At 52.4% G+C, this 115,343-nt stretch carries 95 protein-coding genes (1 of these 95 cut by a window edge); 42 read left to right on the top strand and 53 right to left on the bottom strand.

Annotated elements, in window-relative coordinates:
• Window positions 1-61 precede the first annotated feature (61 nt).
• The 9 genes from A7K98_RS02270 to A7K98_RS02230 all read left to right on the top strand — a co-directional run bounded on the left by A7K98_RS02270 (window position 62) and on the right by A7K98_RS02230 (window position 9,299).
• Window positions 62-1,174, top strand: coding sequence for a metallophosphoesterase (locus A7K98_RS02270; protein ID WP_198361129.1), 1,113 nt, complete (start codon window positions 62-64; stop codon window positions 1,172-1,174).
• A gap of 96 nt (window positions 1,175-1,270) precedes the next feature.
• Entirely contained in the window at window positions 1,271-2,065 is a 795-nt protein-coding gene (locus A7K98_RS02265; RefSeq protein ID WP_087487098.1) for an SDR family NAD(P)-dependent oxidoreductase, read from the top strand.
• 288 nt (window positions 2,066-2,353) lie between these two features.
• Complete coding sequence (locus tag A7K98_RS02260) at window positions 2,354-3,220, top strand: MurR/RpiR family transcriptional regulator (RefSeq protein ID WP_087487097.1); 867 nt, start codon at window positions 2,354-2,356, stop codon at window positions 3,218-3,220.
• Between the two features lie 18 nt (window positions 3,221-3,238).
• Window positions 3,239-3,823, top strand: coding sequence for a D-alanyl-D-alanine dipeptidase (ddpX, locus tag A7K98_RS02255; RefSeq protein ID WP_087487096.1), 585 nt, complete (start codon window positions 3,239-3,241; stop codon window positions 3,821-3,823).
• The gene (locus A7K98_RS02250; RefSeq protein WP_087487095.1) at window positions 3,820-5,382 is read left to right on the top strand and encodes an ABC transporter substrate-binding protein; all 1,563 of its coding nucleotides are present in this window, start codon (window positions 3,820-3,822) and stop codon (window positions 5,380-5,382) included. The genes ddpX and A7K98_RS02250 overlap by 4 nt, the downstream gene beginning before the upstream one ends.
• A 63-nt stretch (window positions 5,383-5,445) precedes the next feature.
• The gene (locus tag A7K98_RS02245) at window positions 5,446-6,468 is read left to right on the top strand and encodes an ABC transporter permease (RefSeq protein WP_087487094.1); all 1,023 of its coding nucleotides are present in this window, start codon (window positions 5,446-5,448) and stop codon (window positions 6,466-6,468) included.
• Entirely contained in the window at window positions 6,465-7,358 is an 894-nt protein-coding gene (ddpC, locus tag A7K98_RS02240) for a D,D-dipeptide ABC transporter permease (RefSeq protein ID WP_087487093.1), read from the top strand. Before A7K98_RS02245 ends, ddpC begins: the two co-directional genes overlap by 4 nt.
• Entirely contained in the window at window positions 7,358-8,344 is a 987-nt protein-coding gene (locus A7K98_RS02235) for an ABC transporter ATP-binding protein (RefSeq protein ID WP_087487092.1), read from the top strand. Before ddpC ends, A7K98_RS02235 begins: the two co-directional genes overlap by 1 nt.
• Complete coding sequence (locus A7K98_RS02230) at window positions 8,337-9,299, top strand: oligopeptide/dipeptide ABC transporter ATP-binding protein (protein WP_087487091.1); 963 nt, start codon at window positions 8,337-8,339, stop codon at window positions 9,297-9,299. The genes A7K98_RS02235 and A7K98_RS02230 overlap by 8 nt, the downstream gene beginning before the upstream one ends.
• Window positions 9,300-9,310: 11 nt before the next feature.
• Here the strand turns inward: A7K98_RS02230 and A7K98_RS02225 are convergent, their stop codons facing one another.
• Together A7K98_RS02225 and A7K98_RS02220 are read right to left on the bottom strand one after the other, a co-directional pair.
• Entirely contained in the window at window positions 9,311-10,258 is a 948-nt protein-coding gene (locus A7K98_RS02225; RefSeq protein ID WP_087487090.1) for an FAD:protein FMN transferase, read from the bottom strand.
• On the bottom strand, window positions 10,255-13,050 hold the full coding sequence (locus tag A7K98_RS02220; RefSeq protein ID WP_087487089.1) for a flavocytochrome c: 2,796 nt from the start codon (window positions 13,048-13,050) through the stop codon (window positions 10,255-10,257). The genes A7K98_RS02225 and A7K98_RS02220 overlap by 4 nt, the downstream gene beginning before the upstream one ends.
• A gap of 617 nt (window positions 13,051-13,667) precedes the next feature.
• Here A7K98_RS02220 and A7K98_RS02215 point away from each other — a divergent pair.
• The 3 genes from A7K98_RS02215 (at window position 13,668) to ahr (ending at window position 18,154) form a co-directional block, all read left to right on the top strand.
• A complete protein-coding gene (locus tag A7K98_RS02215; RefSeq protein WP_232461582.1) occupies window positions 13,668-15,182 on the top strand; it encodes an anion permease in 1,515 nt (504 codons plus the stop codon).
• Window positions 15,183-15,332: 150 nt separating this feature from the next.
• Window positions 15,333-16,979 (top strand): class I fumarate hydratase FumA, encoded by a 1,647-nt coding sequence (gene fumA, locus A7K98_RS02210; protein ID WP_087487088.1) that lies wholly within the window; start codon window positions 15,333-15,335, stop codon window positions 16,977-16,979.
• 155 nt (window positions 16,980-17,134) lie between these two features.
• Window positions 17,135-18,154 carry an NADPH-dependent aldehyde reductase Ahr gene (gene ahr, locus A7K98_RS02205; protein ID WP_087487087.1) on the top strand — a complete coding sequence of 340 codons (1,020 nt, stop codon included), beginning with the start codon at window positions 17,135-17,137 and terminating at the stop codon, window positions 18,152-18,154.
• Window positions 18,155-18,204: 50 nt separating this feature from the next.
• Here ahr and A7K98_RS02200 read toward each other — a convergent pair whose 3' ends face one another.
• On the bottom strand, window positions 18,205-19,308 hold the full coding sequence (locus tag A7K98_RS02200; protein ID WP_087487086.1) for an oxidoreductase: 1,104 nt from the start codon (window positions 19,306-19,308) through the stop codon (window positions 18,205-18,207).
• A gap of 33 nt (window positions 19,309-19,341) precedes the next feature.
• Window positions 19,342-20,814, bottom strand: a complete 1,473-nt coding sequence (locus tag A7K98_RS02195) for an MFS transporter (protein WP_087487085.1) — start codon at window positions 20,812-20,814, stop codon at window positions 19,342-19,344.
• A gap of 361 nt (window positions 20,815-21,175) precedes the next feature.
• Here A7K98_RS02195 and A7K98_RS02190 point away from each other — a divergent pair, with 361 nt between their 5' ends.
• Together A7K98_RS02190 and A7K98_RS02185 are read left to right on the top strand one after the other, a co-directional pair.
• Window positions 21,176-22,570 (top strand): amidase, encoded by a 1,395-nt coding sequence (locus tag A7K98_RS02190; RefSeq protein WP_087487084.1) that lies wholly within the window; start codon window positions 21,176-21,178, stop codon window positions 22,568-22,570.
• Between the two features lie 135 nt (window positions 22,571-22,705).
• Window positions 22,706-23,656, top strand: coding sequence for a helix-turn-helix domain-containing protein (locus A7K98_RS02185; protein ID WP_087487083.1), 951 nt, complete (start codon window positions 22,706-22,708; stop codon window positions 23,654-23,656).
• Here A7K98_RS02185 and A7K98_RS02180 read toward each other — a convergent pair.
• The 17 genes from A7K98_RS02180 to A7K98_RS02090 form a co-directional block, all read right to left on the bottom strand.
• Complete coding sequence (locus A7K98_RS02180; RefSeq protein ID WP_087487082.1) at window positions 23,622-24,215, bottom strand: ANTAR domain-containing response regulator; 594 nt, start codon at window positions 24,213-24,215, stop codon at window positions 23,622-23,624. The two genes, A7K98_RS02185 and A7K98_RS02180, sit on opposite strands and share 35 nt — an antisense overlap.
• A gap of 120 nt (window positions 24,216-24,335) precedes the next feature.
• Window positions 24,336-25,040 carry an ABC transporter ATP-binding protein gene (locus A7K98_RS02175; RefSeq protein ID WP_087487081.1) on the bottom strand — a complete coding sequence of 235 codons (705 nt, stop codon included), beginning with the start codon at window positions 25,038-25,040 and terminating at the stop codon, window positions 24,336-24,338.
• Window positions 25,033-25,764, bottom strand: coding sequence for an ATP-binding cassette domain-containing protein (locus tag A7K98_RS02170; RefSeq protein ID WP_087487080.1), 732 nt, complete (start codon window positions 25,762-25,764; stop codon window positions 25,033-25,035). Before A7K98_RS02170 ends, A7K98_RS02175 begins: the two co-directional genes overlap by 8 nt.
• The gene (locus tag A7K98_RS02165; RefSeq protein ID WP_087487079.1) at window positions 25,761-26,792 is read right to left on the bottom strand and encodes a branched-chain amino acid ABC transporter permease; all 1,032 of its coding nucleotides are present in this window, start codon (window positions 26,790-26,792) and stop codon (window positions 25,761-25,763) included. Before A7K98_RS02165 ends, A7K98_RS02170 begins: the two co-directional genes overlap by 4 nt.
• On the bottom strand, window positions 26,792-27,661 hold the full coding sequence (locus tag A7K98_RS02160) for a branched-chain amino acid ABC transporter permease (RefSeq protein ID WP_087487078.1): 870 nt from the start codon (window positions 27,659-27,661) through the stop codon (window positions 26,792-26,794). Before A7K98_RS02160 ends, A7K98_RS02165 begins: the two co-directional genes overlap by 1 nt.
• Before the next feature lie 11 nt (window positions 27,662-27,672).
• Window positions 27,673-28,914, bottom strand: coding sequence for an urea ABC transporter substrate-binding protein (locus A7K98_RS02155; protein WP_087487077.1), 1,242 nt, complete (start codon window positions 28,912-28,914; stop codon window positions 27,673-27,675).
• 534 nt (window positions 28,915-29,448) lie between these two features.
• Window positions 29,449-30,261 (bottom strand): hypothetical protein, encoded by an 813-nt coding sequence (locus tag A7K98_RS02150; protein WP_087487076.1) that lies wholly within the window; start codon window positions 30,259-30,261, stop codon window positions 29,449-29,451.
• 271 nt (window positions 30,262-30,532) lie between these two features.
• The gene (locus A7K98_RS02140; protein WP_087487074.1) at window positions 30,533-31,198 is read right to left on the bottom strand and encodes a DUF799 domain-containing protein; all 666 of its coding nucleotides are present in this window, start codon (window positions 31,196-31,198) and stop codon (window positions 30,533-30,535) included.
• A gap of 12 nt (window positions 31,199-31,210) precedes the next feature.
• Window positions 31,211-31,555 (bottom strand): DUF4810 domain-containing protein, encoded by a 345-nt coding sequence (locus A7K98_RS02135; RefSeq protein ID WP_087487073.1) that lies wholly within the window; start codon window positions 31,553-31,555, stop codon window positions 31,211-31,213.
• A gap of 12 nt (window positions 31,556-31,567) precedes the next feature.
• Entirely contained in the window at window positions 31,568-32,245 is a 678-nt protein-coding gene (locus A7K98_RS02130; protein ID WP_087487072.1) for a CsgG/HfaB family protein, read from the bottom strand.
• 91 nt (window positions 32,246-32,336) lie between these two features.
• Window positions 32,337-32,642 (bottom strand): hypothetical protein, encoded by a 306-nt coding sequence (locus tag A7K98_RS02125; RefSeq protein WP_157665821.1) that lies wholly within the window; start codon window positions 32,640-32,642, stop codon window positions 32,337-32,339.
• A gap of 170 nt (window positions 32,643-32,812) precedes the next feature.
• A complete protein-coding gene (locus A7K98_RS02115; RefSeq protein ID WP_087487070.1) occupies window positions 32,813-33,088 on the bottom strand; it encodes a hypothetical protein in 276 nt (91 codons plus the stop codon).
• Window positions 33,060-40,133 (bottom strand): two-partner secretion domain-containing protein, encoded by a 7,074-nt coding sequence (locus tag A7K98_RS02110; RefSeq protein ID WP_087487069.1) that lies wholly within the window; start codon window positions 40,131-40,133, stop codon window positions 33,060-33,062. The genes A7K98_RS02115 and A7K98_RS02110 overlap by 29 nt, the downstream gene beginning before the upstream one ends.
• Before the next feature lie 138 nt (window positions 40,134-40,271).
• Window positions 40,272-40,838, bottom strand: a complete 567-nt coding sequence (locus A7K98_RS02105; RefSeq protein WP_087487068.1) for an Ail/Lom family outer membrane beta-barrel protein — start codon at window positions 40,836-40,838, stop codon at window positions 40,272-40,274.
• A gap of 829 nt (window positions 40,839-41,667) precedes the next feature.
• Window positions 41,668-42,204: a mannitol operon repressor MtlR gene (gene mtlR / locus A7K98_RS02100; RefSeq protein WP_198361128.1), complete on the bottom strand. Its 537-nt coding sequence runs from the start codon at window positions 42,202-42,204 to the stop codon at window positions 41,668-41,670.
• Window positions 42,205-42,286: 82 nt separating this feature from the next.
• On the bottom strand, window positions 42,287-43,435 hold the full coding sequence (locus A7K98_RS02095) for a mannitol-1-phosphate 5-dehydrogenase (protein ID WP_087487067.1): 1,149 nt from the start codon (window positions 43,433-43,435) through the stop codon (window positions 42,287-42,289).
• Window positions 43,436-43,530: 95 nt separating this feature from the next.
• Window positions 43,531-45,456: a PTS mannitol transporter subunit IICBA gene (locus A7K98_RS02090; RefSeq protein ID WP_087487066.1), complete on the bottom strand. Its 1,926-nt coding sequence runs from the start codon at window positions 45,454-45,456 to the stop codon at window positions 43,531-43,533.
• 778 nt (window positions 45,457-46,234) lie between these two features.
• Between A7K98_RS02090 and A7K98_RS02085 the strand changes: the two genes are divergently transcribed.
• Genes A7K98_RS02085 through yjiA form a run of 3 tightly spaced genes read left to right on the top strand, consistent with a single transcriptional unit; the run spans window position 46,235 to window position 49,619 of the window.
• On the top strand, window positions 46,235-48,385 hold the full coding sequence (locus tag A7K98_RS02085) for a carbon starvation CstA family protein (protein ID WP_087487065.1): 2,151 nt from the start codon (window positions 46,235-46,237) through the stop codon (window positions 48,383-48,385).
• A gap of 51 nt (window positions 48,386-48,436) precedes the next feature.
• Window positions 48,437-48,640, top strand: a complete 204-nt coding sequence (locus tag A7K98_RS02080) for a YbdD/YjiX family protein (RefSeq protein ID WP_038017231.1) — start codon at window positions 48,437-48,439, stop codon at window positions 48,638-48,640.
• Between the two features lie 13 nt (window positions 48,641-48,653).
• On the top strand, window positions 48,654-49,619 hold the full coding sequence (yjiA, locus tag A7K98_RS02075; RefSeq protein ID WP_087487064.1) for a GTPase: 966 nt from the start codon (window positions 48,654-48,656) through the stop codon (window positions 49,617-49,619).
• Here yjiA and btsR read toward each other — a convergent pair.
• Both btsR and A7K98_RS02065 read right to left on the bottom strand, forming a co-directional pair.
• Window positions 49,614-50,333: a two-component system response regulator BtsR gene (btsR, locus tag A7K98_RS02070; protein ID WP_087487063.1), complete on the bottom strand. Its 720-nt coding sequence runs from the start codon at window positions 50,331-50,333 to the stop codon at window positions 49,614-49,616. The two genes, yjiA and btsR, sit on opposite strands and share 6 nt — an antisense overlap.
• Complete coding sequence (locus A7K98_RS02065; RefSeq protein ID WP_087487062.1) at window positions 50,333-52,018, bottom strand: sensor histidine kinase; 1,686 nt, start codon at window positions 52,016-52,018, stop codon at window positions 50,333-50,335. Before A7K98_RS02065 ends, btsR begins: the two co-directional genes overlap by 1 nt.
• 321 nt (window positions 52,019-52,339) lie before the next feature.
• Here A7K98_RS02065 and A7K98_RS02060 point away from each other — a divergent pair, with 321 nt between their 5' ends.
• From A7K98_RS02060 to A7K98_RS02050, 3 genes are all read left to right on the top strand, one after another.
• The gene (locus tag A7K98_RS02060; protein ID WP_087487061.1) at window positions 52,340-52,852 is read left to right on the top strand and encodes a GNAT family N-acetyltransferase; all 513 of its coding nucleotides are present in this window, start codon (window positions 52,340-52,342) and stop codon (window positions 52,850-52,852) included.
• Between the two features lie 129 nt (window positions 52,853-52,981).
• Window positions 52,982-53,860, top strand: a complete 879-nt coding sequence (locus A7K98_RS02055; protein ID WP_087487060.1) for a restriction endonuclease — start codon at window positions 52,982-52,984, stop codon at window positions 53,858-53,860.
• Between the two features lie 476 nt (window positions 53,861-54,336).
• Window positions 54,337-55,194, top strand: a complete 858-nt coding sequence (locus tag A7K98_RS02050) for a PhzF family phenazine biosynthesis protein (protein ID WP_087487059.1) — start codon at window positions 54,337-54,339, stop codon at window positions 55,192-55,194.
• A gap of 83 nt (window positions 55,195-55,277) precedes the next feature.
• Here A7K98_RS02050 and A7K98_RS02045 read toward each other — a convergent pair whose 3' ends face one another.
• The gene (locus A7K98_RS02045) at window positions 55,278-56,486 is read right to left on the bottom strand and encodes a pyridoxal phosphate-dependent aminotransferase (protein ID WP_087487058.1); all 1,209 of its coding nucleotides are present in this window, start codon (window positions 56,484-56,486) and stop codon (window positions 55,278-55,280) included.
• Window positions 56,487-56,555: 69 nt separating this feature from the next.
• Between A7K98_RS02045 and A7K98_RS02040 the strand changes: the two genes are divergently transcribed.
• Window positions 56,556-57,650 (top strand): glutamine amidotransferase-related protein, encoded by a 1,095-nt coding sequence (locus A7K98_RS02040; protein WP_087487057.1) that lies wholly within the window; start codon window positions 56,556-56,558, stop codon window positions 57,648-57,650.
• On the opposite strand, the gene A7K98_RS02035 is transcribed toward A7K98_RS02040, so the two are convergent.
• Genes A7K98_RS02035 through A7K98_RS02005 form a run of 7 tightly spaced genes read right to left on the bottom strand, consistent with a single transcriptional unit; the run spans window position 57,634 to window position 64,317 of the window.
• Window positions 57,634-58,557: a dihydrodipicolinate synthase family protein gene (locus A7K98_RS02035; RefSeq protein ID WP_087487056.1), complete on the bottom strand. Its 924-nt coding sequence runs from the start codon at window positions 58,555-58,557 to the stop codon at window positions 57,634-57,636. The two genes, A7K98_RS02040 and A7K98_RS02035, sit on opposite strands and share 17 nt — an antisense overlap.
• Window positions 58,558-58,566: 9 nt before the next feature.
• Window positions 58,567-59,736, bottom strand: coding sequence for a M24 family metallopeptidase (locus tag A7K98_RS02030; protein WP_087487055.1), 1,170 nt, complete (start codon window positions 59,734-59,736; stop codon window positions 58,567-58,569).
• The gene (locus A7K98_RS02025) at window positions 59,720-60,823 is read right to left on the bottom strand and encodes a mandelate racemase/muconate lactonizing enzyme family protein (RefSeq protein ID WP_087487054.1); all 1,104 of its coding nucleotides are present in this window, start codon (window positions 60,821-60,823) and stop codon (window positions 59,720-59,722) included. The genes A7K98_RS02030 and A7K98_RS02025 overlap by 17 nt, the downstream gene beginning before the upstream one ends.
• Entirely contained in the window at window positions 60,820-61,995 is a 1,176-nt protein-coding gene (locus A7K98_RS02020; protein WP_087487053.1) for a M20 family metallopeptidase, read from the bottom strand. The genes A7K98_RS02025 and A7K98_RS02020 overlap by 4 nt, the downstream gene beginning before the upstream one ends.
• A 13-nt stretch (window positions 61,996-62,008) precedes the next feature.
• Complete coding sequence (locus A7K98_RS02015; protein ID WP_087487052.1) at window positions 62,009-62,755, bottom strand: amino acid ABC transporter ATP-binding protein; 747 nt, start codon at window positions 62,753-62,755, stop codon at window positions 62,009-62,011.
• Window positions 62,752-63,477: an amino acid ABC transporter permease gene (locus A7K98_RS02010; RefSeq protein WP_087487051.1), complete on the bottom strand. Its 726-nt coding sequence runs from the start codon at window positions 63,475-63,477 to the stop codon at window positions 62,752-62,754. Before A7K98_RS02010 ends, A7K98_RS02015 begins: the two co-directional genes overlap by 4 nt.
• A 27-nt stretch (window positions 63,478-63,504) precedes the next feature.
• Window positions 63,505-64,317, bottom strand: a complete 813-nt coding sequence (locus tag A7K98_RS02005) for an ABC transporter substrate-binding protein (protein WP_087487050.1) — start codon at window positions 64,315-64,317, stop codon at window positions 63,505-63,507.
• A gap of 185 nt (window positions 64,318-64,502) precedes the next feature.
• On the opposite strand from A7K98_RS02005, the gene A7K98_RS02000 reads away from it, so the two are divergent.
• Both A7K98_RS02000 and A7K98_RS01995 read left to right on the top strand, forming a co-directional pair.
• Window positions 64,503-65,402, top strand: a complete 900-nt coding sequence (locus A7K98_RS02000) for a GntR family transcriptional regulator (protein ID WP_087487049.1) — start codon at window positions 64,503-64,505, stop codon at window positions 65,400-65,402.
• Window positions 65,403-65,453: 51 nt separating this feature from the next.
• A complete protein-coding gene (locus A7K98_RS01995; protein WP_087487048.1) occupies window positions 65,454-66,239 on the top strand; it encodes an SDR family oxidoreductase in 786 nt (261 codons plus the stop codon).
• Between the two features lie 252 nt (window positions 66,240-66,491).
• Here A7K98_RS01995 and A7K98_RS01990 read toward each other — a convergent pair whose 3' ends face one another.
• The 3 genes from A7K98_RS01990 to A7K98_RS01980 form a co-directional block, all read right to left on the bottom strand.
• Window positions 66,492-66,950, bottom strand: a complete 459-nt coding sequence (locus tag A7K98_RS01990) for an RES family NAD+ phosphorylase (RefSeq protein ID WP_087487047.1) — start codon at window positions 66,948-66,950, stop codon at window positions 66,492-66,494.
• On the bottom strand, window positions 66,947-67,390 hold the full coding sequence (gene parS / locus A7K98_RS01985) for a type II RES/Xre toxin-antitoxin system antitoxin (RefSeq protein ID WP_407703102.1): 444 nt from the start codon (window positions 67,388-67,390) through the stop codon (window positions 66,947-66,949). The genes A7K98_RS01990 and parS overlap by 4 nt, the downstream gene beginning before the upstream one ends.
• Window positions 67,391-67,587: 197 nt before the next feature.
• Window positions 67,588-68,556 (bottom strand): bifunctional helix-turn-helix transcriptional regulator/GNAT family N-acetyltransferase, encoded by a 969-nt coding sequence (locus tag A7K98_RS01980; RefSeq protein ID WP_087487045.1) that lies wholly within the window; start codon window positions 68,554-68,556, stop codon window positions 67,588-67,590.
• A gap of 326 nt (window positions 68,557-68,882) precedes the next feature.
• Between A7K98_RS01980 and A7K98_RS01975 the strand changes: the two genes are divergently transcribed.
• The 6 genes from A7K98_RS01975 (at window position 68,883) to A7K98_RS01950 (ending at window position 77,771) form a co-directional block, all read left to right on the top strand.
• Window positions 68,883-69,431, top strand: coding sequence for a hypothetical protein (locus tag A7K98_RS01975; protein WP_087487044.1), 549 nt, complete (start codon window positions 68,883-68,885; stop codon window positions 69,429-69,431).
• 172 nt (window positions 69,432-69,603) lie between these two features.
• Complete coding sequence (locus A7K98_RS01970; protein WP_087487043.1) at window positions 69,604-70,578, top strand: hypothetical protein; 975 nt, start codon at window positions 69,604-69,606, stop codon at window positions 70,576-70,578.
• Between the two features lie 118 nt (window positions 70,579-70,696).
• On the top strand, window positions 70,697-71,779 hold the full coding sequence (locus A7K98_RS01965) for a LacI family DNA-binding transcriptional regulator (protein ID WP_087487042.1): 1,083 nt from the start codon (window positions 70,697-70,699) through the stop codon (window positions 71,777-71,779).
• A 110-nt stretch (window positions 71,780-71,889) separates the two neighbouring features.
• Window positions 71,890-74,982: a beta-galactosidase gene (locus A7K98_RS01960; RefSeq protein WP_087487041.1), complete on the top strand. Its 3,093-nt coding sequence runs from the start codon at window positions 71,890-71,892 to the stop codon at window positions 74,980-74,982.
• A gap of 52 nt (window positions 74,983-75,034) precedes the next feature.
• Window positions 75,035-76,285, top strand: coding sequence for an MFS transporter (locus A7K98_RS01955; RefSeq protein ID WP_087487040.1), 1,251 nt, complete (start codon window positions 75,035-75,037; stop codon window positions 76,283-76,285).
• Between the two features lie 223 nt (window positions 76,286-76,508).
• Window positions 76,509-77,771, top strand: a complete 1,263-nt coding sequence (locus A7K98_RS01950) for an SfnB family sulfur acquisition oxidoreductase (protein ID WP_087487039.1) — start codon at window positions 76,509-76,511, stop codon at window positions 77,769-77,771.
• A gap of 36 nt (window positions 77,772-77,807) precedes the next feature.
• On the opposite strand, the gene A7K98_RS01945 is transcribed toward A7K98_RS01950, so the two are convergent.
• The 12 genes from A7K98_RS01945 to ssuD all read right to left on the bottom strand — a co-directional run bounded on the left by A7K98_RS01945 (window position 77,808) and on the right by ssuD (window position 91,356).
• On the bottom strand, window positions 77,808-79,160 hold the full coding sequence (locus A7K98_RS01945) for an LLM class flavin-dependent oxidoreductase (RefSeq protein ID WP_087487038.1): 1,353 nt from the start codon (window positions 79,158-79,160) through the stop codon (window positions 77,808-77,810).
• A complete protein-coding gene (locus tag A7K98_RS01940) occupies window positions 79,157-80,365 on the bottom strand; it encodes an SfnB family sulfur acquisition oxidoreductase (protein ID WP_087487037.1) in 1,209 nt (402 codons plus the stop codon). The genes A7K98_RS01945 and A7K98_RS01940 overlap by 4 nt, the downstream gene beginning before the upstream one ends.
• Window positions 80,366-80,375: 10 nt before the next feature.
• Window positions 80,376-81,587, bottom strand: a complete 1,212-nt coding sequence (locus A7K98_RS01935) for an SfnB family sulfur acquisition oxidoreductase (RefSeq protein WP_087487036.1) — start codon at window positions 81,585-81,587, stop codon at window positions 80,376-80,378.
• A gap of 10 nt (window positions 81,588-81,597) precedes the next feature.
• Window positions 81,598-82,806 carry an acyl-CoA dehydrogenase family protein gene (locus A7K98_RS01930; RefSeq protein WP_087487035.1) on the bottom strand — a complete coding sequence of 403 codons (1,209 nt, stop codon included), beginning with the start codon at window positions 82,804-82,806 and terminating at the stop codon, window positions 81,598-81,600.
• On the bottom strand, window positions 82,799-84,262 hold the full coding sequence (locus A7K98_RS01925) for an MFS transporter (RefSeq protein ID WP_087487034.1): 1,464 nt from the start codon (window positions 84,260-84,262) through the stop codon (window positions 82,799-82,801). The genes A7K98_RS01930 and A7K98_RS01925 overlap by 8 nt, the downstream gene beginning before the upstream one ends.
• A 211-nt stretch (window positions 84,263-84,473) precedes the next feature.
• A complete protein-coding gene (locus tag A7K98_RS01920) occupies window positions 84,474-85,349 on the bottom strand; it encodes a MetQ/NlpA family ABC transporter substrate-binding protein (protein ID WP_087487033.1) in 876 nt (291 codons plus the stop codon).
• Window positions 85,346-86,050 carry a methionine ABC transporter permease gene (locus A7K98_RS01915; protein WP_087487032.1) on the bottom strand — a complete coding sequence of 235 codons (705 nt, stop codon included), beginning with the start codon at window positions 86,048-86,050 and terminating at the stop codon, window positions 85,346-85,348. The genes A7K98_RS01920 and A7K98_RS01915 overlap by 4 nt, the downstream gene beginning before the upstream one ends.
• Window positions 86,047-87,060, bottom strand: coding sequence for a methionine ABC transporter ATP-binding protein (locus A7K98_RS01910; RefSeq protein ID WP_087487031.1), 1,014 nt, complete (start codon window positions 87,058-87,060; stop codon window positions 86,047-86,049). Before A7K98_RS01910 ends, A7K98_RS01915 begins: the two co-directional genes overlap by 4 nt.
• Window positions 87,061-87,071: 11 nt before the next feature.
• Window positions 87,072-88,448 (bottom strand): LLM class flavin-dependent oxidoreductase, encoded by a 1,377-nt coding sequence (locus tag A7K98_RS01905; RefSeq protein ID WP_087487030.1) that lies wholly within the window; start codon window positions 88,446-88,448, stop codon window positions 87,072-87,074.
• Window positions 88,449-88,541: 93 nt separating this feature from the next.
• Window positions 88,542-89,957 carry an FAD/NAD(P)-binding protein gene (locus tag A7K98_RS01900; RefSeq protein ID WP_087487029.1) on the bottom strand — a complete coding sequence of 472 codons (1,416 nt, stop codon included), beginning with the start codon at window positions 89,955-89,957 and terminating at the stop codon, window positions 88,542-88,544.
• A 2-nt stretch (window positions 89,958-89,959) separates the two neighbouring features.
• Complete coding sequence (locus A7K98_RS01895; RefSeq protein WP_087487028.1) at window positions 89,960-90,172, bottom strand: hypothetical protein; 213 nt, start codon at window positions 90,170-90,172, stop codon at window positions 89,960-89,962.
• Window positions 90,172-91,356: an FMNH2-dependent alkanesulfonate monooxygenase gene (gene ssuD, locus A7K98_RS01890; protein ID WP_087487027.1), complete on the bottom strand. Its 1,185-nt coding sequence runs from the start codon at window positions 91,354-91,356 to the stop codon at window positions 90,172-90,174. The genes A7K98_RS01895 and ssuD overlap by 1 nt, the downstream gene beginning before the upstream one ends.
• Before the next feature lie 273 nt (window positions 91,357-91,629).
• On the opposite strand from ssuD, the gene A7K98_RS01885 reads away from it, so the two are divergent.
• Entirely contained in the window at window positions 91,630-93,519 is a 1,890-nt protein-coding gene (locus A7K98_RS01885; protein WP_087487026.1) for a sigma-54-dependent Fis family transcriptional regulator, read from the top strand.
• A 101-nt stretch (window positions 93,520-93,620) separates the two neighbouring features.
• Here A7K98_RS01885 and phoA read toward each other — a convergent pair whose 3' ends face one another.
• From phoA to A7K98_RS01870, 3 genes are all read right to left on the bottom strand, one after another.
• A complete protein-coding gene (gene phoA, locus A7K98_RS01880; RefSeq protein ID WP_087487025.1) occupies window positions 93,621-95,027 on the bottom strand; it encodes an alkaline phosphatase in 1,407 nt (468 codons plus the stop codon).
• Window positions 95,028-95,216: 189 nt separating this feature from the next.
• Window positions 95,217-95,555, bottom strand: coding sequence for a hypothetical protein (locus A7K98_RS01875; protein WP_087487024.1), 339 nt, complete (start codon window positions 95,553-95,555; stop codon window positions 95,217-95,219).
• A 67-nt stretch (window positions 95,556-95,622) separates the two neighbouring features.
• Complete coding sequence (locus tag A7K98_RS01870; RefSeq protein ID WP_087487023.1) at window positions 95,623-96,840, bottom strand: hypothetical protein; 1,218 nt, start codon at window positions 96,838-96,840, stop codon at window positions 95,623-95,625.
• Between the two features lie 476 nt (window positions 96,841-97,316).
• On the opposite strand from A7K98_RS01870, the gene A7K98_RS21240 reads away from it, so the two are divergent.
• From A7K98_RS21240 to A7K98_RS01850, 5 genes are all read left to right on the top strand, one after another.
• Window positions 97,317-97,472, top strand: coding sequence for a hypothetical protein (locus tag A7K98_RS21240; protein WP_198361127.1), 156 nt, complete (start codon window positions 97,317-97,319; stop codon window positions 97,470-97,472).
• A 293-nt stretch (window positions 97,473-97,765) separates the two neighbouring features.
• Window positions 97,766-98,536, top strand: a complete 771-nt coding sequence (locus A7K98_RS01865) for a carbon-nitrogen hydrolase family protein (RefSeq protein WP_087487022.1) — start codon at window positions 97,766-97,768, stop codon at window positions 98,534-98,536.
• A gap of 27 nt (window positions 98,537-98,563) precedes the next feature.
• A complete protein-coding gene (locus A7K98_RS01860; protein WP_087487021.1) occupies window positions 98,564-99,994 on the top strand; it encodes an APC family permease in 1,431 nt (476 codons plus the stop codon).
• 442 nt (window positions 99,995-100,436) lie between these two features.
• On the top strand, window positions 100,437-102,314 hold the full coding sequence (locus tag A7K98_RS01855) for an amidohydrolase (RefSeq protein ID WP_087487020.1): 1,878 nt from the start codon (window positions 100,437-100,439) through the stop codon (window positions 102,312-102,314).
• Window positions 102,315-102,501: 187 nt separating this feature from the next.
• The gene (locus A7K98_RS01850; protein ID WP_087487019.1) at window positions 102,502-103,323 is read left to right on the top strand and encodes an alpha/beta fold hydrolase; all 822 of its coding nucleotides are present in this window, start codon (window positions 102,502-102,504) and stop codon (window positions 103,321-103,323) included.
• 98 nt (window positions 103,324-103,421) lie between these two features.
• Here the strand turns inward: A7K98_RS01850 and A7K98_RS01845 are convergent, their stop codons facing one another.
• From A7K98_RS01845 to A7K98_RS01835, 3 genes are all read right to left on the bottom strand, one after another.
• Window positions 103,422-104,147, bottom strand: a complete 726-nt coding sequence (locus tag A7K98_RS01845; RefSeq protein ID WP_087487018.1) for a pirin family protein — start codon at window positions 104,145-104,147, stop codon at window positions 103,422-103,424.
• A gap of 174 nt (window positions 104,148-104,321) precedes the next feature.
• Window positions 104,322-105,206, bottom strand: a complete 885-nt coding sequence (locus A7K98_RS01840; RefSeq protein WP_087487017.1) for a LysR family transcriptional regulator ArgP — start codon at window positions 105,204-105,206, stop codon at window positions 104,322-104,324.
• A gap of 90 nt (window positions 105,207-105,296) precedes the next feature.
• Window positions 105,297-106,076 carry a helix-turn-helix transcriptional regulator gene (locus A7K98_RS01835; protein ID WP_087487016.1) on the bottom strand — a complete coding sequence of 260 codons (780 nt, stop codon included), beginning with the start codon at window positions 106,074-106,076 and terminating at the stop codon, window positions 105,297-105,299.
• A gap of 116 nt (window positions 106,077-106,192) precedes the next feature.
• Between A7K98_RS01835 and A7K98_RS01830 the strand changes: the two genes are divergently transcribed.
• Both A7K98_RS01830 and A7K98_RS01825 read left to right on the top strand, forming a co-directional pair.
• On the top strand, window positions 106,193-107,374 hold the full coding sequence (locus A7K98_RS01830) for a YbfB/YjiJ family MFS transporter (RefSeq protein WP_087487015.1): 1,182 nt from the start codon (window positions 106,193-106,195) through the stop codon (window positions 107,372-107,374).
• A gap of 172 nt (window positions 107,375-107,546) precedes the next feature.
• Window positions 107,547-107,756: a YdgH/BhsA/McbA-like domain containing protein gene (locus tag A7K98_RS01825; RefSeq protein WP_087487014.1), complete on the top strand. Its 210-nt coding sequence runs from the start codon at window positions 107,547-107,549 to the stop codon at window positions 107,754-107,756.
• A 253-nt stretch (window positions 107,757-108,009) separates the two neighbouring features.
• Here A7K98_RS01825 and A7K98_RS01820 read toward each other — a convergent pair whose 3' ends face one another.
• Window positions 108,010-108,591 carry a CGNR zinc finger domain-containing protein gene (locus A7K98_RS01820; protein ID WP_087487013.1) on the bottom strand — a complete coding sequence of 194 codons (582 nt, stop codon included), beginning with the start codon at window positions 108,589-108,591 and terminating at the stop codon, window positions 108,010-108,012.
• Between the two features lie 91 nt (window positions 108,592-108,682).
• Here A7K98_RS01820 and A7K98_RS01815 point away from each other — a divergent pair, with 91 nt between their 5' ends.
• The 5 genes from A7K98_RS01815 to A7K98_RS01795 all read left to right on the top strand — a co-directional run.
• Window positions 108,683-109,621 (top strand): alpha/beta fold hydrolase, encoded by a 939-nt coding sequence (locus tag A7K98_RS01815; protein ID WP_087487012.1) that lies wholly within the window; start codon window positions 108,683-108,685, stop codon window positions 109,619-109,621.
• Between the two features lie 221 nt (window positions 109,622-109,842).
• Window positions 109,843-110,052 (top strand): YdgH/BhsA/McbA-like domain containing protein, encoded by a 210-nt coding sequence (locus tag A7K98_RS01810; RefSeq protein WP_087487011.1) that lies wholly within the window; start codon window positions 109,843-109,845, stop codon window positions 110,050-110,052.
• 250 nt (window positions 110,053-110,302) lie between these two features.
• Entirely contained in the window at window positions 110,303-112,081 is a 1,779-nt protein-coding gene (locus A7K98_RS01805) for a hypothetical protein (protein WP_087487010.1), read from the top strand.
• A gap of 21 nt (window positions 112,082-112,102) precedes the next feature.
• Window positions 112,103-114,940, top strand: coding sequence for a DUF4062 domain-containing protein (locus A7K98_RS01800; protein ID WP_157665819.1), 2,838 nt, complete (start codon window positions 112,103-112,105; stop codon window positions 114,938-114,940).
• 214 nt (window positions 114,941-115,154) lie between these two features.
• Window positions 115,155-115,343, top strand: the 5' portion of a protein-coding gene (locus A7K98_RS01795) for a YdgH/BhsA/McbA-like domain containing protein (protein ID WP_087487008.1). 21 nt of this gene lie beyond the right edge of the window; 189 of the gene's 210 nt are visible here — the first part of the coding sequence; its start codon is at window positions 115,155-115,157; its stop codon lies beyond the right edge, outside the window.

Below are 115,343 nucleotides of genomic sequence, written 5' to 3'. Positions count from 1 at the left end.
GCGCTTATCTCACAGGCAATGCTAAAGTTAACATTGTTTTAACCGATTCACAGGAGTGGCCGTGCTATCTTTTATTACCCCGTTAATGGCGTTGATGATTGGCTGGCGTTTCATCTTACACCTACCGCTTCCCGCTACCCTCAGAATTTTAATTTTTATCTTTGTCCTGCTGATTGCCGAATGCCATCTGATCTATCGGCGAGTTTTCGGCAACATGTTCTCGCCGGAATTCCCACAGCCGATGATGGTGGCTATCAATGCACTGTTTGGTGCAGAGATCCTGTTTACTCTGCTGCTGGCGATCCAGGCATTGTGGAGCCTGGTGGCCTGGCTGGCAGGGCATCCGGTGTTACGAACTCAACAAATTAACAGCCTTTTATTGTTGGTCTCACTGGTGGTGGCCGGTTATGCCGCCTGGCAGGCGGTTAAGGTTCCGTCGGTTAAGCAGGTGACGGTAAAAATTGCTCATCTGCCGGCAGCATTTGAAGGCTATCGGCTGGTACAACTGACGGACCTGCATGCCAGCTCTCTGTTGCGTAGCCATTGGATGACTCAGGTGGTTCAACGAACGAATGCTCTGAATGCAGATTTAATCACCATGACCGGAGATATTGCTGACGGAACCGTCGAAAACCGCCGCCAGGACGTTGCCCCGCTGAAGCAACTGCGGGCCAAAGATGGTGTGCTCGCCATTCCCGGTAACCACGAATATTACGTCGATTTCGATGCGTGGATGAAAGAAGTCGCGTCGCTTGGAATGCAGGAACTGCAGAACCAGTCAGTACGAATCTTCCGTGGTACTGACAGTATTGTGGTAGCCGGAGTCACCGATGAAGCCGCCCTGCGTTTCTCAAAGCCTGGCCCTTCATTAGAAGAAGCACTGCAGGGAGTCACCGCGGAGGATACGGTTATTCTGATGGATCACCGGCCGGTAAATGCCAGACAAAATGCAGAGGCAGGAGTCGATCTGCAACTGTCCGGACATACTCATGGCGGGATGGTGCCAGGACTGGATTTACTGGTGAAACGAGCCAATCATGGATTTTATTCCGGCGAATACCGGCTGGGCCGGATGTTGCTGTATGTCAGTAACGGTACCGGGCTGTGGAATGGCTTTGCTTTACGGCTCGGGCATCCTTCTGAAATTACAGTGTTTACTCTGCAAAAGGGCTAACGTTCTGCTACTGAGTGCTGCTTTTTGCTAAGTCATTTTACTGCATCCTGCCAGGATAAAGGCTTCCGATGCCCTCAATATTCAAAGGAACAGGTAATGAACATTAATCTTTCCGGAAAAACTGCTCTGGTCACCGCCTCTACTGGCGGAATTGGTTTCGCCATCGCCAGTGGGCTGGCCGAAAGCGGTGCTGAAGTCGTGATTAACGGTCGCAGCGAACAGCGGGTACAACAGGCTATTACGACCATCCTTGCCCGGTTTCCGTCGGCGAAACTGCGGGGTATTGCTGCTGACTTAAGCCAGCCAGAAGGTGTGGAACAGCTGATTGCTGCGCTGCCACAAACCGATATTCTGGTTAATAACGCCGGGATATACGGCACTCAGGATTTTTTTGAAACTGATGATGCGCTGTGGGAGAGCTACTGGCAAACCAACGTGATGTCAGGCGTACGCCTGTCCCGCCATTATTTGCCAGCAATGACAGCGAATCAGTGGGGCCGTGTAGTCTTTATCTCTTCTGAGTCTGCACGCAATATCCCCGCTGATATGATCCATTACGGGGTCAGTAAAACAGCACAGCTGGCATTATCCCGCGGTCTGGCAAAACGGGTTGCCGGCAGCGGTGTTACCGTCAACAGTGTCCTGCCCGGACCAACATTGTCCGACGGTTTTCACGATATGTTGGCTGAAGAAGCACAGCGAACCGGTAAAACAGTCGAAGAGTTAGGCAAAGAGTTTGTGATGACTCACCGCCCTTCCTCGGTGATTCAACGTCCGGCAAGCGTCGATGAAGTCGCCAGTATGGTAGTCTATATCTGCTCTTTACAGGCTTCTGCCACCTCAGGTGCCGCTTTGCGGGTAGATGGCGGCGTGGTGGATGATATTCTCTGATACTTTCTGACAGCAGCCAGCTCTGTACCCGTGACAGAGCTGGTAAATCTGTTGTCGTGATGTCCTTTTCTCCGTTTTTCCCCCTTTCCGACTGCACTGTGATGATTCAGTTGCACCGGTTTGTGCTCCCCATTCTGACCTGTAATCCGTCTCAGCCACTATCAGAAAGTCTCTACCCATCTGAAATTAAATAATTTTTATCCGGCATTTAAAACTGGCACACATCCTGCTTTGTTAGCTTAGTGACAGAATGACACCGAATGACAACAAACTAACATTGGGTCTGCAATGAACACCAGTTCCGGATTTTTCAAAACGATCGAAGAGGCTTTCAGCCATCAGACGCCGAGCGATAAACGGATCAGTGCATGGCTGCTGAGTAACCGGGAGCAGATTCCGTATGAAACTGCCGACAGTATCGCCCGGGCTACCGGCACCAGCGGTATCACCGTTGGCCGCTATCTGAGAAAACTGGGGTTCAGAAACCTGGAAGATGTAAAAAACATTCTGCGTGAAGTTCCGCAAACCTCATACAAACCGTGGGGAGTGATCGACAGGCTGGACTCCTGGGAACAACAAAAGTCATTACCAGACCGCGCCAGCCAGTCGCTACAAATGGAGCTGGACGCGATTAAATATGTTTATCAGCTGGCACAGACCGAGGTATTTACCCGCGTCAGCCAGCAGATTGCCAGTGCCGATGCCGTTATCGTGTTAGGTGTGCAGTCCACTCGTGGGCTTGCCCACACCTTTTTCAGCCACCTGGAATATCTGCGTCCCCGGGTTAGTTACGCTGATGGCAGCTCCGGCAGCTGGCTGGAATCACTGAATTCAGAATATAAAAACCCGTATGTGATTCTGACCGACACTCGTGCTTATTCTGCGGCAGCCCGCCAGTTTTGCGAGGTCGCTTCAAAGTCCGGGGTACCGACAGCACTGGTCACCGATATCTGGTGCCCCTGGGCGCGTGATTACACGGTTGATCTTTTGCAGGTAAAAACCGATACCGGCAACTTCTGGGACTCTCTGGCCCCCATAAGCTGCCTGTTTAATCTTCTGCTGTCGTCAGTGGTCGGGCAAATCGGGCCGGGTATTTCAGACCGGCTTGCCCGTAACCGCCGTTTACAACAGGAATTTGGTCAGTTCGAACGCTAACCTCTCAGGGACTTTTAGATGACTCAGGAAACTCAACTTGTCGATATTGCAGAGAAATTTCCGCAACTGCTGATCGATATGAAATACGCCACTGCCGATAATATTACTCATCAGCCGATTTACAGTACTTCGCTGTGTCTGCTGCATCAGGATGCAGCCGCCGCATTGTCACGCAGCATCAATATTGCTGCTCTGTCCGGTTTCAGAATACTGGTACTGGATGCCTACCGGCCACAGCAGGCCCAGCAGCTGCTGTGGAATGCCTGTCCTAATCAGGACTACGTAGTACCACTGTCACAAGGTTCCAATCATAGTCGTGGTACAGCCATCGACGTCACCCTGGTGGATGACCACGGCCAGATTCTGGATATGGGAACCGGCTTCGACGAAATGAATGAGCTGTCTCACCCATACCATCCGGCACTCAGCCAGACATTCCAGCGTAATCGCCTGCTACTAAACGCCATTATGTTCGGCGGGGGATTTACCGGAATAGCCACCGAATGGTGGCATTTCGAATTACCGGGAGCGGCGGCCTATCCGCTTATCGATGATGTTTTCACTTGTATTAGCCCGGCACAGACTGACGGAGTATTTCCATGAAAATAAAGTTCACAGCCACCGGAGGCGTATTGCCTCTGTTTATTGCCGCTATCATCACCTCAGCTGCCGCGCCCGTTCTGGCGGCAGTGCCGAAAAATATGCTGGTGATTGGTAAAGCCGCCGATCCTCAGACACTGGACCCGGCAGTGACTATCGATAACAACGACTGGACCGTCACCTACCCCGCCTATCAGCGGCTGGTGAAATATAAAACCGAAAATGGCAAAGGGTCTACCGATGTCGAAGGCGACCTGGCACAGAGCTGGACAAGTTCAGCAGACGGTAAAGTCTGGACGTTCACTCTGCGCAAAGGTGAAGAGTTTGATGACGGAACCCCGGTAACCGCCGAGGCGGTTAAACTGTCCTTTGATCGACTGATGCGGCTTAAACAAGGCCCTTCAGAAGCATTTCCTGACGGACTGAAAGTGGACGTTATCGATCCTCAGACGGTACAGTTTACTCTGCCTTCACCCTTTGCACCGTTCCTGTTCACTCTGGCCAACGACGGAGCCTCAGTCATCAACCCGGCAATTCTGAAAGCCAATGCCGCCGATGACGCCCGTGGCTACCTGGCAGAACATACTGCCGGTTCCGGAGCCTATATGCTGCAGCGCTGGCAAAAAGGTCAGCAGCTGGTATTAGTTCCTAACCCACATTTTGCCGGCCCGAAACCTGCCTTTAAACGGGTTGCAGTGAAAATCATCAGTGAAAGTGCCGCCCGTCGTCTGCAACTGGAGAAAGGGGATATTGATGTTGCCGACTCATTGCCGGTTGACCAGTTTGCTGCACTGAAAAAGCAAAATGAGGTTGCGGTGTATGACTATCCTGCTTTGCGGGTGACCTACCTCTATCTTAACAACAGTAAAGCCCCGTTAAACCAGCCGGATTTACGCCGGGCCATCTCCTGGGCCACCGACTATCAGGGTATGGTTTCCGGTATTCTCGGCGGCAATGGCAAACAAATGCGCGGTCCTATTCCGGAAGGTATGTGGGGTTATGACGCCAGTGCAATGCAGTACTCTCTGGACCTGACTAAGGCCAAAGCAGAACTGGCAAAAGTTTCCGATAAACCGGCCAGCCTGTCATTCCTCTATTCTGACAATGATCCGAACTGGGAGCCTATCGCTTTATCAATGCAGGCAAACCTGAAAAAACTGGGCATCGACGTGAAACTGGAAAAACTGGCCAATGCCACCATGCGCGATCGTATTGGTAAAGGTGACTACGATATCGCCATTGGTAACTGGAGTCCGGACTTTGCTGACCCCTATATGTTTATGAACTACTGGTTCGAGTCAGATAAAAAGGGTCTGCCTGGTAACCGTTCGTTCTATTCCAACCCGCAGGTGGATGCGCTGCTGAAACAGGCGGTGGCAACTTCTGACCAGGCGAAACGTACTGAATTTTACCAACAGGCTGAAAAAACAGTTATTTCTGATGCGGCCTACGTTTACCTGTTCCAGAAAAACTACCAGGTCGGCATGAGCAAATCGGTTAAAGGCTACGTATTCAACCCGATGCTGGAACAAATATTCAATATTGCAGAGATGAGCAAATAAAAAATCTTAAGCAATTCGTCCTGATGGTTCGGGGCCGGTTCCGGCCCCGCTAAGGAAGCAATGATGAGTTTCTGGAGTTTAATCAGACAACGGAGCTGGGGGTTATTGCTGGTTGTCACCGGGGTCTGCATGATTACTTTTATTATCTCGCATCTTATTCCCGGCGACCCGGCTCGTCTGCTGGCAGGTGACCGGGCCAGCGATGAAATCGTTCAGCATATCCGCGAACAGCTGGGGCTGAACCTGCCGCTCTGGGAGCAGTTTCTCAGATATATGGAGCAGCTGTTGCATGGTGATCTCGGTACCTCAATCCGTACCGGACGACCGGTACTGGAAGATCTAAAAACTTATTTTCCGGCCACGCTGGAACTGGCCTGTTGTGCATTGCTTATTGCCCTGCTGGCAGGTATCCCGCTCGGGGTGTTGTCTGCCGTGTATAAAAACCGCTGGCTTGACCATCTGGTGCGGTTACTTGCCCTGACCGGTATCTCTACCCCCGCTTTCTGGCTGGGGCTGGGAGTTATTGTGCTGTTCTACGGCAAGCTGAATCTGCTGCCCGGTGGCGGCCGGCTGGATGACTGGTTAGATCCGCCACAGCGGGTAACCGGTTTTTACCTGATCGATTCCCTGCTCAGCGGCGATATGGATGTGTTCGTCAATGCGCTGCAACATTTGATTCTACCGGCCACTACTCTGGCTTTTGTGCACCTCGGTATTGTGGCACGACAGATTCGTTCCGCCATGCTGGAACAACTGAGTGAAGATTATATCCGCACTGCCCGGGCCAGCGGCCTGAGCCGGTTTACTGTCGTGGTGCGTTATGCATTGCCTAATGCCCTGATCCCTTCGGTGACAGTGCTGGGGCTGGCTCTGGGAGATTTGCTGTACGGAGCTGTGCTGACCGAAACCGTGTTTGCCTGGCCCGGGATGGGAGCTTATGTCGTCAGTTCTATTCAGGCACTGGATTTTCCGGCGGTGATGGGCTTTGCGATTGTAGTCTCGTTTGCTTATGTGCTGGTCAATCTGCTGGTCGACCTGCTGTATTTATGGATTGACCCGCGCATGGGTCGGGGAGCAGATAAATGACAATTTCCGGTCAACCTGCCGTAATCAAAAGCCCGCCCAGGTGGAACGGCGTCTGGAGGCGACGTTTGTGGCTTATCAGCAGAAGCCCGCTGACCGTGGCCGGAGGGATCATTATTGTCCTCATGCTGTTGCTGATGATCTTCGGGCCGTGGATTGTCCCTCAGGATCCCGACGCAATTAATCTGGCAGCCCGTTTACAACCGCCAGGCAGTGCCCACTGGTTTGGTACCGATGAAGTGGGGCGTGATCTGTTTAGCCGGGTGATTGCCGGGGCGCAACAGTCGGTCGCTGCCGGGTTAGCCGTAGTGCTGATCGCAGGGATCAGTGGATCGCTGCTTGGCTGTTTGTCCGGCGTATTGGGTGGCCGTGGCGATGCGCTGATTATGCGGCTGATGGATATTATGTTATCCATTCCGTCGCTGGTACTGACAATGGCACTGGCTGCCGCGCTGGGCCCGAGTCTGTTTAACGCCATGCTGGCAATCGCTATCGTCCGGATTCCCTTTTATGTCCGACTGGCGCGGGGTCAGACACTGATTGTCAGGCAGCATACCTTCGTCGAAGCGTCAAAAACCTTCGGCGCCTCGCGCTGGCACCTGATCAGCTGGCATATCCTGCGTAATGCCCTGCCTCCGTTGGTGGTACAGGCCTCGCTGGATATCGGCAGTGCCATTCTGATGGCCGCAACATTAGGATTTATTGGCCTGGGAGCGCAACAGCCCACGGCGGAATGGGGAGCAATGGTCGCCGTTGGCCGCAATTATGTGCTTGATCAGTGGTGGTATTGCACTTTCCCGGGGGCGGCTATTCTGATTACAGCCATTGGCTTCAATCTGTTTGGCGACGGAGTTCAGGATCTGCTTGATCCCAAATCCGGAGGGCGAAATTAATGAACCACAGAGTATTGACCATCGAAAATCTGCGGCTGAGTTTTCCTGTTTATCAGGGCGAAGTCAGCGTACTCAACAATGTATCACTGCATATTAATGCCGGAGAAATTGTCGGTGTGGTCGGTGAATCTGGTTCAGGGAAATCAGTCACTGCAATGCTGTCAATGCAGCTGATACCGCAAAACAGCTACCGGATTCACAGTGGCAGCCTGGAGCTGTTGGGGACTGACGTATTGCGTGCCAGTGAAACCGGAATGCGTAAACTGCGTGGCAATAAAGTCGCCATGATATTTCAGGAGCCGATGACAGCCCTGAATCCGACCCGACGCATCGGCCGGCAGATGGAAGACGTTATCCGTCAACACCGGCCCCTGAACCGGAAGCAGGCACGGGAGCGGGCACTGGAACTGCTCAGTGATATGCAGATAGCCGACCCGGCAACCGTGATGCAACGTTATCCGTTTGAATTATCTGGTGGGATGCGGCAGCGGGTAATGATCGCGCTGGCCTTCTCCTGTGATCCGGAACTGCTGATTGCCGACGAGCCTACCACCGCGCTGGATGTGACAGTACAGCGCCAGGTACTGCGGTTACTGAAACAAAAAGCCGCAGCCACCGGTACCGCCGTGTTGTTTATCAGCCACGATATGGCAGTTGTTTCTCAGATCTGTGACCGGTTGTATGTCATGTATGCCGGTTCAGTGATCGAAAGTGGCCCCACTGCCCCGTTGCTGAGTACACCTTCTCATCCGTACTCTGCCGGGCTACTCAGCTGTTCGCCGGAAGGCAGCATTCCTCGCGCGGAACTGACCTCGATTCCCGGAACGGTCCCCAATCTGGCAAAGCTGCCGTCTGGCTGCGCTTTCCGCGAACGCTGTTTTGCCGCCGGAGAAGCCTGCGGTAAGGTTCCGGAGCTACAGCCGCATACAGCTCCTGCCAGGCAGGTGGCCTGTTGGTACCCTCAGACGGAGAGCAACCATGTCTGATACCTTATTAGCACTGAAAAACGTACACGTTAATTTTCCGGCCAAAACTAACTGGCGCGGCAAGGCGACCGGGTTTGTGCATGCACTGAACGGCCTGGATATGCAGATCAGGCGGGGTGAAACGCTGGGGATAGTCGGTGAATCCGGATGCGGAAAAAGTACCCTGGCGAAATTGCTGATGGGCATGCTGAAACCCACCTCGGGTGCGGTTGAGCTGACCCGCACTCCAAACTCCTGGCTGGGTCGGGGAATGCAGATGGTATTTCAGGACCCGTTGTCTTCGTTAGACCCCCGACTGCCAACCTGGCGAAGTATCACCGAACCGGTATGGATACAGTCTCATAGTTCTGAAAAAGAGCGCCGCGCCCTGGCAGCCGAACTGGCCGAAAAAGTAGGTATTCGCCCTGAGTATCTGGATCGGCCGCCACATGCTTTTTCCGGCGGGCAGCGACAACGCATTGCTATCGCTCGCGCCCTGTCCGGGCAACCAGATATTATGGTACTGGATGAACCTACTTCGGCGCTGGATATTTCGGTACAGGCACAGATTCTGAATTTGTTGGTCCAACTACAGCAACAGCGCAACCTGACCTATGTTCTGATCTCTCATAATGTGTCGGTGGTCCGTCATATGAGTGACCGGGTGGCGGTGATGTATCTTGGCCAGATCGTCGAAATTGGTGAAACAGCGCAGGTGCTGGACTCCCCGCAACATCCCTACACCCAACTGCTGATGGATTCGGTACCACGTATCGGGACAGGTCTGGAAGGCGTACCGGATAACAATGAGCTGCCAGGCAACCGCCATTTACCAGAAGGTTGCTACTTCAGAGAACGCTGCCCGTATGCCACCGCTCAGTGCAGTGAACCTCAGCCGTTGCGTAACCTGTCTGACGGACATGCGGTTCGTTGCCATTTGCCGGAACCGGAACAGAGTCTGCCGTTAACGGCCTGATAGCAGATGGCTCAGGCTGTCAGAGGCCGGAAACTAAATTGCCGCTGCGACGGGCAGACTATCTGTCCGTCGCGGGTAATAAACAGGGCTTCAATTGCCGGGTGCTCAACCAGCCAGTCGCAGGCAGCCTGTAGTCCCATGCCATATAACTGAGAGCTGTAAATCTCACCGTCTGTCGAACACTCGCTGATCACGGTCACGCTAAGCAGATCGTTATCCAGTGGATAGCCGGTACGCGGATCGAGAATATGGTGATAGTGGCGGCCCTGGTAAACAAAAAAGCGTTCTCCTACCCCCGAAGTGACCACCGAACGATTCGCAAGAGTAATCACACCGCACAAGGCACCGTCGGCAGAAAAAGGTTGTCGTACCCCGACATTCCAGCAACCAGAGAGGCTGCCGTCAGGAGATCCCATCACCCGGATATTCCCCCCCAGGTTGATCATTGCGTTTCTCACTCCGCGTACACGCAGGCATTCACACAACACGTCGGCAATATAACCTTTAGCAATTGCTCCGACATCAATCTCCATACCCGGCAGGGTAAGGAACAGCGAACAACTGTCCCGGTCGGCAATCACCGCCCGCGGATCAGTCAGTGCCAGTAACGCTTTAATCTCAGTGGCTGGCGGTAACGAATCACCACCGAATCCAATTTTCCAGCGTTTGACCAGCGGACCAATGGCCAGGTTAAAGCAGCCGCCCTGCAGGCTGACCTGCAGGGCGGTTTCTGTCAGCGAAAATACCTGCCGGTCAACCACTACCGGATGTTTACCAGCGGCACGGTTAACCGCCATCAGTTGTGAATCCGGCCGGTTAACCGTCAGCAAATCTTCCAGTTGCTTAATTTTGGCAAACAGCTGGCGCGCCAGTTGCGGGTTGTGTTCTGTGAGCTGTATTTCGATATCCGTGCCCATCATCACCGCACGATAGCTGCAACGGCCTTGCCGGTCGGTCATTTTTCCTCCCGGGCCCGGCGACGGACGTAATCCGCAGCACTGTCTCCGGCAACGCGGCCAAAAATCACAATATCGGCCACGGCGTTACCGCCAATCCGGTTACCACCATGAATGCCCCCGACCACTTCACCAGCAGCAAATACCCCGGCCAGCGGTTGTTGTTGCTGATCAAGAACTTCGGCACGGGTATTTATCGTTACTCCACCCATGGTGTGGTGAACCCCCGGAGCAATACGAATGGCATAAAATGGCCCGTGATCCAGTGGTTGTCGCAGTGCGGTGGTCCGGCCAAAAACATCCGGCTGTTGTTTCAATACCACACGATTGTAATCTTCCAGGGTCTCCTGCAATGCGGCAGCATCCATTGCCAGTACGTCTGCCAGCTCTGCTGGGCTGTCTGCGCTGATCACAAAACCGCGCGAAATATAGGTTTCGGTGGCTTTATTCTGCTCACGCACCTGCTGGTCGAAAATAATCCATGCCGAATGCTCTGCTAAACCGATAATTTTTGCCGAGACTTTATCACGGGTATCCATTTCATTAATAAAGCGTTTCCCCTGCTGGCTGACCAGAATGGCCCCACCGCCGCGAATCGCCTCAGAAATCAGGTAAGAGGTGGTCTGTTCAACGGTCGGGTGAATCTGAATTTCCCCCATATCCACCGTACCAGCGCCAAGTGCCTGCAACAGTGCAATGCCACTCCCGGTGGCTCCGGCATGATTGGTGGTGACAAACCCTGCCAGTTCCGGACGATAATGCACCACCATCTGCGGGTTAGCACTGAATCCGCCGGTTGCCACAATCACGCTGCGGGTACGAATTTGCAGGGTTTCGTTTTGCGCCGTTTCTACTGTTACGGCAGAGACTTTGCCGGACTGACAGTGAATTGCCGTCACACTGCTCTCAGTCATAATCTCAATCGAAGACTGCTGCTGAACGTTTTTTAATAATCCGCTGACCAGATAACCCCCGACCGCCGAAGCGTCTGCCGGACGATGAGTCCTGTCGATGCTCATCCCCCCGGTAATGGTGATATCGCTTAATACAATCCCGTGGTCAGCCAGCCAGTCGATAGCCAGCGGAGCCTGCTCGACAAAAGCACGCAGCAATACGGTGTTATTCTTGCCCTGGCCGCCTTTCAGCGTTTCTTCATAAAACAGCTCTTTGCTGTCACGAATTCCTTTCACTTCCTGGAAACGGGTTTCCGCCGCATTCATGCCGACTGACGCTTTCAGGGTATTTCCCCCCGGCACCGGCATTTTTTCGACAATCAGTACCCGGGCACCCTGTTCGCTGGCCTGAATAGCCGCAGTCAGCCCGGCACCACCGCTGCCGACGACCACGACATCGTAGCCGGAAGAGCCATCTCCCCCCTCCTGTTTCTGACGCTGGCGCGCCGAAGCCATCATGACTCTGGCCACGGCTTTCTTCACCGCCTCACTCTGGGTCGTCGCACCGGTGACTGCATCAACATACGGGCTGTTGGCATCGATGATCCTTGAGCGCAGTTCCATAAAATGAGTAGTAAACTCAACATCCGCCGTTTCTGGCAGTTCCATCGACAGATCGGTGATTCGTTCATCAGACAGGGTCACCGTCAGCCGGCAATCACCCTGTTGGTCCTGCAATATCTCACTGAACTCTCCGGCGGCGAATTTCCCTCCTGCGAGGCTCATATCCCGCACCATGGCGGCCACCTGCGGGAAGTACCACAACGGTTCCGGAATAAACAATGCCTCGCGCTTACTGCTGTCGATGGCAAATGCCAGCCGTTGCCCGGCCAGCAGTTTCCGGCACCAGTCAGGGCTGGCAATCGCTGCTCTGCCGACAGCCACCAGCGAATAGCCATGTTCCAGCGCCTGTCTGGCCATCTCTCCACTAATAATTCCGCCGACACCAATCACCGGTACAGACTTCAGGGTGTCGGTACCCTCTGCCATATATTTATCAATCAGCGGCCGGGGATCATCGATATCGTTCAGAGAGCTGCGCAGCGTGTTGTTCATGGAGAAATGCAGATAATCCAGCCCCCGGGCTGCCAGCTTGTCCAGCAGATACAGGGTATCGGCAAAACGAATCCCCGGTTGTTCGGTCTCTTCCGGCGAAAAACGATAGCCGATAATAAAACCGTCACCGGCATATTGCCGGGCCATTTTCCGGGCAATATCTAACACTGCCAGCGGGAAGCGGGTACGTTTTTCCAGACTGCCGCCCCACTCGTCTTCCCGGCGGTTCGCATGGGGAGAGAAGAACTGCTGAATCAGGTAAGTATTGGCGCCGTGCAGTTCAACCCCGTCAAATCCGGCGCTAATGGCTCGGCGTACCGCCAGACCAAATTTGTCTACCATTTCACTGACTTCTTCACCGCTCAGTGCCCGTGGTACCGGCATCCCGTCTCTTGGCATAGCCACTGCTGACGGGGCCACCGGCTGACGACCGCCAATCAGCAACGGTTCGCTCATCCGCCCGCCGTGATAAATCTGCAATACTGCTTTAGAGCCACGTTCTTTAATTGCGGTCGCGATTTTCTGTAAACCGGCAATTTTATTATCGCTGTCGATACCCAGTGCCCCGGGAAAAGCCGGGCCGTTATCCTCGACATAGCAGCATTCCACAATCACTGCTGCGGCATCACCAGCCCGCTGACGATAGTATTCCACCAGCTCAGAGGTCACACTGCCATCATGAAAGCCGGCACAGGTTGTCATCGGTGCCATGACAAAACGATTTTTCAGGGTAGCACCACAGGACAGGATTAACGGTTCTGAAGGCTGCAGGTCAGGATGAGGCATGGTTTACTCCGGAAAATGTCAGATGCTTTAAATTTCATAAAATCATGGGATGGCACAATGTTTATTCATCCCCGTAACAGATACCAGAATTCAACCACAGACAATCTGCCAGACATATGACGTAAATTAATTAAAACCGGAAAAAATTGAAAAAATAAAAAATATTCGCGCATCAGCCACGCTAATCTCTGTAGCGCAAGAAATCCTGAAATCGATTATTCTTAACAATTAATGAAAATATTAATAACAATAGCGAATGACAATAAAAAAGCATATAAAAACAAGTAATTATTTATTTCCGGCTTTAAATAACCCCGGAAGCAGATTTTTATTCTGCAACAGAATCAATCACTAATAATTAAAATGATATTTTATGGTCAGCATAAACTTAATTTAAAAAATAAAAAAATAATTATGTTTCGTTGATCCGGATCAACGGCAAAAAACAGAGAGCAACGATGATAGAAATACTTTATCCGTCAGGCAGATGAGGTACCATGACTTTGATAATAATAGCCTCCGACAATCCGGATAATCTGTAATACCCGGCCGGCACCGGACATGAAAATAATCTGTACGCTGCTCCCTGAATAATTAAACCACCTACAGAAAAGACTATGAACGTAAAATTAACTACTCCGCCGCCGGTGACGGGAACTCCCCCTCCCGCAGGCAAAAAAAATCGTCTGTTATTGCTGCTTCTGCCGATCGTTGTAGCACTGTTGATATTATGTGTTCCGGTACCCGAAGGATTACCGCCTTATGCCTGGCATTTCTTCGCTATTTTCGTCGGAGTAATAGTCGGCCTGATCTTTGAACCACTGCCTGGTGCGGTGATCGGCCTGACCGGGGTGGTGGTCATTGCTCTGTTTAGCCAGTGGTTGCTGTTCAGCCCACAACAACTGGCTGCGCCTGGCTTTAAACTGGCTGGTCAGTCATTTAAATGGGCAGTCAGTGGTTTCGGCAATTCAACTGTCTGGCTGATTTTCGGGGCGTTTATGTTTGCCGCCGGCTATGACAAAACTCAGTTTGGCCGTCGGCTGGCGCTGATTCTGGTGAAATATCTGGGACGCCGCAGTCTGACTCTGGGCTATGCAATTACCTTTGCGGATTTGTTACTGGCGCCATTTACCCCGTCCAATACCGCCCGTAGCGGTGGTACTATCTATCCGATTATTGCCAACCTGCCACCACTGTATGGCTCAAAACCAAATGACCCGAGCGCACGGCGCATTGGCTCGTATCTGATGTGGGTGGCGATTACTGCCGCCTGTATCACCAGTTCGATGTTTTTATCGGCACTGGCCCCTAACCTGCTGGCCCTCGCGCTGGTAAAAAGCATCACCGGCATTACCATCTCCTGGGGCAGCTGGTTTATTGCCTTCCTGCCACTTGGGGTGATTCTGATTCTGGCAATGCCACTGCTGGCTTATCTGTTTTATCCGCCGGAAGTAAAACTGAACGACGAAGTTCCACGCTGGGCCACCCGCGAGCTGGAAAAACTCGGTAAATTGTCACGCAACGAAATCCTGCTGCTGGTGTTTGTCTGTTGTGCTCTGGCGATGTGGATTTTTGCGGCTAACTGGATTGAACCAGCAATGGCAGCACTGCTGGTCATCACCCTGATGCTGTGGACCGGTGTACTGAGCTGGAGTGATATCACCGGCAATAAACCTGCCTGGAACACCTTTGTCTGGTTTGCCACCCTGGTAGCCCTGGCCGACGGCCTCTCATCTACCGGTTTTATCGGCTGGCTGGGTAAAGAAGGCGGAGCCCTGATGGGTGGGATCTCTCCTGGCGTTGCCTGTATTGTGTTAGTGGTGGCTTTCTATCTGCTGCACTATCTGTTTGCCAGCACTACGGCTCATACCACCGCTCTGCTGCCAGCTATGCTGACTATCGCGGCTACCATTCCTGGCATGGATATGCAGGTATTCTGTCTGTTGATGGTCACATCTTTGGGCGTAATGGGCATTATCACCCCTTACGGGACTGGACCAAGCCCGATATACTATGGCAGCGGCTATCTGCCCACCGCCGATTACTGGCGCCTGGGAACCATTTTTGGTGCGATTTTCCTCGTGGCATTACTGGTTATCGGCTATCCATGGATGGTAATGGTGTTTGGCTGACAGAGCAGGTTTATCGCTGCAGGTATTAATGCGTTAAAAGATTATCCCCCCGCGGCAGGCAGAGATCGTCAGACGGGGGGAAATAATAATTACCATCAGTATTTTGCGAAGCGCAACGGTGTTCCGTTGCTGCCGGTTAAGTGAGAAAACATGTCGAATACACCTTTCCATTATCAGGATCCCTTTCCGTTAGCTAAAGACAATACCGAATACTACCTGTTGAGTAGTGATTATGTATCGGTTGCTGAGTTTGACGGCCAGGAAATCGTTAAAGTTGAACCACAGGCACTGACTCTGCTGGCTCAGCAAGCCTTTCATGATGCCTCTTTTATGTTACGCACTGCGCACCAGCAGCAGGTTGCGGCAATTCTGGATGACCCTGAAGCCAGCAAAAACGATCACTATGTCGCATTACAGTTTCTGCGTAATTCAGAAATCGCGGCTAAAGGCGTACTGCCCACCTGTCAGGATACGGGTACCGCCATCATTATGGGTAAAAAAGGCCAACAGGTCTGGACCGGTGGCGGTGATGAGCGGCATCTGACAGAAGGCGTGTTTAATACCTTCCAGCAGGACAATTTGCGTTATTCACAAAATGCCGCTCTGGATATGTATAAAGAGGTCAATACCGGCACTAACCTGCCAGCGCAGGTAGATCTCTACAGCGTAGATGGTGACGAGTATAAATTTCTTTGTATCGCCAAAGGTGGCGGCTCAGCCAACAAAACTTACCTGTATCAGGAAACTAAGGCACTGCTTAGCCCTGGCAAGCTACAGCAGTATCTGACCGACAAAATGCGTACCCTGGGAACCGCTGCCTGCCCGCCTTACCACATCGCGTTTGTCATCGGCGGTACATCGGCCGAAAGCACCCTGAAAACCGTAAAACTTGCCTCAACCCATTACTACGACGGGCTGCCGACCGAAGGTAATCGGTATGGCCAGGCTTTCCGCGATACTGAACTGGAACAGGCACTGCTGAAAGAAGCGCAGAACCTTGGGCTGGGTGCACAGTTTGGTGGTAAATATTTTGCCCATGATATCCGTGTGATCCGCCTGCCTCGCCACGGCGCCTCCTGTCCGATAGGGATGGGTGTCTCCTGCTCGGCTGACCGGAATATCAAAGCTAAGATTAACCGCAAAGGTATCTGGATTGAGAAACTGGAGCATAATCCGGCCCGTCTGATTCCTGAACATCTGCGCGAAGAGGGTGAAAGCACCGTCGTTGAGGTCGACCTCAACCGCCCGATGCCAGAGATTCTGGCACAGCTGTCGGAATATCCGGCCTCTACCCGCCTGTCGTTAAACGGCACAATTATTGTTGCCCGCGATATCGCTCACGCCAAACTTAAAGAGCGGCTGGATAACGGTGAAGGTCTGCCGCAGTACATCAAAGATCATCCGGTTTACTATGCAGGCCCGGCCAAAACGCCGGAAGGTTATGCTTCCGGTTCACTCGGCCCGACCACTGCCGGACGAATGGATTCTTACGTTGATCTGTTACAGTCGCACGGCGGCAGTATGATCATGCTGGCGAAAGGTAACCGTAGCCAACAGGTGACCGATGCCTGCCGTAAACACGGCGGTTTTTATCTGGGCAGCATCGGTGGTCCGGCAGCGGTACTGGCACAGCAGAGCATAAAAAGTCTGGAGTGTGTCGAGTATCCGGAACTGGGTATGGAAGCTATCTGGAAAATCGAAGTAGAAAACTTTCCGGCGTTTATCCTGGTGGATGACAAAGGCAATGATTTCTTCAGCCAGATTCTGCAAAATCAGTGTGCGGCCTGCACAAAATAACCGCAAACACCCCCGGCCTGCGTCCATCGCAGGCCATTTCCGCAATAACGGATAACCCTTCAGCAAACGAATGTAATACTCTCAGCGGCGATTTTTTTTTGTGGCTGTTGCACAATGTCCTACACTGACAGCCACATCCCCGACAGGAGAACATCATGAGCAAGATTAAAAGCTATGCCGCCGCACAAGCGGGTGCAGAACTTGAACTGTACGAATATGACGCCGGTGAGCTGGCTGCCGAAGATGTTGAAGTACAGGTGGAATACTGCGGTATCTGCCATTCTGATTTATCAATGATCGATAATGAGTGGGGAATTTCACAATATCCGCTGGTTGCCGGTCACGAAATTGTCGGCCGTGTCCATGCACTGGGCAGTTCTGCACAGAGCAAAGGTCTGAAAGTGGGACAGCGGGTCGGTATTGGCTGGACTGCACACAGCTGCGGGCACTGCGATGCCTGTATCAGCGGCAGCCAGAGTAACTGCCAGCAGGGAACCGTTCCGACCATTCTGAATCGCGGCGGGTTTGCAGAAAAACTCCGCGCCAACTGGCAATGGGTGATTCCACTGCCTGAAGCACTGGATGTTGAATCAGCCGGTCCGCTGCTTTGCGGTGGTATCACGGTATTTAAACCACTGTTGCAGCATAATATCACTGCCACCAGCCGTGTCGGCGTGATTGGCATCGGTGGTCTGGGCCATATTGCCATCAAACTGCTGCATGCGATGGGCTGCGAAGTAACTGCATTTAGTTCTTCCCCGTCGAAAGAGCAGGAAGTGCTGGCAATGGGTGCCGATAAAGTGATTAACAGCCGCGATCCGCAGGCTCTGACAGCACTGGCGGGCCAGTTTGATCTGATTATTAACACCATTAATGTCGATCTGGACTGGATGCCGTACTTCCAGGCGCTGGCCTATAACGGTAGCTTCCATACTGTGGGTGCAGTGATGAAGCCATTCTCAGTTCCGGCATTCACCCTGATTTCCGGTGACCGCAGTGTTTCCGGCTCATCGACCGGTTCACCGCATGAACTGCGCAGCCTGGTAAAACTGGCGGCCCGTTCCGGAGTGAAACCACAGACTGAACTGTTCCCGATGTCAAAAATTAACGATGCGATTCAGCATGTTCGTGACGGTAAAGCCCGTTACCGCGCCGTGCTAAAAGCCGATTTTTGATCCAACGAAAAAGGCCCGTCATACGGGCCTTTTATTCAACTGCTTGCCGGTTATTCGCCGGTTTTACCCGCCTGCTCTATCGCGGCCATCGCCTGATACAGGCTGTCGGCAGTCACTTTCACAGGCAGTAAATGGATGGTTTCATGCGAACGTAAAGTATGGGCAATCATCCGGTCCATCTCATCACGCTTATGCAAATCCACTCCCAGCTCAACCAGGGTCACTGGCAGTTTCAGCTGGCGATAAAAGTGCAGTAGTTTGCGGATATCCTGCTGCTGATTCAGTAACGCCGCCTGTACCAGAATTCCGTAAGCAACCTTAATCCCGTGCAGGATAGTATGAGTCTGCGGCAGTACCGTCAGCCCGTTATGTACGGCATGAGCGGCCGCCACACGGGTAAAGCGTTCACCCAGGCCACCAATCAGCCCGCCACCGGCAATAATTGCATCAACGATCGCAATAAAACGGGCGGTTAGCTGATGTTGCTGCTGATCACGCAGTGCTCCGGCACTGTCGCTGAACAGCAGATCACGTAATCCTTCGGCCATTTTTAAGGCAGTTTTTGCCAGGTAAGGTACGCTGTCTGCCTGCTCATCCGGCAGCAATACTCGTGCTTCGTACCATTTCGCCAGCGTATCACCAATACCCGCCAGTAAATATTCAGCAGGCGCCTGCAATATGATTTCCGGCTCGACCAGTACCAGGTGATTAGACTGTTTGAAAATTTCATAACCAACATTGCTGCCTTCCGCGTTATACCAGACGGACAATGGCGTCCAGGCGGCACAGGTCGCGGCAATGGTAGGAATGAGCACTACCGGCAGTTTCAGTCGATCAGCAAGTGCTTTGGCGGTATCCATCACGGTTCCACCACCGATGCCAATAATCACTTTACGGCTGTCACCGGCCTGAGCAATCAGCTGGCTGATTAACGGTTCACTGCAATGGTCCCGCACACAATGCTTCTCTGCGGAAGCGGCAGACCAGACAGACGGCAGAAACGATTCTGTGGCCGCGATGGCGCGTTCGCCGTACAGCCAGAACGCCTGTTGCAAATCGGACTCTGAGTAGAAGTTTTCCAGTTCACGCAATGCGCCGGGAAAGCAGTAATAGTTTGCCGGACCGGGAACAACCTGAATTTCTGTAAATGACATCATTAACTCCCTGACAGGTGCTTTTTATTAGTTTTATTTAGTAACTTGCTGATAATCTTCGGCATCAACATCGTAGCCTGACGGTTCCCAGCGAATGATAAATAACGCCAGCAGACCGATGACCGGGGACAATGCAATCACCCAGAACAATCCGGTATCCAGGTTGGCGGTCAGGATTGGGAACAGAAACAGTGCCAGTGTGGAACTGAAACGAGTGATGGTCTGGTTAAGCCCAACACCGGTACCACGAATAGAGGCCGGATAGCTGAGAGAGGCGTATACCATGGTGTGAGCCCCCGGACCAAAGCCCTGCCCCAGCAGAAACAACGCCAGAAAAGCACAGCAGATCATCGCCTGAGCAGTATCTTCCGGACGTCCTGCCAGTGCCAGCCCCAGTAAAGCCACCAACTGACAACCATAACCGGCAATGGTCATACTGCGGGCACCCAGTTTAGGTACCAGTCGTACCGCAGCCAACCCACCAGTAAAGGCAAACAACAGGTTCAGTGCCAGTGATACCAGAATGGTTGTCAGCATTGACTGCTTAAACAACGTTGAGATGATAATTGGCAGACCAAAAGCGATAGCCGCATAAGCAAACGGCGAGACAAAAGACATCACGCTGGTCAGAATAGTGCGGCTCAGATAACGCCCCTGTAACAACACTCCGTAGCTCTTCCAGCCCGCCTTACGGGAGGTTGCTGGTGCACTGCTTTGTTGCGGAATATCTGTCGCAACCGTCGCAGGGATATTGTACGCCGTCTGTAAGATCTTCGCGGCAGAGGCTAAATCGCCCTGCTGTGCGGCCCATACCGGTGATTCTGTCATATAGCGTTTACGGACTGTCAGAATGATCAGGGCAGGAACTGCACCGAACCCGACAATATAACGCCACAGGTACTCACTCTGGGTAGCCGGCAGCAGATAGAACAATCCGAGTACCAGCAGGTAAGAGACCGATATTGCGGCATACCAGGTGGGACACCACATCGCCACACTGGCAGCTTTATTCCCCCGCCCTTTCAGACGCGAAAACTCGGCCAGGAAGGCCATTGCTACCGGTAGATCAATACCGATTCCCAGCCCCATAATAAAGCGACTGATCCCCAGAACTTCAGCATTCGGCGCCAATGCACCGAGCAGAGCAGCGAAAACGAAGAAAAACATGTCGGCCATAAACACACGGTAGCGACCGATTTTATCTGTCAGATAACCACCGATCACGGCACCGACAATTGCGCCGATGGTGATAGCTGAAACCACCAGGCCAATTCCTTCCGGAGAAAGGCCAAACTGGCGGGTGATATCTTTAACCCCGAACGCCAGCGCGCCGAGATCGTAAGCATCAAGGAATACCCCGCCTAAGGCGATGGCCACGATAATACGGGCGTTAGTTTTGGCGTGGGTTGAAGTGTTAACCAGCTGGCTGACATCCGCCGCGCTGCGAATAACATTATTGCCTGGAGTGGCGATATCCGGCGATAAACCGGCAGAAAGTTGCGTCATAGTTTGCGAAATTTATCAGTTATATTTTATCGGAAGAATGTGGAGTAAGACGTTTGGACGTCTTAATGTCCAGATTTCCATAAATAGCAAAAAATCGCAAGTTTTTTGGCCAGTGGAAAACGTCTTTTAAGCCGGCTTTACCAGAGTAATCAACATCTGCTCTGCCCGGTGGCCCCTGAAATGCGGCAGAGCTGACAGGGGATTTATCCGGTGCTATGTTCCGCCACCACAGGAAATTTGCTTAAAAAAACGCCGTCATTTAAGACATAGCGGTTGTCCCGCTCAACAAAGCTCTGCTCAGGTAACTGTTCTAATTTGGATGTTTCTGCTTAACCCTGGCCTGATTCTAAGGACACCGCTCATGGATAATCTGCACTATAAAAGCCTGCTCGATATCGGTCTGATGATTCAGTCCGGTACGATTTCTTCCGTTGAAGTTACCCGCTATATTTTGGATCGTATTGAACGGCTCGATCCGCAATTACACAGCTACTTTTATGTCATGTCTGACAGTGCGTTACAGCAGGCACAGCAGGCGGATGAGGAAATCGCAAACGGTGTCATCCGCGGACCGTTACATGGTGTCCCCATTGCCCTGAAGGATTTGATCTGGACCAAAAACGCACCGACTATTCATGGAATGGCTATCCATCAGGGGCGTATCTTCAACGAAGACTCCACCGTCGTGGAACGTTTCAAAGCGGCTGGGGCAGTTATTCTGGGCAAACTTGCCCAGACAGAAGGCGCACTCGCCGATCACCATCCTGAAATCACACATCCCACGAATCCGTGGCGTGAGGATTTATGGACCGGCGTCTCCTCAAGTGGATCCGGAGTCGCCACAGCGGCAGGGCTCTGTTTCGGTGCCATAGGCACAGATACTGGCGGCTCTATTCGCTTTCCGAGCAACGCTAATGGGCTGACCGGTATAAAACCGACCTGGGGCAGGGTCACACGGCATGGAGCCTGTGAGCTGGCTGCATCACTTGATCACATTGGTCCGATAGCACGATCCATAGGAGATGCCGTGGTGATGCTACAGGCTATCGCCGGGCGTGACGAAAAAGACCCAACCTCCAGCAGCGAACCGGTACCTGATTATCTGGCTCTCATGACCCGGGGAGTCAAAAAAATGCGCATCGGTGTAGACCGTCACTGGGCGCTGGAGAGAACGGATACTGAAACTCAGGCAGCATTACAGAACGTCATTGCCACTTTTACGAAACTCGGAGCGGAGATTATTGAGATCGAGGTACCGGATACTGACGAGGCGGCCGAAGACTGGAGTGCAGTTTGTGGTGTCGAGACAGCACTGGCTCATGAAGCGACTTATCCATCGCAAAAAGATCGCTACGGCCCCGGTCTTGCCGGCCTGATTGATCTGGGGCTCAGTGTTACCGCTCAGGAATACCAGCGCCTGTGGCTAAAACGTGCAGCTCTGCGTGGAAATATCAGTGCCTTGTTCACTCAGGTTGACGTGATCCTCTCCCCTGCAACGGCATTTTCTGATCTTAGCTGGGAGACCATGCAACGTTTCGGCACTGATAAAACACTGTTTGACGGTCTGTTGCGCTATACCAGTGCATTTAACCTTAGCGGTCACCCAACAGTCACCCTGCCTTGCGGTATGACAGCGACCGGTGCTCCGATTGGCTTTCAACTGATTGCTGCCCATTTTGATGAAGTCAGTATGATTCAGGGAGCCTGGGCCTGGCAGCAGGCCACCGACTGGCACAAACAGCACCCGCCATTGTAACAATCACCAGAAATGATCACGGAAATGGGGCTCAGCCATTTCTGTGATCGGTTCCATAGGGTTTTCTGTATGGCCTGAACTTTGCATTAATTATGCTGTGACAGCGTGATACGGATGACCAGAAGGAGCAATCAGATGAAAAACGAATTCTCCACTGAAGATCTGAATACCAGACATCGGTTCGATGCCTGGCGTGATGCTATCTGCTCCAGGCTGATAAGGGCTGAAGCCCGACAGATAGCCAGGGACGATTTTTCAGGCAGTTTTAGCTACAGCGCTCTGAGCGGTCTGGAAATTGCCACTCACACTTCTCATACTTCGCTTATCTGGCAGCGCACCAGAAATTGCATACGCCGCCACCCAAATCATGATTTCTATCTGGGAATTGTGAAGTCAGGAAAAGGCCGGCTGATCCAGAATGGTCATTCCTCTCTGGTCTCTGCCGGAGATATCGTCATCTATGATGCCGATGCTCCTTTTGACTTTGCAATGGACAAGATGATGATAGATATCGTGCATTTACCACGACAGCTGATGGAAAAAGAAGCACCAGGTATCAGTGTTCTGAGCGGGCAATGCCTTGATCTCAACAGGCCCGGAATAATCTCATTAAAACAAATGGTGGCAGAAGCCTATTTGTTTAATGCCGACCAGGAACAGCCATGTCTGACTGAGCAATTTGCCAACACTTTGTTCAGCGTTATCGCGGTAGGCATTAATCTGCAACAAAGCAACGTGCCGTTAAAAGCGGATCTTTACCAACGAATTGTCAGCTATCTGCGGCAAAATTTGCATAATCATCAGCTATCTGTAGCAATGATTGCTAATGCTCATCATATTTCATCACGCACGGTGAGTCGTATTTTTGCCGCGCACGATACCACTCCGATGAATTTTGTCTGGCAGGAGCGGCTGACCGCCTGCCGCCGGATACTCACAGAAGGTAAAGCACGCAGTGTTACTCAGGTAGCTCTGGACCACGGTTTCAGTGATATGTCGCATTTTAGTCTGGCTTTTCGTAAAGCTTTTGGCTGCTCCCCAAGCAGCCTGATCACTCGGGGAAAGCTCGCTGTTGATGGCGAATAACACCTTCGGCTGTGCTACTCAGACTTCTTCTGCTGTTCATCGCCTCACGGCGCATAAAATGATATGCCGTGTTTTCGTCCATACCATGTTCAAACATCAGAATGCCTTTAGCTTGTGCCAGCTTCTGTTTATCATTTTTCCCCACCTGCTCCGCCCGCAGACGCGATAAATTGCATTCCCTGACCAGTCTCATCGTCGCGATAATTTGCACAATCAGTGCAAACGGATTGATCATTTTGTCCAGAATGGCGGCAGGTTTGAGTTCAAGCAACAACGGGAACATTGCCGGGCTCTGGCAGTCTGCCATCACAATGAAAGGAATCTTAACCATTGCAGGTTCTGCCATTAAGCTTTTAGCGCGTTGGTGGTAATGCGGTTCCGATGCCAGTAGTACCAGGTCCGTATTTGCAGGGGGACATGCCGGGACTGGCCAGCAGTAAGTTGCCTGGCAGCCCAACTGGCTAAGCGAAGCGCTCAGTGCTCTGCAACTTTGTGCATCAGGATGGATAATCGTGACTCTAAGACCATTCAGCACTGCCATAAGAGATTCTTCATTCATATTCTGCCCCTCCAAAGCATCAGAAATCAGAACTCACTATAAAATGCTGTTATGACGGCTGCTTTGTTGAGATTGCCTGTACCTGTGCCACACAGGACAGCAGAGACAGGCAATTAATCATCAGACATGAAAGCCCAGATATTGCTCGGCTATCGTGGCACTACTGACAACTTTCGGATCGATCTCTCCGGTGATCATACCTTTTTCAATAACATGAATACGATCGGAAAGGGTATGGAGGAAATCAATATCCTGTTCCACCAGAATGATTGAGATATCCATCTGGTGACGCAGTTGCTTTAAGGTGTCAATTATCTCTTCGCAGATGTTGGGCTGAATACCTTCAGTAGGCTCGTCCAGCAACACCAGTTGGGGTTCGCCGCACAAACACCTGGCCAGCGCCAACAACTGTTGTTCCCCTCCGGATAAGGAACCTCCGGGCTGGGCCAGCAGCCGTTTCAACCTGGGAAAGATTTCAAGCATTTGCTCGATAATTTGTTTAGAACGGGAAAAATGCTTTACACAACCCATCCGCAGATTTTCTTCTACCGTCAGCAACGGAAAAATCTGCCGCCCCTGTGGGACAAAACCAATGCCCATTGCTGCTCGCTGGTGTGCCTGATAGCTGGTAATATTGATGCCATTAAGCAACACCTGCCCTTTCCAGGCCGGCAATTCCCCCATAATCGCCCGTAACAAGGTAGTTTTCCCCATCCCGTTACGCCCCAGGACGCCAGTAAAAAATTTAGCCCCAACGAAAAGCTCTGACAGATTAAGTACCGGAATTTTGTTATATCCGGAGACCAACTGTTTGACCTCAAGCATGTTTTATCTCCATGTTCCCCAGATAGGCCTCTTTAACCAGCTGATTCGACGTCACTTCCGCAAAAGTTCCTTCGGCCAGGACTTCACCCTGATTAAATACAGTGACTTTTTGTGCAATCATGCTGATAAATTCCATATCATGTTCCACCACTACCACCGTACTCTGCTGGTTAATTGTTTTAATTAATTCGGCTGTTTTTCGGACTTCATGGTGGGTCATCCCTGCGGCGGGTTCGTCCAGTAATACTAATTGCGGACGTGAAATCAGAATCATGCCCAGCTCCACCCACTGCCTCTGCCCATGAGCCAGTTCAGAAAGCACGGCATCTTTCAGGTGCAGTAAATCGATATCACCCAGAACTTCAAGAATGGCTTCGTCTATGGCAGACGACGCCAGTTTGTTTGCCGCTGCCTGCCATAAATTTTGCCAGACAGTCAGCCCTTCAAAAACACTGGGCACCTGAGTTTTAATACCAATACCTAACCGGGCAATTTCCCAGGGTTTGCGGCCGGAAATTACCTGGTTGCGGTACAAACACTGGCCGCGGGTTGGGGATACCTGGCCACTCAGCATTTTGAAGAAAGTGCTTTTCCCTGCCCCGTTCGGACCAATCAGACAGCGCAGCTCGCCTTCATTCAGGACAAAATCTACTTCTTTAACTGCGTGCACCCCACCAAAGCTGACACCCATTTTCCGTGTCTCAAGTAGTACTGAATGACTCATGGTTTCACTCCACTGGTTTCGGGATTAGCCAGGGCGTCAGGGGATTTCTTTTTGCCGGTGAGTAATCGCTTCAAAGTAGGCAAAATCCCCCCCGGGATCAGCAGTACAAAGACAGTCAGAATCACTCCCAGTATCAGATTGGTATCCACCGTTTGCTGTGCACCCAGTCGTGTCACCAGCCATTGCAGAGCAATACAACTCAGCACCGGACCAATTAATGTGCCTCGCCCACCAACAATTACCCAGATAATTATCTGGGCCGACTGGCTGAGACTAAATACACCAGGACTGACAAACGCTCCCCAGTTGGCATAAAGACAACCGGACAAACCGGCAATAGCCGCCCCTATCATAAAAGTTCCTAATTTATGTGCCGGGACGTTATAGCCAAGCAGACCTGCACGTTGCTCATTCTCGCGGATAGCAACCACGGTTTTGCCAAAACGGCTGAGTAGTGTAAATCGCAGTAGTACATAACAAAGTACCAGGCCACCGACCGTCACCAGGAACAACGCTTCGGGAGAAAGGGCATTATCAGGCTGGAAAGGCATGTTTAACGTCGGTACGGACGGGATACCATTAAATCCTCCCAGTAACGCCTGACCAATATGGTATTCACTACCAGAAGTTGAATTGACCCAGTTAAACAGCACCAGACTGACAGCGAGAGTTATGGCCCCCAGGTACACGTCACTAACACCGCCGTAAAAAATTACATACCCAAGAATTAAAGAAAACAGTGCCGGGACCGCAATGGCCGCCAACACTGCCCAGGTAGAATCTCCCCAGTCAATTACCGCGATAGAATAGGTGTAAGCTCCCAGACCAAAAAAAGCCGCCTGTCCAAAGCAGAGAATGCCCCCATAACCCCAGATAAATGCCAGGCTGAGTGCCAGAATTCCCATCACAAAGAAGACCGTGAGTGAAAGTAATGTATAAAGCTCAATCGCTCCGGAGAGCCAGACAGCCAGTAACATCACAACAACGGCACTCAGTAGCACCCGATACTTTTCAGAAAGTATTTTCATTACAATGATCTCCTGAAAAACCGCCCGGTAATCCCTTGCGGTAACAGGCGCAGCAAGACAATAGCGCTCAGCAATAAAGCGACAGCACCAAACACAGGGTTATAGAGGTAAGTAACAATCTGCGAAATCACACCGAACAATGTCGATGCGCTGAGGGTACCGGCGATAATGGCACTGCCTCCGCCAATCACCGTGATGAAGGCCTTGGCTATAAAACTCACTCCGACAGTCGGAATCACACCGGTCACCGGAGCCAGCAGAGCACCGCCCAGCCCGGAAAGCGCGGCTCCCAGCCCAAAGGTCAGACTGTAAATTTTGCCGGGATGGGTCCCTAAAGCCGCGGCCATACGGGCATTCTGCATCGTTGCTCTGGCGCAAAGCCCCAGAGTGGTAAAACGTAGCAGACCCCATACTCCGCCCAGTAACACCAGGCAACAGACGATCAGAAACAGCGAATAGCCACTGGTACTGTAATGACCGATGGTGACACTGGATAGCGGCGAACTGATACCTAGTGTTGTATTACCGAACAACATGGTGGCAGCGCCAATCAAAGCCAGGCTTAGCCCCCAGGTAGCCAGCATGGTATCGATCATGCGCCCGTATAAATGGCGGATAATGATACGTTCTATAAACATACCAAATATGCCCACTACCACCGGCGCCACAATCAGCATCGAAATCCAGATTGGTATTCCCAGATGGTTGGTCGCCAGAATGGCACTGTAGCCCCCCAGCATCATGAACTCTCCGTGTGCCATATTGACAATTTTCATCATGCCAAACACCACAGCAAGCCCAAGGCTCATGATGATCAATACTGCAATCGCATTGAGCACTTCAATGGCATAGATAATAAACAGATCCATAGCAACTCCGGTTAAAGTTTGATCTCGTACTGTTTGTTATCGCGTGGATTTTTCTGCAGATTGCACACCATCTGAGTATCCAGCGGTGCCTGCTGTGGATAGGTTTCGAGGATGTTCATGCTGTGGTTATTAATTTCTGCAATATGCACGTCTAAAGTACAGTGATGGGTTTGTGGATCGACAGTCACTTTGCCGCTCGGAGAGACTACTGAAATTCCAGTCTCCAGCGCTTCGGTGACTTTCATCCTGTCAACATCACCGGCTTTCTTAACGCCTTCAGCCCATAGCAACATGCCCTGATAAGCACCCATCGCCAGATCATGAACATAAGGGGCATTGGCGCCATATTTTGCTTTGAATTTCGCTACAAATGCCTGATTCACCGGTGTCTGGATCTCCTGCATGTAGTTGGCACAGATCAAAATACCGTTACTCTCTTCCGGAGACAGAATAATGTGCTCATTACCGGTGCCAAATACTGTCGAGGCAATTGGAATTTTTCCACTCATACCCGCCGCATGCCATTGGCGGTAGAAAGAGAGGTGAGCGCCACCGACCAGCGCCGACCAGACCATATCCGGTGCTGCAGCCTGGACTTTCGAGATTGCTGTTCCAAAATCGGTAACATCCAGTGGGAAAAACTCAACATCGACCACCTGCCCGCCATTATCCTGGGCGTATTTTTTTACCCAGGCAGACACGATCTGCCCGTAGTTATAGTCAGCCGCCAGAATATAAATCTTCTTACCCCATTTTTTTATAGCGTAGGGCACCAGCTTCCCGACAGTTTGAGCCGGTGTCGAACCTGACGAAAAATAGTTACGATCACAGACCCCTCCTTCATACTGGGTAGGATAAAAATATAAGGTTTTGAAACGATCAAGTACCGGCCGAATCACCTCGCGCGACGCCGAAGTAATTCCTCCAATCACGACGGAGACGCGGTCTTTTAATGCTGCCTGCTGCGCATACTGGGCATACAACTGCATACTGGATTGAGCATCGTAATTAATCATCTGCACAGGTCGCCCCAACAGGCCACCGGCGGCGTTAATATCTGCTGCGGCCAGGTTAATTGCATCCAGCATTGGTTTACCGTACAAATCCAGTCCCCCGGATAAGTCGAGAATAGTCGCGACCTTAATCGGGTCCTTACCATCAGCCGCAACACCAAACTTTGAGACACCGGTAACAGCCACTGCGGCAGCAGACAACACAGCATTATTAATGAAAGAACGACGAGAAATAGCCATAGCACCCTCTGCAGATGATTTAAAATCAATAAATAAGAAATTCCCGGACAACCGGGTGGGAATATAACAATGGGAGGTAATCAGACGTCGTTGTCAGTATGCAACTTAAGGAATTGCCACATCAGCGGGGCAACAGATAAAAACCAGCAATAATCGGGCCAAAATTAAATAATGCTGTAACAGCACATTAGGAAAAGGTTTTTTCCGCAGGTTACAGGGATAAGAGTGACGGAAGTGAAAAGAAATTATCGCTGCCGCACCACAGGCACGCAGCACCGCACTGTAACAGTGCGCGCTGGCTCTAATGACCGTGATCAGAGCCAGTAAAGCTTCTTCATTCCATAAGTCAGGGGAAGTATTCCCACTAACTTAACCTCAGCCCTGATGTTAAATGAGATTTATTGATGTCATTCAGGATATTGCTCATCTGTTATTCAGCCAGAATGAGGGCGAAAAATCTGTGGCTGAGAACGTCAGTTTGTTTAACTATGCTGGTAAAACTCGCTGACCGGCGTGAGCCTTATTAACGCTGCTTTAATTCAACGACATTATCAGTCGGTAAATACCTGCCGAACGTTCAGCTGGTAAAGATAAAATATAATTCAACATATCTTCAGAAATTTCACAGGCAATCTTCTTTTTCTTCAGGCCCTTTTTAGGATCAGACATTATTTCCAAATCAGTGCCATATTTTAAATTTAACTGACTGGCCATATTGTCATAATCTTTTCTTGCCTGAGAGGTTTCATCACTGGTAATCATATGTTTATTGATTCCATATGAGTTTCTGACCAGTTCTGCCTCTAAAAATTTTCTTTTTTGTAAAATACTCTCCGGGAAATCCAGCCAGACCTTCATACCACCTGAAAATAAAGGGTATGAAAACCGAAAACAAAAGTCGTCACTCACTCCTTTAGCGTAAACAATCTGATCACGACTTAACCTGGTTAATGAAATAATATCCTGATCCGGAGCGAAATTAAACCTCTCATTATGTGTTTTAACAAAATCAATGAGCAGTTCATTAAAAACTTCCTGGTCAGTTTTATTGTTTTTATTCATCGCTACCATTTTGTCCCGCAACTGATAAAATAATTCCTGATCATATTGTTTTAACACTTGCATCATTGGCGCTTTCAGCATGTTCTCCTCAATTTTATTGATACTTTGTTTGTTGCGCTTTATCTTTGAATAATAAAAGTCACCAACATTCCATAAGACAACAAACAGCAAGACGACGGAGTACAGTGTTTTATTACCTATCCACCCCTTTCGTCTGAAAGCATCAAATACCAAAAATACCCCCATTGCAGAAGCCCCTGCGAGATAAATCCGTGTAAAATCCATAAAATTCCTTTTTAATTTATTTAAATTAGTGAAGTACGTTCCTTGCGGCTCATCTGCAAAGGGGCTTTAGTGAATTTAACCATCAGGACGTCACTACGTTGGTCCGCATTTTCCGGCTTAATCAGTTCATCAGAGGCGGATAAGGATCTATCGCCCTGCTTAATCTTTTCGATCACTTCATCGGTTTTGTCAGAGGATGTCGCACCGAGGAAGTTATTCTCAAAAGGATCAGCAAAACATGGGTGCCCCTGTTGAGAAAACGCAATTAATTTTACAACGGCGTTTTATTGTAATCTGGCGAACGAGGACCATACAACAGACCACCGTTTGAGCCTGCACTGAACATACGTGCAGCAGTAATCTCTGCAATATCATGAGCTTTATCAGTGGAGGAATCAGCAATTTGTGCAATGGCTGCCGTTAATAAAACGCCAATCAGCCCCCCACCACTATTATTCTTATTTTCATTGCCCGATGCCGTTGCTCCGCCAGTCCATAACTCTTTACCAGTACGGGAATCCACCAGACGTGCAGTTGCTGTCACTCGTGTATCGCTATTCACAATCTGATAAGAGGTACCGTAATCGGTAATTGAAATATACATCACGGCATCGGCACCAAAAGTATCGTGCAATTTTTTAAGCGGGATGGAGCGAATGTCATCCGGGTTAGTCACTCCATTCTGTTTGAATGTTTCGCTGACAACCGCAACCGGAAATACATAGTATCCGGACTCAACCAGTGGCATCGTAACAACGCTGAGCACACTGTTGCTGGCATTGACATCCGGTGACTGGTTTTTAGGCGGCAACACCAGAATGCTGCGCGGCTTACTCTCCCGGAATGCTGAATAGTCCGTCGATTTTTTATTTCCGGTAGTACAACCGGTAACTAATAGTGCCAGAGCAAGAGTAAATAATGCAAAGAATCCTTTCATATTATTGTCCTTTTATTTCCTGTTCGTCAGGAAGTTAATATAAGATGCCGACTCCGGGTACTGACTTTTTTCCGCATTAAACTCCCCCATCGCCAGGTCTGCATTTCCGGTATTACCGTAAAGCATTCCCAGTTGAGCATGAACACCCGGAGGAACTGGCTTATTGTTTGCCTTCGACAGTTCAACCAACTTCTGTAAGGTAGCGATTTGTTCCTGCGGGCTGGTTTTATTGGTGTAGAAATGATAAACAGAATCCTGATAGCCGTTCCAGTTATACATTTTTTGTGGCGATTTTGCAGCACACCCGGTCAGTATTAACATCGTTGTGTAAAGCATGACCTTATTAATTTTTACCATTTTAAATTCCTTTTAATTAGTATTTCCCGGATTCCATGTGTTGTTTCCAATAGCAGCAACCAGATTATTTACCGACTCGCGGATTGCCAGATCCAATACTTTTCCGTTTAACGTGGAGTCGTAGCTGGCGGTACCGCCAAAGCCAAGGATTTCGCGATTAGACAGCTTATATTCCCCTGCTCCCTGAGTAGTGAATACCACTTCGGACGTTTTGACATTGACTACGGCAAGAGCAACTTTGGCATAGGCAACCTGCAATTTTCCTCGCCCTAAAATACCAAACAGTGCCCTGTCGCCGGTTTCTTTACGACCAAATTCAGTGATATCGCCAGTAATCACATAGACTGCACCTTTCAGTGACTGACCTTTACCACTGATGTTCGCTTCAGTTTTAATCTCATCCATATTGGTTCGATCCAGGATATTAAAGCGACCTGTTTGTTCCAGATGGGTGACCAAAATTGTTTTCGACTGATTACCCAGTCGATCCACACCATCTGAAAATATGCCATTCATATAGCCTGAGCGGTTATCGAATTTCCCCACCGCTATAAGAGTACGTTGCCCCTGCCAGACTGTTTGCGCGGTTTCAACTTTAGCGACTTCAACAGAACGAGAGGATTCTGTAGCACAACCGACCAGAAGTAATACGCTCAAGCATAGAGAACCTGCTATCCTATTTTTAATCATAGAGATAATTCCTTTTATATAGTAGTAAGAAGAATCCTTATCCATCCATTAATTGTTATGATGTTACAGTGTGAATTTTTCCGAACCAGTATTAGTTCGATGAATTGTAATAGCTGACAGGATATTTCCCTGTAAGCTGAACCCCGGAATTCACACCCATACCAATTACCGTATCAGCCGCCAGATCTTTCACTGCAATACCCGGCACACTACCGCCAAATACCCCCGGTGCATCACCAATACTGGCATTCGATTTATGATAACCCCTGGTATTTATAATGGTCCTGCCATATGACTTCTCCATTTCAGTAGCATAAACATGCGGATAACACGCCAGTTCAGCCCGTTCCGTGCCGCTCATCTGCAAAGGATCTTTGGTCAATTTAGAGACCAACACATCGCTACGTTTGTCGGCATTATCCAGCTTAATCAGTTCATTGGGAATTGCTAATCACTTATCACCGCTCTTGATCTTCTCCATGGCTTTATCCGGTTTCGCCGAAGAGGCATTACCCGGGAAATTATTCTCAACAACAGTCCCAATCAAACACTGAGATTATTATTGGTTTATTTAACATTTTCTTTTCTTTCTTGTATTTTTGCTTTTATCCAGATACCGATCCCTGTTAACGCACCAGCTGAAATGCCTACTTTTAAAGAATAAAAAAGATCTTTTTCCCAATTAAAAAATAACACATTAGTTTTAAAATAAACCATTAGCCTGCCAAGAATACAGCTAACCACCGCTAGAATAAAAATGCATATGACACAACGTATTATTAGCACAATGAGGGTGTTCAAATTAACCCCCTGATCAATTTTTGATGGATTTATCAGCTTCATCAAGTGTTCCTTTTGTAACATTCCCAATAACTTCACTCGTAATCGAACCCCCAATATTGCTAATGATATCTGATGTTCCCCCTTTGACAGATGATCCCATAGACCCTGATATGACCTTTCCCATACCGCCACCAGATAATGAACCCAGACCAGCTCCAATTACTGAATTCGTCGGATCCTCCCCTTTAATTCTGCTACTAATTGCTGCTCCACCCATATTAATAGGTGTTGAGACGATAATACCTTTTCCGGTTGTCGCTACTGATGTTATTCCCGCCATAATTGCATCTACATAGCTGAACGGATCATTTCCGCTAAGCTGAACACCGGTATTAACACCCACGCCGATAGTTGCATTTAACGCCATTCCTTCTTTTATCGTGGTGCCCAACACGCTGCTGCCAAACATTAGCGGCGCATCACCAATGCTGGCATTGGATTTATGGTAGCCCCAGGTATTCATAATAGTTTGTGCTTTTGGCATGGCCTCTGAGTCTGGTGCACGTTTGATATAGTCCTGACCCGACAGCAGACCTTTAACCAGTTCCTGCGATACTGCCGGACCATATTCCTTTTCCATCTCAGACGCATAAACACGCAAATAACCTGCCAGTTCTGCCCGCTCAGTGCTGCTTATTTGTGAAGGGTCTCGGGTGAACTTATCCACCAGCACATCACTGCGCTTATCGGCGTTTTCCAGCTTAATCAGCTCATTCGCCGCAGCCAGTGACTTATCACCCTGCTTTATTTTCTCTATGGCTTTAGCGAGCTTGTCGGAGTCGGTGTTACTCAGGAAGTTATTCTCAACCGCATTTTCCCCCGCCTGCGCCCCGGCCACCGCATCTGCCGTGCTGTCACCGACAACGCCGCCCGCAAGACCCGCCGCCAGCGTCGCCAGTGCGCCGATGGTCTGTTTCTGATCTTCACTTAGTTTGTCCCGGTCAATGCCCGGATACAGCTGCTGCGCGATAAACTCACCGGTGGTTGCCCCGGCTGCACCCGCCAGTGCACTGTCTCCATTGATCTGCGCCACCATAGCACCCAGCACGGCGTGAGCCATCAGGTTCGCTCCGGTGTTGACGTTGCCTGATGAGTCAGTGGTCATATTGTGAATGGCCTCTGCCAGATAAGGCGCTGAACCGCCCGCAACGGCTTTTGCCAGATCTCCCCCTGCCAGTCCCTGTACCACTGCGGTAGCGGCCTGGATAGCCTGTAGAACCTTACCGCCGGTACCAAATCCGCTCTCGTTAAACGCCTGGTTATATAACGTCTGGTAAGCCTGGCCGCTGATATCATCTGCTGTTGGCGCTTTGCCCGGATTGGCTTTGCGCCAGTCAGCTTCTGCCGTTTTCAACTGCTCTGGCGAGACGTTCTTCATCTTGTCGTTAGCGTCTCTGGTCGCAATAATCGCCCCTTGTGTCAGGGCAATATCACTGACCTGTACGCCAATTTCGCTGATCAACTGAGCCGTTTTTATCCGCTCCTGTTGCTGTTCCTTATTGAAGATCACTGATAATGTCTGATGAGCATTGGCAGCATCACGGCTGAGCGTATCAGGGTCCTGTAACTGTTGTTGCTGGTCCCGGACAGTGAGGGCTCCTGCGCTGACTGCTGAGCCGGTCACTGAACTGTCATTGTCAGAATCGTTCATGCCACTTAATAACTGGCTGGCCATACTGGTGACCAGTTGTCCGGCGGCAAGCTGGCCGGGATTGATACCCACCCCTCCGGATGCACCACTTGCCTGGTGACTGACACTGTATTCGGCGTGATTTTGTATATCGGTAAAACCCAGAGTACCGGTATTCAGGCTGTTTTTATCGGCCGCCGCTGTGGAACTTATCACTGCGCCGTTCAGTTGGGTATGCTCACCGGAATATATGCTAAAGCCTCCCTGACCGGCAAAGAACCCGGTCTGTTCCTGTACCGACTGATAACGACTACGCATATTATCTTTACTGGCAGAGTACGAAGCGCTGGCAGAACCAGCACCGGCACTGGCTCCGGCACTGACATTTTTTTGCTGCATATCGTAATCATCACTGTCCTGTTCACTGCTCAGTGTCAGATGACGTTCCGCCCTCACGGTAACTGCATCAGCACTGGCCTGTGCCCCCTGCAAGGTGATATCACGACCACTGTTAATATTCAGCGCATGTCCGGCATTTATTACCGTCTCACTGTGGGAGACTCCCTGTCCGTTCTCATGGCCTTTGCCTTTGTTTACCGAGGCATTAACCATAACGCCGCCGGCACTCACCGCAGCCCCCACCGAACTGCCATGACTCTCATTCCGGCCTTGCTGTTGCCAGCTGTTTTCTGCAGAGATTAAATTCACATCACGTTGCGCCTGCAGGTCGAGGGTATTCCCCGCCTGCAAACGGCTGCCCTGTACATTGATATCACCGCCGGTGGCCTGAATTGTCAGATGATTTGCTGCGGCGAGACTACTGCCCTCACTCACCACCTGTTGACTGGTCTGTTCCGAGGTTGAAGACTGGCTGCCATAAGAAAGATTTAGCCCGATAATACTGGCCGCTCCATTGCCGCTGGCCTCCGCCAGCCGGACACTCTGAACCGCCTGTGTAGCACTCAGGGCCGTTTTCATATTTTCCAGAACGGCAACCCGCCCGCTGCTTTGTTCTGTGGCTTGCTTAACACCCGAAATCGCCGAACTCACCAGACTACCTGCGGCACCTGAGACAGCCAGAGTAAAACCACTCTGTTTTTGTTCAACAGTACGCCTCTGCTGGCTACGGGTTTGTTCCGCCAGAATATCGACCTGGCTGGCTGATAAACGAAGATCATTTCCGGCCAGTAAGTCAGCGCCACTCACTGTCAGAGTGTCACCGGCGCTCAGGTTCAGGTCCCCGTCGATGCTGCCCAGCATACTGGCTTTGCTGCCCTCAGTGGCTCCGGTATCCGTTATCTTCAGGCTTTGCGATCCGATGCTTACCCCTACACCACCGGTACCGGACAGACCACTGCTCTTGAGTTTGCTCCAGTGAATTTCTTCACGGCTTTCCGCTGCACCGCTCAGTATCAGAGAAGTCCCTGCTGACAGGCTGACATTGCTGTCCCCGGCAATACTGCTGCCCTGAACCTCCAGCGACTGACCCGATCGCAAATCGACTGAATGACCGCTAAACAGCGAGCCGGTTGCCTGGCTGACCTGTATTTCATCGTGACTTTCGCGGGTTTCTTTACTGATAGCGGAGCCACTGCTCTGTTTACTGTGTTCAGTCAGATGCCAGCCAGTATTACCGGTCAGCAGTTGCAGATCCTGCCCGGCTGTAGCCGACAGATGACCGGCAGCGATAACCTCCGCAGCCTGAGCCGTCAGATTACGCCGGGCAGAGAGAGTCAGGTCACCACCACTGGTGACAGCCGTTCCACTGTCCTGCTGCCAGCTCAGACTGCGGGTATTACTTCCGCCAAAATCACTGTATTCGCTGCCGGTAATCGTCAGCATATCCAACAGCAGGTCCTGCCCGGCCTGTAATACCAGATTTCCTGCACTGTCCACCCGACTGGCTGTCAGCCGCAGCGTATCTTCTGCCGACAATTGCAGTGTCCCGTCGGTATTCTGCAGGTAGATCCCGGCCTGCCTGTCTATAATCTGTTGATCCTCAGCACCCGACAGCGTACTACGGCTGATCAGATTGCCGCCCGCCGCGATCTGCAGGGCCTTCCCTGCTTCCAGTACTCCGCCCTGATTTATGAAATCTCCGGTGCTGGTAATGGTCAGCTGTTCACCGGTCATCCTCCCGTGGTTTACCACCGACCCGGCCTTAATGCGCAGATCCTGTTGTGCCAGCAGATTGCCACTGTTGATCAATGCCTGCCCGGTATCCATCACCAGCTGTTTCCCGGAAAAAACTGCGCTGGTCAGAGGATGCCCGCGGGTAGTTTGCAGATAAAGCTGCGGCGTCAGTACGGTCTGCCGACTGCCATCCGCAAGGGTCACCTCGCGTTTTACCATCCAGACCATATCACTGGTCAGTAATGCCATCTGTTCAGCGGTAAGAGCTACCCCGGGAACCAGAGAATATTGCTCTGCAAAGGTTATCCCGGCATTCATCAGCGCCTTAAACTGATCATTATCATCATGATAACCATTAAGATAACGCTGACCGGTTTGTTGGGTTATCTGTTCGCGCAGTAGCTGTTGTTCGTAGTAGCCATCCCCCAGCCGTTTCAGAACCTGATTGTGATTCTGTGTCAGGGCATTGAGCATATAGTCACTGCCGAGCCACTGTTTCTGTTGGGTAAAACGTGGATCGGTTTCCACCAGATAACCGACCCGTGGATCGGGCTTTACGCGGTACAGGCTGCTTTCGGGCAAACGAATGGTGTCAATACTGTCAGATGTATGGCGATCAGCCACGGTTGTCGTGCTGCCGGTCACGGTCTGATTCCCGATGATCTGGCTGATCCCGGGATCGATAGTCTGTACCACGGCCCCGGGAAGATAGCTGATACGTTTTTTTCCCTGGGTAGTTTTTACTGATCCGTTCGGCCGCTTTTTCTTCTTTGCATACCAGTGAACCTCGGAGCCCGAATCCCGGACGATCCGCACCCCGGTAGTCGCGATGTTATTTACCACCAGCCCGGGAGCGGCGATCAGTGAGCCACCCGAGATGATCTGGCTGTCATAATTATCCAGTTGCCTGCCGGACAGCAGCAAATTACCGCCCGCCAGAATCCTGCCGGGATCACTGAAAGTGATTTCGGTCTCTGTGACTACCCGCTGATAGTCATATTCATAAAAATCATTATTCCTGCTGCCATCCGGCATAATGGCATCCTGAACGTCATATTTATTTTTATAGCTGGTATCGATATCTGCCCAGTCAAAACGGGTGATTTCGCCTTTCAGTACCGCTTCATGGTGACGGGCATTTTCGGTGACAGTCAGCTGAGTCTTCAGCCCGGCATTACGGTTAATGATACTGTCTGCCGCCAGTGACAGATTTCCCGCTGCTTCTACTGTCGCCGCATGATTCACCAGTGAACCGGCGCTTCCCTCCGCCTGCCCGTTGGCATTCAGCCCACCGCCGATCAGTAGATCCCCACCGCTGTAGATCAGTGAATGATCTGTGTTATTAATCTGCTTTGCACCGATATCCAGCCGTTGTCGGCCAGCCAGGGTCGCGGCGGAATTATTCAGGGACAGATTATCGAGCGTTCCGGTAGTGATCGACAGCCGGTCGCCATAGATCCGCCCTGTGCCCTGGTTAATCAGATAACCTGACTGCAACCAGCTGTCGGCACCATCAATCAGTCCCTGATTAGTCAGGGTCGAGGTGGCGGTTATCTGGGTCTGATCACCACTGATTTCTCCGGCAGAATGATTGATTAACTCTGCAGAATTCATGCTGAGTCGTTTACCGGCGGTGATTCTGCCGCGATTATCCAGCAGTCCGTTAACCGCTATTTGTGCATCGCCTGAGGAGGCCAACACACTACTGCCGTTCAGCAAAGCCCCCCGGCTGGTGACGGAAAGCTGGCGGCGTGCCTGTACTGAGCTTTGGTTGCTGAGTGTCAGCCCCTGTTTCCCACTGTCAATCACCACCTCATCTGCCGACACTTCACTGCCGTTAAGCACTATCTGCTGGCTACTTAACGCCAGCTTATCCCCTGCCAGCAATCGTCCTTCAGACTGCAGTTGATCTCTGGCCTGAATGCTGAGATTCCCTGAACCGTTAAGCTTTCCGTCGGCACCCGCGCCTGCGGCTATCGTGCTGTCCTGGCGGGCGGCAAAGGTAGTACTACGCACCTGCAGATCACCCTTCGCCATCAGTGTGCCGGGATTATCCAGCATCCTCTGACTGCTCAGTTGTGCATTGCCGGTGGCATACATACTTCCGCTGTTGCTGATGTCAGACGCAGAGCTCAGGCTTAAATGACTATCGCTGTAGATAGTTCCCTGGTTGCTAATTTTGCCGTCTGCAGATAACCCGACGTTGCCTGCAGCATACAGCGCGCCATTGTTGCTGATTCCCGTGGCAGAACTCAGGGCCAGGTTACCGCTACTGTCAATATTTCCGCGGTTAACAATTTTTCCATCAGCCGTCAGTTCAAAATTACCGGCTAAAGCACCGATATTGCCGGCATTATGGACCCCAACGCCTTTTTCGGTACCCAACAGTTTGATCTTATTGGCATACATCCCGCCCAGCAGCGAAACATCAATCGCCAGTGCCGGTCGGGTGCCAGAGTCACCCTGCAGGCTGGAAACCTGCCGGTTCCCTGCGTCCAGCTGGTTACGGCCCGCAGTGATCCGCAGATCCTTTGCCCACAGTGCCGCATTAATTTTGACGGTCCGGGAGATCAGAAAGGTATGATCCTGACGACTGGTATCCATTCCCCCCGGACCAATGGTGATCTCTCCCTGCGACACCCGATAGCCCGTCAGATTACCCTCACTGAGTTGTACCTGACCGGTAGTTAACGTGGCGCGGTCGGCATTAATAAATCCGCAGCCACTGCAGGTAATGCCGGCCGGATTAGCGATCACTACCTGTGCCTGCTTACCGGCGACTTCGATAAAGCCGTTAAGCTGGCTGGGATCCCGGGCATTGATTTCATTAAGAATGATGCGTGCTTCACCGCCAGCCAGCCAGGGATTCGCGGTAACCATACCGGCAATACTGGTTCGTGTATCGGCATGTGAATTGTTCAGTACCACACCTTTATTGTCGACATCAAAACGGCTGAAAACATTGCGCGATACCCCTCCGGTTCCCGGAGTACGAATATTCACTTGCTCCACACCGCTGGCAGTGCTGATTACTGTGGGTTGCTGGCCGGCAGGTGCCGTCCTGTCTGCGACAATCGCTGCCTGTGGCGCAAAGCAGACACTGCCCAGGCAGAGCAGTAAGGCAAACCGGATACGGCTTAGCAGGCAAATGCGGGCTGATATTTTTTGTACCCGTCCAAAGGAAGATGAAGGAGAGCGTCCTGCTGCACCGGCATTATCAGCCACCACCATGAACAATTGACGAGCCTGGCTGAAAATAATGCGGTAACGTTGTTTATTCATCGTCGCATCCTGCGAAAATACCGGCCGGTCCCGGGCCGATGGGTATCAAAAATAATCACCCGACAGCCCTGGAGTCAGGAGCGGTCAGATCATCACTTTCGCATACCGATAATCCCGGCTTACGCCGGGATAACAGAATCAGAAACGGTATCCCACACCGATATTAAATCCGTTAATCGACAGAGTCTTTTCCACATCCTTAAAGCTTGAACCTTCGTAGCCGATATCGATGGCGATATTTTCCATCGGGTTTATCTGTACTCCGGCGCCATACATTAAAGCGGCCTTTTTGCTGTTCCCGGATGACTCCCAGCCTGAACCAGACACTGAAGATTCACTGTAGGAAAAATCGGCCTTGTCATAATTAATCCCTAACAGGCCATAAATGCTGATATACGAGTTGATCCGATAGGCCGGCCCTGCCGACAGTGAGTAATATTTCATGCCGGCATGGCTACTTTCACTGCCAACCCCCGGATAGTCAGTACTGCTATTGCGCTTACCGCTCATATAGGTCAGCGAGCCGATAATACTTACCGGCGAATCCCACTCATAACGATATTTAGCATTCACTCCGCGGATATTTTTAAAATCCTGAACCTTACTTTGGGCATAACCCAGTGAGACAGTATGGGAATCTGCCATTGCTGGCAGACTGCAGCCCATTGCCGCGATGATGAGGGAAGTTAAAATAGCTGACTTCATGGTTAAGTCCTTTTAGTCAATGTGCTGTTATCAGCACCGATTAATACTGCTTTCGCCGCCCCCTGTAGCTGTGGGTAGCGTTTAAACAGTTCCATAAATGTCCGTAACGGACGGTTTCCGGCCGGTATATATCAGTTCCGGTCGATAATACTGCCTGCTGCTATGGAGTTAACACTGCATGCGGATACTGAACCTGGTACCTGAAATTTTAAAAAAGGTATAACCCCGCTAATCATTACTCACCTGCCAGCCATGCACACTATTCAGAGTTCGTTTGCTACCCTGCCTATGCACTTCTGTAAGCCAGGATACTGATGACTAACTGCAACCAGCCTCAACACTGAAAGCAATAACTGCCGATAATTCTGGTTACAGAGGGGCTGCGATAGCCTTTATTAGGGGAAAACCATTGCCTGTGCGACCCACCGTGTAAAACGAATCATCAGCAAGCTTAACAAGGAAGCAGTTTGGAACTGCCCTGGTGAAATCAGCGTGCTATATCCTTATACCAGGCTGTAAGAGGGTTACTTTCAGCCAGACTCCGCTCGCTGTTGTGCATTAGTACAAACTTTCAGCCTTATGCTCAAGCGAAAAATTCAGGTTTGTGAGCTGTATCATAGGTCACGCTTAATTTTGGGAAAATTACATATTAACCGGACAAATCAATGTTTTATGTAATATTCCTGACCAAAAAAAATTGCAAATCTGCAATGTCAGGAAATTCACCTTAGGGAGCATTAGCCTGCAACGGTCAGAGCAGATAATGTCAGGTATCGCTCATACTGCATAAGGCTATGGCGTGGTAACTGGCGGGTATAAACAACAGAAGTTACTTTTTAAAGGCAGGTTTCTGGCTAATATGGGCGATTAGCGCTGTCAGGGAAAGGACCATCGTGGAGCGGACAATTTGCTGATAACGTTGCTGCTGCATAGTACGTAGCCCGGCATCGTCGCTGACAAAATCCGGTGGAGGTGGTAAATCTTCAACGCAATGGAGTTCACCAAACGGGCCCAGAATTTCATCGTCGGTGAAACGATACTCGCTGCCGTCATGATTCAGTTCTTCACGGAGCGCCATTAACAATTCGCAGTCTTCATACTCATTGCGGTTAATTACCCCCAGGCCATAGATCAGTTTCAGGCGCACTGATAATTCACCTAACGGGCCATCCCCCAGTAGCAGAGGTTCTACCGCATACTTCACCGCATAATCATCTTTGCGGAACACTTTAACCACCAGAACATTCACCGCTTCTGCCAGCATTTCGACAGTTGCTATCAGAAAGCTTCTTACCGATTGCCCGGCATTCAGGCGCTCAAGCACCCGATTCTCAAAAGCCTGTGATTGTTCCATTTGTGCCTGCATATCAATAGTACCACCTGATAACACCCGCGCGGGCACAGCCAGGCTGTGCCCTGATATTTCGTCCCTGAGGAGCGTGGGGCCATTATACCATAGCGTTCCAGGCCTTCACTACCGCCCTGACCACCGGGCTGTCGGCATCCAGGCCGGAGATTTCGGCCAGGGTCGCGGCAACATCCTGCTTAGTCAGTAAACCTGCCAGTTCCTGCGATTGCGGATCCTGCTCACTGCGGAAGTGCAATGCTGCAGCAATCCCCGTAACCAGATGGTCCTGAGATAATTCATATTCCAGCGTGCCAAGCGTTGGTTTGATCAGGCGATCACCGGCACTCAGTTTACGTAATGGCTGGCGCCCTACCCGCTCAACATCATCTTTCAGGTAAGGGTTTTCAAAGCGGCTGATAATTTTATGGATATAAGCGGCATGTTTTTCACGATCAAAACCATAACGGCGGATCAGCACTTCACCACTTTCCTGCATCGCCCCTTCAACCACATGGCGGATCTTCTCATCAAGGATCGCATCACGGATCGTTTTATGGCCTGCCAGATGCCCCAGGTAAGCAGTAATCGCATGGCCAGTATTCAGGGTGAACAGTTTTCTTTCGACGAACGCCATCAGATTGTCGGTCAGTTCCATGCCGGGAATTGCCGGGAGTGGCCCTTTAAACTGGGTCTTATCGACAATCCACTCACTGAATGTCTCAACGGTGACTTCCAGCGGGTCGCTGCTGCCGGCTTCTGTCGGCGGTACAATCCGGTCCACTGCAGAGTCCACAAACCCGACATGCTCTTCCACCCAGCTATGATATTCCGCCGGCAGAGCATTCAGTACATGCCCTTTTAACTGAGTCGTCCCGCGCACCATATTTTCGCAGGCAATAATATTCAGCGGCTGTGTATTGCCCTTATCTTTACGTTGCACCAGTCCTTTGGCGATAGTACCGGCAATCCGTTCCAGGATTTGTGGTCCTACCGCTGTCGTCAGCAGATCAACTTCTGCCACCAGTGCAATAACCTGATCACTGGTGCTGTTGACTGCATTGACGCCTTTGACAATCTCAACTTTAGACTGCTCACCAACCACATGTACCGGATATTCCCCCCGGGCATTCAGGGCATCGACAACCACCTGATTAACATCGGCAAAAGTCACCGGAATACCGGCATCTGCCAGCAATTTACCGATAAAGCCACGGCCGATATTACCGGCGCCAAAATGTAATGCTTTCATAATTTGTCCCGTAATTTGACTTAACAACCAGGAAAATCAGAGAGGTACTGCCGGAAATAACCGGCAGAATACCCCCCTGTTGAGGAAGACGGGATTTACGCGCCGGGCTGACCGGACAGCAGATCCAGCACTTCCTGGACACTGGTAGTGGTCGCCAGTCGGGCAATGACGCTGTCATCATCCAGCGCATTGGTCAGGCTGGTAATCACCTGAATGTGTTCGTTATTGCGTGCGGCAATCCCGATGACCAGCCTGGCGATATCGTCCGGCTCTTCACCAAACAGCACGCCGGCAGGATACTGACAGAACACGATGCCGGTTTTCAGTACACGGTCTTTGGCTTCTACCGTGCCATGTGGCACCGCTATCGACTCACCAAGGTAAGTCGGGGTCAGTTTTTCGCGTTCCAGCATGGCAGCAACATATTCCGGCTCTACATATCCGCCTTTCACCAGTTGTTCACCGACGAAACGAATGGCCTGTTCTTTGTTATCTGCATGGTTGCCAAGGAACACATTGGCTGCGGTCAGTTTGAATAAATGCTCTGGTGTTGGCTCAAAACTATCCGCCAGCGTATCGCTGACTTTTTCACGGTGCTCTGCGCTTCGCCCTGCCTGTTGCAGACGTGCTGTCAGGTCGTTATACAGCCCGCTGTCGAGGAAGTTAGTCAGCGAAATATGCTGTGCATGAGGTGCTTTACGCATTGCCCGCTCGGTCAGATCACGGTGAGTAATCACCAAATCCACATCGTCAGGCAGGTTGTTGATAGCGGTGTTGGTTACAGAAATATGCTGCAGGCCCGCTTCATTCACTTTTTTCCTCAGTACTCCTGCGCCCATCGCACTGGAGCCCATACCGGCGTCACAGGCGACAATAATTTTGCGCACATGGCTCAGATCATCCTGCAGAGGCGCAGCAGTTGCTGCCACAGCCTGGCCTTTGGAGCTGGCTTTCATCTCCTGCACACGGCGGGTCGCTGCTTCAATATCATCATCTTCTTTTACTTTGCTGGTTTTCAGCAGGATTGAAGAGACAACGAAAGAGACGGCAAACGCTGCAATAATTGCGGAGATATTAGCGAAGTAGGCACCTTTTGGGGTCATCGCCAGTACCGCCAGCACAGAACCCGGAGATGCCGGAGAAATCAGCCCGCCATGCAGTACGCTCAGGGTAAACACGCCGGTCATCCCGCCGAGAATGACTGCCAGCAACAGGCGAGGATTCATCAGTACATACGGGAAGTAAATTTCGTGGATACCACCGAAGAAATGGATGATGGCTGCACCGCCCGCAGACTGTTTTGCATTACCACGGCCAAAGAACATATAGGCCATCAGTACACCCATCCCCGGACCCGGGTTGGCTTCGATCAGGAAGAAAATAGATTTGCCTACCTGGCTGGCCTGCTGGATTCCCAGTGGTGAGAAAATACCGTGGTTAATCGCATTATTCAGGAACAGGATTTTTGCCGGTTCAACAAAAATAGAGGTCAGTGGCAGCAGGTCATGCTGAACCATGATATTGACCCCGGCAGACAACAGGTGTGACAACCCTTCTACCAGTGGGCCAATGGCCATAAACGACAGTAATGCCAGTAACATCCCGATGATGCCGGCAGAGAAGTTATTGACCAGCATTTCAAAGCCGCTTTTAATTTTCCCGTCAACCAGACGGTCAAAGGAGCGGATAGCCCAGCCACCCAACGGCCCGGCAATCATGGAGCCGAGGAACATCGGCATATCTGCACCAACAATCACGCCCATGGTCGTGATAGCACCTACCACCCCACCGCGATCGCCACCCACCAGCCGCCCGCCGGTATAACCGATGAGTAATGGCAGCAGATAAGTGATCATTGGCGCGACCAGCTTAGCCAGCGTCTCGTTTGGTAACCAGCCGGTAGGAATAAACAGCGCGGTGATAATACCCCAGGCGATAAACGCCCCGATATTTGGCATTACCATATTACTCAGAAAACGACCAAAGCTTTGGACTTTGATCCTGATATCTGATGAGGACATACAAACACCCCTTATTGATACGCGCTGGCAAATAAGAGAGCGCGATGAATTTTTGTTTTGGATCTGACGCTTTTCAGACATCAGAATTGCTCTGCTCAGGCGGACTCTAGCACGCAGATTTCAGTCCGAATATTGAGCGGATTTTTTGTGATCTGAGTCACTGTCGAGCATAGGGGTGGGGGGTGTTTTTAGTGATCTAAATCACAGATATTCAGAAGTAAAATACAGAATGTGCTTTTTGATGCGACCGATCCGCATTGATGTGTGATGCATGTCACACTTTATCAGGGGCTGTTTGTTCGTATTTTGTGATCTACTTAACAATTTATTTTCATCCGTAATGCGCTGGATCACAGTTTGAGCCCCGGCAACGCTGCAGAAATTCTGCACAGTACGCTGCCCTTTCGTCACTTTAAAACAAAGTTTCGGAAACCGCTGACAGCCTTGTAACAGGTTAACGTTAGCGGATAGTTACCTGACGGGCAGTTTGCCTGCTTCATTTTCAGCATTGTGAATATCGTCAGCGGCGTCAGACACCCGCTGCTGGCGCGATCTGAATCACAGAAACCGCCATGTCAGCCAGCGGCGGAAACCGTTCAATGTCTCCGGTAACCGCTCTCTTCGCCATATCACCACTTAGCCATTTTTCTTCCCGTCAGCCGCTAAAAATCGTCAGGATAGAGCCACCGGTAAAGGAAGAGCCGGTGCGAGGTCTTCGGCGTCATGAATACGTGACCCCTGTCATCCTATAATTCAATATAAAACAGCAGGTTAATCTATGGACAAACACAAAATCCTCAGGCATGTCCCCTGGGTCATATTAGGGATCGTAGGCGCCTTTTGCCTTGGCGTGCTGGCACTACGGCGTGGTGAGCATATCAGTGCCATGTGGCTGGTCGTTGCCTCCGTTTCGGTCTATCTGGTGGCTTATCGCTATTACAGTCTGTATATCGCGCAAAAAGTGATGCAGCTCGACCCGGGGCGGGCAACTCCGGCAGTACTGAATAACGATGGTCTGAACTATGTTCCGACCAACCGCTATGTGTTGTTCGGCCACCATTTCGCCGCCATTGCCGGAGCAGGCCCGTTGGTCGGCCCGGTACTGGCAGCCCAGATGGGCTATCTGCCGGGAACCTTGTGGCTGCTGGCCGGCGTTGTGCTCGCCGGGGCGGTTCAGGACTTTATGGTGCTGTTTCTCTCTTCGCGACGGAACGGTGAGTCGCTCGGAGAGATGATTAAACAGGAGATGGGGCGGGTACCGGGCACTATCGCCCTGTTTGGCTGTTTCCTGATCATGATTATTATCCTCGCGGTACTGGCGCTGATTGTGGTGAAAGCGCTGGCCGAAAGCCCGTGGGGCGTGTTCACGGTCTGTTCAACAATTCCTATCGCGTTGCTGATGGGCATTTATATGCGTTATCTGCGGCCAGGCCGCGTGCTGGAAGTGTCGTTGATTGGCCTGGTGTTGCTGCTGCTTTCTATCTGGTTTGGCGGGGTAATTGCCCACGATCCTTACTGGGGACCGGCACTGACCTTTAAAGACACCACCATTACTTTTGCGCTGATTGGTTATGCATTTATCTCGGCTTTGCTGCCGGTATGGCTGATCCTCGCCCCGCGTGATTATCTGGCAACCTTCCTGAAGATTGGCGTTATTATCGGGCTGGCTATCGGAATTGTGATCCTCAATCCGGACCTGAAAATGCCGGCCATTACTCCGTTTATTAATGGTACCGGGCCGTTGTGGAAAGGCGCATTGTTCCCGTTCCTGTTTATCACCATTGCATGTGGTGCGGTGTCAGGTTTCCATGCGCTTATCGCTTCCGGAACCACGCCGAAGCTGCTGGCTAATGAGAAGGATGCACGGTTTATTGGCTATGGCGCGATGCTGATGGAATCATTTGTCGCTGTTATGGCTCTGGTCGCTGCCTCTATCATTGAACCCGGCCTCTATTTCGCCATGAATACGCCGCCGGCGGCACTGGGGATCACGATGCCTAACCTGCATCAGCTGGGTGGCGAAAACGCTCCGATGATTCTGGCACAGCTGAAAGATGTGACTGCTCATGCAGCAGCCACCGTCAGCAGTTGGGGCTTTGTGATTTCGCCGGAGCAGGTTATGCAAACCGCCAGAGACATAGGCGAGCCTTCACTGTTGAATCGTGCCGGTGGAGCCCCGACTCTGGCCGTCGGTATTGCCGATGTATTCCATAAAATTATGCCACTGGCCGATATGGGGTTCTGGTATCACTTCGGTATTCTGTTCGAAGCACTGTTTATTCTGACCGCACTGGATGCCGGTACTCGTTCCGGACGCTTTATGCTGCAGGATTTGCTGGGTAATTTCGTACCGTTCCTGAAAAAAACCAATTCATTACCGGCTTCCATCGTCGGTACTGCGGGTTGTGTCGGGTTGTGGGGCTATCTGCTGTATCAGGGAGTGGTCGATCCGCTGGGCGGAGTCAAAAGCCTGTGGCCGTTGTTCGGTATCTCTAACCAGATGCTGGCCGCAGTGGCACTGACACTGGGTACAGTGGTATTGATTAAAATGAAACGTACCCGCTATATCTGGGTTCCGCTGGTCCCTGCAGTGTGGCTGATTATCTGTACCACCTGGGCATTAGGCCTGAAACTGTTCAGCACCAATCCGCAAATGGAAGGTTTTTTCTATATGGCGAGAACTTATCAGGCGCGAATTGATACCGGCAGTAATCTGACTCAGGAGCAGATCAGCAATATGCAGCATATTGTGGTGAATAACTACACCAACGCGGTGCTGAGTATCCTGTTCCTGATTGTGGTCTACAGTATCCTGATATACGGGATAAAAATCTGGCGCGAAGCGGGCAAAAACCCACAGCGCACAGATAAAGAAACCCCTTATGTGCCAGTGCCGGAAGGCGGGGTGAAAACCTCTGCCGGCCACTAAAAAGACACCAGGGCTGCCATAAAGGGCAGCCCTGTATCGACAGGAGCCATTATGTTTGGAAAGGCCGGTTCGGCATCAAAATATCTGGGTCAGGCCGCGCGCATGCTGGTTGGCCTGCCGGATTATGACAACTACGCAGAGCATATGCGGATTAACCATCCGGATCAGCCGGTGATGAGCTATGAGGAGTTCTTTCGTGAACGCCAGCAGGCCCGCTATGGCGGAGATGGAAAAGGTGGAATGCGCTGCTGCTGACGGAGAATAACGAATGACACCGGTAACAGTCACTTTGCTGAGTGGTTTTCTCGGGGCGGGTAAAACGACTCTGCTGAACACCATTCTGCAGACCGAACACGGAATGCGGATTGCCGTTATTGAGAATGAATTTGCCGAAGCGGATATCGACCGGCAAATCATCGGTGATCGTGCCAGCCAAATCACGACTCTGGCGAATGGTTGTATCTGTTGCAGCCGCGCCAGTGAGCTGGAAAGTACATTGCTTGAACTGCTCGATTCGCGCCAGTCGGGCTCCTTAAGTTTCGACCGGCTGATCATAGAATCCACGGGCATGGCAGACCCGGGTCCGGTGATCCGCACTTTTTTCAGCCATCCACGGCTGGCTGAAGAATATCAGCTGGATGGTGTGATTACTCTGGTCGACGCAGTTCACGCCATGCAGCAACTGGATAAGCACAGCGTGGCTCAGTCGCAGATAGGTTATGCCGATCGCATACTGCTGAGTAAAACCGATATTGCTCCTGACACCACAGCCCTGACAGAACGTCTGCACCGGATCAATGCCCGCGCTCCGATTGTCCGGGTGGTGAATGGTGATACAGATATCCGCTCACTGTTCGATTTACGGGGATTTATGCTGGAACCTGCCAGTGCTCCGACAACACAGTACCGTTTTGTACCAGACGCACCGGACAGAGTCAGATCGCTGACCATCACTCTCGATTACCCGCTGGAGCTTGAGGCCGTTTCGGCAGTGATGGAGTCGCTGCTGCTGCGCTTTGCAGATAACCTGTTGCGCTACAAAGGCATGCTGTGGGTAGGTGGTGAAACTCACCGGTTGCTGTTTCAGGGGGTACAACGGTTATACAGTTCCGGCTGGGATCGCCCCTGGCAACATGATGAAATTCCCGCCAGCACCCTGATTTTTATCGGTGTTGATCTGCCGGAACAGGAAATTCATCAGGCTTTCGCAGCCTTGCGGCCGGATAATTTATAGCCCCAGCGTCTCTTTAATTCGTTTCAGATAACGGCGGCTGACCGGTACGGTCTGGCCGCTTTTCATTCTAAGTTCTCCCTGACCGTTCTCTTCCATACGGATTTCCCGTAGCTGATCCATATTGATCATATGCTGACGGTGGCAACGTAACAGAGGAGTACGCTGCTCCAGAGTCCGCAAGGTCAGTTCAGTCGCCCCTTCCTGGCCTTCGCTGCTGGTGACAAACACCCCGCCGATACGGCTACTGACACAGGCCACTTCTTCCATCGGCAGTAGCCAGATACGGTTCTGACCATTACACGGAATATATTTCAGCGGAGCCTGTAACACCGCCAGACGAGGCAGTTCCTGAGGCGCTCTGACCTGACGCAGCCGTGTCAGACACTTTTCCAGCCGTGTCGGATCGGTCGGTTTCAGCAGATAATCAAAGGCATCTTCATCAAAAGCCTGCAAAGCGTATTCATCAAAGGCTGTCAGGAATACGATGTGCGGACGTTGCTGGGGATCTAACATTCCGACCATCTCCAGCCCGCTGATACGCGGCATCTGAATATCCAGAAACACCACCTGCGGCCGCAGACGGTTGATTGCCGCCATTGCTTCAATAGCATTGGCAGCCTCACCGGTAATCACAATATCGTCATGTTGCTGTAATAACAGCCGCAGATTTTCCCGCGCCAGCGGCTCATCATCAACAATCAGTACCTCCATCATCACTGCTCCTCCGGGGGCACCCGAATCACGACCCGGGTATAGTGGTCGGTGTGATAATCAACACTCAGCCCGCAGTCATCGCCAAAGCGCGCCCGTAAACGTCGGTCCACCAGGCTCATTCCCATCCCTTGCCCTTTGCCGGTGAGTGGGACAAACAGCCCGGCATTATCCTGCACCGAAACTTCCAGATATTGCAGGTGCTGGCAGGCGGATATTGTCACTTCCCCCATCCCGAGTAACTGCGAAGTGCCGTGCTTAATCGCATTCTCCACCAGCGGCTGCAAAGTAAATGCCGGTAGCCGGTAATGCCGCAACGCCTCCGGCACCTGTAAATCCACTTTTAGTCGGGACTGAAACCGGGCCTGCTCAATTTGCAGATAAGCATTCACATGTTCCAGTTCATCTTCCAGCGTAGCAATCTCTGAAGAACGCTTCAGGTTTTTACGAAAAAAAGTGGACAGATACTGCACCAGCAGCCCGGCTCGCTGGCTGTCATTACGGATCACTGCCTGCAAGGTATTCAGTGCATTAAACAGAAAATGCGGATTGACCTGGGCATGCAGCAGTTTAATTTCAGATTGCGCCAGCAGGGCTTTTTGCCGCTCATACTGCCCGGCAAGAATCTGTGCTGACAGTAACCGGGCAATCCCCTCGCCCAGTGTCCGGTTAATCGAACTGAACAACCGGTTCTTTGCCTCATACAGTTTTATGGTGCCAATCACCCGCTGGTTTTCGCCGTGCAGCGGGATCACCAGAGTAGATCCCAGCTTACAGGCCGGATTAATCGAACAACAGTAAGGCACTTCATTACCATCAGCATAGACCACTTCTCCGCTGTCTATCGCCCGCCGGGTATAGTGAGAAGAGACCGGCTTCCCGGCAATATGGTGGTCATCACCAATGCCGGTAAACGCCAGCAGCTTATGGCAATCAGTAATCGCAACCGCACCGATATCCAGTTCGCGGTGCAGTACCTGAGCCACCTTCAGACTGTTTTCCTGGTTAAACCCCTGGCGTAATATTCCTTCGGTGGCAGCAGCTACCCTCAGCGCGGTGGCGGAAAACGCCGAGGTATAACGGGCAAACATTTCCCGTTTATCCAGCAGGATTCTCATAAACAGTGCCGCGCCCAGCGTATTAGTAATAATCATCGGGGCTGCAATATGGCTGACCAGGCGGCTCGCTTCGGGATAGGGCCTCGCAATCAACAGAATAATCACCATCTGCAGTACTTCGGCCAGCAAAGTAACGGCCCCGGCAGTCAGCGGACTAAAGATTTTATCGGCTCGACCACGCCGCAGCAGCAGGCTATGGGCGATGCCTCCCAGCAAGCCCTCAGCAATCGTCGATAACATACAGCTAAAGGCGGTCATCCCGCCCAGCGAATAGCGATGTAACCCGCCGGTCAGTCCCACCAGGCCGCCAACCGCCGGGCCGCCCAGCAAACCACCCATCACTGCCCCGATGGCACGGGTATTGGCAATCGAATCCTCAATATGCAGCCCGAAATAGCTGCCAAGGATACAGAACACCGAAAAAGTGATGTAACAGAGAAGTTTATGCGGAAGCCTGACCGTCACCTGCATCAGCGGGATAAATAACCGGGTCTTACTCATCAGCCACGCAATAACCAGAAACACACACATCTGCTGCAACAACTGCAGCACTAAGCGAAAATCATACATTGCGGGTGCCCCGGGCCGTCGTAAAAGCCGCAGCATAGCCGGTTCCTGTCTGAATTTCTTTGAAACAGCACCGAAAACCAGCAACCGCCAGATAAAGGATCAGGCACCATCTTCGACCTTATCCTCAGGATGGGTATCGGCATTAACCTGACTGCCTGTTTACATTTCTCCCGGGCATCTCCTGACAGGCTATAAAAACCAGTCGCTGGCTGATTTGAACGGCAGTTAAGTGCCGGGAGCGGAGGCAGCTTATATTGTGCTATGTTGATTTATGTGGAGAAATCCAGCGAAAGTAATGTTCCAGGGTAAAAGGATTATCAGATGAATTTAGATACTACGCGTTTAAGGCTTGAACCCTATAATGATTCACATTACGAAGGCTTAAGGGTGATGGATAACGATCCCGGCGTTATGCGGTATATCAGTAAGGGTATTGTTAAAACACCAGAAGAGACCCGGGAAAATATAAGGCGAGTTCAGGACCGATGGCATAAATATGGATTTTCCTGGTGGGCTATCAAAGAGAAGACCTCCGGTACCGTTGTTGGTGCAGCATGTCTCCAATACCTGGAAAATGTTGAAGGTGCGCCTCTTGAGATTGGCTGGCGACTTATTCCGGAACATAATGGCAAAGGCTACGCAACAGAAGCGGCTAAAGCGATTATTGATTTTGCGGCAGAGCACATAGGCGCACATTATTTAGTGGCTGTAGCCGACCCTGAAAATATCCCCTCTCAGCGAGTGATGCAGCGTTTAGGCATGACTTATAAGGCAACAGAACAGCATTACGATGAGCCATGCGTAGTTTATGAACTTAGCATTCAGCGCCCTTAACCGTAGTACGGAAATGTAGATACCGTCCGTTTTGTGCCAGGAGCGGAACACGCTAATGCTGCTATACAGGTGTTGACTCATTCCCTACATCACTTTCATCCAGTTATACTGTTAAAAAAGGAGGTAAGCATGAAACTGAAAATGCAGGATTTGAGGCTGTTTAATCTTGTGTTTGAGAGCGATCCTGGATGGATACTGGATTTCTCTAACCGCACCTTGTCTGCTTTCTTTGATGAAGAACTGAACATTGATATTGATGATGAACGTTATCAGGAAGAGGGGACGTCAAAAGCCAAACGAGTTAGATGCTTGCTAAAACAGGCAGATCGTGAGACCGCTCTGCGGGTTCTTGGCGTCCTCTGGCAGTATAAAACGGAATCCATGCCTGAACAGGCAGAACAAAGCCGTAATGACTATCTTGCACTGATATCCCGCCTGGAAAACGTTGACACCGATGAAGCCAAAGGCGTAAAGCCTGTCCAGGCATGGCATGGTGTTGACTGGCATTCACTTATCGATGAAATGAACGAGATGAAATCTCTGCCGGCTCATCCACGTGGTTTTCGGTTTGAAGCCTGGCTTACTGAACTGTTCAATATCTTTAAACTCGCTCCCCGTTCATCTTTCCGAAACACAGGCGAACAGATTGACGGAAGTTTCCGACTGAATGATGAATTTTATCTGATGGAGGCAAAGTGGCATCAGAAAAGGACGTCGGCTGCAGATCTCCATGTATTTGAAGGAAAGCTCAGTACCAAGGCAACCTGGACACGTGGCGTGTTTATCAGCTGGATGGGGTTTACACCTGAAGGTCTGACGGCTTTTGGAAAAGGGAAGCGGGTTATCTGTGTCAGTGGTTATGATCTTTACCACTCACTGAGTCATGGAATCCCTTTGCCCGACCTTCTGGACGCCAAAACCCGGCACGCCGCTGAAACGGGAGAGCCGTATGCTGAGTTCGACCGACTATATACCCTGAAGAGCAAACAGTTCGGCACGCTAAGATAACGGGTTGGGAAACGGTGACCAGCTCCCCGTTGTTTCGCACAGAATGCTCTGTTAGCAATGTCCGCACTTCCCTCAAATCAACCTTTCACTTAGTAGGTAATCTTCACTAACTTTATGTAGTCGATGATGGTTGGGTCATTTGTCAGACTGTTTGCAGAGATAAACATCTGGCTAAGTACAGCGATGAGCAGATGGTTTTTCACCAGAGAGTCCTTAATTAACACAACAGACAATCATTTCTTCGTTATGCATCATGACTCCCGGGCTTCATCTCTTTCAGCGAGCCAGCGGCAATCGTCGGTATTCCCTGATACGATCCCCGCAAAATAACGCTTTCCGGACGGAATTCTCCAAAGCGGCAGCTGACTCAGCGCATCAGGAAATTTTCAGTCACTGGCGGGGAGTTTTATGCAATATCCGAAAACATCAGTTATGGTGAAGGTCACCCCATCTCTTGCTTAGTCTATGGAGCACTTATGCAATACCCTGCGTCAGAACTGGTTCACATTGCGGCGTTTTCAGATGCCGGACAAGGCGGCAATCCGGCGGGAGTCTGGACCGGAACTCAGTTCCCTGCCGATGAAGAGATGCAGAGAATTGCCGCAGAAGTGGGGTTTTCAGAAACTGCCTTTGCCGTACCGCTCGATGAAACCCACAAACTGTGGCGGGTACGTTATTTTTCCCCGGAAGCCGAAGTACCGTTTTGTGGTCACGCGACTATCGCCACCACCACCGGTATTGCCAGGCGTTACGGTGCCGGGGATTATCAGTTTCAGCTTAATCTGACCACCATTCCGGTCTCCGCACAGCCCGATGAATCCGGTAACTGGCAGGCTACGCTGCTTTCCCCGCCGACCCACAGCCAGCCGGTGGAACAGCTTCTGGTTGACCAGGCACTGCAACTGTTTGGCTATAGCCGCGAAGATTTAGATCAGCGAATTCCCCCGGCCCGCATCCACGGCGGTGCAGATCATCTGATACTGACACTGAAACAACGCAGTCAGCTGGCTGCCATGCATTACTCGCAGGCAGAAGGCGGCGTTTTGATGAGGAAAAACGGCTGGGTCACTATTCTGCTGGTCGTGGCAGAGGATGAGCAACACTTTCATACCCGCAATCCGTTTGCTTATGGGGGAGTCTATGAAGACCCGGCCACCGGGGCGGCATCGGCGGCTTTTGCCGGTTATCTGCGGGATATCGGTTGGCCGCACCACGGGGAAATTGAGATTATTCAGGGAGAAGATATGGGGATGCGCTCGCGGATTATTGCAAAGATCACCGATGAGCCAGGCAGCCCGATTGCCGTCTCAGGCCAGGCACGGCTGATGGAGTAACTCTGCCAGACCCGGCCGGAGTTGCAGCGCCAGAAAGTTCTGTTGCGCGACAGACCCGGCCGGTTTATCACCTGCCCTCAGACTTAGCTCAACCGCGAAATTGCCTGTGACAACCGCTGACAGGCCGTTTCCAGCACCGCGCTGTCCACCGCATAAGCAATACGCAGATAACCCGGGGTGCCAAATGCCGAACCGTGGATCACAGCAACCTGAGCTTCAGACAGCAACCAGCTGGCCAGCGCCAGATCATCACTGATTACCTCACCCTGCGGGGTACGGCGGCCCAGTAATTCACGGCAATTGACGAACAGATAAAATGCCCCTTCCGGCGCACTGGCAGACAGCCCGTCGGTATCACTGGCCACTTGCAGCACCCGCTGGCGGTGTTTATCCAGAACACGGATCCAGCCTGGCAGAAAGTCTGCTGGCTGATTAAGTGCCACTACCGCAGCAGCCTGAGAAATGGAGGACGGATTAGAGGTGCTTTGCGACTGCAACGTCTGCATGGCAGCAATCAGCCATTCCGGCCCGGCGGCATAGCCGAGTCGCCAGCCGGTCATAGCGTGGCTTTTAGAAACACCGTTTACCGTCAGTGTTCTGTCCGCCAGTTCAGGAGCCACCTGAGCCAGGGTCGAAAACGGAATACCGTCATAACGTAATGGCTCATAAATATCATCCGCCATAATCAGTACCTGCGGATAATCAGCCAGTACCGCCGCCAGCGCCTGCAATTCTGCCGCGGTATAGACCGCTCCGGTCGGGTTGCCCGGCGAATTAAGAATGATCCAGCGGGTTTGTGGTGTCAGCGCCGCTTTCAGCGTTTCCGGCTGTAGCTTCCAGGCGTGCTGTTCTTCGCAGGACACAATCACCGGTTCACCTTCTGCCAGCGTGACCATATCAGGATAAGATACCCAGTAAGGGGCCGGAATAATCACCTGCTGCCCCGGGTCGATGGTCGCCAGCAGCGCATTGAAAATCAGCTGCTTAGCCCCGCTGCCGGCAATGATCTGTGGCTGGCTGTAACTCAGTTGGTTATCACGGAGAAATTTAGCCGCAATCGCCTGTTTTAGTTCTGCAGTACCGGCCACAGCAGTATATTTGGTCTGATGGCTGATAATAGCCTCAATGCCGGCATAGCTGATGGCTGTCGGCGTGGCAAAATCCAGCTCTCCCTCGCCCAGGTTAATCACTGACAGGCCTTCAGCCTCCAGACTTCTGACCTGGTCGGAAATGGTGGCGGTTGGCGAAGGACGAACCCGATGCATTCTCCGCGCGGTCTGTTGAGTATTCATAAATCCTCTTTGTATAATTTGATTCAAACAATACAATTATCCTCCCAAAACTACAGCAGGATAGATGCCGTGTTACCGTTCTTCATTCTCGATGATTCACCGTTCCCGGCCTGCTTTGGCGTCACTGCCAGCCTGTGGGCCAGTCAGTTAAACCTGCCGCTGTGGAGCCTGCGTCCGGCGTTTGAACAGCCGTTTGCTGACAGCCATCAGCATGTGATTTCGGCCGGGTATTGCGTCACCAGCGGTCTGTACCGCAGCAATACGTTGCAGCAGGAAGTCACCGATATTGCACAACTGCCGGACCGGGACGCCGTTATTGTGCTGGCCGCCTCGCAGGAGGCGCTTATTGCTTCACTGCCCGGTCCCCGGTTGTACAGCCATTACCGCGATGGCCAACTGATCCTGGACGGCGCGCAACCACCACTGACATTCTCAGCATCCCCTGACCGTTATGGCCGCTACGATGCAAAGCCTGCGACTGCCATGGCAACATCACCGCTGACCATCGCCATTGCCGGGCATGAAGCGGATCACCGTCATGCCTATCCGGCAACTCTTGCTGCGCTGGGTGACGCCGCCGATGCACTGGGCCTGTCTGTCGATATCCGCTTTGTTCCCCCGGACAGTTTGTCAGCAGAGCTCAGCGAATTAGCTCCGCTGTCCGGCATCATTCTGCCGGGCGGTGCCTCGATGGCCGCCGTTATCGGGCAGATTCGCATTGCGGAAGCCACCCTGAACACTCCGCTGCCGGTGCTCGGACTGTGCCTCGGCATGCAGAGCATGGCCACCGCGCTGGTCCGGCAGTCCGCCGGTTGCCGTCAGGCAATACTGGCGGAAGTCGATCCTGAGGCTCCGCTGCACAGTTTTATCCGCTTTGACGATGGCAGGCATCGCTGCGGTATTTTCCCGTTCAGCACTCCTGACGGCAGCTACCCGATGCATTACAACCATCGTTACCGGTTTAACCCTGCACTGACCGGCCCGCTAACGGCGACAGGGGCCAGCATAACCGCAGCCAGCGGTGATATTATCGAAGGCATTGCCCTGGTGAAGGCGCCTTTCTGGCAGGGGGTACAGGGTCATCCGGAGTTACTCTCCCGGCCGGAAGCCCCGCACCCGCTGTTTATCGCGTTTTTACAGGCTGCGGTTAACCGGCAAGGGTAACCCCGCTGCGTGGATCACTGGCCAGAGCTTTCATCACTCCGGTCAGTGCCTCGATAGCCTGTGCAGATACCGGCTGCAACGGTGCTCTGACCGTACCGCCATTAAATCCACGCAGTGCCATCGCCGCTTTCACCAGCTGTGGCTGACCATGCTGACGTGCCAGCTGGCGGTAATCGAACCATAGCTGATGCAGGTCGCGGGCGGTTGCCGCATCGCCCTGCTCCAGCGCACGGTAAGTCGCCAGAATTAATTCCGGTAACGCACCGCTGTTAGTGGTACTGATGCCGTCGAATCCGGCCATCATCGGACCGGTAAATGCCAGGTCAGAGGCACAGAACAGGCGCAGGCGTCCTTTCAGACGGTTAGCAATCTGATCGATAGCGGTCGGGTTCAGATCACCCTGTTTAATACCCACCACTCCCGGGATATCGGCCAGTTTCTCCAGCAATGCCGGAGAGAGCGTAATCCCGATACCCGGCGCGTTATACACCAGGATACCGGTGACCGACAGCGGTGCCATTTCACGGAAATAGCTGATGATCTGATCATCGGTAATTTCGCTGACGTAAGGCGCAGTCACCATCGGCAGACCACCCAGTTCACCGGCCAGAACTGTCAGGTCACGGGCATCGCGCGGATCGGAGCTGGCACTGCACAGCATCACCGGAATACGGTCCTGTACGCATTCCATCACCCGGACAAACAGTTCACTCCGTTCTGCCAGCGACATCACCGGAAACTCGCCGTAAGTACCGCCAATCAGGATGCCGTCGTATCCCAGACCGATCACCCGCTCAATGTTTTCACACAGTGCGTTGAAATCAGGTTCGCCTTGCGGGGTGAACGGAGTTACCGTGATGTTGAAAATGCCTTTCAGGCGTTCGCGACTCTCATTAATATCTTTCATTTCTGTGCCTTACAATAAAGTTAATGGACGGGAGAGGCTGCCAAGCTGACGATAACCGTTGTCGGTAACCACCACGGTTTCACTCACCCCGACGGTAAATTCGCCATAAATACGCAGTGCAGGCGGAATATGGAAAGTCATACCCGGCTGCAGCTCAGTGGTAATGCCGCCGTACAGGCTCAGGATGCCGCCTTCGCCCCAGTCAGGCGCAAACGACACCCCGATGGAGTAACCGGTACGTTTTTTGAAGTTGTCGGTGAAACCGGCACGGTCGATCACCCGCTGGCAGGCATTATGCGGATCGGCACAGGTGGCTCCGGGACGAATAGCATCCAGTGCCGCCTGTAAGGCTTCCTGGCAGACCTTTTCCATTTCAATAGCAATTGCCGGAGGTTTGCCGATCCATGCAGAACGCATTAAAGCGGCGTGGTAACGGTCATGAGATGCCGCCATTTCCAGGAATACCGGATCGTTATCCTGCAATACCCGGCGCCGCCAGGTTCCGTGAGGAATACCACTGCGCGGACCGCTGGACATCAGCGGCTCCATGCCAACATATTCCGAACCGGCAGCAATCGCGCCGCCCATCATCGCCGATACCACTGCGTTTTCGTCGGCACCCTGGCGAATCGCCCGGATACCGGCCCGCATCCCTTCATCCACATAGCGGGCAGCCTGAGAAATTTTTTCGATTTCTGCGGGCGATTTCACCGCCCGCAGCGGTTCAATCACTCCGGCAGTATCCGCAATCTCACCCAGTTGGCTTTGCAGAGCTTCATACACCGCGACCGGTAAGAACCAGCCGCGTTTATCCAGCCCGATACGTTTGTTCATCCAGCCGCACTGACGGATTTTTTCCACCAGAAACTCCACCGGATTGTCACCATCCTGATAGATCGCGGCATCGCTGATAAAGGTGTTGGCAATAAAGTTGAAATACTCCAGCTGGCGAATCACAAACACCGGATCCCCTTCCACCGGCAGAATTAACGCCTGAAAGGTGTAATAGCCCGGGGTTTGCTGGCCGGTGAGCCAGAAGATATTTTCCGGGCCGGTGACAATCATCACCTCAACACCGGCCTTGCTGAGCCGTTCACGGGTAAGGCGAATACGTTGCTGATACTCCTCAGCCTGAAACGCGGATTCGCTGCCCTGAATCACATTACCGGGTTTTTGCATCACTAAACTCCTGAAGTAAGGTTGCTTTTGTCATATCGAAGCGCACCCCCAGCCCGGGGATGTCAGAGGCCCGGATACGACCCTGTTGATAAGTTAATCCGCTGGCGGGATCGTCGGTTAATCCGTCAGCACCATAGAGTTCGGCAAAGGCCGGTTGCAGCAGATAACAGAGCTGCAATGCCGCGGCGGTGGCTGCATGGCCCTCGTTCATCTGGCCAATCATAAATGGCACCCCTGCAGCTTTAAGCTGCCGTGCCGCAGACACCAGCGGGGCGATCCCCCCCAGTTTGACCAGTTTCAGATGCCCCCATAAGCGACCTTCGGCCGCCACCAGCCGTTGCAGCGCTGCTTCGCTGTTGAGACTTTCGTCGAGCATCACCGGAATGCCGTATTCCTCCAGCGCGGACAGCTCAGCATCCTGGCTGGCTGGTAACGGTTGTTCGATATAGCTCAGTTGCAGCGGTTGCAGCCGGGCAAACGCCTGCCTGGCCTGTGATAATGTCCACTGGCCGTTCACATCAACGGCCAGTGAAATGTCCTGACCGAAGGTGTCACGCAGCAGGGTTAATCGCGCCAGATCGGTGTCGAAATCGCTGATGCCGACCCGCAGTTTTAACTGAGTAAATCCACGGCTGACGTACTGCTGCGCCTGGGTTAACAGCTGCTGTTCGCTGCCCCAGAACAGAGTCTGGTTAGTGCTGAATTCAGCGTTACCGGCAGGCCCGCCGAGGAACTCAGCCAGGGTTTGCTGTTGGCTGCGGGCCAGAAAATCGTGTACCGCCATATCCAGCAGCATCCGGCCTGGAGCCAGCAGCTGGCTGTCCGGGGTGTGAATTGCGGTCAGTAATTCCTGACCGACCGGCAGAGTTTGCCAGCCAGACAGCACCGGCAGCAGGTTACTGATCACCTGTTCCGGCGTGTAACCATGCAGATAACTGATGTTCAGGCGCACTTCGCCCAGACCGCACTGGCCCTGTTCTTCCAGGGTCAGCCACAGGGTATCCAGCCCGCTGACCGGCCCGGAAGAGGCGGTATAGAGCGTGACACCGGCATAGTGCAATTCACCGCGCCATAAGCGGATTTTCACGATGCGTTCTCCGCAGGCAGCATCGCCAGGGCGATATCCAGATAGATATAAGCGGCAGCAATAAACTCATCGACAGGGACAAACTCATCCGGCTTATGTGCCACCGCCAGAGCGCCCGGGCCAATTACCACGCCTTTCGCGCCGAGCGAACGGAAATGCACTAAGTCACAACCGCCCTGAAAGCCATACGGGCCCGGATCTGTGTTGCCATGTTTCTGGCAGGCTGCGAGGCTGTGCTGAACAATCGCTTCCTGGCTGTCGGTTTCGGTCGCGCCACCGGTAGTAGGCTGCCAGCCGATAATCTCCGCCTCGATTCCTTTTTGTTCACGGGCCTGGTCGAGTAACTGTTGAATCTCCTGGCGTACCACGACTTCGTCTTCTCCCGGCACCATGCGCCGGTCAATCATCAGTTCACAACTTTCAGGGATCACGTTGTCGGCATGTCCGCCGTGAATACGGGTTACCGTCATGCTGGCATTACCTACCAGCGCATGGCAGCGGCAGCGCACTTCCTGATGGTGGCTCTGCTCAATCATCTGCAACAGCTGTCCGGCCTGATACACCGCATTCACCCCAAGCTCAGGGGTTCCTGAGTGAGCAGTCACTCCGTTAACCCGCACTTTCGGACGCAGGCTGCCTTTATGCGCCGAAAAGGTCGCATTTGAGGTGGGCTCACCGATCACCGCAAAGTCGATCGCTGGCGGTGCATCTTTCACATAGAATTTCGCCCCTTCACTGGCGGCTTCTTCGTCGGCAGTGAATACCCCCATCAGGGTTCCGGACCATGATTGCCGGTTAGCGGCCAGCATTCTCAGGGCTTCTACCATCGCTACCAGCGGCCCTTTGGCATCACAGGAACCGCGACCGTACAGCCGGCCATCGGCTTCGGTCAGGGTGAAAGGATCGGTGCGCCAGCCCTCTCCGGCCGGTACCGTATCCAGGTGGGTGTTAAAGGCAAAACAGGGACCCTGGCCATTTTTCAGTACCGCAATCACGTTGGTCCGGCCTGGCGCATATTCACTGAAGGAGAGATCGAAACCGGCCTCCCGCAGCCAGTCAGCCACGCATTCTGCCGCTTCACGCTCATGGCCCGGCGGATTTTCGGTATTAATGGCAACCAGCGCCGCTAAATCCTGTTTCATCCGTCCACTGTCAGCCTGATAAGTACTCATAGTTGCTCCGTTCTTAATGTAAAATCTGGTCGAGAAAGCGTTTTGCGCGATCACTGACCTGACCAGAGAAGAAGTCACGGGTATTGGCCCGTTCAATAATTTCCCCCTCCTCCATAAACAGAATCTGATTTGCAGCACTGCGGGCGAAGCCCATCTCATGGGTCACCACCATACTGGTCATCCCTTCAGCGCTCAGTTCAGCCATCACATCCAGCACTTCACGGATCATTTCCGGATCCAGTGCGGAGGTAGGTTCGTCGTACAACATCAGCTCGGGTTTCATCGCCAACGCCCGGGCAATGGCGACACGCTGCTGCTGGCCGCCGGATAATTCATCCGGAAAATGGTCAGCCCGTTCATTGATCCGCACCTTAGCCAGCAAATTTTCGGCCTGCTTTCGGGCATCAATCCGGTTCACACCCAGCACCGTCATCGGTGCCAGCATGATGTTTTCTGCGGCGGTCAGATGAGAGAACAGTTCGTAGTTCTGAAAAACCATACCAATACGCTGACGCAGCTTATCGGCCGGAATTTCGCCACGGCTGATGTTCTGGCTGCCAAAAAACACGTCACCGCTGTCGGCCGGAGCCAGCAGGTTTACGCAACGCAGCAGAGTCGATTTTCCGGAGCCGGAAGGGCCAATCAGCACCACCGTGTCGCCACGCTCTACCGTCAGTGAGCAGTTTTTCAGTACTTTCTGGCGGCCAAAGGTTTTATCGATGCCGATCATTTCCAGCAGGGGTTTATCGGGGTGTTTCATAGCACCTCCCGGGTGTCACTGTTCAGGCCTGGTGGCACTAAGCGCAGCTTTTTGTTTTTTTTGCGGCGGAGTTTCGGGTCCAGCACACTTTCAAGCCAGGACTGGAAAATCATGAAAAATGAGGTCAGAACGAGGTAATAGATACCGGCGGCACACAGCGCTTCAAAGTAACGGAAACTGGCACTGGCGGCCTGGTTTGCCACCAGCAGCAGATCCTGCACGGCAATCACCGATACCAGCGCGCTTGATTTCAGCATGCTGATCATCTGGTTACCCATCGGTGGCAGGACGATTCTGGCGGCCTGCGGCAATACAATCTTGCGCATGATTTGCGCGTTATTCATGCCCAGCGCCATACCGGCAGTGCGCTGGCCGCTTTTTACTGCCTGCAATCCGGAACGCAGAATTTCCGCCATATAGGCGCCTTCATTCAGTGAAAGCGCCAGTACCGCACAGGTAAAGGCAGAAAAACGGATGCCAAAACCTGGCAGGACGTTGTAGACAAAAATAATCTGAAACAGCACCGGAGTGCCGCGAAACAGCCACAGATAGAAAAAGGCCAGCCATTTTCCGGGACGAAAAGGAGCTTCCTGCAGCAAAGCCAGAACCAGCCCCATAACCACACCGCACAGCAGTGAACAAAGGGTGATTAACAGCGTCATCCATGCACCTTTGAAAAACTCAGGTGAGATGAAGTACTGCCACATCAGATCAATCGACATAGTATTCTCCTGGAGTGCGGGTTCGGTTTAGAAAATGGCGACGGAGCCCGGGAAGTTCCATTTAGTAATCAGCTTCTGGTAAGTCCCGTCCTGCACCACCTCTTTCAGCCCCTTTTCCAGCAACTGGCGGGTGTGGGTGTCACCTTTGCGGATGGCAAAAGCGATTTGGGTATTGTTTTCAAACTCTGGTCCGGTCGCTTCAAACACGTCGGGTTTTTCGCTGAACAGCGCGACAGTTCCCGGAGTAGATAAAAACTCGGCATCGGCACGGCCCTGGGCTACCGCCACTGCGGAGTCAGTAGCCGCCGGGAAGGTCATCACATTAATCGCAGCTTTTTTGGCCGCCAGACACTGGGTGTTATTTTCGCGGGCTTCGCTCTCTTCAATGCCCCCCAGAGTGACGGCGATATTTTTACCGCACAGTGAAAGGTCACGGCCGGTAATGCCGGACGGGTTGCCTTTACGCACCACTACGCGGCTTCCGATTTTCAGGTAAGGAATAAAATCGACCTGAGCAGCACGCGTCGGATTGACGTACATGGCCGAGTTAATCATATCCAGACGTTTGCCCTGTAACGCCGGGATCAGCCCCTGGAAAGACATCTGCTGAGGCGCCGGGGTCAGACCAATTTTTTTGCTCAGTGCGGTGATCAGGTCAATATCAAACCCGGTCAGCTGGCCGTTTTTGACGAATTCAAACGGCATAAAGGTGGCAGCGGTACCATAGGTTAACTGCCCTGGGGTGACACTTTCGTCAGCGGCAACAGCAGCCAGTGGCCCGATAGCCAGGGCCAGTAACAGATTTCCGGCCAACCACTTGCGCAAAGATAATTTGTTCATGCTTGTCTCCTGGTGATTAAATTGGATTTTCTGACGCACAAAATACAATTAAAGGGATAACAAAATGCTTTCCTGTGGTGCAGGATGCACAAAATACGTGCATCAGAACCGCTTATTTAGCTGCAACCTGGTGAGTTATTATTGTATATTGAGCTGACAATAATACACTCCAGGGAACACGCTCCATGACACTGACTGACTCAACTGCCAGCAGTCGCCGGATAGCCCGGCAAATCCTTGACCTGATATATGATGCAAGATTCGATCCAGGTCACCATTTGCGTGAACAACATCTCGCAGATGCTCTGGGTGTTTCACGCAGTCCTGTCCGGTCCGGGCTGAAGGAGCTGACCCGTCTGGGCGCCGTGGAAGCGCGGCCAAATCAGGGTTTTTTCCTGCTGAAAAGCATTGATGAACTGCAGCGTCTGACCATTGAGCAGACCAAAAATAATGATCAGGAATTGTATGAACGGCTGGTCAGAGACAGGATTGCCGGAGTGCTGCCGGAATCCTTTACCCAGACCGAAATTAGCCAGCGCTATGATGCTGATCGCGGGGTATTATCGCGGGCACTGGTGATGCTTTCGGAGGACGGGCTGATAGCCCGTAACGCGGGGCATGGCTGGCGATTTTTGCAGACCATAAACTCTGATGTGGCATTACAGAACAGCTATGGATTCCGGCTGATGATTGAACCGGCGGCCCTGCTGTCACCGCGGCTGAGAATTGACCGCCAGCAACTGAAACGCCTGAGGGCTCAGCATCTGCGGCTGATCGGTCACGACGATATTACCCGGGTTCCGGCTAAAGAAATCTTTGAAACCGATGCTTCTTTCCATGAAATTCTGGCGGAAGCCAGCGGTAACCTGTTTGTACTACAGGCAATTCAACAGCAAAACCGTTTACGCCGCCTGCTGGAATTTGGCAGCTACCATAATAAACGCCGCGTGAAAGAGTGGTGTGAAGAGCATGTGGCTATCCTTGATGCGTTGCGTGATCATAAACCGCAACTGGCTGCCGAACTGATGCGTAAACATCTGCAGTTTGCTTTTGACCAGGTAAGTTTTTCAAAACCGGAAGCATAACCGGCATCAATTTTGCACATACTGATCCTGAAAATACAATCAGGAGAAGTTATGGACTTAAAAATAGCGCAGCGTGTCGCACTGGTTTGTGGTGCCGGCAGCGGTCTGGGCCGGGCAATCGCTCTTTCGCTGGCACAGGAAGGCGTCAGAGTGGCAGTCACCGGGCGTAATGCCGATAAACTGGCAGAAACTGTCAGCCTTATCACGGCTCAGGGCGGCACTGCACAGGCCTGGATTCTCGACCTGGCGGCACCGCAGGATTTTGACCAGACCCTGGAGAGTATCCGCCAGCAGTGGGGCAATATTGATATTCTGGTCAATAACTCCGGCGGGCCACCTCCGGCCCGTGCCACCGGAACCGATGCCGCCGTCTGGCAAAGCCAGTTTTCGCTGATGGTAGGTTCACTGATTCAGCTGACCGATAAAGTATTACCGGCCATGCTGGAACAGGGCTGGGGACGGATTATCACCAGCACCTCTTCCGGAGTGGTCGCGCCTATTCCCAACCTGGCGCTGTCTAATGCATTGCGCATGAGCCTGCTTGGCTGGTCAAAAACTCTCGCCAGTGAAGTGGCAGCAAAAGGGGTTACGGTAAATGTGATGGTTCCGGGGCGTATTGCCACCGACCGTGTCGGCCAGTTGGATGCCCTGAAAGCAGGACGTGAAAATAGCACCGCCGAACAGGTAGCTGAACAGAGCCGCAAAACCATTCCTGCCGGGCGTTACGGCAATCCGGTGGAATACGGTGCCACCGCCGCCTTTCTTGCCGGAGAACCGGCAGGCTATATCACCGGCAGCATTATCCGCGTCGATGGCGGATTAATCCCTTCCATCTGATTAAACAGGCAGCCCGCAGTCGCGGGCCTGACGCTGTTTAGTGGCCTTTCTGCCGGGATCTGGCAGACTGGCCACGACTAAGCCCCCGCTCCAACTCCCTGCCCCATTCCCCGATAACGGTTTATCCGAGTAAAACAGGCACAACCTTTAAGTCGCCGGGCAGAAAAAACGCATTCAATAATCCTGCGATCTGTTTTTCGCTGTTAAATAAGCCAGGTTTATCCGGCAGTGGCCAACCGCATACAAGACGGACTATTTCAGGCGTGAATCAAAACTAAACGGGATGGCCCGCACAGTGTACATCAGACCAGCCACTGCCGGATGAAGCGGATTGAACAGAAAGTTATATTCTACCGGCGAGAGTGCACCAGGGATACGCAGCGCCACCGACTGAGCGCCTGCTGCCCAGTCGTCGCCGTATTGCGCCAGAATGGCCGGGGCATCTTCGGCGGCCCAGTCGGCCGGTAACATATCCTGATCAAATAACATTATCTGATTTTCCGGCACTTCAATACTCAGCAGAGTAAAGGACCCGAGTAGCTGAGGGGCATTCAGATGCACCAGCGTTTCCAGCATAGTCAGTGACGCCGTCTCCGACAGATAAACCATCGCGATGCCGACACTGTTCCAACGGCCACCGGCTTGTTTCGCCCCCAACCCGGACCAGGCAGACGACAGATAGCGGGTTTTGGTGAGCCGGTAGAGGATCATGAATAAACGCCGTGCTCAATCCGCGTAATCAACCGCATCACCTCCAGCGCCCCGGTTTCTGACGACAGAACATCCGCAGGCTTTTGCCAGTTAAGGGCGCGGTTTTTCTCATTCAGCCATTGGTTAGCGGCTTCCTTATCCCCTTCAAACAGTTCAATGGCGCGCGCCAGTACCCGGATCACCCGAATAATTCGCTCGCTCTGATCGGCGGTAAACCGGGCCTTAATGCTGCGGTTAAAGGTGGTGTTAGGGATACCCGACATTTTACGCAGTTCACTGGCCGGAATATTGGTCCAGTCAGAAAAACGCCTGGCGACATCTCCTTCCAGACCCTCGCTGATTCTGCCCATCAGCGCGATCCCATCCTGCACCTCAAGCCCGACGACACTCCACAGGTCAGCAGTCGGAACACGGGCTACCGAAGGCGAAAACACTTTCATAGTCATAGCTAACCCTCCATTTGGTTTTTTAATTATACCTTATGGAACAGAAGTGGTGAAATTTTTACCAGGTAATGACGGTAGTAAGGGCAGAAGGGCTGATCTGTAACGAGACACCTTTTGAAAAATTAGCCAAAGCCGATATGACTAATACAAGACAAAGGGGACTTGTCGGAACAAGTCCGCAAAACCTCACATCAAAAGGATAACCAGGAAGCGATATTTATCCGCGAGAACTGTTGTTCAGTAATCGTAGTGCCCCACTGATCACCTTCCCATTGTTTCGACAATTCAAAACCAAATGATTCGTACAGCCTTCTCGCCGCAGTAAGTTTATTGAACGTCCATAACTGTACTGATGAGAACTTTTTCTCATCGCAAAATCTCATTGCCTCTTCAATCAGTTTTCTGCCAAGCCCGCTGCCACGACATCCATCATCAAGGATGAACCAGCGCAGATGCGCCTCATTATTTCCCAGGTCCTCACCATCAATAGCAACTGAGCCAACGATGCGATCGTTCAACATCGCGAGCCAAATCTGGTTACATGGCTTATCCAGGCGAGCTGTAAAATCAGCAAGCCCTGCGGCAACCTTAGCTTCAAAAAAATGGCCGAAATTATGCTCTCTGGCGTAATAGCCTCCATGCATTTCAGTAATTCGGCCAATCATACCTGCATGATAACCCGTGACTATTTTTAAGTTACTTTGCAATTTCCCCTCAGTATTTTCGCGACTGGCTTTCAATGCGCCTGAATATGAAGAAAGACCCTGTGATACAGTCTCCCGGGTAAATGGATCGAGCTTATCCAATGCTGCTGCTACCCGCTGGTGAGCGTAATTATTTATATTCTTTACTGTTTCTCTGCCCTTCGCGGTGAGACTTAAAAGCTTCGCCCTCGCATCATCAACAGAAGTGTTTTCTTCAAGTTCTCCTGCCTCAACGAGCTTAGAGAGCAGGCGGCTGACGCTGGACTTCTCAAGCCCCAAAATCGATACCAGTTGAACAGCTGTCACTGCCCCCTGCATTTCAACCTCAAGCAATGTGTGAACGGCTGAGGGAGGATAATCACTCGCGGCCAGATTCTGGTTCATGAAACCCAGTTCACGTACCATTAAACGTGATGCAGTACGTATGTTTTTTATGTTCTCTTGTTCTGAAATCATTCATATTGCCCTTCAATAATGGTTGCACTATACAACCATTTACCTCGAGGACTTGTCAATCTCTTACGTTATGTCAGATCCTCACTCAATGCAGACTTTCAGTTGTTCAGGAACAAACCCTGTATCGTGATCCGTTTATACCGACCACTTCGATAACACCGGACGAGGCGTTTCACCCACCAACCTAAAATACCTCCCCCCCATCCTGTTTGCCTTCCGCTATATGCCATGCGATGATTTGCCGACAACCATAAAACGCTTTTCGTTCCGGCAGCTACAGGCCGGGCTTTAACTGAGCCAGTCTCACGCTTCAGAAAGGATGTTGCATGCAAACCTGCCCCAAATGTCATCAGCAGATCAGTAATGATTATTGCCCGTCCTGTGCCGAAAAAGAACGTGCCGCTGACCGGCATGATAACCTTGGGAACTGGGCTGATGAGCCTAAGACCAGCCTGCCGTCACAGAGCCCGTCTCCTTCTCCGGCACCTTCTGCGCAGCCCGTCCGCAGGTCAGCTCCGAAGCGGCCTCCGTTGCCGCTGGATAATTTTGCCGCCAGATTTATCTATGCCCGTATAACGCCGTTTTTACTGATGCTGTTGCTGGCGTTTGAAATTGTCAGCAGCCTGAAATTTCTGCAAAGCTACCGCGATTACTACGGGCTTGGGCTGTTCACTATGCCGTTCCCGAAACTGTACGCTCCGCTGCTGGTACTGTTGCTGGTGAATTTGCTGATGATGTTTAAATTCCGCGAATTTCATCAGGCGAAAAGCCGTGAGCGCGCTCACCCGACCTTCTGCCTGTTTGTGTTCTTCTGGTTCTGGTATATGCGCAGTTTTGGACTGGCGATCGGATTCTGGCTGATCAACCACTTGTGATCGGATCCCCTTTGATCAGCTACTGTCGGAGTGCAACCGCCCCGGCAGTACTCTGTGATTGCTCTGCCGTGCGGCGGAGGGTCACAGAACCTCAGTTTCTCCGGCTTTCCCCCTACCACCGGTTACCCTGCTCTGCTAAGGTGTTGGTACTGTCCTCCGCGGGAACCACACTATGATGGAAGGTCGTCTTTATTTTTGTGCAGATCAGATTTTGCGCTTTAAATCTGATTTCGACGATGCCACCGCACTGCCGCTGCTGTCTATTCTCCGGACCCTGCCTGCTGATGATCCCTGGTTTCTGTTACGCTTCTTCCGTCACCCGGTGGTGATTGAACAGGACACCACTTTGGCTGCGATCCTGATTGCGGTGGAAGCCTGGCAGGATCTGTTAACCGCCGTACTGGATCGTGATGTCGCCGCCTATATCCAGGAAATAAAAAAACCAGCGCCATCGGCAAGCAGCGGCCCTGACTGGATCTCCGTTCGCCGTCATAGCGCGGTTATCCGCAGTTATCAGTATCTGCAGCCGGGAGAAGAGGAAGATCTTATCGACTATTTCTCCCGTGAACTGACACCCGCCGATGATTTCGATATTGAAACCGAATGCAGTGCCTTCGGCATCCGCTTTGACTCTTCACAAAACTGGAGTCTGAGCGAAAATATTCATGATATTAAAAATCTGCCGGTGGTGATTGATAGCAGGCACTCGCTGGAATTTCTGCCACAAGACGGGCTACTTCAGAAAGACGTTGCCGGAGTTGATTATGGCCCGCACCGCTACCGGCTGTTTAGTGAAACTGAGCTGAATTTCCGTGAACTGATGGAAGCGATTTTTATCAGCGGACTGTTTTATTACAGTCCGGCGGTTGCCGAACATAATACCAGGCAACTGCAACAGCTGCTGGCTGAACGGGATGAGTATCCGGACGAAGAAGAAGAACGGGATGCAGAGCCCTTCGATGAAGAAGACTCACTGCTGCCGGAAGAATTTAGTATCGAAATTGACGAAAAAGCCTTTGATTCCCTGACAGAACATAGCCGTCAGCAGACAGAGGAGTGGCAGGCATTAAAAAAACGCTGCCGCCAATACTCCGGTCTGCCGGTGCGTATCGGTAATATTGTTCCAGCGCGCCCGCCGGAGCCCTGAGCCGCAACTCTGCTGACCCACGAAGCGGCCCATAAACCGCCCCAACGAACCTACATAGTGACTCTGCAGAGAACTGTGGCATGATAGCCAGCGGACAGCCGGTAATCAGGGAGAATTCATGAAACCAGTCACACTGTATGATGTTGCAGACCTTGCAGGGGTCTCATACCAGACCGTTTCAAGGGTGGTTAATCAGGCCACTCATGTCTCGGCACGGACCCGTGAGAAAGTCGAAGCGGCAATGGCTGAACTGAATTATATCCCTAACCGGGTGGCCCAACAGCTGGCAGGAAAACAGTCTCCGCTGATTGGCGTGGCGACCACTCACCTGGCACTGCATGCTCCCTCACAGATTGTTGCCGCCATCAAATCCCGCGCTGATCACTCTTCTGCCAGTGTAGTTATCTCGATGATTGAACACGTCGGACTGCAGGCCTGTAAGGCGGCGATTTATAACCTGCTGGCACAACGGGTCACCGGAATTATCGTTAACTTTCCGCTGGATGACGATGATGCGCGGGAAGTGGCCAATGCCTGCGGCAATATCCCGGTGCTGTTCCTCGATGTCTCAGACAGTGCGCCGGTCAACAGCATTATTTTCTCTCATCAGCAGGGACCACGGCTGGGAGCGGAATATCTGCTGCAGCAGGGCCACCAGCAGATAGCACTGCTCAGTGGCCCTGAAAGTTCGGTCTCTGCCAGGCTAAGACGTAGCGGCTGGCTGTCATCACTTGCCAGACAACAACTGAAACCGGTCGCCGAACTGCAGGGAGACTGGAGCGCCATGTCCGGATTTCTGCAAACCAGGCAGATGCTGGAGCAAGGTATTGTGCCCGGCGCCATGCTGGTTGCCAACGATCAGATGGCGCTCGGTGCCATACGCGCCATCTGCGAATCAGGTCTGAAGGTTCCGGCCGATATCTCGGTGATTGGCTACGATGATACCGATGACAGCTGCTGTTATATCCCGCCTCTCACCACAATTCGTCAGGACTTTCCGTTGCTGGGCAAAACCAGCGTTGACCGGCTGTTGCAGTTATCGCGTGGTGAACAGAGCAGTGAAAACCAGCAGCTGGACGTCAGTCTGGTGGTGCGTAATACCGTGCAACCGCCGGGCAGCGCCACCGCATCCGCCAGAGACCTTTCCGCTTCACTGATCCATCTGGCCCGCCAGGTCTCGCGTCTGACCCCTGAAGATTAAATTTATGTGAGTCAGTTCACTGACCGGGGATCTGCTGCTTTACAGAAAACAGTGCCAGCACTTATGTTTTAAAAATTGTGAGCGGATAACAATTTTTAAGGATTGCGGTAATGACACTGAATAGTGACTCCCTGGACGCGGTACTGGCCCTGAACCACTGGCAAAATCCGGCCATCACCCAACTCAACCGGCTGGCGGCACACCCGCCCTTCAACAGCTGGCGTTCCACGGATGCAGCGGCGGCAGATCAGCCGTCGGACAGTTTACGCAGCCTGAATGGCCAGTGGCAGTTTCGTCTGTTTGACCGGCCGCAGGATGTCCCCGACAGCTGGCGACTGGCCGATCTGCCTGACAGCCGCGAAATCCCTGTGCCCTCTAACTGGCAGATGCAGGGCTATGACACCCCGATTTATACCAATGTCACCTACCCGTTTCCGGTCGATCCGCCACGGGTACCGCAACACAATCCGACAGGTTGTTACTCGCTCACATTTAAAGCCGACAATCAGTGGCTACAGCAGGGCCAGACAAGAATCATCTTTGAAGGAGTGAATTCAGCCTTTTATCTCTGGTGTAACGGCCGGCTTGTCGGTTACGGCCAGGACAGCCGGTTACCTTCAGAATTTGACCTGACTGATTTTCTGCAACCCGGTGATAACCGGCTGGCGGTGATGGTGCTGCGCTGGTGCGACGGCAGCTATCTGGAAGACCAGGATATGTGGCGGATGAGCGGTATCTTCCGCGATGTCGCCCTGCTGCATAAACCGGAAACACAGATCAGTGATTACCGTATCACCACCCGGCTGAATGAAAGTTTTACCGCCGCCGAGCTGGCCGCAGAAATCCATTTACAGGGTGCGATCAGCGCTGATCTGCAACTGACCCTGCAACTGTGGCAGCAGGATCAGCTGATAGGTGAAGCACGAGGCGTTCCCGGCAGCGATATTGTGGATGAACGCGGCCGCTATGCCGAACGTACCACTCTGCGTATCCCTGTCACTCAACCGGCTCTGTGGAGTGCCGAAAATCCGCAGCTCTATCGTGCCGTAATTCTGTTACATAGCCCCGATGGCCGGCTGACTGAAGCCGAAGGCTGCGATGTCGGGTTCCGTGAAGTGACTATCCGTAACGGTCTGCTGTTACTGAACGGGCAACCGCTGCTGATCCGTGGTACCAATCGCCATGAACATCATCCGCTCAACGGCCAGGTGATGGACAGAGAGACCATGGTTAACGATATTTTGCTGATGAAACAGCATAATTTTAATGCCGTACGCTGCTCCCACTATCCTAACCATCCGCTGTGGTACCGGCTGTGTGATTACTATGGTCTGTATGTGGTCGATGAGGCGAATATCGAAACCCACGGCATGGTGCCGATGAACCGGCTTACCGATGATCCTGACTGGTTACCGGCAATGAGCCAGCGCGTTACAAGGATGGTACAGCGGGATCGCAACCATCCCTGCATTATTATCTGGTCGCTGGGTAATGAATCCGGACATGGGGTAAACCATGATGCACTGTATCGATGGATCAAATCCGCAGATCCGACCCGTCCGGTACAGTATGAAGGCGGCGGTGCAGACACCGCAGCCACCGATATTATCTGCCCGATGTATGCCCGTGTGGATCAGGATCAGCCTTTCCCTGCCGTGCCTAAGTGGTCGATCAAAAAATGGCTGTCGCTGCCGGGCGAACATCGCCCGTTGATCCTGTGTGAATACGCCCATGCGATGGGTAACAGCCTGGGAGGCTTTGCCCGTTACTGGCAGGCATTTCGTCAGTATCCCCGGTTACAGGGTGGGTTCGTCTGGGACTGGGTGGATCAGTCACTGATTAAATACGATGAGCAGGGGCAACCGTGGTCAGCCTACGGCGGTGATTTTGGCGATACTCCGAATGATCGTCAGTTCTGTATGGATGGCCTGGTGTTCGCCGACCGGACCCCGCACCCTTCGTTGTATGAAGCAAAGCATGCGCAGCAGTTTTTTAGCTTTAACCTGCTGCCCGGCCAGCCACGTCGGCTGGAAATTCACAGTGAATACCTGTTCCGTCACACCAGCAACGAACAACTGCACTGGCGGTTTGCTCAGGATGGACGGCCCCTTTCCGAAGGCAAAGTGACACTGGATATCGCCCCACAGGGCAGCCAGATAATTGAGCTGCCGGAGGTTTCACTGGCGGATGGCAATGGTCAGTTGTGGCTGAATGTCGAGATTATTCAGCCGCAGGCAACCCTTTGGTCAGAGGCCGGGCATATCAGCGGCTGGCAGCAATGGCCGCTGGAAGAACGGCTGGCGGAATCCTCCCGCCAGGCTGCCGGCCCGGCCCCGCAACTCAGCACCACTGACACAACCTTTAGCGTGGCTGCCGCGAACCGCCGCTGGGAATTCAGCCGTGAAGCCGGAGTTCTCAGCCAGTATTTTATCGATTCACAACCGCAGCTACTGAGCGCCCTGACCGACCAGTTTACCCGCGCCCCGCTGGATAATGATATCGGAGTCAGCGAAGCCCACCGGATTGATCCCAATGCCTGGGCTGAACGCTGGAAAGCGGCCGGACACTACAGTGCAGAACCGGTGCTGTTGCAGTGTAGCGCCGAACCACTGAGCGATGCGGTGCTGATTACCACCCTGCATCGCTGGCAGTCTCAGCAAACCACCCTGTTTATCAGCCGCAAACAGTGGCGAATTGATGCGGCGGGTGACCTGCAGATTACGGTTGATATTGAGTTACCTGCCGGTGGTACCCCACCGGCAAGAATTGGTCTGAGCTGCCAGTTATCGCAGGTCGCAGAACGGGCCAGCTGGCTGGGGTTGGGGCCACACGAAAACTATCCGGATCGCCTCAGCTCAGCCCGCTTTGATCGCTGGGATCTGCCGCTGGAAGACCTGTACACACCGTATGTTTTTCCGTCGGAGAACGGACTGCGCTGTGCGACCCGACAACTGCGTTACGGCAGCCATCAGTGGCAGGGAGACTTTCAGTTCAACCTGAGCCGTTACAGTCAACAACAGCTGGCAGAGACCAGCCATCGCCATCTGCTCACCCCGGAGGCGGGTAGCTGGCTGAATATTGATGGTTTCCATATGGGAATCGGTGGTGATGACTCCTGGAGCCCGTCAGTCGCACCTGAGTATCAGCTCACTGCACGACATTATCATTATCAGATCGTCTGGGGCAGAAGTAGTCACCATTAATCCTTTGCCGGCAGTGTTCTGCATTGCCGGAAGGCGGCGCAAGGAATCGATTATGTACTATTTACGCAACACTAATTTTTGGATTTTCGGCAGCTTCTTTTTCTTCTATTTCTTTATTATGGGAGCCTATTTCCCGTTTTTCCCTATCTGGCTGCACGATATCAACCATATCAGCCAGGAAGGCACCGGAGTGATCTTCGCTTCGATTTCGCTGTTTTCATTGTTGTTCCAGCCGGTATTTGGTTTGCTGTCGGACAAACTGGGGCTGCGCAAACATCTGCTGTGGGTGATCACCGGCATGCTGGTAATGTTTGCTCCGTTCTTTATTTATGTGTTCGGGCCACTGCTGCAATACAACGTTTTACTGGGTTCCATTGTCGGCGGGATTTATCTGGGCTTTATCTATAATGCCGGTGCACCTTCGATTGAAGCCTATATCGAAAAAGTCAGCCGTCGTAGCCAGTTTGAATTTGGCCGCGCGCGGATGTTCGGTTGTGTGGGCTGGGCCATCTGCGCCTCAATCACAGGGATTATGTTTAACATCAATAACCAGTTTGTATTCTGGCTGGGTTCAGGATGTGCGGTGATCCTCGCACTGCTGTTGTTTTTCTCCCGTACCAGCAACCCCTCTTCTGCCGTGGTCGCTGATGCAGTCGGAGTCAACCCGTCGGCATTCAGCCTGAAACTGGCACTGGAACTGTTTAAACAACCGAAACTGTGGTTCCTGTCGCTATATGTGATTGGTGTGTCCTGCACCTACGACGTATTTGACCAGCAGTTTGCTAATTTCTTTACCGGCTTTTTTAGTAACACTGCCAAAGGCACTCAGGTGTTCGGCTATGTCACAACCATGGGCGAACTGCTGAACGGATTAATCATGTTTTTTGCGCCGATGATAGTGAACCGGATTGGCGGAAAGAATGCCTTACTGCTGGCCGGGACCATTATGTCAGTCAGGATCATTGGTTCATCCTTTGCCACCAATGCCGTGGAAGTGGTAGCACTGAAAACACTGCATATGTTTGAGGTTCCGTTCCTGATTGTCGGCTGTTTTAAATACATTACCAGCCAGTTTGAAGTCCGGTTTTCAGCCACTATTTATCTGGTCTGCTTCTGTTTCTTCAAACAGCTGGCGATGATTTTTATGTCTTATCTGGCGGGCGTGATGTATCAGAATATCGGCTTTAAAGGGGCCTATCTGGTACTGGGGCTGATTGCCCTGAGCTTTACTCTACTGTCACTGTTTACCCTGAGCCAGAAGAAAAACGTCAATCTGACCGCCGCACCACTCCCCGGAAAATAACCACTTGTCCCCGGAGCCTGTAATATAGCTCCGGGGCGTCCCACAGCGGCGAAAGCTCTTTCCTTCACGTGAATAAAAAACAAAAATACCTGCTAATTTTCATAACCTTACCGTTATCTGCCTGCCGCAAATCGATTGCCGGAATTGTTCTAATTCCTGCCGGAAAAACTGTGCCACTATGTGGATTCTGCGCTATGCGCGACAAGTCTGGTAAGGAGAAGTGATGAGCACATTAGAGGTTCCACAGGCCGCCGATATTTACGTGAACTCTTCTGAACCGCTGGCCCCGCGACCACTGCCGTCTGTCCCGGCACAGCTTATCCGCAGTGATAAGCAGGCAATCGAGGTCGCAGAACAACTGGCGGAACAATTTGCGGCTGGCGCCGCCCGCCGTGACCGCGAAGGAATTCTGCCGGTGGCCGAACTGGAAGCATTTTCACAAAGCGGTTTGTGGGGCATCAACGTGCCAAAAGCTTATGGCGGCGCAGAGGTCTCCTATGCCACCGTAGCACGGGTGATTTCCATAATTTCGGCAGCCGATTCCGCACTGGGACAAATCCCGCAGAATCATCTGGCGGGTGTGGCCCATCTGATCGCTGATGGCAGTGAAAGCCAGAAACAGCGGCTGCTGGCTGGCGTATTGCGCGGCGAACGCTGGGGTAATGCATTTTCCGAAAAAGGCTCAAAAACCGTTGCCGATTTCCGGACCACCCTGACACGGCAGGGTGATCATCTGCGGGTTAATGGTGAAAAATTTTATGCCACCGGCGCCCTGCTGGCACACAAAGTACATACCGTGGCTGTCGATGAACAGGGGCTGGTACAACTGGTGGTTCTGAACCGTGACAGTGAAGGACTGACCGTGATTAATAACTGGTCCTCGTTTGGTCAGCGTACTACCGCGTCCGGCAGTGTCGTTCTGGATAATGTCCGGGCCACAGAAGAGGATGTGATTCCGGTCTGGAAAGCCTTTGACCGTCCTACTGCCGCCGGGGCGATATCACAGATTATTCAGGCCGCAGTGGATGCCGGTATCGCGCGCGGTACCATCGCTGATACGGTGAAATTCATCAATGAGAAGTCCCGTCCGTGGATCGACAGTGGTCAGGAAAAAGCTTCACAGGATATCTTCACCATCGCAGCGATTGGTGATTTGAAAATCCGGCTGCATGCCGCAGAGTCACTGCTATGGCGGGCAGGACAACTGATTGATGAAGCCCTGAAACAGCCAAATGAACAGACCGTGGCGGCAGCCTCGGTCGCTACCGCCGAAGCCAAAGTGTTGACTACGGAAGTGGCTTTGCAGGCGGGGAATAAACTGTTTGAACTGGCAGGAACGCGCTCAACGCTGGAAGAGTTTAATCTGGATCGTCACTGGCGCAATGCCCGCACTCATACCCTGCATGACCCGGTGCGCTGGAAATATTTCCATGTAGGAAACTACTATCTGAACAATATTAACCCGCCACGCCATGCCTGGAACTGAATCATTATCACCGCCCCGCAGGGCGGTGTTTCAGCTTTAGCGACGTGACTGTGCCGCCGGATGAGTTGCCGGTAATCTGGCTGACTGACCAAACAACTTTTCGCGGAATGTGCCCGGCTGGTAAGCCGTTTTGTAACGACCCCGCTGCTGCAATTCCGGCACCACCAGATCGATAAAATCAACATAGCTCTGCGGATTGACGATCCGCGTCAGATTGAAACCATCGATCCCGGTCTCATCCACCCAGTTCAGCAACTGATCCGCTACCTGCGAAGGAGAACCGACGATCAGCGTGTAGCGCCCTCCCAGTGCATGCTGTTCCAGTAAGCGGCGCGGTGTCCAGCCATCAAATGCTTTGCTGACCGATTCGATGGCTCGTGTCGGACCGCTGCTTACCGGTTCGTCGAGGCCGAATTGCGCAAAGTCGATACCTACGGAGCTGGAGAAATGGGCCAGGCCTGCCTCGGGACTGGCATAACGCAGATATTCCTGGTGTTTACTGCGTGCCTCCGCTTCGGTGGCAGCTACAATCACCGAAACGCCCATAAACACCTTAATATCATCGGGCTGCCGCCCCTGGTCACGGGCCGCCTGACGCAGTTTTTCTACCTGAGCACGGGTTCCCTGTAAGCTACCGCCGCTCACAAAAGTACATTCAGCATGTTGTGCGGCAAACCGGCTGCCCCGTTCAGAACTGCCGGCCTGGAATAACAGCGGAGTACGCTGCGGTGAAGGTGAAGACAAATGGTAGCCTTCCAGCTGATAGAATTCCCCATGATGCCGGACCGGATGAATCTTTTTACTGTCGGCATACAACCGCCGCTGCTTATCGGCCAGTACCGCGTCATCTTCCCAGCTACCCTCCCACAACTGATAACTGACCTCAAGGAACTCATCGGCCTGATCATAACGGCGGTCATGTCCCGCCAGCTGAGCCTGCCCCATCGCCCGTGCCGCACTGTCCAGGTAGCCAGTGACAATATTCCAGCCAATCCGTCCTCCGGTCAGATGATCAAGCGTCGAGAAACGGCGGGCAAACGGATAAGGCGCTTCATAACTCAGGTTCGCAGTAACCCCGAACCCAAGATGTTGCGTCACGCTGGCCATCGCCGGGATCAGCAGTAACGGGTCATTGACCGGCAACTGGATAGATTCGCTGGCGGTCAGGGCAATCCCCTGTTGATAAACGTCATAAACCCCGAGGATATCGGCAATAAACAGCCCGTCGAACAATCCCCGCTCCAGGGTTTTTGCCAGTTCCAGCCAGTAATTCAGCGAGTTAAAATCTACTGACTGATCAAGCGGGTGGGTCCACATACCGTGATGAATATGGCCGACACAGTTCATATTGAATGCATTAAGCAGTATCTGTTTTCCGGGCTGGCTCATATTGTTCCCCTGCGCGGTGGTAACACGCCATTCAGCAGATAGTTACCGATAACCGGGTACTTCCAGCGGATAGGATCGTGCAGCGTATGGGTACGGGCATTGCGCCAGTGACGATCCAGATTGTGTTCACGCAACGCGGAACGGGTACCGGACAGTTCAAACAGCAAATTACCGGCTTCCAGAGAGACTTCGGTGGTCCAGGCCCGCGCGACCGCCACCTGTAACGAGGCTTCGGCCACACTACCGGCATTCGGATCTGCCTGTGCAGCATCCACTGCCAGGCCTGCCGTACTGAGTAGTGCATCGCCCCCCTGTAACCGGGCAGCCAGCCGTCCGACTCTGTCGAGGGTCAGCGGATCATCGGCGGCCTGTTCCAGTCCGGAGTCCGGCCAGGGTCGGGCGTGTTGTCGGATAAAACCGAGCATATCGTTAAATGCCGCCCGGGCAATGCCCTGGTCTATCGCCGCGTGAATAATCTGGGCGAATGGTCCTACGGTGGTTGGCCGTTCAAAGGCAGAGGAAAATGGCACAATATCCTCACCCCCGACCACTACCTGTTCAAACACCACCGAGCCGCTGCCGGTGGTACGCTGACCAAAGCCAGACCAGTCATCGATCACCGTCACCCCGGGCTGTTCGCGGGGCACAAACACCAGCTGATCTTTGCCATTTTCGTCACGCGCAGCCGTCGGAATGCGGTCCGCGAACAAGGCACCGGTGGCATAAAATTTTCGGCCCTGCAGCAGGTAATTATCGCCCTGCGGCAGGATGGAGGTCGAACGCTGATGAGCAGCCGGAGAGGTAAACTCTGCCAGCGCATTCCCGAGGTGAACCCCGGCCAGTACTTCGGCATACAGCCGCTGTTGCTGCTGTGGGCTGCCGTTTACCCGCAGTACTTCCAGCGCATAGTAATGATTTTGTGGCACCTGACCGATGGCACTGTCGGCCTCGCTGATAATGGCTGTCACCTCCGCCAGAGTGGCGGTCGGTACCCCGGCCCCGCCAAAGCTTTTCGGCACGGTGATACCGCCCAGACCGGAGGCAAAAAACTGTTCCAGCTCGCGGACCGGCAGAATTCTGTCCCGATCCCGGCTGGTCGAACCGCTGCGGATAGCATCCGCCAGTTCACGGGCGACACTGACCGCCTGCTGCGGGGAGGTAATCAGTGCTGCGGGATGTTTCGGGCTGACCTGACTCACTGTCATGATTGCGTCCTTATATCCAGGCGTGGCGTACCGGTTCAACGCCATTAAGGTAATAATTTCCAAGGGTGTGCTGCTTCCAGCGCACCGGATCGTGCAGGGTATGGGTGCGGGCATTGCGCCAGTGGCGATCTAATCCGTGCTGTTCCAGAGTGGCCCGGCTGCCGCCCCATTCCAGGAGTTTTTCACTGACCTGTAATGCTGCCGTGGTGGTCAGTACCTTGGCACCGGCTACCGCAATCGATGCCCGTGCGGCGGTAGCGGCATTCAGTTGCGCCGGGTCGATGCTGTCCAGCACTGCGGCAGCCTGTCTGAGTGTGGTCTCTGCCGCCAGTAATCCGACATAAACCCGCCCGACATCTGCCTGCAACTGGCTGTCGTCTGCATTGCGCTCTACCCCGGCATCCACCCACGGCCGTGACTGATGCAAAATAAACTCTCTGGCTTCTTCAAACGCACCGCGTGCAATACCGGCATCAATTGCCGCCTGAATCAACTGAGACACCGGACCACGCAGCGAAGGCTTATCGGTAGCTGGTACCGCCACCAGCCAGTCCGGGTCCACGGCCACCTTCTGTAAGCGCATAGTGCCGCTGGCCGTGGTTCGCTGACCGATACCTGACCAGTCGTCGATGATTTGCAGCCCCTCAGCAGGCAGCGGAATAAATGCCAGTAATGCTTTCCCCTGGTCATCAATGGCGGTGGTGGCCGCGATATCGGCAAATAACGCCCCGGTGGAGTAAAACTTTTCACCGGTCAGCCGCGGCCCTTCAGGGGTATAATGCAGCCTTGCCAGCACCTCACGGGTATGACGTGCCCCTTTTTCCGGCCCGCCATTACCAATCCGGTAGCCTGCGACCACCCGGCCAAACAGCTGCTGTTTTTGCAGCTCTGTGCCTTCATCGCGCAGATACTGAATCAGACCAAAATGATTCTGCGGAATCTGTCCCAGCGAAGGATCGACCTCCGAAATGATGCGGAACACCTCAGCCACCGTGCCGTAAGATAATCCGCCCCCGCCATAGTGGCGCGGTACCAGAATGCTCCCCAGCCCTGAACTGCTGAACAGTGCCAGCGCTTCCTGCGGGTAAATTCTCTGGCTATCACGTTTCACCACATCAGTCGCCGCCAGCGCCGCGACGGCACGGGCCGCCTCGATCGCCTGTTTCTCACTGGTAATTACCGCGGCTGTTTCTGACAGCCGCCGGGTTTCCTGCTGTGTCATCCTCAATCCCCTACTCACCGTTACCGATTTGCCAGATAAAGGTGGGCTGGTGCGCGTTCACTTCCCAGTCACCGACATTACGGGCTTTATAAATCACCGGGTTGTGGGACGAAACGGTACGGGCATTACGCCAGTGGCGATCCAGCGCTTTACTGACCCGGGTGTCGGAGGCTCCCAGAGCGTTAAACAACTCGGTCGCTGCACGCGGCACCAGTTCGGAGGCAATCACCTGGGCTCTGGCCGCATCAACTTCAGCATCGATATTGGCCTGCAACACAGCCGCTTCATCCGCACTGTCATGCAGTTCCCAGGCGCGTTGCAGGGAATGAGTCGCCTGTTGTACGGCAGCCTCCACAGCAAATGACCAGGAAGAAATTTGCCCCACCACCTGTAATACCTGCGGATCCTGCCTGACCTGAGGTGCATTACCGTGGCTGTAAATACGTTTACGGGCCGCTACGCCTTTTGCAGCATCGCGGGTAACAGCACGGGCAATACCGGCCAGGGTGGCTAATAACACATGCTGATAAAAAGCAGTCTGGTAACGGAAACGTTCAGAAAAATCATAGACATGTTCAGTTTCCACACTAGCCTGGTTAAACCGGGTAGTACCGCTGCCGGTCAGGCGCTGCCCAAAACCATCCCAGTCATCTTCCCGTTCAACCCCTGGCTGGCGGGTGCTGACCACCGCAATCACATCGCCGTTATTATCATTACGCCGTGCAAAAACATCGATCCAGTCGGCGTACAGCGTGCCGGTGCTGTAAAATTTATGGCCATCAAGCTGCCAGCCCTGTTCTGCCCTGGTCACCCGGGTCACCACGTCGCCCAATTTAACGTCACCGGTTTCCGTCCAGCCGCTGCCCACCAGTTCTCCGTCGGTAAAACGGCGGAACCAGCGACGCCGGTCTTCACTGTCCGGCTGATTCAGCCGGTCTTCGACAAATGCAAAATGAGCACGCAGCGCCTGAGGCAGATTCGAGTCAGCTTCCGCCAGCTCGGTCAGCAACCGGAATAATTGCGGTAAGCTGACACCAAAACCCCCCTGTTCTACCGGAATTCGCAGAGCACCAAACCCGGCCTCTTTCAGCCAACGAACCGGTTCATTTGCCAGCTGGCGGTTGATTTCTCGTTCGGTTGCCCCTGCGGCGATCCGGGTAAAAATCGGACGGAATTTCGCGGCAATGGTTTCATAATCAGGGATCTGTGGTTCAGACATGGGATTCTCCTTGTGCAGCATGATCATCAATGTCATGGCGGGTAGGTTCAAAACGGACAGCCAGCAGGAAAACAATCGGAATAATGGCGGCCAGAGAGACTATCCAGAACATATTGGTGCCGAACGATGCCTGCAAAATCGGCAGGATAAACAGTGCCAGCGCACTGCCAATACCGGACAACGAACGGGCAAAGCCCACCCCGGTGGCACGGATATGTGTCGGGTAAGATAGCGCCGGATAAATCATCATCTGTGCCCCGGGACCGAATCCTTCAGCAAACAGCCACAGACCGAGCATCAGAATGGCAAACACCACTCCGACCAGCGCCCCGGGGTGCCCTATCAGCGCCAGTGAAACCAACGCAATAAACTGCAAAGCAAATCCGGCAATCGCTACATGGCGGGAAGGAAACTTCCACGCCAGACGCATCCCCAGTAATCCACCGGTAAAGGCAAATAAGGCATTCAGTCCCAGCGAGGCGGAAATGGTTTCAAACACCCCGGCACCAAGAAACTGCGCCAGAATCGATGGCAGGAAGAAGGCAATAGCGGTGTATTCGAAGGAAATACAGATATTCATTACCGCAGCGACCAGCGTGCGTTCGCGATAAGGTTTCTGAAACAGCACACGGAAGCTGACTTTCGGCGGAGATTTTTTCTCTGCCTGCGGCGGAGCCTCTTCATGAGCCGTAATACCGTAAGAATCACGCAGGATGCGTACCGCACCACTCAGGTCACCCTGGTTGGCGGCCCACAGCGGCGATTCGTTCATAAACTTGCTGCGCACTGCAATAATTAGCAATGCCGGAACCGCTCCGAACAGCAGCGAAGCCCGCCACAGCCAGTCGATATGTGCCTGAGGCAGCACAAAATAGAGTCCGAAAATAATCAGGAAACAGACCGAAGAAGCGGCATACCACATCGGACACCAGGCAGCCAGCCGTGAAGCTTTATTGCCTTTACCGGTGAATTTCGAGAATTCCGCCAGATAAGCCATCGCCACCGGCAGGTCTATGCCGACACCAATCCCCATCAGGAAACGGGCGCCAATCAGTACCCAGACATTGGGTGCCAGTCCGGCGGCAATCGCCGACACCACAAAAAACAGCATATCGGCCATAAATACCGAATAGCGGCCATATTTATCGGTCAGCCAGCCTCCCAGCAGATTACCGATGATGGTGCCAACCATAATAGAAGAGGTCACCACGCCTGTCAGAGTGGGGGTCAGCCCAAACTCTTTCACCACATCATCAATTCCGTAGGAGAGCGTCGTGAGGTCATAGGCGTCGAGGAAAACGCCACCCAGCGCCAGAAAAACGATAAATCTGGCATAGCTGTTTTTCCGGCTTCCTGCATGACGGTTAATCAACCTTGCAACATCACCGACCGAACGGACCGGCGATGAATGAGATGGCGGCGCAATCAGTCCGTCATCGGTATTTATCGTGCTCATAGAACCCTCGTCTTTTTGTAATGTGCTGTCTGCAAAGCGCAGAAGCTGCAGATGATGGGACGATTTATAAGCTGCAAACCCCGGAAAGACAAACAACAAATTTTGCTATTAAATTCAATATAATCAATAAGTTGAACCATATTCCGTCGACAGGAAAACGCCGGGTGACCTGCCCGGTCACCCGCTGTTAACTGATTGTCCTTAAAAGGGTTTAGTCACCGGAAACGGGAACCAGAACTCCGTGTACTTGTGGATCGTCGGTCTGTTTCAGCCACTGTTGCAGACGCGGGTCAGCAAAGGCTTTCTCCAGCTGAATAATATTTTTGTCTTTCAGATACGGGGTGCCAATCACCAGCTGAGAAGCGAAGGTTTTTGGCGCTGGCGGGAACAGAATACCTTTGTCGCGCGGTACCTTTCCGGCATCAAACTGCGATACATAACCGATAGCCGCATCCACCGAATTGAGTGCCCGTGGGATGGTCAGCAGATCCAGTTCCTTAAATACAAAATGGTGTGGATTCTGCTTAATATCTGCCAGTTTTGCTGTACGTGGTTCGACCGACGGGTCCAGACCAATCAGACCGATACGGCTAAGCAGCCACAGCGCCTGTCCCTGGTTGGCGCCATCATTGGGTACCACAATTACTGCACCGTCCGGTAATGCCTGTACCGACGGATACCTGTCGGAATAGAGACCAAATGCCCACTGAAACAGCGGCTCTGTCGGAGTCAGCGCAAAATTATTCGCCTCTGCTACCTGTTTGAGCCACCACTTGTGTTCATGGACAGTGGCGGCGTATTGGCCGTCTGCCACCGCCCGGTTAGCCTGTACCGAATCCTGCAATCCTACCGCGACAATTTTGATGCCATAGTCCGGGGCGATATGCTGAGCAACGTACTCAATCACCTTCTGTTCTCCGGCCATCGCCGGTTCAAAATGGACCTTCAGTGTGGTGCCAAAAGTCACCGCTTGCTGTTGGCGCGACGTAAAGTGCCAGGCGAGAGCGGCTATCACTATCACCACCACCAGCAGCACGATTTTCGGCCAGGTTTTCTTCTGTTTAATTTCAAAGTTCTGCTGAGTCATGATGAATGGCTGCCTTTAGCATGCTGGAGAGCGGCGACCAGGCGGTCACCGGTAAACTGAATAATCTGAATTGTGGCAATCAGTACAATAATGGTGGCAATCATGATGTGATGGTCAAAACGCTGATAGCCATACACCACGGCCAGATAACCGATGCCTCCGGCACCGATGGTCCCGGCAATCGCCGAATACTCAATCATTGAGATCAGGTTGAGTACAATTCCGGCCACAATCGCCGGCAGCGCCTCACTGAGCTGAGCTCCACAGATGATCTGCCACGGTGATCCCCCCGATACCAGACCTACTGCCGTAACTTCGGCGGGCAGTTCGCGCAGCGCGTTCTCTACCAGCCGGGCAAAAAACGGAGTACCGGCGACTATCATTGGCACCACTGCTGCCGGAATACCGATGGTGGTGCCGGTCAGCCAGAAAGTGAACGGGATAATGGCCGCCATCAGCACCAGAAACGGCAACGAACGCCCCATATTTACCAGCCAGCTCAGCACATGATTCAGTCGCGGTCGCGGAAATAACCCGTGACGGGAAGTATTAAATAACACCACACCGATCAGCCCGCCGAGGCTAATCACAAACAACATCACAATCCCCACCATTAGCCAGGTTTGCAGGTAAGCGGGGACCATCAAAGTATGAATCTGACTCCATGGGGTATCCTGGCTCATCACATCAACCGGTTTCATACCGCCTCCTGTAAGGCACTGCGGGCCTGAATGATCTCGGCATTAATCCCCAGCCGGAACAGATGCCGCACCAGTTGTTCTGTGTCGATGCTGTGACGGGTAAAACGCACCGCTACCTGCATCCGACCTGCCAGCCGGTTACCGACCTGCTCGACATGCGCTGCCAGCAGGTCGATTTGCAACGGGTACTGCTGACTCAGCTGACTTATCCAGTCAGCAGCCAGCGGCCGGTCGCCATAACTGAGTTGCAGCAATAAATCCCCCTGCCCGTCTGCCGGTGTTAACGGGAACAACTGGCGACTCAACCGCGATCCGGGATCGGCCAGTAGCTGTGGTAGCTGCCCCTGTTGAATCAGCCGCCCATCCTGAATTTCTGCCACTGCATCCGCAGCACTGCGGACCACATCCATTTCATGGGTGATCAGTACAATCGCCAGCCCGTACTGATCACGCAGTTGCCGCAGCAAGCCGAGAATGGCAGCGGTTGATTGCGGGTCCAGCCCGGAGGTGGCTTCATCCGCCAGCAGCACCTGCGGCTTTAGCGCCAGTGCCCGTGCAATGCCTACCCGTTGCCGCTGGCCCCCGGAAAGTTGCGCCGGATAGTGCTGAGCTTTGTCCGCCAGCCCGACATTCTCCAGCAACTCCCCCACATGTTTTTTGATATCACGCGGCACCACTCGCAGCCATTCCAGTGGCAGAGCCACGTTCTGCCACACCGTTTTACGTTGCAGCAATGCCGAAGACTGGAAAACCGTGCCAATAGCACGTCGTTCACGGCGCAATGCTTCTCCTGACAGCCGCGACAAATCGTTGCCGTTGACCCGGATGCTGCCGGAGGTGGGTCGTTCCAGCAGGCTGATGCAGCGGGCAAGGGTCGATTTCCCGGCGCCACTTGGCCCCAGTACCGCAGTAATCGAAGCCGGTGGCACTGTCAGCGAAATGCCTTTCAGCACTTCGGTGACACCATTTGCACTGAGGTACTGCTTATGCAGATTATCAATTTCGATCATTGGCAGATTCCTCAGGAGGCGGAGACCCGGTAACCGGCTCCCGGATGGGGTGCCTGCAACCGTGGTCCCTGATTAAACAGCTTTTCACGCAGCGTACCGGGCTGGTAATCCTGCTTATACACACCACGTTTTTGCAGCTCCGGTACTAACAGCTCCACCACGTCACTAAACGTTTCATGGGTCAGTGCGTAGGCCAGATTGAAACCATCAACATCGGTTTCTTCCACCCAGCTTTGCAGTTCATCGGCCACCGTTTCGGCGCTCCCAACCAGCAGCGGACCAAACCCGCCAATACCCACCCAGTCCGCCAGAGCTTCGACGGTCCACTGCCGGTCAGGATCGGCGGTCGAGAAGGTTTCTACCGCTGACTGAATGGCATTGGTATGCAGGTGTTTCAGCACCTGGTCCGGCCGGTACTCACTGAAATCGATTCCCGTCCAGCCGGAAATCAGCGTCAGAGCCCCTTCGTAGCTGACATACTTTTTGTAGTCCTGCCATTTGGCCCGTGCCTGCTGATCGGTTTCACCAACGATGACGGTCTGCAAATTGAAAATCAGAACACTACGCGGGTCCCGGCCAGCTTCTTCGGCCCTGCGGCGAATATCTGCCACCGTTTTTTTCAGCAATACCTTCGACGGTGCCGCAACAAACACGCATTCTGCATGCTCTGCGGCAAACTGTTTACCCCGGCTGGAGGCACCTGCCTGATAGAGCACCGGGGTACGCTGCGGCGAGGGTTCACACAGATGAATACCCGGCACCTGGAAAAAATTCCCCTGATGGTTAATCGGATGGATTTTCTGTGGATCGCTGAAAATACCGCGCTGACAGTCACGCAGTACCGCATCATCTTCCCAGCTCCCTTCCAGCAGCTTGTAGACCACCTGCAAATACTCGTCGGCATAATCGTAACGGGCGTCATGTCCGGTCTGCGCTTTATGGCCGATATTGCGGGCGCCGCTTTCCAGATAAGAGGTGACAATATTCCAGCCAACACGGCCTTTAGTCAGGTGGTCGAGCGTTGAAAGACGGCGGGCAAACGGATACGGATGTTCAAACGAAAGTGAAGCCGTCAGACCAAAACCAAGATGTTCGGTGACCAGTGCCATCGGGGTAATCAGTGCCAGAGGATCATTAACCGGCACCTGGGTTGCGTTACGAATGGCGGCATCGGAAGTGCCGTTGTAGACATCATAAATGCCCAGCACATCGGCAATAAACAACCCGTCGAATTTCCCGCGTTCCAGCAGACGAGCCAGATCGGTCCAGTACTCCAGATCTTTGTACTGCCATGAGCGGTCACGCGGATGGGCCCACAGCCCTGGTGACTGGTGCCCGACACAGTTCATATCAAAGGCATTAATACGGATTTCACGTTGCGAAGGCATAAAGAGCTCCCCGGGCCGAAGCGGGCAGCACTCAGCCGCCGGTTCACCCGTTATTGTTGTTTTCAGGAAAATGCAGGTTATTCAGAAAAGTGGTTATCCGGCTGGCGGTAACTTCCGACATCGCCCTTCGCCGGGCGGGTTTTGTAGTTTCAGCAGCTCCCGGGCCAGTGCTTCAGCATGATCGGCAACCTGGGGCAGCCCCATCAGTTCGCCAAAACGGGCGCGGGCGGCAGGACCAGCCACATACAGCCGGGCAGAGGTTTCTCCCCGGGCGTTGATAGCCTGCGATTGCTGACTGACCTGAATGCCCAGCCCGAGTGGGTCGGCACAGATCAGTCCATCGCGGGTTAACTGGCTGAGCAGCGCATCACTACTGAGCAGAGAGCCGTGAGCAGGACCGGTGGTCACAATCAGTTTATCTACGGTCAGGCGCTGTTCGGCGGCTCCGCGTGGACGCAATGTCAGGGTCAGGGTTTGTTCATCCGCAGTAACTGCCGCTAAATGTGCGGCGATAACCTGCAACTGTCCGCTGGACTGCCATTGCTCCAGTACCGCATTAATCTGCGGGGCAATCCGGTAACGATGAACATCCCACCAGGGGCGCAGATAGCGCAGAAAACGCTGTTGTTCTGCGAGCGGTAGTTGCTGCCAGATTTTTTGGCCATTCCTGCGGATATCATCAAGGATCAGTTGCCACGGAAGTTGCTGTTGTGCCGCAGCCGCAACTTCCTGGCGGATACGCCTCAGCCAGCCACGGGCGGTCGCCGGTTGAGGAAGGGCATAATCCAGTGTCAGGGTTGGAAAACTGCCGCTAAGGTTCGGACGCGGCAGCAAACCACGCCGCGAAAATGCCACGATGCTACCGCGGTGCCCCTGTCGGTGCAGTGATGCAACCACGTCAGACATGGTCAGACCGCTGCCGATAATCGCGACACGATCATCGGGTTTTACCTCAGCCAGTGCGTTGGCCTGCCAGGGATCGGCAATCAGTGCCGGCGAATGGCGAAAAGGTTTGAGTAGTGAAGGCAGAGCCGGGGGCGGATGACTGATTGCCAGCACCAGGTCATCGACGGGGAAATGCTGCCCGTCAGCCGTAATAATCTCACCCTGTTGCAACGCAACCGCTTTAGATTGCACGAATCTGACTCTGACCGGCGAGACGTCACTTGCCTTGCGAAATTGCTCTCCGACCCAGGCACCAAACTGTGAGCGTTGTGGATAGACGCTGCCGTCATGCCACAGCGCCTGCGGATCGTCGTGAAAAGCCGGTGAAGCCCGGAACCAGCGATCAAACTCCCCTTCTTCGGCTGCACTCAGGTACATGCGCGCCGCAGGCACATTAATACGGTGAGACGGATCGACACTGCCGTAAGCAACCCCACGTCCGGGCTCCGGACGGGGTTCAATCAGCGTTACATCCAGCCCGGCATTGCCGTAACGGGCCAGATGAATCGCTAAGGCTGTGCCGCTAAAACCACCGCCCACAATAACAATATGCCGCTCAGCCATAGTCAGTCTCTGTCAAACGCGGCACAGGCCGCCGATAAACGAATATAGGCCAGCAAACCGCTGATCCCCACAGGTTCTGACAACGTCCGCGGTGGAAATTCAACCGGCTGTCTGGCCATTGACGTCCTTGCCAGTTCACTGTTCTCCAGCCCGCCGGGAACATTCTCTTCCCGGGAAGAGGCCGGAATGGTCTGTGAATCACTGTGATAACGCATTACGCCTCCTTCACCGTGGCAGTGGCCGGTTTACCCGGACGCAAATCACCACCAATGGTCTCACCGAAGGGCCCCGTATTCACCGTTTGCTGCTGCCGGGCAGTATTGGCCGCCAGTGGCAATAATGGCATCACCAGTTCCGCAAAACGATAGGCTTCCTCAAGATGCGGATAACCGGAGAAAATAAAATTAGTGATCCCCAACGCCTGATACTCACGAATACGTTCAGCCACCTGCTGCGGGTTTCCTACCAGTGCGGTGCCAGCTCCGCCACGTACCAGCCCGACCCCGGCCCACAGATTCGGGCCAATGCGCAGTGACTCACGGGAACCACGGTGCAGGGCACTCATCCGCGCCTGGCCTGCTGAATCCATACGGGAGAAGATTTTCTGAGCGGCGGCAATCGTATCGTCATCCAGATGGGCAATCAGCTGATCAGCGGCTGCCCACGCCTGCTCTTCAGTTTCCCGCACAATGACATGCAGACGAATACCAAATTCCAGAGTGCGCCCCTGCTCTGCCGCGCGCTGACGGACTACTGCCAGCTTTTCGGCCACCTGATCCACCGGTTCTCCCCAGGTCAGATAAGTATCAATCTGGCTGGCCGCCACGTCGATAGCATCCTCAGAAGAACCACCGAAGAACAGTGGCGGACCTTCCGGTTGCACCGGCGGAAACAGGACTTCAGCACCTTCAACACGAATATACTCACCGTGAAAATCGACTTTTTCACGCTTCAGCAACCGCGAATAGACCTCAAGAAACTCTTTGGTCACTTTATAACGTTCCGCGTGGCTCAGGAAAATACCGTCACCTTTGTTTTCCACCGGATCACCGCCGGTCACCACATTGATCAGCAAACGGCCTTCTGACAGCCGGTCCAGCGTCGCTGCCATACGGGCGGCCAGTGATGGCGGCTGTAATCCCGGGCGAACGGCCACCAGATAACGCAGTTTTTTGGTGAGTGGTGCCAGAGCTGCCGCCACCAGCCAGGAATCCTCACAACTTTTGCCGGTCGGAATCAGTACCCCGTAGTAACCCAGATTATCCGCCGCCAGCGCAACCTGTTGCAGATAAGGAAGATCCACCGGACGACCACCCTCGGTGGTGCCAAGGTAACGGCCATCACCATGGGTCGGCAGAAACCAGAATACGTTGATATTTTCCTGTGCTGAATCGCTCATTATCCATTTCCTATATAACTATATCTAAAAATATCAGATAGAAAGTCAATGCTTTGGTTATAAAAAGCGAAGCAGGAAACATGCCACAATTAACGACAATCATTTTCTTATAAATCAACAAATTAAAAATCTACGCTTTACGGCGAATTGCTGCATTTGCAGCATTGTTCATCACCATCCTGCTGCAAATGCAGCAAAGTGCCGTTTTGCCATCTCGCCGCCAGCACCGGGAAACGGTATGGTGACCTTTTAGCCTTCTGCGGAATTACTCAGATGACAACTCAGGGCCCTGCACTGATCGATCCGGCATCGATAGCCTTTCAGAGTGTGCTTGACCGGCTGGCACCGACCGATGCCACAGTGCTGATCATTGGCGAAACCGGAACCGGTAAAGAAGTTGTGGCGCGTTATCTGCATCACAACAGCCCACGCCGACAGCAACCATTTCTGGCGGTTAACTGTGGCGCACTCACCGAAAGCCTGGCTGAGTCGGAACTGTTTGGTCATGAGAAAGGAGCATTCACCGGGGCTGGCGAACGTCACGCTGGCTGGTTTGAAGCCGCAGAAGGCGGAACACTGTTGCTGGACGAGATTGGTGAACTGAGCCTGCCGTTGCAGGTGAAACTGCTGCGGGTGTTGCAGGAACGAGAGGTAACCCGTATTGGTTCCCGCAAACCGGTGCGGGTCAATGTGCGGGTGATTGCCGCGACGCATGTCGATCTGGCACAGGCGATTCGCGAGCGGCGGTTCCGTGAGGACCTCTATTACCGTCTGAATGTTGCCGCGGTTACGTTACCGCCGTTGCGTCAGCGGCGTGAGGATATCCCGCTACTGGCGGAGCATTTTCTGAGGCTGTATGCGCGCCGTCTTGGCCGTCCGCAGTTGCAACTGACCGACGAAACGATGGCAGCGCTGATCAATTATCCGTGGCCCGGCAATATCCGTGAACTGGAAAATACACTGCATAACGCGGTGTTACTCAGCAAAGAGCCGGTGATTAATCCGCAACAGTTACGCCTTACAGCGGCAGAACCGCAGCCTCTGCCACCGGGAGAGGCTGCGCTGGATGACTTTATGCGTCAGCAACTGACCGGCGGTGGCACACGGCTCTATCAGCGGGTGCTGGATACGTTGGTGCGTAATGCTTATGAATTCAGCGGCAGTAATCAGCTACAAACGGCCCAGCTGTTAGGTATCAGCCGCAATACTTTACGTACCCACCTCGCCCATCTCGGGCTGATTAAGCCCAGACGCAGCCTGACGGTTCAGCGGCAACCTGCGACACCCCATCGTCTGCAACATGAACGGGAGCTGCGGATTGGTTATCAGAAGTTTGGAAATCTCGGGATACTTAAGGCCCGTCAGTCGCTGGAACAGCAACTGGCCGGCAGCGGCGTCAGCGTTTTGTGGAGCGAATTCCCTGCCGGCCCGCAGCTGCTACATGCACTCAGCCACGGTGAAATAGACTTCGGTACCACCGGCGAAGTACCGCCGTTGTTTGCCCAGGCGGGAGAAAACCGGGTGTTGTATGTGGCCTGGGAACCGGCAGCCCCTGAAGGAGTGGCTCTGATGGTGCCCGCTGACAGCCCGGTCAGCACCATCGCCGGTTTGCGGGGTAAACGGATAGCGGTCAATAAAGGTTCTAACGTTCATTATCTGCTGGTACAGATTCTTGATGAAGCAGGCCTGACTCTGGATGATGTCAGAGTCGTCTACTCTCCCCCCAAATATCCCCTGACTCCGAGTGATTATCTGGCCGTCGATGCCTGGATGATGTGGGATCCGCTGTTAAGCGCTGCCGGGCTTGACGGGCAGTTACGGATGCTTGCCGATGGCCGGGGACGGGTTAAGAATCACCAGTTTTATCTGGCACACCGTGAATTTGCGGCACATTCCCCCGATCTGCTGCACCAGCTAATGGAGGCATTAGCCCGGACCGGACGCTACATTAATACCCACCGTGAGGATGCGGCAGCGCTGTTATCTGCTGAACTGGGGTTATCTGCAGAGTCAATGAGCCATGCACTGGCCAGGCGCAGTCATCTGACGCAAAAAATGGATCTGACCATCATCCGTGATCAACAGGCGATTGCCGACCGCTTCTATGCTTTGGGGCTGCTGCCACGGGCAATTAATGTCCGTGACGCGGTGTGGCAGGAATAACGGCAAACAATAACGCTGACCGGAACCGGTCAGCGGAACGTCTCATTCTGCCTCTGCCTGCGGCTGCGGCTGCGGCGGCAAAGGCAGACCATCGACAGCAATTAATCAATGCCCATAGCTGAACGCAGGGTATAGAACAGGTCGGTCTGGTCGGTCAGTCCCACCACATTCGCTGCATACGGGCCATAAGCGGCGATACGCAACTGGGTTCCGGTGTGTCCCTGTGAGTCCAGTTCAGAATTGCCATAACTGATGGTCATATCGCTGTCATCTTTGGTATGGAGTTTCTGAGTCAGACCGGGGGCTTTGCTGTCATTAGCAATAATCTGGCTGGAATGCGCATGATCGGCAGTGACAATCACCAGCGTGTTGCCATCTTTGCGGGCAAACTCCAGTGCTTTCTGTACCGCTTCATCCAGATCGACGGTTTCACCTATCTGGCCGCACGGATTCGCTTCATGGTCCTGTTTGTCGATTGAGGCACCCTCTACCTGCAGGAAGAAGCCCTGTGGGTGGTTTTCCAGCAGCTGAATGGCTTTGTCTGTCATTTGAGCCAGTGTCGGGATGGATGAATTTCGTTGCTTATTCACTTCACAGGTCACCGCCTGCTGCTCCAGGTTACCATGATAAGTTGCTTTCGGCCCCAGCCAGCGAACCGGCATGTTTCCTTCGGCAAACAGGCCCAGTACCGGCTTATCATTGCTGGCAGTAGTCACCGCCGCCAGACCTGCCGCATCGGTCACCCACTGGTAGCCGCGTTCTGTTGCTTGCTGTTGCAGGGTTTTGCCCTGCCATTCACCGGCTTTGGCGGTCTCGCTAAAACTTTTTGCTCCACCGCCCAGAGTCACATCTGCCCGGGTATTCAGTAGTTGTTCGGTGATCGATCCTTTACCGCCCTTTTCCAGCGCATTGTCCGGGCAAACACTGGTGGTTTTCTCTGGGCCATAACACTTGCGCGAGGTAACATGCGCAATCAGCGCTGCCGGCGTAGCATCCTGCAATTCTGCGGTGGAGACATTACCGGTGGCCTTACCGGCGGCTTTTGCCAGTTCGAGGATTGTCGGCTGCGCATGGCCGTTAACATCAACGCCAATCGCGCCATTATAGGATTTTACACCGGTCGCCCAGGCCGTCGCCGAGGCTGCCGAATCAGTGACATAGTCCGGTTTATGAGTTTTTTTATCCAGCGAATAGTGGGTGTACTGGCCAGTGAGGGGGAGTGCATCAATCCCTTTAAAGAAACCACCCGCACCTTCTGCATAATTACGGGCAGCGGTAATTTCTGAATCGCCCATGCCGTCGCCAATCAGCAGGATCACATTTTTCGCCCGCTGGTTGCTCAGCGAGGCTCTGATAGCCTCGGTTTGATCCCCGGTAAGGCGGCGTGCTCCGCCCGGCTGGGTAAGATCACCCTGCGCTGCACGACTGTAAGCCGCGACATCGGCATAACTACTGACAGAGACTGATGCCGCCAGCAGCGACAGAACAAATAACGTGTTGCGCCTCATAACTATGACTCTCCGTGACTAAGTTTTACAAAGTGTGTCATAGTCACAGTCTGCGACATAACCATGACATTTTTGTGTCACCGGGATGGCAGTATGATGGCGATAAACAGTGAGGGTAATGCGCGGGATAAGGGGACTGCGGGAAACAGAGCCGGTGCCCGGCGGCGGCATGCCGCCAGGCCCGCAGTATTACTGTACGACGTCCCAGCTGCCGTTATCTTTCACCAGACTAATCTGGGTGACCGATTTACGCTCACCGACAAACGGTGCAGTAATATCGACTTCCACTTTACAGTTGTACTGGGCGCCTTTGCCTGCCTGATCGCAGGAAATTTTGCGCAATGAATGCAGTTTGGTCATGAAACCATCGGTCTGAATGGCACTGCCAGCCATTTTCTGCACCCGGGCATTGGCATCATCGATATTTTTCTGCACTGCCTGAGTGATATCGGTTTCTGAAGGCTCGCTGTTACAGCCAGCCAGAGCAAACACTATAGCGGCAGCGGAAAGTATACGTAATTTTTTCATCGGTTTGGGTTCCGTCAGTTACGGCAAAAGAGATACCGGCCGTCGTCACGACAACCGGTATGAATGGTTATTTCAGGGTCCAGGTGAGGACTGGCGCTTTGTCGGTAACAGCATCGTAATTGTTGTGGTAGAACTGGATATCAGTACGAATCAAAGTGGTGTTCACCGAAACGTTGTCAGCATCATAGCCACTGATCAGTAAATAAGCCGTGGCATCTGTAGTGAATACTGCCGGAGCCATTGCAGTAAACAATCCGGACAGCCTGCGGGCATCTTCTTCATCTTTTGGCGTCAGCGCGCAGGTGGCGATATTTTTTACCAGGTTAATCTTCACATTCTGCCGGCTGCTATATAGCGTCTGTGGGCCATATTTCAGGCTATCGTTACAACCCGTCATGGTGATCGGGAAAGATTTTTTAGTGAAGTCATAGTCACCCGGCTTGCGGATTCCCAGATAAGCATCTGTAATTATTTGCTTAGAAGCAGCATCTTTTTTACCATTCATCCGGTAGTTCATTTTACTGATCTGAATCAGCTTCACGCCCTTCCACGCATCCAGTTCCTGATTGATCCGCGCCAGCTCCGCCGCTTTCATATCATTCTTCTTAAACGGATCTTTCTCTGAATTCCAGGCAGCACTCAGCAGGCCGAGTTTCTCGTCATCGCTCACCTGACGGCCAGAATTCTCCAGGAATAACAGCATCAGTTGTTGCTGGTTCACTGGTTTAAAATCACTGTCCGGTGCACTCTGAGCAGCAGTGATCTCTTTCTCCAGCGCTGCATCCTGTGCTGCCTGGCGGGCTTTAGCTTCGGCTTCGGCTTTGGCTTGTTCTGCTGCTGCCTGTTCCTGCTTCTCACGCCATGCTTTCTGTTCCGGCGTTTCATCAATCTTCACGACTTTAAACGCTTCCTGGCGGGTACCGGCATAAACTGAGCGGTTATCCACCACGATATGCCCGGCGCTGTCTTTACTCAGCGCATAGCTGACCTGGCCTTTCAGAGCAACGCCTGAGTTGCGCTCATCAGTCAGCGTGGCATTGACCTTACATTGGGAAATTTCTTTGGTGGACTGGTCTTCATCCTGAGTAAACCCATCCAGTACCACTTTAGCGTGGCTCAGAGCATCCGGATCATTACCCAAAGCACCGGTTTTTTCGGCAATAACATTCAGAATGCGCTGTGCCAGATTTTGCTGAATATCGGCTGAACCACAGTCGATATCATTTTTTTTACAGCCAGAGAGGGCCGCGACTGCGACCACCAGTAACGCCAGTTTAAATTTCATAGAGCCTTTCCATGTCAGAAAATCCCTGAATCAGGGATAAAAGTTAAAAACAGCAACGGTTTATTGGTCGTGCTGATCCGGTAATTTGCTGCTTTTAGCAGTTGCCGGCATTGCTACACATCGCACTCCGGTCAGCCAACTCATTAGCGAAACTAACCAGATTGCAGATATTTTTATGATGAAAGTCCGGTAAGACTGCTTTTCGTGATATCAGAGTTGTACAACACACAGTCCCGAACTGGCTGATTTTTAACCTTACCTGGCAGTACTTCGCCTTCTGAAATGTTAAGAAATCGACAGGATAATAATTCAGAGCCAATTTATTCGTAACGAAAAAAAATGTTTTTTAGTAATTTTTTTAATCTGAACACATTTGCTAATCAATTGACCGGCCGCTGGCAGGCTGACCGGAAGGCAGCATTGCTGCCTGACACAACGCCGCCTAACTCTGCTATCAGGCGGACAACTCGCTGAACGTGTCGGCAAAGGAAAACGTGCTGGCGGGCGCCGATTGCGGATTCTCGTCCCAGGCCACCTATAAACCTGAAGTACATCCAACCGTGGTTCGTGAGAAATTTCGCGCCCTGCGTGCTGGTGCGGATATTGCCAGTCGTAAACTGTGGAATAACTGATAGTTCCCTGCTGTCGCCACACAGCGGCGCAGGATTATCTGTGGTTATCACTATAATTTCCCGTGACAATCACTGGAATAGCTCACTTCCTGTACACTTATCACTCTATTCTGCTCTCACCCCCTGATTATGCACTAATAGCGTGCAATTCCTGCACCGTCTGTTGTGCTGTGAACCATTTTGATCGCCCGTCTCATCATAAAAACCTAAAGAAATACTTATAAATCATCCTGTCAGATGACTGGCACAGTTATTGCTCTGTTAATGGTTAACGGAAGTAAAAGAGGACCGTTATGAAAATTGCAATCTGGCAGGCACAAAGCAGTTACTGCGATTATGACGCCAATCTGGTCAGGCTGAGCCGTGCTCTGCAACAGGCCAAAGCGCAACAGGCAGAGTTGCTTATCACCCCGGAAATGTTCATGTCTGGTTATGTATTACGCCACCATTTACCGGCACTGGCCGACAGTTTTCCGCTGACCGCGTTGCAGGCTCTGGCCCGGGAGCAACAAATGGCAATGGTCATCACCGGGCCGCTGGCCGAAAACGGCAATATCTTTAATGCGTCCTGGTTGATTAGCGATCAGGGTGAACTGCTGGCGGTTTACCGCAAAACTCACCTGTTCGGCGAACTGGATAAACAGCAGTTTACTGCCGGTGATCAGCCCGTCTGCATCGCCCGTTATAAAGGGCTGAATATTGCCATGCTGATTTGCTACGACGTTGAATTCCCGGAGACGGTGAGGGCAGCAGCCAAAGCAGGCGCCCATCTTATCGCGGTAGCTACCGCACAAATGAAACCTTTCACTTTTGTTAACCGGCACCTGATTGCCACCCGAGCCTGGGAAAACCAGCTGTACGTCGCCTATGTCAACCAGATCGGTCGTGAACAACATCTGGAATATGTCGGACTGAGTCTGGTCGCCGCCCCTGATGGTTCCGTGATTAGCCAGGCATCTGAAACGGAAGAACAGTTGCTCTACGCGCAGATAGAACCTTCGACGGTCGTCAGCGCTCAGCACAACAATCCTTACCTGAAAGATTTACGGACCGACATTTTTTAAAATTCAAAGAGATATAAGGAATTCACTATGACTCAGGCTAAAACCAGCCCCCGCCCCGCCAGACTCAGTGGCAATCTGGGAGTGGGCAGTATCGTATTTATGGTGATTGCCGCCGCAGCCCCGCTTACCGTGATTGGCGGTAACGTGCCACTGGCTATCGGTACCGGCAATGGTGTCGGCGCTCCCTTCGGCTTTCTGATAGCTTCACTTATCCTGTTAGTGTTTGCTGTGGGATTTGTAGCAATGACGCCGCATGTTAAACAGGCCGGAGCCTTCTATTCTTATGTCACTCAGGGGCTGGGGTTACGTGCCGGAATGGGTTCAGCTTATCTGGCACTGGTCACCTACACGGCTATCCAGGCCGGGGTCTATGGTTATATGGGCTGGGCGGTGAACGACCTGGTAGTGCATTATGGCGGTCATGCTCACCCCTGGTGGATGTACTCTCTGCTGGCGATAGCTGCCGTTGCTATTCTCGGTTACCGGCATATTGAGCTCAGCTCAAAAATCCTTGGTATTGCGCTGGTACTGGAAATCGGTGTCGTGCTGATCATGAATTTTTCGATTCTGCATAAAGGCGGCGCCGAGGGAATCAGCCTGGTCTCTTTTGAACCCACGGCTGCATTTAGCCACGGCCTGGGCATTGCCGTGCTGTTTGCTCTGACCGGGTTTATTGGCTTTGAATCCACCGCGATTTTCCGTGACGAATCCAGGAACCCGGAAAAAACCATTCCCCGTGCGACCTATCTGGCAGTCGTTATTATTGGGGTCTTTTACACCTTCTCGGCCTGGGCGATGATTGTTGGCAGCGGCTACTCCCATGCCGTCAGCGTGGCCAACAATACTCTGAGTGGTAACGGCAATATGCTGCTGGATATCGCCCGCCAGTATAATGGTGCCCTGCTGAGCAACACCATTCAGGTGTTACTGATCAGCAGCATTTTCGCCTGCGTACTGAGCTTCCATAATGTACTCGCCCGCTACCAGTATGTTCTGGCCGGACAGGGTTTTATGCCTAAATTCTTATCCGCAGTTCACGGAGAACATCAGTCGCCGGCAAATTCGTCTCTGGTACAGTCGCTGACAGCTCTGTTGCTGATTATTGTCTGCGCGCTTTGTAAACTGGAACCACTGACTCAGGTCTTTGGTTTTATGGCCGGAATTTCTACCGTCGGAATCGTATTACTGATGTTGCTGACCAGCATCTCGGTAGTGATGTTCTTTAAGAAAAACAGCACCCTGTCTCAGGGAAAACGCTTAAGAACTTTTTGGATCCCGGCACTGGCTGTGGTCGCACTGGCTGTATCGCTGCTTATGGTACTGTCCAACTTTACCACGCTCACCGGAGGCAGCCTGTTTATCAGCACCCTGCTGGCAGTCATTCCCGTGGCAGCACTGCTTATTGGTTATTCGGTGATTAACAAACGTCAGATACTGGTAAGTGGCCTGAGCTCATGATGTCTACTCATACAGCCAGCTGCCGGTAAAATTATTCAACGGATACCGTCTATGCCGCTGTTTCGTTAATCCGGAACAGCGGCATATATTCCTGCCAGTCGTCCTGCCATTCAGGATTCCGCCACATGTTTGTCATCTGTGTTTGTTACGTTGAGCTCTGCTGCAGGGCGCCATCTCCACGGTTCTGGCCTCCGCCTGGATCTGCGGTTAGAGGAAAATACCTTGTTACAGCTAACGAGAGATTGCATGCAACGGCCAAACAAGGTTAATTTCAGAAGGTATTTTCAAACACCACCACTCAGCCTGACGGCCAGCTCGTTTAATCATCATGTATTGCCAGTGATTATCTGTGCACACCTCGTTCCTGAGGGCGGGTCACGCTGAGTCTGTTATTTGCCCTACCTGATGCCATCGTTCCTGATTTATTAATCCCGGAGGTTTTATGGTTTTCCCTGGCAAAGCTGACATCATTCTGACAAATGGTAAATTTCACACCGTCGATCGCCAGCAACCGCTGGCCGATGCGGTGGCAATCTGCGATGGTAAGTTCCTTGCAGCAGGTACTCAGGCAGAAGTGATACAATATCACGACGAGTCTACCAGGGTTATCGATTTGCAGGGACATACCGTTATTCCTGGCCTGAATGACTCCCATCTGCACCTGATCCGTGGCGGTCTGAATTATAATCTGGAGCTGCGCTGGGAAGGTGTTCCCTCGGTAGCCGATGCCCTGCGGATGCTGAAAGAGCAGGCATTACGCACCCCTTCTCCACAATGGGTACGGGTTGTTGGTGGCTGGACCGGGTTTCAGTTTGCCGAACGCCGGATGCCTACCCTGGAAGAGATTAACCAGGCCGCTCCGGATACCCCGGTATTTGTATTACATCTGTATGACCGGGCGTTACTTAACCGCGCGGCCCTCAAAGTGGTCGGTTACACCAAAGATACTCCAAACCCACCCGGCGGTGAGATCCAGCGTGACAGCCAGGGAAATCCGACCGGCATGCTGATTGCCCGACCGAATGCCAGCATCCTGTATGCGACACTGGCAAAAGGGCCGAAATTACCGCTGGATTTACAGATAAACTCCACCCGGCAGTTTATGCGTGAGCTGAACCGGCTCGGACTGACCAGTGCGATTGATGCCGGTGGCGGTTTCCAGAATTACCCGGAAGACTATCAGGTGATTAATGAACTGCATCAGCAACAGCAGATGACAGTGCGAATTGCCTATAACCTGTTTACCCAGCGCCCGGGCCATGAGCTGGAAGACTTCGAAAAATGGACCGACATGCTCGCTCCGGGCCAGGGCAGTGATTATTTTCGGCACAATGGCGCCGGTGAGATGCTGGTCTTTTCTGCTGCCGATTTTGAAGACTTTCTGGAACCGCGTCCGGACCTTGCTCCGGGCATGGAAGATGAACTGGAGCGGGTGGTTCGTCACCTGGTTGAGCACCGCTGGCCGTTCCGGTTACATGCTACCTACGATGAGTCCATCAGCCGGATGCTGGATGTATTTGAAAAAGTTGATAAAGACATTCCTTTTGCCGGGCTGCACTGGTTCTTTGACCACGCAGAAACTGTCACTCAGCGCAATATTGACCGGATTAAGGCATTAGGCGGCGGGATTGCGGTCCAGCACCGGATGGCTTTTCAGGGCGAATATTTCGCAGAACGTTATGGGATGGAAGCCACCCGCCATACTCCTCCGGTGGCGAAAATGCTGGAAACCGGCGTTCCGGTTGGCCTGGGGACGGATGCCACGCGCGTCGCCAGTTACAATCCCTGGACCGCACTTTACTGGCTGGTTTCCGGACGTACTGTCGGTGGTATGCAGATGTACGACGTCAATGCCCGCCTCGACCGTGATACCGCGCTAATGTTGTGGACACGGGGAAGCGCCTGGTTCTCGACAGAACAGGATAAAAAGGGGCAGATTGCCGCAGGGCAACTGGCCGACCTGGCGGTGCTCAGCAAAGATTACTTTAGCGTTCCGGAAGAAGAAATTAAGGGTATCGAATCGGTGCTGACCGTGGTGGATGGCAATATTGTCTATGCCGCCGGGACATTCAGTGATTTGGCTCCCCCGCCAATCCCGGTGCTGCCGGAATGGTCACCGGTCGCTACGGTGGGTGGTCACTACCGGAGCGCCCCGCCAACAGCGGTAACCCGCACGGGAATGCAGGCACGCGCCCATCAGTGCAGTGGTCCCTGTGGCGTACACAGCCATGCACATGATTTTGCCCGCCAGGCCGCGTTACCAGTCTCTGAAGAAAATGCTTTCTGGGGAGCGCTGGGATGTAGCTGTTTTGCTTTTTAATCCACAGCCATTTTTTGCGGTGCTGAGTTTTCGCAGATCCTGTGTCTTTTCAGGTATGCAACTTAGCATCCGCAAATTCAGTACAGATTTTCAGGATATTAACAGGAAACGGAGTTTCCGGATGTTTGCACGGCCACGCTCCCGGAACACGGGCATTAATGAATCTCCATACACTTGAGGTCTTATTATGTCATTTTTTAATACTCAGGACGGCACGCAGATCTATTTTAAAGACTGGGGAACCGGTAAACCGGTACTGTTCAGCCACGGCTGGCCGCTCGATGCAGATATGTGGGATAGCCAGCTTAATTTTCTGGCTGAAAACGGCTACCGTGTCATCGCCTTTGATCGCCGCGGATTTGGCCGTTCAGAGCAGCCGTGGGAAGGGTATAACTACGATACCTTTGCCTCCGATATTAATGACCTGATTAATCACCTGGATTTGCAGAGTGTTACTCTGGTGGGATTCTCAATGGGTGGTGGCGATGTAACACGTTATATCGGTCACTACGGAACGGCCAGAATTGACGGACTTGTGCTGCTGGGTGCGGTGACTCCGGTGTTTGGCGCGATTGAGGGCAACCCGAACGGCGTCGATTTATCAGTATTTGAAGGGATTCGCCAGGGGCTGCTTAATGACCGTGCACAGTTTATCAGCGACTTTGCCACTCCATTCTACGGTACCAATGCGGGACAGAATGTTTCGGATGGCGTGCTGACCCAGACCCTGAATATTGCCTTGCTGGCATCACTTAAGGGCACTGTCGATTGCGTGACTGCGTTCTCTGAAACTGACTTCCGTTCTGATGTGGCAAAAATCGATGTCCCCACCCTGGTGATCCACGGCAGTAACGACCAGGTCGTGCCGTTTGAAGCGACAGGTAAGGTTGCCGCAGAGACTATCAGTAATGCTACTCTAAAAGTCTACGAGAACGGTCCTCATGGCTTTGCGGTTACTCATGCAAAACAACTGAACCACGACTTGCTGGATTTCCTGAAAACCCTCTGAGCCACAGCGACGACTGTTGCCGGAGAAGGTTAGCTGGCAAAAAAAACAGCCATACCCGGGGGTATGGCTGTTACTGGCGACTCAGATAACCAGAAGTTTTAGCGGGTCGGATGATTCACTTCAACCGGACGCAGGTCAAACAGCAACACTTCCGCCTGTTCACCCCCGGTAAAACTCAGTGTGGTTTCATTACGAACCCGGGCACCGTCACCGGCAGCGAATTTCACGCCGTTCACCGTAATACTTCCGCGGGCAACGTGAATATAGGCATAACGATCCTCAGGCAGCGTGACAGTCTGCTGTTCATCACCATCAAACAGTCCGGCATAAATACGGACATCCTGTTTGATTTTCAGCGATTCGCCGGCGCCATCCGGAGAAATAATCAGTTTAAACTGACCCCGTTTGTCGGCTTCCCCGACCGATACCTGCTGATAGCCAGGAGCAGTCCCTTTTTCAGCCGGAACAACCCAGATTTGCAGGAAATGCACGCCTTCCTGCCGCGAATGGTTAAATTCGCTGTGAGTTACCCCGGTACCGGCACTCATTAACTGCACATCACCCGGGACAATCACCGATCCGGTTCCCATGGAATCTTTATGTTCCAGAGCACCTTCCAGCACATAAGAGATGATTTCCATGTTGCTGTGAGGATGGGCACCAAAACCACGACCTTCAGCCACCTGATCATCGTTAATGACCAGCAGATCAGAAAAGCCGGTCTGTTGTGGATCCCAGTAATTTGCGAACGAAAAGGTATGACGTGAGTACAACCAACCGTGATCACCCAGTCCGCGTTTTTCTGACAGTCGTTGTTCAATCATGATGTTATCCTCTGAATTTAGTAAGACAGGCCAGTGCCCTGTCGATGTATTCAGATTATTGTAAATCACGATAACCATCAATATGGTGAAATAGTAATTACTGTCACGGATAAGTGGACAATATAAGAGGGAAACCGCAGTGGATTCTCCGGACCACCGCAGGAAGACGCCCTGTCAGTCCTGATGCAGCTCTTCCCGGGCCACGGTATGCACGCAACGGGTTAATTTTTCCAGCAACTGAAGTTTCAGGCTCCAGCGATGCCAGTATAAGGGGGTATCTACCGGAAAACCCTCAGCCAGTTCTACCAGGCTACCGTCGGCCAGCAAAGGAGCAGACAGATGTTCCGGCAGCATTCCCCAGCCTAATCCGCGAACAATCGCCTGCAGGTAGGCATAGGTTGAAGGAACAAACTGTAATGGTGGTGAGATCTCATGGCTGGTGAAGCTACGGATAAACTTATTCTGTAAATCATCTTTATGATTAAACATCATCACCGGTGCCTGGTTTAGCGTTTCGGCAGTGACTCCGTGGCTAAAATAATGCTGATAAAATTCCACAGAGGCACAGGCTTTATAGCGCATCGTTCCCAGAAATTCGGTTTTACAGCCCTGCAGTAATGTCGGGTCGGCACTGACAGCGGCCATCACTTCGCCACTTTGCAATAACGAGGCACTGAAATCCTGATCCTCAACCCGCACATCGATAATAATCGCGTGCTCCCGATGAACTGTTTCGATAACACTTAAAAACCAGCCATCTACCGAGTCGGCGTTCACCGCAATCACTGCCTTTTCACGGTGTTGTTCCTGCTGGTTCAGTAAAAAATCGTTCTCCAGCAGTTCTATTTTTTCAGCATAACGATAGAGTTCCTGCCCCGAGCGGGTCGCTTTACATGGACTGCCACGGATAATAAGTACCTGGCCCATCAGTTCTTCAAGAGCACGGATACGCTGGCTGACTGCAGAAGGAGTGATATGCAGTTTGCCGGAAGCCTTTTCAAAGGTCCCGCAGCGAATAATCTCCATAAAGGTTTCGAGAAAGGAGTAGTTAAGCTTCATCGTTAGTTTATCTTATGCGACAGAGATTTAATTAATCTGCCTTAACTCTGCTGTTTCGGCAACCTGCCAGCCAGCCGCTCCCGCCAGTAATCAATGTTGCAGGTCTGCTTCGTGGTAGAAAATCACATTCATGCCGGGGGTATCTTCCACCCGCAGCGAGGTAAAATTATATTTTTTGATCCGGTGATCTTTACCGACAATCGTTTTGTGACCGGAGCCGATAATACTTACCTCGTGCTGCTCCCACATCTCCTTAAACTCCTGACTTCTGTTCTGCAAATCAGTGACAATCTGCGCAAAGCTCTGCTTATCTTCTGCTTCGGCATAATTAGCTCTGAAGGCCGAAATCGTACGTCGGGCAGCATCCTGCCAGTCATAGATAATTGTTTTGTATTCCGGATTAATAAACATCAGTTTCAGTGAGTTGCGATCCTGACTGTCGATCGCCGACCAGTCGAAAATAATCTCCAGTGATGCCTGATTCCAGTAAACGATATCCATATTTGCCAGCCGGACAAAAGCCGGATGCGGTGATAACGCATCAACCATAATGGCTATCGCTGTCGGTACCTCGGTGGTATTTGCCGCTGACGGAGTGCTCCCGGGTACAATAGCCTGCAGGTAATCCTGTTCTGCCGGAGTCAGTCTGAGAACTCTGGCTATTCTGAGCAATGCTGGTTGAGAAATACTGATATCCCGCCCCTGTTCCAGCCAGGTGTACCAGCTGACACTGACCGCGGCCAGTTGGGCAACTTCCTCACGCCGCAAACCTGGCACACGGCGCTGACCGACCGGAAACCCGTATTCAGCAGGGTCGATAGCGGCACGGCGCCTGGTCAAAAAATCTTTCACATCATCGTTACGCGACATTGATTTCTCCTGCCTGTGACCAGTGGTCATAGGATAAATCGCCCCATTTTTTTACCTGAATATCCGGCCTGGTATGGCGCCCGAACACCATTTATTGCCTCATGGCAGGAGATTTTATGTTATCACAGCGCAATCCTTCTCAGGGGAATTCACCCGGGCTACAGAGCGGTAGTCTCCGTACCATGCTGACAGGAATTATTACGCTGATCACCGTGATGGGGATTGGCCGTTTTTCACTGACACCACAGATACCGTTAATGATCCATGACGGGATTATTACCCTCACCAGTGCCGGGCTGCTGGCGGCGATGAATTATGTCGGGTATTTACTTGGCGCACTGCATGCCAGCCGGATTCGCAGTCAGCATACTCTGTATCTGAAAAGCGGGCTGGTTCTGACCATTGCTGTCACCCTGCTGTCAGGAACTACCTCTTCGATGGCTCTGCAATGCCTGTTCCGCTTTCTGTCCGGCATTGGTGGTGCCTGGTCACTGATTATTATCACCTCATGGACGCAACTGGTGCTGGCGGGTAACCGCTCACCCCGCATGTCGGCAGCGGTTTTTACCGGACCGGGTATTGGTATCACACTGACCGGTTTGTTGGCCTGGATTGCCGGTCGCTGGCAGTTTGATTCTTCTGATGCATGGTATCTGTATGGCGGCATCGCGCTGGTCGCGACCCTGCTGATTTTTGGCAGCCTGCCCCGTAGTCTGCCGGTGGCCAGAAACACTGCCAGTGGTGAACGGATGGGAGCTAATTTGCGCCTGTTACTGCTGACTTACAGCCTGGCGGGGTTTGGTTATATTTTGCCGGCAACCTTCCTTTCACAGATGGCTCATGCGTTGTTTCAACACGGCGCTCTGGCAGCATTCTTCTGGCCACTGTTCGGACTTTCCGCAGTCGTCGGCGTGATACTGGTTATTTTGTTTGCCGGGGTCTCTGACACCCGTATCAGTCTCGCTCTGGCTATGGTGCTGCAGGGGGTAGGTGTTGCGGCATCGGTAGTTATCACCGGCACCAGCGGGTTGCTGATCTCCACCATTCTTACCGGGCTGGGATTCCTGTCCATTATGCAGCTCAGTATGCGTCTGGCACGTGAGATCTCCAGCGGTTCGGTTTCTAAAAATGTCGGAACACTGACTGCAGGTTACGCCACCGGCCAGTTGCCTGGCCCGCTGGTCTCTTCTGCAAGTGTGATGGCTTTTGGTTCACTGGAGCCTGCACTCCTGCTGGCGGCAACTGGTCTGGTAGCTGGCGGCGCGGTGGTTTATTTCCTGATTAAAGCGCCAACATAACGGTCATTGTCAGGCGAAATCTGATCTCTGGCTGATCTGTTGAAAATTTATTCAGTTTTTTTGAACCGATACAACAATAAGCTTAGCTATTCACCGACCAGTGACAGGCGTAGCATCACTTTCATCGGAACAGAACGTTCCATACCAACTAATTCAGACTGAGGAAATAACCATGAACACTATCAAAAAAATTGCTGCAGTTGCTCTGTTATCTGTAATTTCTGCCGGTGCATTTGCCCAGACTGTCACCGCTACTGCTTCTACTCTGGACGGTGCTGAAGCGAAAATTGCCGCTCAGGCCAAAGCTGCAGGCGCCAGCTACAATATTATCGAAGCACATGACGGTAACCAGGTGCATATGACTGCAGAACTGAGTAAATAACAGAGTTTCTGTACAGTGCAAAGGGCCGCCTCAGGGCGGCTTTTGCTGTTGGCAACCACACCTTTCTCCCTGGCCGGCCATTGCCGGTGATATCGTTAGATTTCAATCACACTGCTCAATCACGACGCTAACAACAGCCAGAGTATGTGAGCCCCAGAAATTCTCCCTAAAATCAACAAGTTCAGAGAGTGTTAGCACTCAGGTTTTGATTGTGCAGCCATTCACAAGCCAGCCATATCTTCCGGGTAACCTCTTAGACAGGTTTCTTTCTGGAACGGAAGGCTGCCACTTTCATTCGATTACCGCAGGTTGCCATGCTACACCAACGCCGGCGATGAGATTTGCTCAGGTCATGGAACAGCAGGATACAGTCATCAGCTTCACACTGACGCACGAACCTGAATTTGTCACTGGTCACCAGACTCACCAGAGCGTCAGCAACCGGCCAGAGAAGGCCGGACGGACTATCGGATGTCTGATTAACCGCCGTCCGGAATTGCTGCATATCGCCGTCCCATTCAAGCTTCGTCACCGGTTGGCCAGTTAACAGCACCCGGTTAATGACGGTCAAATCCACCGGGATACTATTCATCGCGGCGTGGACAATCATCCTTGCGGTATCACGAAACTCGCGCGCTTCAGCCAGCAATCCCTCAGGAAGCTGCTGATTGATATTGTGCAGTACCCCGGCACGTTCCAGCCAGCTGACAACACTTTGTTCACTGGTCAGGCTGTCCTGACGCTGGCCATCAACCATGTACTCACTATTAATAAAATCGAGCGCCAAATTATCCCCGAGAAACGGGGCATCGGTAACAGAACATTCAGAAGTCATGGTCTCAGGTAACCTAATAAATTTATTTGTCAGGTTACCAAAAAGTAATGTAACCTTCAAACAATCACTTTAAAGGTTACAAGGAATCATTATGTCTGTTTCTGATCTAAATATCGTCACAGCTGCCACATGTCAGCTTAACAACCCGTCACACGGCACCTCTAAGGAGAATCAGGTGAATTACCGTTATGAGCAAGTGAATAATGTCCGAATTTTCTACCGCGAAGCCGGGAATCCAAAATCGCCAACAATATTGCTACTTCACGGGTTTGCCGCCTCATCTTTCATGTTCCGCGATCTTATCCCCGTACTTGCCAGCCGCTATCACGTCATTGCCCCCGATCTGCCAGCGTTCGGCTTTACTGAAGCTCCTTCCGCTAATGAGTATTCTTATACTTTCAGCCAGTTAGCGGAGACTATCGGACAATTCACTGAGCAACTTATGCTTGATAGTTATGCACTTGTGGTGCACGACTACGGAGCCCCAATAGGCTGGCGTCTGGCAATAGCGCATCCGGAACGGGTGACCGCTATTGTTTCTCAGAACGGTAACGCTTATGAGGAAGGACTGGGTGAAGGCTGGGCACCTATTCGTAAATACTGGCACGCCCCCACACAGCAGAACCGGAATGACCTGCATGACTTCCCGACACCGGCATCAATTCAATGGCAATACTTTGAAGGGGTTACTGACACAAGCTCAATTTCACCTGATGGATATACCCTGGAGGGGTTACAAATTTTGCGGCCCGGGATCGCAGAGATTCAACTGGACCTTCTACTGGACTACGCCACTAATGTGGCAATGTATCCTGCTTTTCAACAGTATTTCCGTGATTATCACCCCCCATTGTTAGCCGTTTGGGGTAAGAACGATCCATTTTTCCTTCCGGCAGGGGCACTGGCATGGAAACGTGACATTCCTGATGCAGACATTCGCTTCTTTGATACTGGCCATTTCGCGATGGAGACCCATAGCAGAGAAATTATTCCGGTTATTCATGAGTTTCTGGGAAAAAATATTGAGTAACCACTGGGAATAAATAGCAGGCTGATTATTCAGGTATTGCGGGCCTGTATAGCAGGTTCGCAATATTTTTTAGAAAAGGATCAGGGTTGATATTTGATGTTCAGTTTTTTTGATTCGATACAACAATAAGCTTAGCTATTCACTGACCCTTTCCGGGCGTAGCATAAATTTCATCGGGACAGAACGTCCCACACCAACCCATTTATGCTGAGGAAACAACCATGAAAACCATCAAAAATATTGCTGCTATTGCTCTGTTATCTGTCATTTCAGCCGGTGCGTTTGCCCAGACAGTTACCGCGACCGCCTCGACTCTGGACGGTGCCGAAGCGAAAATTGCCGCCCAGGCCAAAGCTGCAGGTAGCAGTTACAGCATCACCGAAGCTCACTACGGTAACCAGGTGCATATGACGGCCGAACTGAGTAAATAACAGAGTTTCTGTACAGTGCAAAGGGCCGCCTCAGGGCGGCTTTTGCTTTTCCGTATTACCCCCCCCGCTTTGCCTTGTGCTTCCCTTTTTCAATGCTTTTCGGCTTGTAGTAATAATCAGGGAACCCGCCGCAGTATTACAGCGAAATTTCCTCTGTCCGGATGGCTGACGGTAATAAATGTTAATGGTTTATCTGGTAAATATTTGAAGGTATATTCAAATATATCTACATGTTTCACTATAGCTGACCATGATAATCAAATCCTCTGCTTTACCCATTACTATCGGTGTGACCGGACACCGTGATGTCCAGGATAGCGATCAGTTGCTGTTGCTGATTGAGCAGGAAATCAGTGCCATCACGCTCCGTTATCCTGACTCTCCACTGCTGGCACTCTCTTCTCTGGCAGAAGGTGCAGACCGCCTGTTTGCACAGGTCGCCATGAAAAAAGGAATTCCGCTGCATGTGGTATTGCCCTTCAACCAGCAGGAATATGAAAAAGATTTTATTTCTGACGACAATTCATCAGACAGTGTCACGGAATTCCGGGAACTGTATAACTACGCCCTCAGAACCGGTGATAGTTATTGCATTGATACGGTAGTACCGGGTTCAGAGCCGATGATCAGTGATACCAGCAATCCCCGCGGGGCTATCTATCGCGATCTGCAATATGCCAAAGCCGGTATGTATCTGGCCGAACGCTGCCATATTTTGTTCGCCTTATGGGATGGCGCTGATGCACGTGGGCTGGGAGGAACCGCTCAGGTAGTGAGTTTCCGCCGTCAGGGCAGGCTCCAGGATCGTGATATGGCGGCTCTGAATCAGCAGTTACCCGGGATTAAACGTTATCTGGGGCAGTCTGGTTTGTTGGATATCCCGGATACCGGTCTGGTGTGCCATATTCATGTTCGCAGAAAAAATGGCCGCTACGCCGGGGAGCAGCAAAGCCCGTCCGTCAGCTGGTATCCGCCTCTCCCTGCACCTCATGGCGACAGCAAAAAAACCACCTCCTCCGCTGATAACTGGTATGACAGCCTGAAAAAGCTTGATCAACTGAATGCTGCAATTGCGGAACAGGAAAGACATCATCCTTCACCGGCCAGTGAACATTTTTCCCTTGCCGCGTTTACCCATATCGACCGGCTGGCCAGCCGGAAGATGTCCGGCATTCGTCAGCGTTACAGCCGGATATTTTGCCTGGCGGCTCTGACGGCACTGGCGGGCAACCGTGTTCCCGGCGATCCGGAAAGCTGGGTGATTATTTCTTTGTTTGTCAGCCTGTTACTCCTGCTGTTACTTGCCGTTACCCTGTGGAGCACCCACCGTTCTGACCGCAAGGCCGAAGCCACAGCACTACGGGCACTGGCGGAAGGATTGCGGGTACAAAATGTCTGGCGCAAGGCTGGCATTGCACGCCCGGTGACTCTGCATTATCTGCGTCGCAGCCATCCGCGGCTAGCCTGGGTACGCCGTGCATTACTGGGAAGCAGTGTTTACCCGCGTCCGGCTCCGCAGCAGTTGGCTACCGGTTTAGGTGAGATCAGACAGGAGTGGGTTGCAGGTCAGCAACACTACCTGGAAACCAATACCGAACAAAAAGAGCAGCGTTTCCGCCGTTTCAGGAAACTGGCCGGCGTATTGTTTGGCTCAGGTATCGGTCTGACCGCCTTGATACTGCTGTCCAGTCTGACAGCCGTCAGTAACGAGTTTCTGTCCCATGAACTGCATCTGCACGCATTCAATATGTGGGGAGAACATCTGGCAGAATTCCTGATTGCCAGTGCCGCACTCTGTGCCGGTTACGCAAAATTTCTGGGATTTGAGGAAGATATTACCGATTACCAGCGATCTGCCTCACTGTTCGCGGCGGCGGAAAAGCGCATGTCTGATACCACCAAACATTATCTCCCTGATCAGGAAGATATTCAGGAAACCCTTTACGCCTTAGGCTGCGAAACATTGCAGGAGAATGCCCGTTGGGTGGCGCGTGAAACCAGCCGTGACGTCGAACTTATCGGCGGCTGACTGTTCTGTATGGAGAACCCTATGAATACTGTAATCCCTCGTGAAATCAGGGTATTTCTTTCCTCCACTTTCCGCGATATGGATGCAGAACGTGATTACCTGCTGACAAGGGTTTTCCCTGAAATCCGCCGGTTGTGTTATGAGCGCATGGTCACTTTCAGTGAAATCGACTTGCGATGGGGGATTACCGAACAGGCAGCGAAAAATGGGCGGACAGTACAGATTTGCCTGGAGGAGATAGAACGTTGCAGGCAGTTGGGCATTCCACCCTTTTTTATCGGTTTTCTTGGCGAACGCTACGGCTGGGTTCCGCAACCCAACGATTTATCGGAGTACTGGCAAAACTCGCCGGATCAACAATATGCAGAAATCATTCATCAGGCACTGACGGCGGGAATTAGCGTTACCGAACTGGAAATCCGCTTTGCCTTTCTTGAACCTCCCCGGGAATTCAGCCTGACCTCTGCTGAGCATGGCTTATCCCGGGTACAGATGTATCTGCGTGATCCGGCCCTGACCGTTAAACTGCAGCAACAGGCTGAGGATAAAAATAGCTGGTTCGATCAGTTACCCGACGGTACTCCGGACACTGTATCAGCACAAAAGCAGCAATCGCTGAAGCAGCGACTGCGCAGTGACTTTTCCGGGATGATTGCCCTGGATCACTACGACTCTGTCGAAGCCTTTGGTGAATCGGTCAGCCGCTATCTGCGGGAGGCGATTGATACCCTCTATCCTGCGGAGTCGGTTCCGGATAGCTGGCAACAAAAGATACGGGAACACAGCCTGTATGCTGCGGTCAGGCGACGTGGCTATATTCCTATGGATGATTTCCGCCAGCAGCTGGTTCGCCAGCTAAACCGGACAGCAGGATATATAGAGCCAGCCCCCATACTGATCAGCGCCCCTTCCGGTATGGGAAAAAGTGCCTTTATGGCCGATCTGGAAACTGATTTGCGCACCCGCAACCGGCCCTATGAATGGCCGGAAGAGGACGTATTTAAAAATGAATCGATAGAAGACATTCTGAATAAAGACCAGAATTATCGCGTGTTCAGTCACTATACCGGAGCTGACGGAGACCAGAGTCTGGAGAACTTCCGTAGCCGGTTATTTCACTTTCTGGCGTTTGCCGGAGACAACGATACACTCTCGCCGGATGACGCAGAGGCCTGGGAGCAGCTTGATAAGCGCCTTCAGCGTTTTACCCGTGAACACAGTGTCACGCTGGTACTGTTACTGGATGCGGTAAATCAGTTGATGCCTGCGGAAAATAGTCTCAGGCGCCTTTATCAGCGGGTGTGGCCGCGGAGAGTTTTACTGGCGATTACCGGGACTCCGGAAGCCTCAGAGCTGATAAATCAGCTTAATCAGGAGCCCGAAGTCTCCCGCTGGCAGCTTTCAGAATTGCCGACACTGACAGAAGATCAACGCAGAGCCTTGTGCAGCGCACGTCTTTCCAGCGTCAGCAAAACACTCTCTGAACCACTGACTCAGCGTCTGATCACTGCTGATGCCTGCCGTAACCCCTTATTTCTTCATCTGATACTGGAGGAATTATGCCTGCATGCCAGGCATGAAGCACTGCCTTCGTTACTGGAGGATTTACTGGCCTGCCAGACCCCCGGCGCACTATTTTTACGTGTGTTACAGGCTGCGGATCACGATTATGTACTGCCGGAACTGGCAACCCGCACCGCCTGTTGCATAGCCGCCTCAAGGCGCGGGCTGACCCATTCTGAACTCGCCGGAGCACTGGCTAAATACCCGGAAATCCGGGTCGCCGACCAGCAGTTATTACCACTACTGGCACGGCTGGCACCTTATTGTATCAACAGTGAAGGACGGTTGCGGTTGTTACACAGCGCTTTTGAAGAAGCGATGCAACACAGTGCGACTATGGAAAGCTGCCGTGAATCCCTGATCAAACATTTTACTGATCTGAATGATTTTTCTCTGGCAGAACGAACCTGGCAATGGCTGGCTCTGGATGAGGCAGAAGCTGCCATCCGCGAACTGTCTCTGGCAGAAAATGTCGTCAGCCTGTACCGCACCGATGCCCGTTTGTTGCATCAACTGTGGCAGGCTGCGGGGATCTATCAGGTCAATCCGCTAGCACTGGGTCGTAAATTAAACCAGCCTTTCAGCTGGAAGCCATTCTCCGAAAAACTGAGTACTGAAGATACCGTCACCGCACTGAATATTTTTACCTGGCTAAGACAGACCGGTGCGACAACCGCCGCCAGTGACTGGGCTGAGGTTATCAGGCCACTGATCGATGCTCAGGAAACACCAGACAGCAGTAAAGCCGCGTTTTATAATACATTATCAGTCCTGCAAACCAACCTGGGACAAGAACAGCAGGCAGATCAGGCGATTGATATGGCTATCGATCATGGATTTGGTCTGATGGACCCCGGAATGATGGCTGGAATGATGGCAAACAAAGCCAGCGTACTGAATAAATCGGGGAACCCGCACCATGCACTGAAACTTTTCGAGAATGCCAGGCTTATGGCAGCTATTCCTCCCGGCAATCCGGTGGTTGAAGCCTCTATTATTATGCAAATGGCTCAGATAAAATCCGAGCTTGGCATGGCCAACAGCACTGAAACTGAACAGCAGATCAATCATTCCATTAACATCATCAGACAACTACCGCCTTACGATAAACAACAGAAACATCTGTGCGAGCTTTACCAGGAACTGGCCTCGGTCTTTATGGAACGTGAAGATTTTTCTACCGCTGCAGAAACCTACCTGCAGGCCATTGCGGCGGGTAATCATTTGTATCAACCGGATGAAGGGCCAATGCCCGGTTTACTGGATATCTATCAGTGGTGTTTACAACGTCTCTGACTGGCAAACAGTTAACCGCTATCACTGAATTTCCGGCCTGAATGACGGGATAATCCTCGTTTTTCGGTGGCCGGAACACCGCTTTTTATTCATTCAGTTTTTTTGATTCGATACAACAATAAGCTTAGCTATTCACCAACCGTTTCCGGGCGTAGCATAACTTTCATCGGGACAGAACGTCCCACACCAACAAATTTATGCTGAGGAAACAATCATGAAAACCATCAAAAATATTGCTGCCGTTGCTCTGTTATCTGTTATTTCTGCCGGTGCTTTTGCCCAGACGGTCACCGCAACCGCCTCGACTCTGGACGGTGCCGAAGCGAAAATTGCTGCTCAGGCCAAAGCCGCAGGTAGCAGTTACAGCATTACCGAAGCTCACTACGGTAATCAGGTGCATATG

It is taken from the genome of Tatumella citrea, from assembly GCF_002163585.1.
In the GTDB taxonomy this organism is placed as follows: Bacteria; Pseudomonadota; Gammaproteobacteria; order Enterobacterales; family Enterobacteriaceae; genus Tatumella; species Tatumella citrea.
The sequence above is the reverse complement of the archived record's forward strand: the minus strand, read 5'-3'. Positions and strand labels throughout refer to the sequence as shown.

What these genes read in the sequence shown, in the direction of transcription:
- A7K98_RS02265 (WP_087487098.1), top strand. Translation starts at nt 1,271, where the DNA reads ATGAACATTAATCTTTCCGGAAAAACTGCTCTGGTCACCGCCTCTACT.
- A7K98_RS02260 (WP_087487097.1), top strand. Translation starts at nt 2,354, where the DNA reads ATGAACACCAGTTCCGGATTTTTCAAAACGATCGAAGAGGCTTTCAGC.
- ddpX (WP_087487096.1), top strand. Translation starts at nt 3,239, where the DNA reads ATGACTCAGGAAACTCAACTTGTCGATATTGCAGAGAAATTTCCGCAA.
- A7K98_RS02250 (WP_087487095.1), top strand. Translation starts at nt 3,820, where the DNA reads ATGAAAATAAAGTTCACAGCCACCGGAGGCGTATTGCCTCTGTTTATT.
- A7K98_RS02245 (WP_087487094.1), top strand. Translation starts at nt 5,446, where the DNA reads ATGAGTTTCTGGAGTTTAATCAGACAACGGAGCTGGGGGTTATTGCTG.
- ddpC (WP_087487093.1), top strand. Translation starts at nt 6,465, where the DNA reads ATGACAATTTCCGGTCAACCTGCCGTAATCAAAAGCCCGCCCAGGTGG.
- A7K98_RS02235 (WP_087487092.1), top strand. Translation starts at nt 7,358, where the DNA reads ATGAACCACAGAGTATTGACCATCGAAAATCTGCGGCTGAGTTTTCCT.
- A7K98_RS02230 (WP_087487091.1), top strand. Translation starts at nt 8,337, where the DNA reads ATGTCTGATACCTTATTAGCACTGAAAAACGTACACGTTAATTTTCCG.
- A7K98_RS02225 (WP_087487090.1), bottom strand. Translation starts at nt 10,258, where the DNA reads ATGACCGACCGGCAAGGCCGTTGCAGCTATCGTGCGGTGATGATGGGC.
- A7K98_RS02220 (WP_087487089.1), bottom strand. Translation starts at nt 13,050, where the DNA reads ATGCCTCATCCTGACCTGCAGCCTTCAGAACCGTTAATCCTGTCCTGT.
- A7K98_RS02215 (WP_232461582.1), top strand. Translation starts at nt 13,668, where the DNA reads ATGAACGTAAAATTAACTACTCCGCCGCCGGTGACGGGAACTCCCCCT.
- fumA (WP_087487088.1), top strand. Translation starts at nt 15,333, where the DNA reads ATGTCGAATACACCTTTCCATTATCAGGATCCCTTTCCGTTAGCTAAA.
- ahr (WP_087487087.1), top strand. Translation starts at nt 17,135, where the DNA reads ATGAGCAAGATTAAAAGCTATGCCGCCGCACAAGCGGGTGCAGAACTT.
- A7K98_RS02200 (WP_087487086.1), bottom strand. Translation starts at nt 19,308, where the DNA reads ATGTCATTTACAGAAATTCAGGTTGTTCCCGGTCCGGCAAACTATTAC.
- A7K98_RS02195 (WP_087487085.1), bottom strand. Translation starts at nt 20,814, where the DNA reads ATGACGCAACTTTCTGCCGGTTTATCGCCGGATATCGCCACTCCAGGC.
- A7K98_RS02190 (WP_087487084.1), top strand. Translation starts at nt 21,176, where the DNA reads ATGGATAATCTGCACTATAAAAGCCTGCTCGATATCGGTCTGATGATT.
- A7K98_RS02185 (WP_087487083.1), top strand. Translation starts at nt 22,706, where the DNA reads ATGAAAAACGAATTCTCCACTGAAGATCTGAATACCAGACATCGGTTC.
- A7K98_RS02180 (WP_087487082.1), bottom strand. Translation starts at nt 24,215, where the DNA reads ATGAATGAAGAATCTCTTATGGCAGTGCTGAATGGTCTTAGAGTCACG.
- A7K98_RS02175 (WP_087487081.1), bottom strand. Translation starts at nt 25,040, where the DNA reads ATGCTTGAGGTCAAACAGTTGGTCTCCGGATATAACAAAATTCCGGTA.
- A7K98_RS02170 (WP_087487080.1), bottom strand. Translation starts at nt 25,764, where the DNA reads ATGAGTCATTCAGTACTACTTGAGACACGGAAAATGGGTGTCAGCTTT.
- A7K98_RS02165 (WP_087487079.1), bottom strand. Translation starts at nt 26,792, where the DNA reads ATGAAAATACTTTCTGAAAAGTATCGGGTGCTACTGAGTGCCGTTGTT.
- A7K98_RS02160 (WP_087487078.1), bottom strand. Translation starts at nt 27,661, where the DNA reads ATGGATCTGTTTATTATCTATGCCATTGAAGTGCTCAATGCGATTGCA.
- A7K98_RS02155 (WP_087487077.1), bottom strand. Translation starts at nt 28,914, where the DNA reads ATGGCTATTTCTCGTCGTTCTTTCATTAATAATGCTGTGTTGTCTGCT.
- A7K98_RS02150 (WP_087487076.1), bottom strand. Translation starts at nt 30,261, where the DNA reads ATGGATTTTACACGGATTTATCTCGCAGGGGCTTCTGCAATGGGGGTA.
- A7K98_RS02140 (WP_087487074.1), bottom strand. Translation starts at nt 31,198, where the DNA reads ATGAAAGGATTCTTTGCATTATTTACTCTTGCTCTGGCACTATTAGTT.
- A7K98_RS02135 (WP_087487073.1), bottom strand. Translation starts at nt 31,555, where the DNA reads ATGGTAAAAATTAATAAGGTCATGCTTTACACAACGATGTTAATACTG.
- A7K98_RS02130 (WP_087487072.1), bottom strand. Translation starts at nt 32,245, where the DNA reads ATGATTAAAAATAGGATAGCAGGTTCTCTATGCTTGAGCGTATTACTT.
- A7K98_RS02115 (WP_087487070.1), bottom strand. Translation starts at nt 33,088, where the DNA reads ATGAAGCTGATAAATCCATCAAAAATTGATCAGGGGGTTAATTTGAAC.
- A7K98_RS02110 (WP_087487069.1), bottom strand. Translation starts at nt 40,133, where the DNA reads ATGAATAAACAACGTTACCGCATTATTTTCAGCCAGGCTCGTCAATTG.
- A7K98_RS02105 (WP_087487068.1), bottom strand. Translation starts at nt 40,838, where the DNA reads ATGAAGTCAGCTATTTTAACTTCCCTCATCATCGCGGCAATGGGCTGC.
- mtlR (WP_198361128.1), bottom strand. Translation starts at nt 42,204, where the DNA reads ATGCAGGCACAAATGGAACAATCACAGGCTTTTGAGAATCGGGTGCTT.
- A7K98_RS02095 (WP_087487067.1), bottom strand. Translation starts at nt 43,435, where the DNA reads ATGAAAGCATTACATTTTGGCGCCGGTAATATCGGCCGTGGCTTTATC.
- A7K98_RS02090 (WP_087487066.1), bottom strand. Translation starts at nt 45,456, where the DNA reads ATGTCCTCATCAGATATCAGGATCAAAGTCCAAAGCTTTGGTCGTTTT.
- A7K98_RS02085 (WP_087487065.1), top strand. Translation starts at nt 46,235, where the DNA reads ATGGACAAACACAAAATCCTCAGGCATGTCCCCTGGGTCATATTAGGG.
- A7K98_RS02080 (WP_038017231.1), top strand. Translation starts at nt 48,437, where the DNA reads ATGTTTGGAAAGGCCGGTTCGGCATCAAAATATCTGGGTCAGGCCGCG.
- yjiA (WP_087487064.1), top strand. Translation starts at nt 48,654, where the DNA reads ATGACACCGGTAACAGTCACTTTGCTGAGTGGTTTTCTCGGGGCGGGT.
- btsR (WP_087487063.1), bottom strand. Translation starts at nt 50,333, where the DNA reads ATGATGGAGGTACTGATTGTTGATGATGAGCCGCTGGCGCGGGAAAAT.
- A7K98_RS02065 (WP_087487062.1), bottom strand. Translation starts at nt 52,018, where the DNA reads ATGTATGATTTTCGCTTAGTGCTGCAGTTGTTGCAGCAGATGTGTGTG.
- A7K98_RS02060 (WP_087487061.1), top strand. Translation starts at nt 52,340, where the DNA reads ATGAATTTAGATACTACGCGTTTAAGGCTTGAACCCTATAATGATTCA.
- A7K98_RS02055 (WP_087487060.1), top strand. Translation starts at nt 52,982, where the DNA reads ATGAAACTGAAAATGCAGGATTTGAGGCTGTTTAATCTTGTGTTTGAG.
- A7K98_RS02050 (WP_087487059.1), top strand. Translation starts at nt 54,337, where the DNA reads ATGCAATACCCTGCGTCAGAACTGGTTCACATTGCGGCGTTTTCAGAT.
- A7K98_RS02045 (WP_087487058.1), bottom strand. Translation starts at nt 56,486, where the DNA reads ATGAATACTCAACAGACCGCGCGGAGAATGCATCGGGTTCGTCCTTCG.
- A7K98_RS02035 (WP_087487056.1), bottom strand. Translation starts at nt 58,557, where the DNA reads ATGAAAGATATTAATGAGAGTCGCGAACGCCTGAAAGGCATTTTCAAC.
- A7K98_RS02030 (WP_087487055.1), bottom strand. Translation starts at nt 59,736, where the DNA reads ATGCAAAAACCCGGTAATGTGATTCAGGGCAGCGAATCCGCGTTTCAG.
- A7K98_RS02020 (WP_087487053.1), bottom strand. Translation starts at nt 61,995, where the DNA reads ATGAGTACTTATCAGGCTGACAGTGGACGGATGAAACAGGATTTAGCG.
- A7K98_RS02015 (WP_087487052.1), bottom strand. Translation starts at nt 62,755, where the DNA reads ATGAAACACCCCGATAAACCCCTGCTGGAAATGATCGGCATCGATAAA.
- A7K98_RS02010 (WP_087487051.1), bottom strand. Translation starts at nt 63,477, where the DNA reads ATGTCGATTGATCTGATGTGGCAGTACTTCATCTCACCTGAGTTTTTC.
- A7K98_RS02005 (WP_087487050.1), bottom strand. Translation starts at nt 64,317, where the DNA reads ATGAACAAATTATCTTTGCGCAAGTGGTTGGCCGGAAATCTGTTACTG.
- A7K98_RS02000 (WP_087487049.1), top strand. Translation starts at nt 64,503, where the DNA reads ATGACACTGACTGACTCAACTGCCAGCAGTCGCCGGATAGCCCGGCAA.
- A7K98_RS01995 (WP_087487048.1), top strand. Translation starts at nt 65,454, where the DNA reads ATGGACTTAAAAATAGCGCAGCGTGTCGCACTGGTTTGTGGTGCCGGC.
- A7K98_RS01990 (WP_087487047.1), bottom strand. Translation starts at nt 66,950, where the DNA reads ATGATCCTCTACCGGCTCACCAAAACCCGCTATCTGTCGTCTGCCTGG.
- parS (WP_407703102.1), bottom strand. Translation starts at nt 67,390, where the DNA reads ATGAAAGTGTTTTCGCCTTCGGTAGCCCGTGTTCCGACTGCTGACCTG.
- A7K98_RS01980 (WP_087487045.1), bottom strand. Translation starts at nt 68,556, where the DNA reads ATGATTTCAGAACAAGAGAACATAAAAAACATACGTACTGCATCACGT.
- A7K98_RS01975 (WP_087487044.1), top strand. Translation starts at nt 68,883, where the DNA reads ATGCAAACCTGCCCCAAATGTCATCAGCAGATCAGTAATGATTATTGC.
- A7K98_RS01970 (WP_087487043.1), top strand. Translation starts at nt 69,604, where the DNA reads ATGATGGAAGGTCGTCTTTATTTTTGTGCAGATCAGATTTTGCGCTTT.
- A7K98_RS01965 (WP_087487042.1), top strand. Translation starts at nt 70,697, where the DNA reads ATGAAACCAGTCACACTGTATGATGTTGCAGACCTTGCAGGGGTCTCA.
- A7K98_RS01960 (WP_087487041.1), top strand. Translation starts at nt 71,890, where the DNA reads ATGACACTGAATAGTGACTCCCTGGACGCGGTACTGGCCCTGAACCAC.
- A7K98_RS01955 (WP_087487040.1), top strand. Translation starts at nt 75,035, where the DNA reads ATGTACTATTTACGCAACACTAATTTTTGGATTTTCGGCAGCTTCTTT.
- A7K98_RS01950 (WP_087487039.1), top strand. Translation starts at nt 76,509, where the DNA reads ATGAGCACATTAGAGGTTCCACAGGCCGCCGATATTTACGTGAACTCT.
- A7K98_RS01945 (WP_087487038.1), bottom strand. Translation starts at nt 79,160, where the DNA reads ATGAGCCAGCCCGGAAAACAGATACTGCTTAATGCATTCAATATGAAC.
- A7K98_RS01940 (WP_087487037.1), bottom strand. Translation starts at nt 80,365, where the DNA reads ATGACAGTGAGTCAGGTCAGCCCGAAACATCCCGCAGCACTGATTACC.
- A7K98_RS01935 (WP_087487036.1), bottom strand. Translation starts at nt 81,587, where the DNA reads ATGACACAGCAGGAAACCCGGCGGCTGTCAGAAACAGCCGCGGTAATT.
- A7K98_RS01930 (WP_087487035.1), bottom strand. Translation starts at nt 82,806, where the DNA reads ATGTCTGAACCACAGATCCCTGATTATGAAACCATTGCCGCGAAATTC.
- A7K98_RS01925 (WP_087487034.1), bottom strand. Translation starts at nt 84,262, where the DNA reads ATGAGCACGATAAATACCGATGACGGACTGATTGCGCCGCCATCTCAT.
- A7K98_RS01920 (WP_087487033.1), bottom strand. Translation starts at nt 85,349, where the DNA reads ATGACTCAGCAGAACTTTGAAATTAAACAGAAGAAAACCTGGCCGAAA.
- A7K98_RS01915 (WP_087487032.1), bottom strand. Translation starts at nt 86,050, where the DNA reads ATGAAACCGGTTGATGTGATGAGCCAGGATACCCCATGGAGTCAGATT.
- A7K98_RS01910 (WP_087487031.1), bottom strand. Translation starts at nt 87,060, where the DNA reads ATGATCGAAATTGATAATCTGCATAAGCAGTACCTCAGTGCAAATGGT.
- A7K98_RS01905 (WP_087487030.1), bottom strand. Translation starts at nt 88,448, where the DNA reads ATGCCTTCGCAACGTGAAATCCGTATTAATGCCTTTGATATGAACTGT.
- A7K98_RS01900 (WP_087487029.1), bottom strand. Translation starts at nt 89,957, where the DNA reads ATGGCTGAGCGGCATATTGTTATTGTGGGCGGTGGTTTTAGCGGCACA.
- A7K98_RS01895 (WP_087487028.1), bottom strand. Translation starts at nt 90,172, where the DNA reads ATGCGTTATCACAGTGATTCACAGACCATTCCGGCCTCTTCCCGGGAA.
- ssuD (WP_087487027.1), bottom strand. Translation starts at nt 91,356, where the DNA reads ATGAGCGATTCAGCACAGGAAAATATCAACGTATTCTGGTTTCTGCCG.
- A7K98_RS01885 (WP_087487026.1), top strand. Translation starts at nt 91,630, where the DNA reads ATGACAACTCAGGGCCCTGCACTGATCGATCCGGCATCGATAGCCTTT.
- phoA (WP_087487025.1), bottom strand. Translation starts at nt 95,027, where the DNA reads ATGAGGCGCAACACGTTATTTGTTCTGTCGCTGCTGGCGGCATCAGTC.
- A7K98_RS01875 (WP_087487024.1), bottom strand. Translation starts at nt 95,555, where the DNA reads ATGAAAAAATTACGTATACTTTCCGCTGCCGCTATAGTGTTTGCTCTG.
- A7K98_RS01870 (WP_087487023.1), bottom strand. Translation starts at nt 96,840, where the DNA reads ATGAAATTTAAACTGGCGTTACTGGTGGTCGCAGTCGCGGCCCTCTCT.
- A7K98_RS01865 (WP_087487022.1), top strand. Translation starts at nt 97,766, where the DNA reads ATGAAAATTGCAATCTGGCAGGCACAAAGCAGTTACTGCGATTATGAC.
- A7K98_RS01860 (WP_087487021.1), top strand. Translation starts at nt 98,564, where the DNA reads ATGACTCAGGCTAAAACCAGCCCCCGCCCCGCCAGACTCAGTGGCAAT.
- A7K98_RS01855 (WP_087487020.1), top strand. Translation starts at nt 100,437, where the DNA reads ATGGTTTTCCCTGGCAAAGCTGACATCATTCTGACAAATGGTAAATTT.
- A7K98_RS01850 (WP_087487019.1), top strand. Translation starts at nt 102,502, where the DNA reads ATGTCATTTTTTAATACTCAGGACGGCACGCAGATCTATTTTAAAGAC.
- A7K98_RS01845 (WP_087487018.1), bottom strand. Translation starts at nt 104,147, where the DNA reads ATGATTGAACAACGACTGTCAGAAAAACGCGGACTGGGTGATCACGGT.
- A7K98_RS01840 (WP_087487017.1), bottom strand. Translation starts at nt 105,206, where the DNA reads ATGAAGCTTAACTACTCCTTTCTCGAAACCTTTATGGAGATTATTCGC.
- A7K98_RS01835 (WP_087487016.1), bottom strand. Translation starts at nt 106,076, where the DNA reads ATGTCGCGTAACGATGATGTGAAAGATTTTTTGACCAGGCGCCGTGCC.
- A7K98_RS01830 (WP_087487015.1), top strand. Translation starts at nt 106,193, where the DNA reads ATGTTATCACAGCGCAATCCTTCTCAGGGGAATTCACCCGGGCTACAG.
- A7K98_RS01825 (WP_087487014.1), top strand. Translation starts at nt 107,547, where the DNA reads ATGAACACTATCAAAAAAATTGCTGCAGTTGCTCTGTTATCTGTAATT.
- A7K98_RS01820 (WP_087487013.1), bottom strand. Translation starts at nt 108,591, where the DNA reads ATGACTTCTGAATGTTCTGTTACCGATGCCCCGTTTCTCGGGGATAAT.
- A7K98_RS01815 (WP_087487012.1), top strand. Translation starts at nt 108,683, where the DNA reads ATGTCTGTTTCTGATCTAAATATCGTCACAGCTGCCACATGTCAGCTT.
- A7K98_RS01810 (WP_087487011.1), top strand. Translation starts at nt 109,843, where the DNA reads ATGAAAACCATCAAAAATATTGCTGCTATTGCTCTGTTATCTGTCATT.
- A7K98_RS01805 (WP_087487010.1), top strand. Translation starts at nt 110,303, where the DNA reads ATGATAATCAAATCCTCTGCTTTACCCATTACTATCGGTGTGACCGGA.
- A7K98_RS01800 (WP_157665819.1), top strand. Translation starts at nt 112,103, where the DNA reads ATGAATACTGTAATCCCTCGTGAAATCAGGGTATTTCTTTCCTCCACT.